This window comes from uncultured Maricaulis sp. (genome assembly GCF_963975345.1).
GTDB lineage: Bacteria > Pseudomonadota > Alphaproteobacteria > Caulobacterales > Maricaulaceae > Maricaulis.
On record NZ_CAXBGE010000006.1, the window covers coordinates 55732 to 167272 of the forward strand.

At 62.2% G+C, this 111541-nt stretch carries 115 protein-coding genes and 1 tRNA gene (1 of these 116 cut by a window edge); 71 read left to right on the top strand and 45 right to left on the bottom strand.

Going from position 1 to position 111541, the window contains the following annotated elements; translation table 11 throughout:
* The first annotated feature begins 126 nt into the window (after positions 1 to 126).
* The 9 genes from AAC029_RS07890 (at position 127) to AAC029_RS07930 (ending at position 8427) form a co-directional block, all read left to right on the top strand.
* Positions 127 to 996, top strand: coding sequence for an SDR family NAD(P)-dependent oxidoreductase (locus tag AAC029_RS07890; protein WP_339746056.1), 870 nt, complete (start codon positions 127 to 129; stop codon positions 994 to 996).
* Between the two features lie 89 nt (positions 997 to 1085).
* Positions 1086 to 2954, top strand: coding sequence for a DUF885 domain-containing protein (locus AAC029_RS07895; RefSeq protein ID WP_339746059.1), 1869 nt, complete (start codon positions 1086 to 1088; stop codon positions 2952 to 2954).
* 6 nt (positions 2955 to 2960) lie between these two features.
* Positions 2961 to 3575 carry a hypothetical protein gene (locus tag AAC029_RS07900; RefSeq protein WP_339746062.1) on the top strand — a complete coding sequence of 205 codons (615 nt, stop codon included), beginning with the start codon at positions 2961 to 2963 and terminating at the stop codon, positions 3573 to 3575.
* Between the two features lie 35 nt (positions 3576 to 3610).
* Complete coding sequence (gene mtaB / locus AAC029_RS07905; protein ID WP_339746064.1) at positions 3611 to 4945, top strand: tRNA (N(6)-L-threonylcarbamoyladenosine(37)-C(2))-methylthiotransferase MtaB; 1335 nt, start codon at positions 3611 to 3613, stop codon at positions 4943 to 4945.
* A complete protein-coding gene (gene ftsY, locus AAC029_RS07910; RefSeq protein ID WP_339746066.1) occupies positions 4942 to 5892 on the top strand; it encodes a signal recognition particle-docking protein FtsY in 951 nt (316 codons plus the stop codon). Before mtaB ends, ftsY begins: the two co-directional genes overlap by 4 nt.
* A gap of 3 nt (positions 5893 to 5895) precedes the next feature.
* Entirely contained in the window at positions 5896 to 6744 is an 849-nt protein-coding gene (locus AAC029_RS07915; protein ID WP_339746069.1) for a DMT family transporter, read from the top strand.
* An 18-nt stretch (positions 6745 to 6762) separates the two neighbouring features.
* Positions 6763 to 7425, top strand: coding sequence for a septation protein IspZ (locus tag AAC029_RS07920; RefSeq protein WP_339746071.1), 663 nt, complete (start codon positions 6763 to 6765; stop codon positions 7423 to 7425).
* Positions 7426 to 7512: 87 nt separating this feature from the next.
* A complete protein-coding gene (locus tag AAC029_RS07925) occupies positions 7513 to 8097 on the top strand; it encodes a MarR family winged helix-turn-helix transcriptional regulator (RefSeq protein ID WP_339746073.1) in 585 nt (194 codons plus the stop codon).
* Positions 8098 to 8151: 54 nt separating this feature from the next.
* Positions 8152 to 8427 (top strand): type II toxin-antitoxin system ParD family antitoxin, encoded by a 276-nt coding sequence (locus AAC029_RS07930; protein WP_339746074.1) that lies wholly within the window; start codon positions 8152 to 8154, stop codon positions 8425 to 8427.
* Positions 8428 to 8429: 2 nt separating this feature from the next.
* Here the strand turns inward: AAC029_RS07930 and AAC029_RS07935 are convergent, their stop codons facing one another.
* The 5 genes from AAC029_RS07935 to ccmA all read right to left on the bottom strand — a co-directional run bounded on the left by AAC029_RS07935 (position 8430) and on the right by ccmA (position 11208).
* The gene (locus tag AAC029_RS07935; protein ID WP_339746076.1) at positions 8430 to 8942 is read right to left on the bottom strand and encodes a redoxin family protein; all 513 of its coding nucleotides are present in this window, start codon (positions 8940 to 8942) and stop codon (positions 8430 to 8432) included.
* Complete coding sequence (ccmD, locus tag AAC029_RS07940; protein WP_339746079.1) at positions 8939 to 9094, bottom strand: heme exporter protein CcmD; 156 nt, start codon at positions 9092 to 9094, stop codon at positions 8939 to 8941. Before ccmD ends, AAC029_RS07935 begins: the two co-directional genes overlap by 4 nt.
* Complete coding sequence (locus AAC029_RS07945) at positions 9091 to 9822, bottom strand: heme ABC transporter permease (protein ID WP_339746081.1); 732 nt, start codon at positions 9820 to 9822, stop codon at positions 9091 to 9093. Before AAC029_RS07945 ends, ccmD begins: the two co-directional genes overlap by 4 nt.
* Positions 9823 to 9883: 61 nt before the next feature.
* A complete protein-coding gene (locus tag AAC029_RS07950; protein ID WP_339746083.1) occupies positions 9884 to 10552 on the bottom strand; it encodes a heme exporter protein CcmB in 669 nt (222 codons plus the stop codon).
* Complete coding sequence (gene ccmA / locus AAC029_RS07955) at positions 10552 to 11208, bottom strand: heme ABC exporter ATP-binding protein CcmA (RefSeq protein WP_339746085.1); 657 nt, start codon at positions 11206 to 11208, stop codon at positions 10552 to 10554. The genes AAC029_RS07950 and ccmA overlap by 1 nt, the downstream gene beginning before the upstream one ends.
* Positions 11209 to 11371: 163 nt before the next feature.
* On the opposite strand from ccmA, the gene acnA reads away from it, so the two are divergent.
* The 3 genes from acnA to AAC029_RS07970 all read left to right on the top strand — a co-directional run bounded on the left by acnA (position 11372) and on the right by AAC029_RS07970 (position 17098).
* Positions 11372 to 14047, top strand: a complete 2676-nt coding sequence (gene acnA, locus AAC029_RS07960; RefSeq protein WP_339746087.1) for an aconitate hydratase AcnA — start codon at positions 11372 to 11374, stop codon at positions 14045 to 14047.
* Positions 14048 to 14123: 76 nt separating this feature from the next.
* The gene (locus AAC029_RS07965) at positions 14124 to 14846 is read left to right on the top strand and encodes a DUF1223 domain-containing protein (protein ID WP_339746090.1); all 723 of its coding nucleotides are present in this window, start codon (positions 14124 to 14126) and stop codon (positions 14844 to 14846) included.
* Between the two features lie 77 nt (positions 14847 to 14923).
* The gene (locus AAC029_RS07970) at positions 14924 to 17098 is read left to right on the top strand and encodes a DUF3857 domain-containing protein (protein ID WP_339746093.1); all 2175 of its coding nucleotides are present in this window, start codon (positions 14924 to 14926) and stop codon (positions 17096 to 17098) included.
* Between the two features lie 3 nt (positions 17099 to 17101).
* Here AAC029_RS07970 and AAC029_RS07975 read toward each other — a convergent pair whose 3' ends face one another.
* Both AAC029_RS07975 and AAC029_RS07980 read right to left on the bottom strand, forming a co-directional pair.
* On the bottom strand, positions 17102 to 17677 hold the full coding sequence (locus tag AAC029_RS07975; RefSeq protein WP_339746097.1) for an ActR/PrrA/RegA family redox response regulator transcription factor: 576 nt from the start codon (positions 17675 to 17677) through the stop codon (positions 17102 to 17104).
* 17 nt (positions 17678 to 17694) lie between these two features.
* The gene (locus AAC029_RS07980; RefSeq protein ID WP_339746099.1) at positions 17695 to 19020 is read right to left on the bottom strand and encodes an ActS/PrrB/RegB family redox-sensitive histidine kinase; all 1326 of its coding nucleotides are present in this window, start codon (positions 19018 to 19020) and stop codon (positions 17695 to 17697) included.
* Positions 19021 to 19152: 132 nt separating this feature from the next.
* On the opposite strand from AAC029_RS07980, the gene AAC029_RS07985 reads away from it, so the two are divergent.
* Together AAC029_RS07985 and phaZ are read left to right on the top strand one after the other, a co-directional pair.
* Positions 19153 to 19791, top strand: a complete 639-nt coding sequence (locus AAC029_RS07985; RefSeq protein WP_339746101.1) for an SCO family protein — start codon at positions 19153 to 19155, stop codon at positions 19789 to 19791.
* Between the two features lie 39 nt (positions 19792 to 19830).
* Entirely contained in the window at positions 19831 to 21093 is a 1263-nt protein-coding gene (phaZ, locus tag AAC029_RS07990; RefSeq protein ID WP_339746103.1) for a polyhydroxyalkanoate depolymerase, read from the top strand.
* Positions 21094 to 21148: 55 nt separating this feature from the next.
* On the opposite strand, the gene AAC029_RS07995 is transcribed toward phaZ, so the two are convergent.
* Complete coding sequence (locus AAC029_RS07995) at positions 21149 to 22786, bottom strand: hypothetical protein (protein WP_339746105.1); 1638 nt, start codon at positions 22784 to 22786, stop codon at positions 21149 to 21151.
* A 102-nt stretch (positions 22787 to 22888) separates the two neighbouring features.
* Positions 22889 to 24859 carry a PBP1A family penicillin-binding protein gene (locus tag AAC029_RS08000; protein ID WP_339746107.1) on the bottom strand — a complete coding sequence of 657 codons (1971 nt, stop codon included), beginning with the start codon at positions 24857 to 24859 and terminating at the stop codon, positions 22889 to 22891.
* Positions 24860 to 24987: 128 nt separating this feature from the next.
* Between AAC029_RS08000 and AAC029_RS08005 the strand changes: the two genes are divergently transcribed.
* Positions 24988 to 25188, top strand: a complete 201-nt coding sequence (locus AAC029_RS08005) for a hypothetical protein (RefSeq protein ID WP_339746110.1) — start codon at positions 24988 to 24990, stop codon at positions 25186 to 25188.
* Here the strand turns inward: AAC029_RS08005 and AAC029_RS08010 are convergent, their stop codons facing one another.
* A complete protein-coding gene (locus AAC029_RS08010; protein ID WP_339746112.1) occupies positions 25189 to 27084 on the bottom strand; it encodes a sodium:proton antiporter in 1896 nt (631 codons plus the stop codon).
* Positions 27085 to 27153: 69 nt separating this feature from the next.
* On the opposite strand from AAC029_RS08010, the gene AAC029_RS08015 reads away from it, so the two are divergent.
* Positions 27154 to 27411: a hypothetical protein gene (locus tag AAC029_RS08015; RefSeq protein WP_339746114.1), complete on the top strand. Its 258-nt coding sequence runs from the start codon at positions 27154 to 27156 to the stop codon at positions 27409 to 27411.
* 13 nt (positions 27412 to 27424) lie between these two features.
* Here AAC029_RS08015 and AAC029_RS08020 read toward each other — a convergent pair whose 3' ends face one another.
* Positions 27425 to 27967, bottom strand: a complete 543-nt coding sequence (locus AAC029_RS08020; protein WP_339746116.1) for a hypothetical protein — start codon at positions 27965 to 27967, stop codon at positions 27425 to 27427.
* 62 nt (positions 27968 to 28029) lie between these two features.
* On the opposite strand from AAC029_RS08020, the gene AAC029_RS08025 reads away from it, so the two are divergent.
* On the top strand, positions 28030 to 29037 hold the full coding sequence (locus AAC029_RS08025; protein ID WP_339746118.1) for a glycerophosphodiester phosphodiesterase family protein: 1008 nt from the start codon (positions 28030 to 28032) through the stop codon (positions 29035 to 29037).
* 94 nt (positions 29038 to 29131) lie between these two features.
* On the opposite strand, the gene AAC029_RS08030 is transcribed toward AAC029_RS08025, so the two are convergent.
* Positions 29132 to 29344, bottom strand: a complete 213-nt coding sequence (locus AAC029_RS08030) for a cold-shock protein (RefSeq protein WP_176780173.1) — start codon at positions 29342 to 29344, stop codon at positions 29132 to 29134.
* A 276-nt stretch (positions 29345 to 29620) separates the two neighbouring features.
* Between AAC029_RS08030 and AAC029_RS08035 the strand changes: the two genes are divergently transcribed.
* The 6 genes from AAC029_RS08035 (at position 29621) to AAC029_RS08060 (ending at position 34068) form a co-directional block, all read left to right on the top strand.
* On the top strand, positions 29621 to 30196 hold the full coding sequence (locus AAC029_RS08035) for a hypothetical protein (RefSeq protein ID WP_339746120.1): 576 nt from the start codon (positions 29621 to 29623) through the stop codon (positions 30194 to 30196).
* A complete protein-coding gene (locus AAC029_RS08040; protein WP_339746123.1) occupies positions 30193 to 30489 on the top strand; it encodes a hypothetical protein in 297 nt (98 codons plus the stop codon). The genes AAC029_RS08035 and AAC029_RS08040 overlap by 4 nt, the downstream gene beginning before the upstream one ends.
* Before the next feature lie 120 nt (positions 30490 to 30609).
* A complete protein-coding gene (locus tag AAC029_RS08045; RefSeq protein ID WP_339746126.1) occupies positions 30610 to 31632 on the top strand; it encodes an aspartate-semialdehyde dehydrogenase in 1023 nt (340 codons plus the stop codon).
* A gap of 114 nt (positions 31633 to 31746) precedes the next feature.
* Positions 31747 to 32649, top strand: coding sequence for an EamA family transporter RarD (rarD, locus tag AAC029_RS08050; protein WP_339746130.1), 903 nt, complete (start codon positions 31747 to 31749; stop codon positions 32647 to 32649).
* 33 nt (positions 32650 to 32682) lie between these two features.
* On the top strand, positions 32683 to 33642 hold the full coding sequence (locus AAC029_RS08055) for an alpha/beta hydrolase (RefSeq protein WP_339746132.1): 960 nt from the start codon (positions 32683 to 32685) through the stop codon (positions 33640 to 33642).
* Positions 33643 to 33684: 42 nt separating this feature from the next.
* A complete protein-coding gene (locus tag AAC029_RS08060) occupies positions 33685 to 34068 on the top strand; it encodes a VOC family protein (protein ID WP_339746134.1) in 384 nt (127 codons plus the stop codon).
* Between the two features lie 6 nt (positions 34069 to 34074).
* Here AAC029_RS08060 and AAC029_RS08065 read toward each other — a convergent pair whose 3' ends face one another.
* Together AAC029_RS08065 and AAC029_RS08070 are read right to left on the bottom strand one after the other, a co-directional pair.
* Positions 34075 to 35238 (bottom strand): serine hydrolase domain-containing protein, encoded by a 1164-nt coding sequence (locus tag AAC029_RS08065; protein ID WP_339746136.1) that lies wholly within the window; start codon positions 35236 to 35238, stop codon positions 34075 to 34077.
* A gap of 49 nt (positions 35239 to 35287) precedes the next feature.
* Positions 35288 to 36088, bottom strand: a complete 801-nt coding sequence (locus AAC029_RS08070; protein ID WP_339746138.1) for a PfkB family carbohydrate kinase — start codon at positions 36086 to 36088, stop codon at positions 35288 to 35290.
* Positions 36089 to 36189: 101 nt separating this feature from the next.
* Here AAC029_RS08070 and AAC029_RS08075 point away from each other — a divergent pair, with 101 nt between their 5' ends.
* From AAC029_RS08075 to AAC029_RS08085, 3 genes are all read left to right on the top strand, one after another.
* Positions 36190 to 37038, top strand: coding sequence for a CoA ester lyase (locus tag AAC029_RS08075; protein WP_339746140.1), 849 nt, complete (start codon positions 36190 to 36192; stop codon positions 37036 to 37038).
* A gap of 87 nt (positions 37039 to 37125) precedes the next feature.
* Positions 37126 to 37479 carry an arsenate reductase (glutaredoxin) gene (arsC, locus tag AAC029_RS08080; protein WP_339746142.1) on the top strand — a complete coding sequence of 118 codons (354 nt, stop codon included), beginning with the start codon at positions 37126 to 37128 and terminating at the stop codon, positions 37477 to 37479.
* 95 nt (positions 37480 to 37574) lie between these two features.
* Positions 37575 to 37967, top strand: a complete 393-nt coding sequence (locus tag AAC029_RS08085) for a hypothetical protein (protein ID WP_339746145.1) — start codon at positions 37575 to 37577, stop codon at positions 37965 to 37967.
* Positions 37968 to 37982: 15 nt separating this feature from the next.
* Here the strand turns inward: AAC029_RS08085 and AAC029_RS08090 are convergent, their stop codons facing one another.
* The gene (locus AAC029_RS08090) at positions 37983 to 38885 is read right to left on the bottom strand and encodes a hydrogen peroxide-inducible genes activator (protein ID WP_339746147.1); all 903 of its coding nucleotides are present in this window, start codon (positions 38883 to 38885) and stop codon (positions 37983 to 37985) included.
* A 123-nt stretch (positions 38886 to 39008) separates the two neighbouring features.
* On the opposite strand from AAC029_RS08090, the gene AAC029_RS08095 reads away from it, so the two are divergent.
* The 15 genes from AAC029_RS08095 to rplS all read left to right on the top strand — a co-directional run bounded on the left by AAC029_RS08095 (position 39009) and on the right by rplS (position 51711).
* A complete protein-coding gene (locus AAC029_RS08095) occupies positions 39009 to 39554 on the top strand; it encodes a peroxiredoxin (protein ID WP_339746149.1) in 546 nt (181 codons plus the stop codon).
* A gap of 139 nt (positions 39555 to 39693) precedes the next feature.
* Positions 39694 to 40221 carry a carboxymuconolactone decarboxylase family protein gene (locus AAC029_RS08100; RefSeq protein ID WP_339746151.1) on the top strand — a complete coding sequence of 176 codons (528 nt, stop codon included), beginning with the start codon at positions 39694 to 39696 and terminating at the stop codon, positions 40219 to 40221.
* Between the two features lie 132 nt (positions 40222 to 40353).
* On the top strand, positions 40354 to 40650 hold the full coding sequence (locus AAC029_RS08105) for a hypothetical protein (protein ID WP_339746153.1): 297 nt from the start codon (positions 40354 to 40356) through the stop codon (positions 40648 to 40650).
* Between the two features lie 123 nt (positions 40651 to 40773).
* Positions 40774 to 42048: a dicarboxylate/amino acid:cation symporter gene (locus tag AAC029_RS08110; RefSeq protein WP_339746155.1), complete on the top strand. Its 1275-nt coding sequence runs from the start codon at positions 40774 to 40776 to the stop codon at positions 42046 to 42048.
* 201 nt (positions 42049 to 42249) lie between these two features.
* A complete protein-coding gene (locus tag AAC029_RS08115; RefSeq protein ID WP_339746157.1) occupies positions 42250 to 44394 on the top strand; it encodes a methyl-accepting chemotaxis protein in 2145 nt (714 codons plus the stop codon).
* 25 nt (positions 44395 to 44419) lie between these two features.
* On the top strand, positions 44420 to 45085 hold the full coding sequence (locus AAC029_RS08120) for a TorF family putative porin (RefSeq protein WP_339746159.1): 666 nt from the start codon (positions 44420 to 44422) through the stop codon (positions 45083 to 45085).
* A gap of 337 nt (positions 45086 to 45422) precedes the next feature.
* Positions 45423 to 45626, top strand: coding sequence for a hypothetical protein (locus tag AAC029_RS08125; protein WP_339746161.1), 204 nt, complete (start codon positions 45423 to 45425; stop codon positions 45624 to 45626).
* A 223-nt stretch (positions 45627 to 45849) separates the two neighbouring features.
* The gene (gene ffh / locus AAC029_RS08130; protein ID WP_339746163.1) at positions 45850 to 47370 is read left to right on the top strand and encodes a signal recognition particle protein; all 1521 of its coding nucleotides are present in this window, start codon (positions 45850 to 45852) and stop codon (positions 47368 to 47370) included.
* The gene (locus tag AAC029_RS08135; protein ID WP_339746166.1) at positions 47367 to 47825 is read left to right on the top strand and encodes a hypothetical protein; all 459 of its coding nucleotides are present in this window, start codon (positions 47367 to 47369) and stop codon (positions 47823 to 47825) included. The genes ffh and AAC029_RS08135 overlap by 4 nt, the downstream gene beginning before the upstream one ends.
* Positions 47822 to 48250, top strand: a complete 429-nt coding sequence (locus AAC029_RS08140; RefSeq protein ID WP_339746168.1) for a hypothetical protein — start codon at positions 47822 to 47824, stop codon at positions 48248 to 48250. The genes AAC029_RS08135 and AAC029_RS08140 overlap by 4 nt, the downstream gene beginning before the upstream one ends.
* A gap of 32 nt (positions 48251 to 48282) precedes the next feature.
* Complete coding sequence (gene rpsP / locus AAC029_RS08145; protein WP_339746170.1) at positions 48283 to 48789, top strand: 30S ribosomal protein S16; 507 nt, start codon at positions 48283 to 48285, stop codon at positions 48787 to 48789.
* Between the two features lie 91 nt (positions 48790 to 48880).
* Positions 48881 to 49429 carry a ribosome maturation factor RimM gene (rimM, locus tag AAC029_RS08150; protein WP_339746173.1) on the top strand — a complete coding sequence of 183 codons (549 nt, stop codon included), beginning with the start codon at positions 48881 to 48883 and terminating at the stop codon, positions 49427 to 49429.
* A gap of 664 nt (positions 49430 to 50093) precedes the next feature.
* A complete protein-coding gene (locus AAC029_RS08155) occupies positions 50094 to 50414 on the top strand; it encodes a hypothetical protein (RefSeq protein ID WP_339746176.1) in 321 nt (106 codons plus the stop codon).
* A 164-nt stretch (positions 50415 to 50578) separates the two neighbouring features.
* Complete coding sequence (gene trmD / locus AAC029_RS08160; protein WP_339746178.1) at positions 50579 to 51316, top strand: tRNA (guanosine(37)-N1)-methyltransferase TrmD; 738 nt, start codon at positions 50579 to 50581, stop codon at positions 51314 to 51316.
* Complete coding sequence (rplS, locus tag AAC029_RS08165) at positions 51313 to 51711, top strand: 50S ribosomal protein L19 (protein WP_339746180.1); 399 nt, start codon at positions 51313 to 51315, stop codon at positions 51709 to 51711. The genes trmD and rplS overlap by 4 nt, the downstream gene beginning before the upstream one ends.
* Before the next feature lie 165 nt (positions 51712 to 51876).
* On the opposite strand, the gene AAC029_RS08170 is transcribed toward rplS, so the two are convergent.
* A complete protein-coding gene (locus AAC029_RS08170; RefSeq protein WP_339746182.1) occupies positions 51877 to 52284 on the bottom strand; it encodes a metallopeptidase family protein in 408 nt (135 codons plus the stop codon).
* A 122-nt stretch (positions 52285 to 52406) separates the two neighbouring features.
* Here AAC029_RS08170 and AAC029_RS08175 point away from each other — a divergent pair, with 122 nt between their 5' ends.
* On the top strand, positions 52407 to 52895 hold the full coding sequence (locus AAC029_RS08175) for an MmcB family DNA repair protein (RefSeq protein WP_339746184.1): 489 nt from the start codon (positions 52407 to 52409) through the stop codon (positions 52893 to 52895).
* Positions 52896 to 52908: 13 nt separating this feature from the next.
* On the opposite strand, the gene AAC029_RS08180 is transcribed toward AAC029_RS08175, so the two are convergent.
* From AAC029_RS08180 to AAC029_RS08200, 5 genes are read right to left on the bottom strand one after another with little or no spacing between them, the layout of a single operon-like run.
* Complete coding sequence (locus tag AAC029_RS08180) at positions 52909 to 53289, bottom strand: VOC family protein (RefSeq protein WP_339746186.1); 381 nt, start codon at positions 53287 to 53289, stop codon at positions 52909 to 52911.
* On the bottom strand, positions 53255 to 54325 hold the full coding sequence (locus tag AAC029_RS08185; protein ID WP_339746188.1) for a DUF4340 domain-containing protein: 1071 nt from the start codon (positions 54323 to 54325) through the stop codon (positions 53255 to 53257). Before AAC029_RS08185 ends, AAC029_RS08180 begins: the two co-directional genes overlap by 35 nt.
* Complete coding sequence (locus AAC029_RS08190; RefSeq protein ID WP_339746190.1) at positions 54322 to 56169, bottom strand: Gldg family protein; 1848 nt, start codon at positions 56167 to 56169, stop codon at positions 54322 to 54324. The genes AAC029_RS08185 and AAC029_RS08190 overlap by 4 nt, the downstream gene beginning before the upstream one ends.
* Positions 56166 to 56909 (bottom strand): ABC transporter permease, encoded by a 744-nt coding sequence (locus tag AAC029_RS08195; RefSeq protein ID WP_339746192.1) that lies wholly within the window; start codon positions 56907 to 56909, stop codon positions 56166 to 56168. Before AAC029_RS08195 ends, AAC029_RS08190 begins: the two co-directional genes overlap by 4 nt.
* On the bottom strand, positions 56906 to 57643 hold the full coding sequence (locus AAC029_RS08200; RefSeq protein WP_339746194.1) for an ABC transporter ATP-binding protein: 738 nt from the start codon (positions 57641 to 57643) through the stop codon (positions 56906 to 56908). The genes AAC029_RS08195 and AAC029_RS08200 overlap by 4 nt, the downstream gene beginning before the upstream one ends.
* 309 nt (positions 57644 to 57952) lie before the next feature.
* On the opposite strand from AAC029_RS08200, the gene AAC029_RS08205 reads away from it, so the two are divergent.
* Positions 57953 to 58288, top strand: a complete 336-nt coding sequence (locus AAC029_RS08205) for a DUF2794 domain-containing protein (RefSeq protein WP_339746196.1) — start codon at positions 57953 to 57955, stop codon at positions 58286 to 58288.
* 97 nt (positions 58289 to 58385) lie between these two features.
* Here the strand turns inward: AAC029_RS08205 and AAC029_RS08210 are convergent, their stop codons facing one another.
* From AAC029_RS08210 to AAC029_RS08220, 3 genes are all read right to left on the bottom strand, one after another.
* Complete coding sequence (locus tag AAC029_RS08210; RefSeq protein ID WP_339746198.1) at positions 58386 to 59135, bottom strand: Bax inhibitor-1/YccA family protein; 750 nt, start codon at positions 59133 to 59135, stop codon at positions 58386 to 58388.
* A 118-nt stretch (positions 59136 to 59253) separates the two neighbouring features.
* A complete protein-coding gene (locus tag AAC029_RS08215) occupies positions 59254 to 61785 on the bottom strand; it encodes an FtsX-like permease family protein (protein ID WP_339746200.1) in 2532 nt (843 codons plus the stop codon).
* Positions 61782 to 62465: an ABC transporter ATP-binding protein gene (locus tag AAC029_RS08220; RefSeq protein ID WP_339746202.1), complete on the bottom strand. Its 684-nt coding sequence runs from the start codon at positions 62463 to 62465 to the stop codon at positions 61782 to 61784. The genes AAC029_RS08215 and AAC029_RS08220 overlap by 4 nt, the downstream gene beginning before the upstream one ends.
* 78 nt (positions 62466 to 62543) lie before the next feature.
* On the opposite strand from AAC029_RS08220, the gene AAC029_RS08225 reads away from it, so the two are divergent.
* On the top strand, positions 62544 to 63197 hold the full coding sequence (locus tag AAC029_RS08225) for an arylesterase (RefSeq protein WP_339746205.1): 654 nt from the start codon (positions 62544 to 62546) through the stop codon (positions 63195 to 63197).
* On the top strand, positions 63194 to 63733 hold the full coding sequence (thpR, locus tag AAC029_RS08230) for an RNA 2',3'-cyclic phosphodiesterase (protein WP_339746208.1): 540 nt from the start codon (positions 63194 to 63196) through the stop codon (positions 63731 to 63733). The genes AAC029_RS08225 and thpR overlap by 4 nt, the downstream gene beginning before the upstream one ends.
* Before the next feature lies 1 nt (position 63734).
* Here the strand turns inward: thpR and AAC029_RS08235 are convergent, their stop codons facing one another.
* From AAC029_RS08235 to AAC029_RS08245, 3 genes are all read right to left on the bottom strand, one after another.
* Positions 63735 to 64382 carry a histidine phosphatase family protein gene (locus AAC029_RS08235; protein ID WP_339746210.1) on the bottom strand — a complete coding sequence of 216 codons (648 nt, stop codon included), beginning with the start codon at positions 64380 to 64382 and terminating at the stop codon, positions 63735 to 63737.
* A gap of 77 nt (positions 64383 to 64459) precedes the next feature.
* Positions 64460 to 65584, bottom strand: coding sequence for a HAMP domain-containing sensor histidine kinase (locus AAC029_RS08240; protein ID WP_339746212.1), 1125 nt, complete (start codon positions 65582 to 65584; stop codon positions 64460 to 64462).
* A 186-nt stretch (positions 65585 to 65770) separates the two neighbouring features.
* Positions 65771 to 67003: an argininosuccinate synthase gene (locus AAC029_RS08245; RefSeq protein WP_339746214.1), complete on the bottom strand. Its 1233-nt coding sequence runs from the start codon at positions 67001 to 67003 to the stop codon at positions 65771 to 65773.
* 147 nt (positions 67004 to 67150) lie between these two features.
* On the opposite strand from AAC029_RS08245, the gene glsA reads away from it, so the two are divergent.
* From glsA to pyrF, 3 genes are all read left to right on the top strand, one after another.
* On the top strand, positions 67151 to 68425 hold the full coding sequence (glsA, locus tag AAC029_RS08250) for a glutaminase A (RefSeq protein ID WP_339746217.1): 1275 nt from the start codon (positions 67151 to 67153) through the stop codon (positions 68423 to 68425).
* A 66-nt stretch (positions 68426 to 68491) separates the two neighbouring features.
* A complete protein-coding gene (locus tag AAC029_RS08255) occupies positions 68492 to 69328 on the top strand; it encodes an SDR family oxidoreductase (protein WP_339746219.1) in 837 nt (278 codons plus the stop codon).
* Positions 69329 to 69412: 84 nt separating this feature from the next.
* The gene (gene pyrF / locus AAC029_RS08260; protein ID WP_339746221.1) at positions 69413 to 70126 is read left to right on the top strand and encodes an orotidine-5'-phosphate decarboxylase; all 714 of its coding nucleotides are present in this window, start codon (positions 69413 to 69415) and stop codon (positions 70124 to 70126) included.
* Positions 70127 to 70135: 9 nt separating this feature from the next.
* On the opposite strand, the gene AAC029_RS08265 is transcribed toward pyrF, so the two are convergent.
* Entirely contained in the window at positions 70136 to 70783 is a 648-nt protein-coding gene (locus AAC029_RS08265) for a hypothetical protein (protein WP_339746223.1), read from the bottom strand.
* 116 nt (positions 70784 to 70899) lie between these two features.
* Positions 70900 to 71109 (bottom strand): DUF1674 domain-containing protein, encoded by a 210-nt coding sequence (locus AAC029_RS08270; RefSeq protein ID WP_339746225.1) that lies wholly within the window; start codon positions 71107 to 71109, stop codon positions 70900 to 70902.
* 109 nt (positions 71110 to 71218) lie between these two features.
* On the opposite strand from AAC029_RS08270, the gene AAC029_RS08275 reads away from it, so the two are divergent.
* The 6 genes from AAC029_RS08275 to AAC029_RS08300 all read left to right on the top strand — a co-directional run bounded on the left by AAC029_RS08275 (position 71219) and on the right by AAC029_RS08300 (position 79548).
* Entirely contained in the window at positions 71219 to 72514 is a 1296-nt protein-coding gene (locus AAC029_RS08275) for a transcription antitermination factor NusB (RefSeq protein ID WP_339746228.1), read from the top strand.
* A 71-nt stretch (positions 72515 to 72585) separates the two neighbouring features.
* The gene (rpe, locus tag AAC029_RS08280) at positions 72586 to 73245 is read left to right on the top strand and encodes a ribulose-phosphate 3-epimerase (protein ID WP_339746231.1); all 660 of its coding nucleotides are present in this window, start codon (positions 72586 to 72588) and stop codon (positions 73243 to 73245) included.
* Between the two features lie 5 nt (positions 73246 to 73250).
* Positions 73251 to 75032 carry a heparinase II/III family protein gene (locus AAC029_RS08285; RefSeq protein ID WP_339746234.1) on the top strand — a complete coding sequence of 594 codons (1782 nt, stop codon included), beginning with the start codon at positions 73251 to 73253 and terminating at the stop codon, positions 75030 to 75032.
* Complete coding sequence (locus tag AAC029_RS08290) at positions 75029 to 76984, top strand: SDR family NAD(P)-dependent oxidoreductase (protein WP_339746238.1); 1956 nt, start codon at positions 75029 to 75031, stop codon at positions 76982 to 76984. Before AAC029_RS08285 ends, AAC029_RS08290 begins: the two co-directional genes overlap by 4 nt.
* A gap of 14 nt (positions 76985 to 76998) precedes the next feature.
* Positions 76999 to 78594, top strand: coding sequence for a bifunctional phosphoribosylaminoimidazolecarboxamide formyltransferase/IMP cyclohydrolase (gene purH, locus AAC029_RS08295; RefSeq protein ID WP_339746240.1), 1596 nt, complete (start codon positions 76999 to 77001; stop codon positions 78592 to 78594).
* Positions 78595 to 78666: 72 nt separating this feature from the next.
* On the top strand, positions 78667 to 79548 hold the full coding sequence (locus tag AAC029_RS08300) for a dienelactone hydrolase family protein (protein ID WP_339746242.1): 882 nt from the start codon (positions 78667 to 78669) through the stop codon (positions 79546 to 79548).
* On the opposite strand, the gene AAC029_RS08305 is transcribed toward AAC029_RS08300, so the two are convergent.
* From AAC029_RS08305 to AAC029_RS08325, 5 genes are all read right to left on the bottom strand, one after another.
* Complete coding sequence (locus AAC029_RS08305; protein WP_339746244.1) at positions 79539 to 84464, bottom strand: NAD-glutamate dehydrogenase; 4926 nt, start codon at positions 84462 to 84464, stop codon at positions 79539 to 79541. The genes AAC029_RS08300 and AAC029_RS08305 overlap by 10 nt on opposite strands.
* A 355-nt stretch (positions 84465 to 84819) precedes the next feature.
* A complete protein-coding gene (locus AAC029_RS08310) occupies positions 84820 to 85068 on the bottom strand; it encodes a hypothetical protein (protein ID WP_339746246.1) in 249 nt (82 codons plus the stop codon).
* Entirely contained in the window at positions 85065 to 85652 is a 588-nt protein-coding gene (locus AAC029_RS08315) for an isochorismatase family protein (RefSeq protein ID WP_339746248.1), read from the bottom strand. The genes AAC029_RS08310 and AAC029_RS08315 overlap by 4 nt, the downstream gene beginning before the upstream one ends.
* Positions 85649 to 86245 (bottom strand): GNAT family N-acetyltransferase, encoded by a 597-nt coding sequence (locus AAC029_RS08320; RefSeq protein WP_339746250.1) that lies wholly within the window; start codon positions 86243 to 86245, stop codon positions 85649 to 85651. Before AAC029_RS08320 ends, AAC029_RS08315 begins: the two co-directional genes overlap by 4 nt.
* Positions 86242 to 86880 (bottom strand): hypothetical protein, encoded by a 639-nt coding sequence (locus tag AAC029_RS08325; protein ID WP_339746252.1) that lies wholly within the window; start codon positions 86878 to 86880, stop codon positions 86242 to 86244. The genes AAC029_RS08320 and AAC029_RS08325 overlap by 4 nt, the downstream gene beginning before the upstream one ends.
* 76 nt (positions 86881 to 86956) lie before the next feature.
* Between AAC029_RS08325 and AAC029_RS08330 the strand changes: the two genes are divergently transcribed.
* On the top strand, positions 86957 to 87937 hold the full coding sequence (locus AAC029_RS08330) for a LysR family transcriptional regulator (RefSeq protein ID WP_339746255.1): 981 nt from the start codon (positions 86957 to 86959) through the stop codon (positions 87935 to 87937).
* Between the two features lie 7 nt (positions 87938 to 87944).
* Positions 87945 to 88331: a helix-turn-helix transcriptional regulator gene (locus AAC029_RS08335; RefSeq protein ID WP_339746257.1), complete on the top strand. Its 387-nt coding sequence runs from the start codon at positions 87945 to 87947 to the stop codon at positions 88329 to 88331.
* Positions 88332 to 88738: 407 nt separating this feature from the next.
* Here AAC029_RS08335 and AAC029_RS08340 read toward each other — a convergent pair.
* A tRNA-Gly gene (locus tag AAC029_RS08340) sits at positions 88739 to 88813 on the bottom strand.
* 133 nt (positions 88814 to 88946) lie between these two features.
* Between AAC029_RS08340 and AAC029_RS08345 the strand changes: the two genes are divergently transcribed.
* The 5 genes from AAC029_RS08345 to AAC029_RS08365 all read left to right on the top strand — a co-directional run bounded on the left by AAC029_RS08345 (position 88947) and on the right by AAC029_RS08365 (position 91571).
* Positions 88947 to 89468 carry a prolyl-tRNA synthetase associated domain-containing protein gene (locus tag AAC029_RS08345; protein WP_339746259.1) on the top strand — a complete coding sequence of 174 codons (522 nt, stop codon included), beginning with the start codon at positions 88947 to 88949 and terminating at the stop codon, positions 89466 to 89468.
* 63 nt (positions 89469 to 89531) lie between these two features.
* Positions 89532 to 90440 carry a thioredoxin gene (trxA, locus tag AAC029_RS08350; RefSeq protein WP_339746261.1) on the top strand — a complete coding sequence of 303 codons (909 nt, stop codon included), beginning with the start codon at positions 89532 to 89534 and terminating at the stop codon, positions 90438 to 90440.
* Between the two features lie 11 nt (positions 90441 to 90451).
* Positions 90452 to 90658, top strand: a complete 207-nt coding sequence (locus tag AAC029_RS08355) for a Trm112 family protein (protein ID WP_339746263.1) — start codon at positions 90452 to 90454, stop codon at positions 90656 to 90658.
* Entirely contained in the window at positions 90658 to 90966 is a 309-nt protein-coding gene (locus AAC029_RS08360) for a DUF971 domain-containing protein (RefSeq protein WP_339746266.1), read from the top strand. Before AAC029_RS08355 ends, AAC029_RS08360 begins: the two co-directional genes overlap by 1 nt.
* Positions 90967 to 91031: 65 nt before the next feature.
* Complete coding sequence (locus AAC029_RS08365; RefSeq protein ID WP_339746268.1) at positions 91032 to 91571, top strand: DsrE family protein; 540 nt, start codon at positions 91032 to 91034, stop codon at positions 91569 to 91571.
* A 100-nt stretch (positions 91572 to 91671) separates the two neighbouring features.
* Here AAC029_RS08365 and AAC029_RS08370 read toward each other — a convergent pair whose 3' ends face one another.
* Entirely contained in the window at positions 91672 to 92946 is a 1275-nt protein-coding gene (locus AAC029_RS08370) for a UbiH/UbiF/VisC/COQ6 family ubiquinone biosynthesis hydroxylase (protein WP_339746271.1), read from the bottom strand.
* A 106-nt stretch (positions 92947 to 93052) separates the two neighbouring features.
* On the opposite strand from AAC029_RS08370, the gene AAC029_RS08375 reads away from it, so the two are divergent.
* From AAC029_RS08375 to xth, 4 genes are all read left to right on the top strand, one after another.
* On the top strand, positions 93053 to 95470 hold the full coding sequence (locus AAC029_RS08375) for a DNA translocase FtsK 4TM domain-containing protein (protein ID WP_339746273.1): 2418 nt from the start codon (positions 93053 to 93055) through the stop codon (positions 95468 to 95470).
* An 82-nt stretch (positions 95471 to 95552) separates the two neighbouring features.
* Positions 95553 to 96212, top strand: coding sequence for an outer membrane lipoprotein carrier protein LolA (locus tag AAC029_RS08380; protein WP_339746275.1), 660 nt, complete (start codon positions 95553 to 95555; stop codon positions 96210 to 96212).
* 301 nt (positions 96213 to 96513) lie between these two features.
* A complete protein-coding gene (locus tag AAC029_RS08385) occupies positions 96514 to 97122 on the top strand; it encodes a hypothetical protein (protein ID WP_339746278.1) in 609 nt (202 codons plus the stop codon).
* 24 nt (positions 97123 to 97146) lie between these two features.
* Positions 97147 to 97959, top strand: coding sequence for an exodeoxyribonuclease III (gene xth / locus AAC029_RS08390; RefSeq protein WP_339746281.1), 813 nt, complete (start codon positions 97147 to 97149; stop codon positions 97957 to 97959).
* A 6-nt stretch (positions 97960 to 97965) separates the two neighbouring features.
* Here xth and AAC029_RS08395 read toward each other — a convergent pair whose 3' ends face one another.
* Together AAC029_RS08395 and AAC029_RS08400 are read right to left on the bottom strand one after the other, a co-directional pair.
* A complete protein-coding gene (locus tag AAC029_RS08395; RefSeq protein WP_339746283.1) occupies positions 97966 to 98592 on the bottom strand; it encodes a DUF922 domain-containing protein in 627 nt (208 codons plus the stop codon).
* A gap of 1 nt (position 98593) precedes the next feature.
* Positions 98594 to 99280, bottom strand: a complete 687-nt coding sequence (locus AAC029_RS08400; RefSeq protein ID WP_339746285.1) for a response regulator transcription factor — start codon at positions 99278 to 99280, stop codon at positions 98594 to 98596.
* A gap of 258 nt (positions 99281 to 99538) precedes the next feature.
* Here AAC029_RS08400 and AAC029_RS08405 point away from each other — a divergent pair, with 258 nt between their 5' ends.
* Positions 99539 to 100042, top strand: a complete 504-nt coding sequence (locus tag AAC029_RS08405) for a L,D-transpeptidase family protein (protein WP_339746286.1) — start codon at positions 99539 to 99541, stop codon at positions 100040 to 100042.
* Between the two features lie 115 nt (positions 100043 to 100157).
* On the opposite strand, the gene AAC029_RS08410 is transcribed toward AAC029_RS08405, so the two are convergent.
* Complete coding sequence (locus AAC029_RS08410; RefSeq protein ID WP_339746289.1) at positions 100158 to 100832, bottom strand: YggS family pyridoxal phosphate-dependent enzyme; 675 nt, start codon at positions 100830 to 100832, stop codon at positions 100158 to 100160.
* Between AAC029_RS08410 and AAC029_RS08415 the strand changes: the two genes are divergently transcribed.
* Positions 100831 to 101451 carry a thiamine phosphate synthase gene (locus AAC029_RS08415; RefSeq protein ID WP_339746291.1) on the top strand — a complete coding sequence of 207 codons (621 nt, stop codon included), beginning with the start codon at positions 100831 to 100833 and terminating at the stop codon, positions 101449 to 101451. The genes AAC029_RS08410 and AAC029_RS08415 overlap by 2 nt on opposite strands.
* On the opposite strand, the gene AAC029_RS08420 is transcribed toward AAC029_RS08415, so the two are convergent.
* The gene (locus AAC029_RS08420; RefSeq protein ID WP_339746294.1) at positions 101448 to 101951 is read right to left on the bottom strand and encodes an NtrZ family periplasmic regulatory protein; all 504 of its coding nucleotides are present in this window, start codon (positions 101949 to 101951) and stop codon (positions 101448 to 101450) included. The two genes, AAC029_RS08415 and AAC029_RS08420, sit on opposite strands and share 4 nt — an antisense overlap.
* Before the next feature lie 103 nt (positions 101952 to 102054).
* Positions 102055 to 103128 (bottom strand): hypothetical protein, encoded by a 1074-nt coding sequence (locus AAC029_RS08425; protein WP_339746297.1) that lies wholly within the window; start codon positions 103126 to 103128, stop codon positions 102055 to 102057.
* Positions 103129 to 103584: 456 nt separating this feature from the next.
* On the opposite strand from AAC029_RS08425, the gene AAC029_RS08430 reads away from it, so the two are divergent.
* The 4 genes from AAC029_RS08430 to holA are packed head-to-tail and all read left to right on the top strand — an operon-like array spanning position 103585 to position 108281.
* A complete protein-coding gene (locus tag AAC029_RS08430) occupies positions 103585 to 104091 on the top strand; it encodes a DUF3576 domain-containing protein (RefSeq protein WP_339746299.1) in 507 nt (168 codons plus the stop codon).
* A 38-nt stretch (positions 104092 to 104129) separates the two neighbouring features.
* On the top strand, positions 104130 to 106727 hold the full coding sequence (leuS, locus tag AAC029_RS08435; RefSeq protein WP_339746301.1) for a leucine--tRNA ligase: 2598 nt from the start codon (positions 104130 to 104132) through the stop codon (positions 106725 to 106727).
* Positions 106728 to 106731: 4 nt separating this feature from the next.
* Positions 106732 to 107232 (top strand): LPS assembly lipoprotein LptE, encoded by a 501-nt coding sequence (lptE, locus tag AAC029_RS08440; RefSeq protein ID WP_339746303.1) that lies wholly within the window; start codon positions 106732 to 106734, stop codon positions 107230 to 107232.
* On the top strand, positions 107226 to 108281 hold the full coding sequence (gene holA / locus AAC029_RS08445) for a DNA polymerase III subunit delta (RefSeq protein ID WP_339746305.1): 1056 nt from the start codon (positions 107226 to 107228) through the stop codon (positions 108279 to 108281). Before lptE ends, holA begins: the two co-directional genes overlap by 7 nt.
* Before the next feature lie 6 nt (positions 108282 to 108287).
* Here the strand turns inward: holA and AAC029_RS08450 are convergent, their stop codons facing one another.
* The 4 genes in view from AAC029_RS08450 to mnmG are tightly spaced (at most 4 nt apart) and all read right to left on the bottom strand, a layout consistent with a single transcriptional unit that may run on beyond the window.
* Entirely contained in the window at positions 108288 to 109205 is a 918-nt protein-coding gene (locus tag AAC029_RS08450; RefSeq protein WP_339746307.1) for a ParB/RepB/Spo0J family partition protein, read from the bottom strand.
* Entirely contained in the window at positions 109202 to 110032 is an 831-nt protein-coding gene (locus tag AAC029_RS08455; protein WP_339746475.1) for a ParA family protein, read from the bottom strand. Before AAC029_RS08455 ends, AAC029_RS08450 begins: the two co-directional genes overlap by 4 nt.
* A 4-nt stretch (positions 110033 to 110036) precedes the next feature.
* Complete coding sequence (rsmG, locus tag AAC029_RS08460; protein WP_339746311.1) at positions 110037 to 110660, bottom strand: 16S rRNA (guanine(527)-N(7))-methyltransferase RsmG; 624 nt, start codon at positions 110658 to 110660, stop codon at positions 110037 to 110039.
* On the bottom strand, positions 110661 to 111541 hold the 3' end of the coding sequence (gene mnmG / locus AAC029_RS08465) for a tRNA uridine-5-carboxymethylaminomethyl(34) synthesis enzyme MnmG (protein ID WP_339746313.1). It continues 979 nt past the right edge of the window; 881 of the gene's 1860 nt are visible here — the last part of the coding sequence; its start codon lies off the right edge, out of view — the gene reads right to left on this strand; its stop codon occupies positions 110661 to 110663.

The following is a 111541-nucleotide window of genomic DNA, read 5'->3' on the forward strand; positions in this document are numbered from 1 at the left end:
CCTGCTGCCACAGCCCATTGCCGCAGAAGATTTGGGCGCGACCGCTATCGGATTGGCCGAATGGCAAAATCCGTATGGCAATCTCCTGCAAGCAGACTAGCCTGTCGCCGACACAGGGAGCTGATCATGAACAACCCGTCCCCCACCGCCGTCGTCACTGGTGCCTCCACCGGCATCGGCCATGCCTGCACAGCCAAGCTGGTCGCCGAGGGCTGGCATGTCTTCGCTGGCGTTCGCAAACAGGCGGATGCTGACCGTCTGAAGGAAGAATTTGGTGCCACCGTCACACCGTTGACGATGGAAGTCACCGATATGGCCTCGATGCAGGGCGCCGCGGACACGGTCCGGGCGGCCCTCAAGGGCGTGAAGTTGAAAGGGCTGGTCAATAATGCCGGGATCGCGGTCGCTGGCCCGATGCTCACTTTGCCGATCGAGGAGTTCCAGCATCAGCTCGACGTCAATGTCACCGGCGTCGTCCGCGCCACCCAAGCGTTCGGACCTTTGCTTGGCGCCGATGAGAGTCTGAGCGGTGAGCCGGGCCGGATCGTGATGATGTCTTCGGTGGCCGGCGAGATGGGGGGGCCTTTTCTGGGCCCCTATTCGGCCTCAAAACACGCCGTCGAAGGCCTGTCCAAATCGCTGCGCCGTGAAATGATGTTGTTCGGGATCGAAGTGATCGTGCTCGGACCCGGCGCCGTGGCGACCCCCATCTGGTCCAAATCCGATGAAGTCGACATTACGCCCTATGAGGGCTCGGCCTATTACAAGGCCCTGACCCGGCTGCGCAATTACATGAGCAAGAGCGGCCCGGAAGGCTTCCCGCCCTCGGTGATCGCTGACCGCGCCTTTCGCGCTCTGAGCGAGGACAAGCCGCGCTTTCGCTATGCCATCGTGCCCCAGCGCTTCACCAATTGGTCGCTGCCCCGCATGCTGCCGGAACGCATGGTCAATAATATTCTCGCCAAGCGTCTCGGGCTGACGCGGCGCGAGCACTGAAGCCGCACCGCTTGCCGACAATCGCCGTGTGGTCGAGAATGATTGCACTCGAAATACGAAGGGGCGCCCGAGGCGCTTGGGGGACTGATATGAGCTACCGCACGATTTCGCACGCCTCGATCGCCGGCTTGATGGCCCTGGCATTGGCCGCTTGTGGCCAGAGCGCTGAGGTGCCCGCTAGCGAGACCGCAGCACCGGCCAGTCAGACCATTTCCGAAGTCGCCGCTCCAGCGGCACAAACTGAGCCAGCCGACGCCACAGCCACGGCGGCGTTCGCGGCGCTGGTCACAGATTTTGAGGCCTTCGAACTGGCCAATAGCCCGAGCGAGCGCGGTCGCCGCGGCGATCTGGAAGCGCTGGGGCAATGGGCCGATATCTCGCCGGAAACACTGGCGGCTCAATTTGCCGCCGAGGCCGACTTCCTTGCGCGGCTTGATGGCATCGACGCTGCCACATTGTCCCAAAGCGACCAGGTCTCGCGTGCTGTGCTCGACTATATCCTGCGGTTCCGAACCGAGCTGGCGCCCTTCGATGAGGCCCGCATCGCCTTCAATTCCGATAGCGGTTTCTTCTTCTCGCCCTCCTATGCCGCCTCATCCGCCCGGCCGCGCACGATTGCCGAAGGCGAAGCCTGGATCCGCCGCATCAATGGGATTGCCGGTTATTTCCAACAGAATATCAACTGGATGCGGCGCGGCCTCGAGGCCGGTTTTACCCAGCCACGCATCATCGCTGAATCCGCCGCCGACCAAGTCACCGGCCTGAGCGATCCGGCAACGCTGCGGGCGATCCTGATCGAGCCGATCGACGATCTGCCGACCTCATTGCCAGCCGCCGAACGCGCGCGCCTCTATGCGCAGGCCGTCGCCGCGATCGAAAGCTCCGCCCAGCCCGCCTATGTCGCCCTGGCCAGCTTTTTTCGCGATGAGTACGTGCCGCAAACCCGCACCAGTCTTGGCATTTCCGATGTGCCCGGCGGCCGTGCCTATTACCAGACACTGGTGCGCTTCCACACCACGCTCGATACCTCGCCGGAAGAGGTGCACCAGCGGGGGCTCGCCGAAGTCGCGCGGATCCGGGCTGAGATGGAAGCCGTCATCGCTGAAACCGGCTTTGAGGGTACATTCGCCGAATTCCTCAACTTCCTGCGGACCGATCCGCAATTCTACGCCTCGACGCCGGAGGAATTGCTGATGCACGCCTCTTGGATCGCCAAACGGCTCGACGATCAGATGCCGCGCTTCTTCGGCCATCTGCCGCGCCTCTCTTATGGCGTGCGACCGGTGCCGGACACAATGGCGCCGACCTATACCACCGGCCGCTATTGGCCCGGCGATATGGAGCGCGGCGTGGCTGGCGGCTATATGGTCAATACCTATAATCTGACCCAGCGCCCGCTCTACACCCTGCCGGCCCTGACCGCCCACGAGGCCGTGCCCGGTCACCACCATCAGGGCTCGATCGCGCAAGAGCTGGAAAACGTCCCGGATTTCCGCCGCGACACCTATATCACCGCCTTCGGCGAGGGTTGGGGTCTGTATTCGGAAACTCTGGGTCGCGATATGGGCATCTATACGACGCCCTATGAGGAGTTCGGCCGGCTGAGCTATGAGATGTGGCGTGCCTGCCGTCTCGTCGTCGATACCGGCATTCATTACATGGGCTGGACCCGCGACCAGGCCGAAGCCTGTTTCCTCGAAAATTCGGCCCTGGCACCGCACAATATCCGCACCGAAGTGCTGCGTTATATCTCCTGGCCCGGCCAAGCGCTGGCCTATAAGACCGGTGAATTGCTGATGCGAGACCTGCGGGCGGAAGCCGAGGAACGCCTTGGCGAAAGCTTCGACATTCGCGCCTTCCACGACGTCTTGCTGCAGGACGGCTCAATGCCGCTCTCGGCGCTCGACGCCAAGATGCACCGGTGGATGGACGAGCAAGACGCCGCAAACCAGGACTAGATCGCCATGATGTTCGCCCTCACAGATTTTCTCGTGGTCCTCGGCTGCGGCCTCGGCATCTGGCGGCTCTGGCCGCATCGCCGCAAGGGCGATGTCCGCATGGTCCGGCTTGGCTTGGCGTTCATCGGCTTGGCCGCCCTCGTTGGCGTGGTCCGCTTCGCGACAGGCCAGGTCGAGGGGCTGGCGCAATGGCATAGTCTGGCAAGCACATTCGCTGGCGCTGCCGGCATGTTGCTGATCGCGCTCGGCGTCGCTTGGGAGGCTTTTCCGATCCGGCTACCGTCGGGCGTGGGACGCTATTTGCGGATCGGAATTCCGGTTCTGATCCTCGGCATGATGGCTTGGCCGGGCAGCGCTGACCTGCTGGCTCTGCTCCCAAAACTGGCCCTGCTGCTGGGCCTCGCCGCCAGCATCGCCCTGCTCGTGCATCGCCGCTGGCAGACCGGTCTGCTCTGGCTGTTCGCCTGGCTTTTGCTCGGCTTTGCTTCGGTCGTGATCGGTGGCAGTCGCGAGGAAACCACGTTCGGCATCGCCAACTGGCACATCTACCACACGCTGCTGGCGTTCTGGACCGTTCTGGCGGGCGAGGGAATCCGGCGGGTGATTGCCAGCCGCGCTTGACCTCAAGGCTTGGCTCCACCACTTATCCACGCTTCATGAGCGCGCACACAGACAATCCCGCCGCCTCCGGTGCCGACACGCCCTCCACGCGTGAAACCATCCCGGAAAACGGCCTTGAAATCCTGACCTTCGGCTGCCGGCTGAATGCCTGGGAGAGCGAGGTCATGCGCGCCCATGCCCGCGAGGCCGGGCTGGAAAATGCTATCCTGGTCAATACCTGCGCCGTCACTTCGGAAGCCGTGCGTCAGGCGCGCCAATCGATCCGCAAGGCCCGCCGCGCCCATCCCGACGCCAAGATCATCGTCACCGGCTGCGCCGCCCAGGTCGATCCGGCGATGTTCGCCGCCATGCCCGAAGTCGACCGTGTCGTCGGCAATGCGGAAAAACTGCGCGCCGAGACTTTCAATCCCGTGACCCTGCTGGGGGGCACCGAGAAGATCCGCGTCAATGACATCATGAGCGTGCGCGAGACCGCCGGTCATCTGGTCGAGGGCATGGAGGGCCGTGCGCGTGCCTATGTCCAGGTCCAGAATGGCTGCGATCATCGCTGCACCTTCTGCATCATCCCCTATGGCCGCGGCAATTCGCGCTCGGTCCCGGCCGGCGAGATTGTCAGCCAGATCAAATCCCTGGTCGCTTCCGGCCATAGCGAGGTTGTGCTGACGGGCGTGGACCTCACCTCCTGGGGCGGTGATCTGCCCGGCACGCCGCCGCTGGGCCGTCTGGTGCAGGCGATCATGAAACAGGTGCCCGATCTGCCGCGCCTTCGCCTCTCCTCGATTGACGCGATCGAGATCGACGAAGCCCTGTTTGAAGCCGTCACCGGCGAGGCGCGCATCGCGCCCTATCTGCACCTCTCGCTGCAGGCCGGCGATAATATGATCCTCAAGCGCATGAAGCGCCGCCATTCGCGCGAAGACGCCATCGCGCTGTGCAATCGGTTGAAAGCCGCGCGGCCGGAAATCGCTTTCGGCGCTGACATCATTGCCGGTTTCCCGACCGAGACTGAGGCGATGTTCGAGAATTCGCTCAAAGTGGTCGATGAGTGCCAGCTCGCCTATCTGCACGTCTTCCCCTATTCGCCGCGCCCGGGCACACCGGCCGCGCGCATGCCACAGCTGGAGAAGGCCGAAATCAAGGCCCGCGCCGCGCGCTTGCGGGAGAAGGCGGATCAGGTGCTGGCCGCCCATCTCGACAGCATGATCGGCACCGTCACCGGCGCCCTGATGGAAAAGCCCGGCTTTGCGCGGGCGGGAAATTTCGCCGCCATCCGCCTGCCTGAAACCGAGTTCCCGCGCCCCGGTGCGTTGGTCAATATCCATGTCACGCACCATGACGGACATGAGCTGCACGGGGAGCTCACATCATGAGCGACGACAAGCCGGCCGGCGAAAAGAAGCCCGGATTTTTCTCGCGCCTGGTTTCGGGCCTGAGCAAGAGCTCGTCCAAGCTGGGCGAATCCGTCACGGCGATCTTCACCAAGCGCAAGCTGGATCGCGAAGCGCTGGACGAGCTTGAAGACCTGCTGATCGCCTCCGATCTCGGCACGGCGGCAGCCCTGCGCGTCACCGACCGTCTGGCGCGCGACCGGTTCGACAAGGAAATCACCGACGAAGAAGTCCGCGAAACCCTCGCCGAGGTGATTTCCGAGACCCTGCAGCCGCTCGAAAAGCCGCTGCAGCTGACCGGGACGGACGGCCCGCACGTGATCCTGTTCGTCGGCGTCAATGGGTCCGGCAAGACCACCACGCTCGGCAAGATCGCCGTCAAACTCAAGCGCGATGGCCGCGATCCGATCCTGGTCGCCTGTGACACTTTCCGTGCCGCGGCGATCGAACAGGTCGCGGTCTGGGGCGAACGGGCGAAATCACCGGTGATCAAGCGCGCCATCGGTGCCGATGCCGCCGGGCTCGCCTTCGACGCGCTGGAACAGGCCGAACGCGAGGGCCGCGACACGGTCTTGATCGACACTGCCGGCCGGCTGCAGAACAAGGCCGAGCTGATGGACGAGCTGCGCAAAATCGTCCGCGTCATCCGCAAGAAAAATCCCGCCGCACCGCATGAAACCGTGCTCGTGCTCGACGGTACGGTCGGCTCCAACGCCGTCTCCCAAGCCCAGGCCTTCCTCGATGCGGCCCAGATCACCGGCCTGGTGATGACCAAGCTGGACGGCACCGCCAAGGGCGGCGCTCTGGTCCAGGTGGCGGAGAAATTCCAGCTGCCGATCCACTATATCGGCATCGGCGAAGGCGAAGACGACCTGCAGCCCTTCAATGCGCGCGCATTTTCGCGGGCTTTGGCCGGCCTGGAAAACTAGGCCGTGGAGGCCAACCTGACAGCTGGCGCTCTCGCCATGCTTGGTTCGGCGCTGGCCCACTCGGTCCTGACGCTATTAACCAAGCAGGCGAAGGACCGGTTGGTGTTTCGCGCCCTGACGCAGACCTTCATCGCCCTTTTGATCCTGCCCTGGCTGGTGTTTCAACCGATCCCGAGTTGGGAGGTCTGGCGCTTTCTGCTGCTCGGCGCCGTCGCCATCTGGGCTTTCAACATGCTGCTCATCGCCGCCTTCGAGCGCGGCGACATGAATCTGGCCTATCCGGTGATGCGCGGCAGCGCACCGGCCCTGGCGACGCTCGCGGCCTATCTTTTCCTCGGCGAGGCGGTCTCGCTCTGGCAGCTGCTCGGCCTGGCGATCGCCTCGAGCGCCCTGGCCGGCTTCGCCTGGCCGGAGAAGGACGGAACGCCGAAAGCGCAGATCCTGCTTTTCGCCCTCGCCGCCGCGTGCATGACCGCAAGCTATACCGTGATCGACGCCGCTGGCGTGCGCGCCTCAGGCAATGTGATGGTGTATACGGGCTGGTTCTTTGTGCTCTCTGGCCTGACAATCGGCACGACCGCGATCATCCGGCGCAGCGGACGCCTGTGGTCCATGGTGCGCCAGGAAAGCCGGCCCGCCGCGACCTGCATGCTGTTCAATCTGGCGACCTATTGGCTGGCGCTCTACGCCTATTCGATCGCCCCGGTCGCGCCAATGGCCGCGATGCGCGAAACCGGCATCGTGTTCGGCGCACTGCTCGCAACGCTGGTCCTCAAGGAGCCTTTCGGGTTGAAGCGTATCGCGCTGGCCGTGCTATTGGTCGCCGGACTTGTTGTTATGCAGGCCCTGTAAGTCCTGAGGAGAATTCCCTTGAGCCAAGCTGAATCCACCTCCTCGCAGACGGCGCGCATGCTGGTCGATGTCGGACCGGTCGGGGTCTGGATCGTGGTCTATAATCTGGCGCGGGCCTTTGCCGGCGACCAGGCGATCTATATCGGCACCGGCGCCTATATGATCGCGGCGACCATCGCGCTGGTCTATGCCATCCGGATCGAGAAGCGTTTCCCGCCGATGCTGATCTTCACAACGGTGATCGTGCTGGGCATGGGCACAATCGGAATCCTCCTGCAGGACCCGATCTTCCTCTATCTCAAACCGACCATCATCAATCTGTTCTTTTCCTATCTCATCCTGATCAGCGTCGCGCTGGGGCAGAATGTCTGGAAAGTGTTTTTCGGCCATGTGTTCAACCTGCCCGAGGCGGCATGGACCATGATGGCGGTGCGTTGGGCGGTCTGGTTCCAGTTCCTGGCCCTGATCAATGAAGTTATGTGGCGCCATATCAATGATTCCATCGTGCCGGAATCGGCCCGTTGGTTTGCCGAATTCTCGATCAGCGAAAGCTTCTGGGCCAATGCCAAGCTTGGCGTGATGGCGCTCAGCCTCGTCTTCGCCATGCTGCAAATGCCGCTGTTGATGAAATATCAACGGGCTGAGGGCGAGGCCGATGAGGCAGCAGACAAGGCCAAATAGGCGCTGTGACAATCCGTAGCCGGACAATCGTCATTCGCCCGTCACAGAATCATTTTAGAGTGGCTTTGCCGACATCCGGAGACGCCCATGCCGAGCGACAAGCACAGCCCCAAGGCTTTTGACCTCGCGCAGTCGCCGGGGCATCTGCTGCACCGGGCACAACAATTTGCCGCCGAACGTTTCACCAAGGCGATGGCCGGCGCCAAGTTGACCCAGCGCCAGTTCGCGGTTCTCCACGCGACCGCCCAGAATGAGGGCTTGACCCAGACCGAGCTCGTCAAAACCACCGGCATCGACCGCTCGACCTTGGCCGAACTGGTCTCGCGCATGGCGCGCAATGGCCTGCTGGAGCGCGAAAAACTGGCCGATGACGCCCGCGCCAATGCAATCCATCTCAGCGCCGCCGGCCGCACCTTGCTCGAAGCCGCCACGCTCGGCGCGATGGACGCTGATCGCGCCATCATCTCGGCTTTGCCCAAGAACAAGCGCGCCAATTTCCTCGAAACCCTGCGCCGCATCGCCCTGACCCTGGAAAAGGGCGAGGAAGCCGTGATCAAGGCGAAGGTGAAGGACAAGGAAAAGAAGAAAAAGGCCAAAAAGCGCGCCAAAGACAAGGCCAAAAAAGCCGAGAAGAAAGCCCGCAAACAGGCCACCGAGGCCACAGCGGAGTAAGTCCCTGACTCTGAATCGCTTGCATGTTGCGGATCAAGTATGCGCATGAGCGCCATGGAACGCATAACCATCACTTTGACGACCGAGATTGCCGCCCTCGTGCGCGGTGCGGTCGAAACCGGCGATTACGCCTCATCCAGCGAAATTATCCGCGAGGCCTTACGCGATTGGCGACACAAACGGATCGCTGCGGAACACAATACCGCGCAGATGCGGGCTTTCATTGCAGTCGGCGTCGAAGACCGGGCTCAGGGCCGCGTCCACGAATTTGACGTCAATGACATCAAAGCACTCGGGAGAAACCGGTCATCGGGCGACGATCAGGGTTGACCCTAATCCCGCCGCGCGCCGCGCTCGAGGGCGGGATAGATCCGGCTGCGCAGGACATGGGCTGTGAGGGGGCCGGACCAGCGCGCCAGAATGCGACCGTCAACGCCGACAACCAGGGTTTCCGGCGTGCCTCCGATATCCAGCGCTTGGGCGGAGCGCCCGTCGACATCCAGCATCACGCCCACAAAAGGATCGCCCAATCTGTCGAGCGAGGCATTGGCGGCCGGCGCCGTATCGCGAAAGGCGATGCCGTAAATCGCGATGCCCTCGGCCTGTAGCGCCATCAGGGCCGGATGCTCCATCTGGCAATAGGGACACCAGGAGCCCCAGACATTTATCAGATAGGGCCCTTCAATCACGGCCGGATCAAAGCTTGGCCGGCCATCGAGAACCGCGAGCGTCAGCGCAGGCAGGGGTTCAGGCGGTGCCGGGCGATCCTGATACCAGCGCAGGCCCAAGACTGTGACCAGGGCGAGGATGCCCAATACGGCAAGAAGGCGGACAGCCTGCATCATGCCTCGTCATTCTCCAGACGCCGCAGCCGCTCAGAGGCCGCCCGGCGTTCGGCGAGCGCGAAGGCGACCAGCCCGATCAGGCCCGCCGCCGAAAGTCCCCAAGCCGACCAGACCCAGACGGCATAGCCGCCCATGGCGAAAAACTCGCTCATGTCCGGTCTCCGCGTTCTTTCTGGCGCATCAGCGCATCGGCCCGGCGGGCGATGGCGCGCGAACGCAGACGGTAAAAGACCAGCCAGCCGGCCAAAGTGGTGTAGCCCAACGCCATCAGCCCCAGCGGCCAGAGCTGGCTGGGATCGATGGTCGGTCCGTCGGCGCGGAAGACCGAGGCCGGCTGGTGCAGGCTCGACCACCATTCAACTGAGAATTTGACGATCACCAGATTGATCACCCCGGCCATCGCCAGGATGGCGCCCGCGCGCGCCGCCTGCTGGGCATCTTCGAGCGCCGAGCGCAGCGCGATATAGCCGAGATAGACCAGAAACAGCACCAGCACCGAGGTCATGCGGGCATCCCATTCCCACCAGGTGCCCCACATCGGCTTGCCCCAGATCGACCCCGTCGCCAGCGCCAGCGCCGTAAACACGGCCCCGATCGGCGCGATCACGGCCGCCGCCGCATCGGCAATCGCATGGCGCCAGACGAAATAGACAAGGCTCGCCCCGGCCAACGCCGCATACAGCGCCGAGGCCATATAGGCCGCGGGCACATGCACATACATGATCCGCACGGTATCGCCCTGCTGATAGTCCGGCGGCGAATCAAAGAAGGACATGTAGATGCCGGCGCCGAGCAGGAGCAGCGTCAGCACGCCAAACACCGGAATCGCGATGCGGGCCAGCTGGTCGAAACGTTGCGGATTGGCGAAATAGGACAGCATGGCGCTCACTTACTGCCTGGAACGGCGAGCGGCAACTGCCGCAAGGTCGCAGGCAATCCAATCATCCCAACCGCCCCCGCACCGCCGCCGCGATCCCGAACGGGGCCAGCGCCACGGTCCCGAGGCTGATCGCCAGTGTCAGCAGCAAATTGGCCACGGCGCGCTCATCGCCGGCGAAGGCGGAACGGCCCGCTCCGGCGGCGAAGATCAGGACCGGGACCATCATCGGTGTTGCGATCAGAGCGATCAGCAGGCCGCCGCGTTTGATGCCGGCGGCCAGCGCCCCGGCGAAACCGGCGATCAGGGCGAGGGCAGGAATGGCGGCGAGCAGCGCGGCGCCGAGCACCAGGGCCGAGAGTGGCGGCAGGCCATACATCAATCCACCCAGCACCCCGACCAGCGGCAAAGGCCACAGGGTGGCGCACGCTTGGCCCATCACTTTGGCGAGGCACAGGGCGGCGAGGCTGGTCGGGGTGAGCAGATAGAGGTCGAGCGTGCCGTCGGCAAAATCATCGCCGAACAGACGTTCGGCTGATTGCAGCACCGAGAGCAGGGCCGCGAAGGCGAGAATGCCGGGGCCGACGGCGGCGAGCAGGTCGGCTGACGGGCCGATGGCCAGCGGGGCGAGAGTAATCGCGGCGAGGAAGAAGGCGGCCGGTCCCGCCGCGCCGCCACCGCCGGCCCAGGCGAGACGGGCTTCGCGCGCAAAGATGGCTGTCAGCACGCCCATCAGAGCCGCCCCATATCGAGGCTGCGCGCATCGGGCCAGTCGAGCGGCTGGTGGGTCGCGGCGATGACGAGGCCGCCACGCGCGCGGTGCGTCGCGACCAGCGTTGCCAAGCAGGCACGACCCTCGCCGTCGAGCGGGCCGGCCGGTTCGTCGAGCAGCCAGAGCGGACGATTGGCCAGCACGACGCGCGCCAGGGCACAGCGTCTTTGCTGGCCGCGCGACAGGCGCGCCGCAGGACGGTCGATCAGATGGTCCATCTCCAGTGCCCGCAGGGCGGGAAGAATGGCGCTGCGCGGTACGCCATGCAGATCGGCCCAGAAGCGCAAGGCCTGGCGGATGCTCTCGCCGGGCTTCAACCCATCGGCATGACCCAGCCAGGCGATTGCGTCAGCGGCAGCGAGGGCCGGGCGCTCACCATTGATCGTGATCTCTCCGGCATCCGGCTCAAGGAAGCCGGCCAGCGCTCGCAACAGGCTGGTCTTGCCGGTGCCGTTGCGGCCGGTCAGCAGCACGGCCTCGCCCGGTCCCAGCTCAAGTGCGAGATCGTGGGCCAGCACCGTATCGCCGCGCGACAGCGCTAGCCCGCTCACGCTGAGGGCGAGCTTAGGGAAGGCCGGTGCCGGTTCTGGCGGCTGGGAAAGCGGCGCGGATGTCATGACAGCATGTCACCCAAATGCGGGGTCGAGGTCAACGTACTGCGTGTCGCATTGCAGCAAGCCGGGATGAGGGGTAAAACCCGCGCAAACATGTGGCCATGTCAATTTGGCCCACCCTCCCCACCGGGTGTTCAACACCCACCGACCCTGAGGACGATACAATATGGCTTCTCTCGACAGTTTTTCCTGCAAGCGCACGCTGAACGTGGCTGGCGAAACCTATGGCTATTACGACCTCAAGGTCGCGGAGCAGAACGGGCTGGCCGGGATTTCCCGCCTGCCGGCTTCGCTCAAGGTATTGCTGGAAAACCTGCTGCGTTTTGAAGACAACAAGACCGTCACCAAGGCCGATATCCAGGCGATGGCCGATTGGCTGACGACGCGCAAATCCACCCATGAGATCGCCTATCGTCCGGCCCGCGTCGTGATGCAGGACTTCACCGGCGTTCCCGCAGTCGTCGACCTCGCCGCGATGCGCGATGCCGCCACCAAGCTTGGCGCCGACCCGCAGCGAATCAATCCGCAAGTGCCCGTCGATCTGGTGATCGACCACTCGGTGATGGTCGATAATTTCGGCCATGCCGACAGTTTCCTGAAAAACGTCGAGCGCGAATATGAGCGCAATGGCGAACGCTATAAATTCCTCAAATGGGGTGCGTCGGCCTTCGCCAATTTCCGCGTTGTGCCGCCAGGCACCGGCATTATCCACCAGGTCAATCTGGAAAACCTGGCCCAGTGCGTCTGGACCAAGGAAGAAAATGGCGAAACCATCGCCTATCCGGACACTTGCGTCGGTACAGATAGCCACACCACGATGATCAATGGCCTCGCCGTGCTCGGCTGGGGCGTTGGCGGGATCGAAGCCGAAGCCGCCATGCTCGGCCAGCCGGTCTCGATGCTGATCCCGGAAGTGATCGGCTTTGAGCTGACCGGCAAGCTGCCGGAAGGTGCGACCGCGACCGATCTGGTGCTGATCATCGTGGAGATGCTGCGCAAGAAGGGCGTCGTCGGCAAATTCGTCGAATTCTACGGCAAGGGCCTCGACCATCTCTCACTCGAAGACGAAGCCACCATCGCCAATATGGCGCCGGAATACGGCGCCACTTGCGGCTTCTTCCCGGTCGACAACGAAACCCTGACCTACATGACCGCCACCGGCCGCGACGATAAACGCGTCGCCCTGGTTGAGGCCTATTGCAAGGCGCAAGGCCTCTATCGGCCCGATTATGAAGCCGACCCGATTTTCACCGATGCGCTGCATCTCGACATGGCCACCGTCGTCCCGGCCATCTCGGGCCCGAAACGGCCACAGGATCGCGTCATCCTGACCGAGGCCGCACCTGCCTTCACCGAAGCGATGGGCCGCGAATTCAACAAGGCCAATGAAATGGCCAAATCGGCACCGGTAGAAGGCGCGGATTACCGCATCACCAATGGCGATGTCGTGATTGCCGCCATCACCTCGTGCACCAACACCTCCAACCCGTCCGTCATGCTCGGCGCCGGCCTTCTGGCCCGCAATGCCGTCGCACGTGGCCTGACCGTCAAGCCATGGGTCAAGACCTCGCTCGCACCTGGCTCGCAAGTCGTTACCGACTACATGCTGCGCGCTGGCCTGCAGGACGATCTCGATGCGCTCGGCTTCAATCTGGTCGGCTATGGCTGCACCACCTGTATCGGTAATTCCGGTCCACTGCCGGGCCCGATCTCCAAGGCGATCAACGAGAATGATCTCGTCGCGACCTCGGTCCTGTCGGGCAATCGCAATTTTGAAGGCCGGATCAGCCCTGATGTCCGCGCCAACTATCTCGCTTCGCCGCCACTCGTCGTCGCCTATGCGATTGCCGGCTCGATGCAGATCGACATCACCAAGGACCCACTCGGCCAGGACCAAGAGGGCAAAGACGTCTTCCTGAAAGACATCTGGCCCAGCTCGGCGGAAATCGCCGAGACGGTGCGCACCTCAGTGACACCGGACATGTTCGCGACGCGCTATGAGCATGTGTTCAAGGGCGATGCGGCCTGGCGCGGCATCGCGGTTCCTGAAGGTCTCAACTATGCTTGGGATCACACCTCGACCTATGTCCAGAACCCACCCTATTTCGAAGGCATGACAATGGAGCCCGACGCACCGGGCGATGTCGTCAATGCGCGGATCATGGGCCTGTTTGGCGATAGCATCACCACCGACCACATCTCGCCAGCCGGCTCGATCAAGGCCAATAGCCCGGCCGGCCGCTATCTGCAGGAGCGTCAGGTTCCGGTGCTGGAATTCAACTCCTACGGTTCACGCCGCGGCAATCACGAAGTGATGATGCGCGGCACATTCGCCAATATCCGCATCAAGAACCAGATGCTCGATGGCGTTGAGGGCGGCTATACCAAGAAGGACGGCAAGCAGGTCGATATCTTCGACGCCTGCATGGAATTCCAGGCCGCCGGCATCCCGCTTGTCGTGTTCGGCGGCAAGGAATACGGCACCGGCTCCTCACGGGACTGGGCGGCCAAAGGCACCCGCCTGCTCGGCATCAAGGCCGTGATCGCCGAGAGCTTCGAGCGTATCCACCGCTCCAACCTGATCGGCATGGGCGTGCTGCCACTGCAGTTTGAGGACGGCGTCAGCTGGACCTCGCTCGGCATGACCGGTGATGAAAGCGTCAACATCCTCGGCGTCGCCGAAATCGAGCCCCGCGCCCTGATGACGGTGGAAATCACCTTCCCGGACGGCACGGTCAAAACCGCCTCGGTCCGCGCCCGGATCGATACCGAGAATGAGCTGGAATATTATCGCGATGGCGGCATCCTGCACTATGTGCTGCGCAATCTCGCCCGCGCGTAAAGCCAGATAATTCATCTCCGCCCGCGTCACAGCCAATTGATTGGCCGATGCGGGCGGACGTGATTATGTAGGCCGCATGCGCTTTCTTGCTTCCCTTTTTGCCGTTTGTCTGTTCGCCCAGCCTGTCTTTGCTCAGCCTGAGCCGGAGGCGGATTCCCGTCCGGTCCTGGTCGAGCTTTTCACCAGCCAGGGCTGCGGCCTGTGCCCGGAAGCCAATCGCTATCTGGGCGAGCTTGACCAGCGCGAGAATGTCTTCGTGCTCGCTTTCGGGGTGAGTTATTGGGACATGTATGGCTGGACCGACACCTATGCCCGGCCCGAATACGTCCAGCGCCAACGCACCTATTTGCCCCGCCTTGGCGTCAACCGGCTCTACACGCCGCATTTCGTGGTCGATGGCGTCACAGACGCGCCGGGCTGGGACCAGGACAAGGTGTCGGAAGCGGTCGATGCACGCCTCGCCGCCATGCCGGACAGCCCCTCGATTACACTTGAAAACGGCCCGTTCGGCTCCTTCATCGTCCGCCTCGATGGCGAGGCGCCGGAAGCCAATCTCGACGTCTGGTTGATCGCTTATGCGCCCGGCTGGGCCAGTGTTGAAATCGACGCCGGCGAGAATGAAGGCCTCGAGATGCTGCACTACAACATGGTGAAAAGTCTCACCTATCTCGGCCGCTGGTCCGGTGGGGCCGGCGAATATCGGGGCGAGGCCTATCGCCGCTATGGCACGGTCGCCATCGTCCAGGGTGCCAATGGCGGCCCGATATACGGCTATGCCCGCGCCGAACCGCAGCGCTGAGGTGGCCGCACAAGCCTAGATTTTGATTGCACTTTTATCACGCATTCGTAGGCTGCTCGAATTCGGGGGGCTCAGCAATGCGTATGATGCAATATGTTCTCGCGGCAGCAATCGCTGCGGCTGCGACTTTTGGAGTCGTCTGGTACGGCCTCAATAACCCGCTACCCGACCCAGCGGTCCAGGAAGCCACAACCCCGGAAGCCACGGCCCCACTCACGGCCCCGCCCCGTCTGGTCCGCCGGGTGGATCCCGAAATCAGCTTTGGCGCGCGGCCCGATTTCGTGGTCAGGGTCGATGTTCCGCAGGCATCCGCGGACAACGCGGAAGGGCCGATACATTTCCTGCTCGGCGAAGTTCAGAGCCGCGCCTATCCAGACCGGATAGTCCATTATCAACGCATCGTTCTTGAACCCACTACGGGCGAAGCCGCCATCGCGCTGCGCCAGTTCCAGATTCCGCTGGATCCGGCATTGAGCACAATGACAATCCACGGCCTGACGCGAACCCGTGACGGGGAAGTGACCGACCTTACCGCTGAAATTCGGCACGATGTCGTCAGCGCCGATACCGCGCAGACAGCTTCGATCCTGACAGGCGCCGTTATTATCGTTCTCCGCCTGCCGCAATCGCGCCCCGGCGATGTCCTCGATCTGGACTACACGCTGGAAGAGCGGTTTCCGGTGCCCGGCTGGCGGCCGTCCCTTCGCCTCCCGCTTGCGACTATGGCCATGTTCGATCAGATCCACCTCCGCTCGATCTGGCCCAGCTCCAGCTTGCATTACGCCCTGCTGGGCGCCGTCCCGGAAATGACTGAAACCCAGGAGCACGGTCTCACCACCCTCAGTTTTGGCCCGGCCGCGTTTCAGCCGCCCGAGCCCGAACCCTTCACGCCACCTTGGCGGAATCCGCAACCGCAACTCGTTGCCAGTGCGTTTGAGAGCTGGAATGCCGTCGCCGTCTGGGGCGCCAGCCTGTTCCAGACCATGCCAGATGCCGATATCGAACGGATCGCCGCCGAGATCCGAGAGGCTCACACGGATCACGACGAACAGATTATGGCGGCGTTGAATTATGTGCAGCGCGAGATCGACTATTTCGCCATTACCCTTGGCCAGGGTGGCTACCAGCCGCTCCTGCCATCAGAAACGCTCCGCTACTCCGAGGGCGACTGCAAGGCGAAGGCGTTGCTTTTATTGTCCATTCTTGCGGATTTGGGCATCGACTCCCGGGTAGCTCTGGTGAGCTCCCTCGAAGGCCGCTCCCTGGATGACATGCCGCCCACCCCCCAGGCATTCGATCATGCGATCGTCACGCTGACGTCCGGCAATCGCCGCTACTGGCTCGACCCGACGCGAACCGAGCAAGGTGGAGGGCTGTGGGATCTTCCCGAGGAAGAATGGGGGCATGCCCTGATCCTCGACAGCCAATCCTTCGATCTCACCGCAGTCAGCACGCGGGCGCACCGGCTCCCCTATATAGATGTCGAAGACCGCTACTCGCTCCGATCCGCCTCGCGCGGTGACAATCAGGCTATCCTGCACGTTGAATGGCGTTTTCGCGGAGCCGCCGCGGACGCGGTCCGTGCCGCCTCGGTCACCCGCGGCGAAGATTCGATTGGAAACAGCCTGGCAGAGACCTATTCGGCCAGATTTCTTCAATCCGCGCCGATTGGGGAGCCGACGATTGCAGACGAGGCCGATGACGGCGTCGTGGTCAGGTTTGTCATGACCGTTACCCTGGATGATTTCAGCGCCGCCAATGCGAGCAAACCCGCCTACCTGTTTGCCGCCAACGCCGCCAACCGCTCGATCATACCCGTTGATCTGGCCGGGCGAGTGGCCCCGCTGATGTTGCCCTATCCCTATGACGTGCGCCAACAGGTCATCGTCAACCTTCCGGACGGCGCGGAAGACTGGGCCTGGCCGCTCCTGGAGAACGGGCCGACCGATATGGAATCGGCGATGCTGGGATCCATCCTGAGCACAAGCGTTGATAATGACGCTTTTTCGATCTCGGATTCCTACACCGTGGATGGCTTGACCATCAGTCTGACATCCCGAACCCGCATTTTCACCGCCGAACTCGACCCCGCGCTATTCTTGCGCACGACGAATGATTTGATGGTCGTCGATCCGGTGGCCTATTTTCTGGTCGGCGAGCGCGCATTATTGCAACCGGATCGCGGTGCGTCCCGCCGTTTGACCTCGCCAACGACCCATCCCGATTATCGAGACCCGGCGACGCCCTACTAGCCGCTAGCGCGGTGCGCGCTTGGCCAATATCCGCTGCAGGGTGCGCCGGTGCATATTGAGGCGGCGCGCCGTTTCCGAGACATTGTGATCGCACAACTCGAACACGCGCTGGATATGTTCCCAGCGCACGCGGTCGGCCGACATCGGATTGTCCGGCGGCTCTGGTTTGTCTTCCGGATGAGCGAGCAGGGCCTTGATGACGTCGTCGGCATCGGCGGGCTTGGACAGATAGTCCACGGCGCCGGCTTTCACGGCAGCGACGGCGGTGGCGATATTGCCATAACCGGTCAGCATCACGACGCGGCAATCGGGGCGCGAGGCGTGCAGGGTCTTGACCACTTCCAGCCCGTCGCCGTCTTGCAGACGCAGATCGAGCACGGCAAAGGCCGGCGGGTTCTGGCGGGCAACTTCCGCCGCTTCATCGACCGTTCCAACGGCCGACACGACAAAACCGCGCGCGGTCATGGCGCGACCCAGACGGGTGCGGAAAGGAGCGTCGTCATCCAGGATCAGAAGGGTCCGATCCTCGGGCATTTCATATTCGACATCGTCCACGTCAGGGTCCTCGCGAGTCGCCATCTATTCTTCCAACCTTACTAGCGGAGGATCGGCGCCGCCTCCACCCGGTTGCGCGGCCAGACGATGTTTACCTGGGCGCCGCCCTGGGGTGAAACATTGTCGAACATCACCAAGCCGCCGGTTTTCTCGATCATCGTCTTGGCAATAAACACACCCAGACCCAGCCCGCCCTGGCCCGGCGTGCCTGATCGGGTCGTGACATAGGGCTCGCCGATCTTGGACAGGATGTCGAGCTTGAAGCCGGGTCCGTCATCGCTGATCGAGACGTGCAGGTTTTCGCCGTCCCAGCTTCCTTCAACCGTGACGCGGGTGGCGGCGAAATCGACAGCATTCTCGACGAAGTTGCCAATGGCATAGATCATTTCCGGCATCCGCTCCAGCATGGGTGCGTGATCCGGTGAACTGGCCTCGGAGAGCTCGACATCAAGCATCGGGCCTAGACCGCGCAGTGGCGCGCTGGCCTCCTCGAGCGCGGCGAGGAAGCCGACCCGGTCGTGGCGCTCGTCGGAGACGATCTGCTCCTGGCTGAGACGTTTGAGAATATCGCGGCAGCGGCGCGCCTGCGTCACCATCAGCTCGGCATCCTCGCGCAGCAATTGATTGTCCTGGACCTCGCGCAACATTTCCTTGGCGGTCAGCTGGATCGTCGCCAGCGGCGTGCCCAGTTCGTGCGCCGCCGCCGCCGCCAAAGCGCCGAGGGCCGACAGGCGTTGCTCGCGCGACAGCACGCTCTGGGTCGCGGCCAGCGCGGTCGCCATGCGGCGGCCCTCTTGGCTGACGCGCCAAGAATAGACGGCCGTGAAAGCAACTGCGATGAAGATCGCGCACCACAGACCCAGGACATACATGTCGGGCAGGTGGATCACCTCGCCGGCCGACCAGGGCAGTGGCAGGCTCCACAGCCACATCAGGCCGGTTCCAGCCATTGCAATCGCGGCGACGCCGAGCGCCCAGCGTTGCGGCAGGGCCGCGACCGCGATGGTCACGGGCGCTGCCAGCATCACGACGAAGGGGTTTTGCAGCCCGCCGGTCAATATTAGAAGCGCGCAGAGCTGCAGCACGTCATAGCTCAGCTGGGCGAAGGCCTCCCAATCCTTGGCGAATTGCTGCGGCGGCACAGACAGGGTCAGCCAGATATTGATCCAGGCACTGGTCATGATGACGCCGAGACAGACGCCAATCGGCAATTGAAAGCCGAGGACATAATGCACCAGCAGCACGGTCAGGGTCTGCCCCGCCACCGCCAACCAGCGCAACATCACCAGCGTGCGCAGGCGCAACCGGCCGAAGACCGGCGTCAGATGCGCGTCACTGCCATAAGGGTCCCAATCGGCGTCACTCATTGGCTGGCTCCGGTCATGCAGCGAAGGCGATGGACAGGGGGATCGAGCCGTCCTAGCTTCGCAGCTGCAGCAAATTACGTCTCTCGCGGCATAACATGCTTTGTCCGCCTTGGGATAGTTGATGGAACGCTCATGAAACGCGCCTGGATCTGGTTGTTGATTGCCCTGCCCATGGTCGTGGTGATCGGGTTTTTCACGCTGATGCTCAACGATCCGGGCCAGCGCGAGACCCGGCGTGCACCAACGCGCACCAGCGGTGAAGCCCTGATTGGCGGACCTTTCACCTTGGTCGACCAGAGCGGCCAAACGGTCACCGACGCCGATTTCCATGGCCGCGCCATGTTGATTTATTTTGGCTATACCTATTGCCCTGATGTGTGTCCGTTCTCACTTCAGATCATGGCTGCCGCGCTCGACCAACTCGACCCGGAGCTGCGCGCCCGCATCCAGCCAATCCTGATCACGATCGATCCGGAGCGCGACACCGTTGAGCAACTGGCCCAATACGTCGCATCGCCGGCCTTCCCGGACGGGTTGATCGGCTTGACCGGCACACCGGAACAGATCGCCACCGTGACCACCGCCTACCGGGTCGGCTTCCGTCGCAGCGACGGAGAGACCGCAGATGATTATACTGTGGATCATACCTCCATCATCTATCTGATGGATTCAGAAGGACGTTTCGTTGACGTCTTCGCCCATGGCGCCGATCCGCAAGCCATGGCGGACCGACTGCAAGAATTCCTTGAGGAAGAAGGTTCATCCTCATGAGCATTGCCGATTTCGGTAGTGCCGGCCCCAGGAGAACTCATGCTTTATAGTGTTTACGAGTTAAACCACCTGGCGATGACGCCATGGCGCGCCGTCGCCAATGCCACCCGCCGCATGATGCAATTGCCCGGCAATCCGATGGGCGACACTTATGCTGGCCGTTCGGTGGCCGCAGCCGCTGACCTGTTCGAGTCCATGACGCGGCGCTATGTGAAGCCGGAATGGATGCTGGAGCCGGTCGAAATCAACGGCCACAAGGTGCCCGTCACCGAAACCGTCGTCTGGAGCCAGCCTTGGTGCAATCTGCTGCACTTCGTGCGCGACCCGGAGGCTCTCAAGGCGGCTGGCGTCAAAAAGGCCCAGCCCAAAGTTCTGTTCGTCGCCCCGATGTCGGGCCATTACGCGACATTGCTGCGCGGCACGGTCGAGGCCTTCCTGCCCGACCATGAAGTCTACATCACCGATTGGACCGATGCGCGCACCGTCCCGATCACCGATGGCCGGTTCGATCTCGACGACTTCACCACCTATGTTCGCGCCATGCTGACCGAATTGGGCGGCGACACGCATGTTGTTGCCGTCTGCCAGCCTGGTCCGCCCGTGCTGGCTGCGATCGCTTTGATGGCAGAGGACAAGGATCCCGCGCGGCCACTCAGCATGACTTTCATGGGTTCACCGATCGATACCCGCCTGTCGCCGACCGTACCGAACAAGCTGGCCGAGGAAAAACCCTATGAATGGTTTGCCGACAATCTGATCCACACCGTCACCCTGCCCAATACCGGGGCGATGCGTCAGGTTTATCCGGGATTCCTGCAGCTGACGGGCTTCATCAACATGAATCTCGACCGCCATGTTGACGCCTACAAGGAATATTTCGCCAATCTCGTCAAAGGCAATGGTGACGATGCCGACCGGCATAACGCTTTTTATGACGAGTATCTGGCCGTGATGGATCTGAGCGAGGAATTCTATCTGCAAACGATTCGTGACGTGTTCCAGGAGCACAAGCTGGCGCTCGGCACGCAGGAAGTAAAAGGCCGCCTCGTCAAGCCGGCCAGCATTACCGATATCGCCCTGCTGACCATCGAAGGCGAAAATGACGATATCTCCGGCATTGGCCAGACCCAGGCCGCGCACACCCTGTGCGCCGACCTGCCTGACAGCCTGAAGGAAGACTGGGTTCAGCCCGATGTCGGCCATTACGGCGTCTTCAATGGCCGCCGCTTCCGCGAACAAATCGCGCCAATGATGAAGCGTTTCATGGTTGAAAAGGGCGATTTGGCCCGCGCCGAACGCTAGACGGATAACGGCCGGCAGATCGTGGATCTGCCGGCCGTGTCTCTTGATCCAGGCATCAATCTCCGGCGGGCGGTTCCGCCGTGATGCTCAAGCCGAGTGCCGTGAAGTCGATCTGTTCGGCCTCGGCCTGGGCCATCAAATCACCTATCGTCAGAGGTGCCGGCGGCACCATTTCGATCACCAGCGCACCACCCTGACTGACAAAGCTCGTCAGCGCAGTTGCCGCCTCGACCAATAGCGCTCGCGGCACTTCAGGCGGCGCGCCCATCATACCGGCAGCGATCATCAGACCGGATTGGGCCCGCAATTCGTCCGGCGTCAGGCCTTGGCTTGCAGCCCCGGCACTGATGGCACGGTCGAGCAGGGACAGGTCTTCGAGGCGCAAGCCGAGCCGGTTGATCGTCAGCGGCGCAATCGCCTGCATCGTAAGCTCGGTCGTCTCTTCCGGCGTTTCCGCCACCGATATCTGCTCCGACAAATTGTGCATATTGGCCAGATATTCGCGATAACCGCCGAAGTCCTGCGCGAAGTCGAGGCGCAGTCCATCATGCAGTTCGAGATAATTGTCGCCAGTCGTGTAGGCCCGTCCCGCTTGGGAATCATAGACGGTATTGGCCTCAAGGCTCAGCGCGAGATCTTCATACCCAAGCATGCCGATCGCAGCCGCGAGTTCAGCCCCTGTCGCCTGCGCCGTGTCCGGCACAAGCCGCAACGATCCCATATGCGCGTGGGTTTCAAGCCGGTCATTACGCTCATCAGTGGTCATGACAAACTCGTCGAGCGTCACGGTCATACCAGGCGCCACGACATCGAGATCGCGAATCAAAGCGCGATCAAACAGGTCCATCTGGTCCTCGGGATCGGCGGCATAATAGGCGGATGTCAGCGCGGCCTCATCGGCACCAGAGGCAAGCGCTTCCATCAGGCTTGAATAGCTTGAGGTCTTCAGCCCATCGGCCGAGACTTCGGCCAAGCCAACTGTGACAGGCCCATCCTCGGTCTCCGCCTCGACGGCGAGGCCGAGAAATTCAAACCGGTCCAGCGCGTCGGCGGTGTAATCGCGGAAGGCGAGCCGATCGAGCCGCATCGTAAATACCTCACCGGGTTCACTGCCGGTTACAGCCAGATTATTCATCGCCAGCAAGCCAAAGCGGTAGAGATCCCAGCGTGAGCCGATTGCATCGGCCTCGTCGCCGCGTAGCAGACGACCCAGATCGGCCGACATTTCAGGGTTCGGCGCCTCCAGTGTCACCTGGTCGACCGAGAAACTGCCGTCGTCATCGCTCGCCGATACGCCTTCGAGCGCAAAGCTGTGCAGGAGCAGGTTCCCATCCGCATCGAGCCGCGGCGAGTCGAAGATCATGCGCGCCGCATGAATCTCCTGCGGCGTCGGATCACTGACATCGTCGGCAGATGCCGCATCCCCGTCGGTGGCCTCATCAAGGACAAGCACATCATCCGCATCGGGCGTGTAGTGGAAGGTCACATTCGTAAAGGTATAGATGCCGGACCGGAAATCTGCCCGTTCGAAGCTGATCCGGTTCTCATCGGTGTGATCGAGCCCGATCATCGCCAAGGCCTGGTCGGCGGCGCTGCGATCAAGGCGCGACATATGCTGCGCCTGGGCGCTGCCGACCGGTGCCAGTCCGGTCAAGAGAGCGGCGACTGCCGCACCTATCAAAGCGTGTTTCATACCATCCCCTTCGCTCAATCGTGGTGTTGGAACCCTATCTAACAGCCCAATTATGGCCTGTCGCGGGCAAGACTACCGGTCAAATGGGGGATTGTGCGGGGCTCAATCCCGGCCGAGGCTGGCGAGGAAAGCGGCGATGGGGTCGTCCTGGGGTGTCGCCGTGTCGTCAGATGCCGGGTCTTCGACAGACGGTTCGGCCAGCTGGAGCGGTACGCTCGACGGTTGCGCATCCAGTCCGGTGCGCGGCGCGGCGGTCATGAAAGCGCTGAAAATCCGGGCTGGCGGACCGCCGCCCGTGGCCCGGCGCGTCTGGGAATTATCATCATTGCCGGTCCAGACAACGGCGACCAGATCACCCGCGAAACCGGCAAACCAGGCATCGCGAAAATCATTGGTGGTGCCGGTCTTGCCGCCAACGCTCAGCCCGGCAACTGCCGCGCGCCGGCCGGTGCCCGAGCTGACGACGGTGTGGAGCAGATCATTCATTTTGCCCAGCGTGTGAGCATCCATCACGACCTCGCCCGAGGCGGGCGGTGCGGCATACAAAACCTCGCCATCGCGGGTCTCAATTGAGGCGATGCCATAGGCTCGAGCGCGGTAACCGCCATTGGCGAAGGGCGTGTAGGCCGAGGCCAATTCCATCGGCGTGACTTCGTGCACGCCCAGCGCCAGCGACCGGTCAGCCCGCAACGGGCTCTCTATGCCGAAGCGCGCCGCCAGCCGGGCAACATGACCGCGTCCGGTTTCTTCCGCGATCCGCACCGCGACAGAATTGGAACTGTGGGCGAAGGCCTCGCGCAGGCTCATCGGGCCGCGATATTCGTCATTATAGTTTTGCGGTGACCAGTCGCCGAGCCGGATCGGCGCGTCTTCGCGGATATCGTCCGGGGACAGGCCGGCCTCGAAGGCCGAGGCGTAGACGAAAGCCTTGAAAGCCGAACCGGGCTGTCGCTGGGCGAGCACGGCCCGATTGAACTGGGAGGTGGCATAGCTGCGCCCGCCGACCATCGCCCGCACCGATCCGTCGTGGGCCAGCGCCACCAGCGCGGCTTCACCGGCCCCGAGTGCGAGGTCTGGATCATCCATCACAGCGGCAACGGCGCGCTCCGCCGCGCGCTGCGCATCAACATCGAGCGTGGTGCGAACGATCAGATCGCCATGATCACCGCCAACCAGCGCGCGCACATCCTGCGCGACCCAGTCGATGAAGTACTGCGCGCCCGGGCTGGACGCACCGCGCGAGACCCGGATCGGTGTTTCGGCCGCCTCGATGCGTTCCTGTTCGGTGATGCGGCCGGTCTGGGTCATCAGATCGAGCACCACGGTCGCTCGCGCCGCAGCGCGCTGGGCGTCATTGACCGGGCTATAGCGCGAGGGGGCTTTCAGGAGGCCGGCCAGAAGCGCCGCTTCGCCGAGATTGAGCTCGCTGGCCGTCTTGCCGAAATAGCGCGTCGATGCCGCCTCAATGCCCCAAGCGCCGCCGCCGAAATAGACGCGGTTGAGGTAGAGCTCGAGGATCTCGTCCTTGGTGAAGCGGCTCTCGAGCCAGAAGGCGAGCATCACTTCCTGCACCTTGCGCCGGATCGTGCGCTCGGAGGTGAGGAAGAGGTTTTTCGCCAATTGCTGGGTCAAGGTCGATCCGCCCTGCACCACATGTCCGGCGCGGATATTGGCCAGCAAGGCGCGTCCGGTGCCGATCAGGTCGATTCCGAAATGGCTGTAGAAACGGCGATCCTCGACGGCCATCACGGCGTCAGGGACATAATCGGGCAGATCCTCGATCACCGCCAGGCGGCCATGGGCTGAGCCCCGGCGCGCAATCAGCCGGCCATCATGATCGTAAAAGGCCAAGCTGGGTGCACGCTCGACTTCAATCAGGCCGGAGGTGTCGGGCAGATCGCGCGCGATGGACACCAGCCAGCCTGCCATGCCCAGTCCGACCAGCAGGACGAGGCTGACAGCCACCCGCCACAAGCCACCCCCGCCGCGCGGCGAGCGGCGTTTGGCTGGCGCGCGCGCTGCGGGCCGATTGGCCCGCGTCGCGTCAAGCGGGGTTGCAGGCCTGCGGGCCATGGCGTGTCCTTGACGAATGACGAAGCCTTCATCTGCGGGATTCGGAGTTAATTCCCGATGAAGAGCAGCGCTTGCTGACTTGCCCCGGAAGCCTTCGCGCGCCAACATGCGGGCAAAGGGGATTTGTCATGTCCATCAAGCGTTCTGTTGCACTTTTGACCCTGCTGCTCGGCTCACTCAGCCTGTCCGGCTGTATCGGCCTGTATGAGGGCGCCGACTCGGTTTGTCCGCACGGCGATCCGAATGCCGATAACTGGCCCTATTGCGGTGCGGCCCAACCGGGCGGCTCGCAGCCGCGCCACATGGTCGAACCCGATCACGGTCAGTAGTCAGGCGCTTTCGGCCGCAGCGTCGAATTCGCTCTCCGGCTCGGCCGTCGGGGTCACGGCCCCGGCCTGACGCGCAAAGCGGATCAGGACTGTGCCGGCCGCATCGGGCAATTTGGAGCTGCCACCCAGCAGGGCGACGCTGCCATTTGGCCGCCGCGCGAGGATGAAGTCGGCACCGTCGCCGGCGTCCTCAAGGCATTGCTCGAGCGAATATTCGTCGGTCAACCGGGTAGACTTGAACCGCCAGCCACCCCACCAGTCCCGCGCCAGCCCGTCATAGCCGCGGCCGCGGCGGATCAGCGTCCGGCCACGCGCGGTGAAGGCGATGGCGCGCGGATCTTCATCCAGATTCGTCGACTCAACCGCCCCGTCGAAGCCGGAGAGCTGGAACACATGGCTGCGTCCCAGTTCAGGAGCGTATTCGATACAGACCAGCGCATTATAGGCATCATTGGGCGTCACCGCGAGCAAAGCAGAGAAGCGCGAGGGTTCCAGTCGCCAGTCGGCGGTCTCTGACAGCACTTCGCCGTAATAGACATCATGTCCGGCCAGGCGTGCCGCCCGCAAACGCCGCCAGCTGGTGTCGGCGATAGTCACCGGCACGTCGGCCTTTTTCAGCGCATCGGCCAAGCCCAGGCTCCAGGGATTGGCACCGACGATCAATAGCCGGTCCGGGCCCGTTTCCGACAGGCCAAGCCAGCGGGCCAGTGGCGCGACGGCAAAGCCGCAGCCGAAAACACTGGCAAACACAGCCAGAAATACCAGGGGCGCGAGCACCGCTGCATCCTCGCGGCCGCCCTCAAGCAGGTTGACGGACAAATGCCCCGCCGTCGCAGCTGCCACGACACCGCGAGGACCGATCAGGCCGACGAACCCGACTTCGGGCAGGTTGAGGCCAGAGCCCAGCGTCGCCAGAAACACAGCGACCGGACGCACCACAAGGATGATGGCGGCAACGGCGGCGAAATGCTGCCAGCCGAGTGAGGTCAGGGCTGCCGGTGTCAGCGAGGCTGCCAGCACGACAAAAACACTGGCGACAAGGATCGAGGCGATACCCTCCTTGAAGCGGCGCATCTCCTCGATGGAGGCCAGGCGTGAATTGGCCACGACCAGCCCGAACACCGTGACGGCAACCAGGCCGGTCTCTGATGCGAGCGTGTCGGCCACGGCGTAGCAGACCAGAACCGCTGCCAGCACCAAGGGGGCTTTCATCGGTTCGGGGACCCAACCGCGCCGGAAAGCGTGCGAGAGGGCGACGCCAGAGGCGAAGCCGAGCGCGGCGCCGATGGCGATGCCGAAGGACAGCGCCAGGGCGGCCGTGCTCCAGCTATTGCCGAGTTGGGTCTGATGGATTGCTTCAAACACAAAAACGGCGGCTAGCGCCCCGATCGGATCGTTGACAATGCCTTCCCACTTCAGCACCGAAGCGATGCGCGGCGGTAATTTGGCCTGGCGCAACATGGGCAGCACCACGGTCGGCCCGGTGATGGTCAGCAGGGCGCCGATCATCGCCGACAAATCCCAAGCCAGACCGGCGATGAAGTGCAAGACCAGCGTCGCTAGCCCCCAACCGAGCGGAAAGGCGAGAATGACCATGCGGCGAACGGCAGTCGATGCATCGCGCAATTCGCGGAAATTCAGCGTGATGCCGCCCTCGAACAGGATAATCGCCACGGCCAGCGCAATCATCGGCCGCAAATAATCGCCGAAGCTCTCATCCGGCGTGAGTATGGGGTGTCCCAGTGTCACCGCTGCGATCGGGCCGAGCAGCAGCCCGGCGCCCATCATCAGCACAATCGAGGGCCAGCGCAGGCGCCAGGCCAGCCATTGGGCGGCGACACCTGAACCGGTGATGATCGCGATAGTCAGGGGAAGGTCAGAAGCAGCTTCTATCATGGGGCACCTGATAACGTGTTTCGGACCCGTCGTCGCCTGCCAGGCACGCCGAAGCACAGGGAGGCGAAAATGGAAAGTTTACCCTTCGAGGCCCAGACAGCCCTGGTCTCATTTACTGCAGCAATCCTGATTGGAGGGCCGGTTGCCCTGATCGGTGTCGACCGTGCGGTCACCGTCGCGCGGCTGGCCACCAGCTTCGCGATGAAGCGCCAACTGACCACCATGATCGGCCTTGGCCTTCTGGGTTGTCTCGGCGCAGCGGCCGGCGGTCTGATCGGCGCACCCGATGCGGCTGCGCCCGGTCTGCTCGCCAGCCTGTTCAACTAACGCTCTGATTTCGTTATCGGACGGGTCCAGCGGCATCTTCCGGCTTGTGCAGGAATTCGAATCCGATGGCGTGATCGCCATAATCTCCATTCTCGTAGAAATCGGCCTGCTGCGAGAACCAGACGGTCAAATGCTCGAACAGCGTGTCATATAATTTCACGAGCTGTTCGGCTCGAACCGGCAATTCGAGCGCAAACGTGCTGCCATTCTCGATCTCGATTTCCATCTCCGGCCCCTTCTTGGTGCAAGTCAGCACCACGCGCAGCCAGTCGCCGGTGCGTGAGACCCTGACGGCGAGACCGAAACTGATCGAATCCAGCGGCAGGAATCCCGTCCCTGACACTGAAAAGGCGCCGCTCTGATAGGCTTGCGGTGCCCATTCGCCGGTCGGCGGCACCAGATAGACGCAGACTGGCTCGCCGCCGGACAAGTAGCGGCAAAAGCCGGAAGAAACACTTTCGGCCACGTTTCTGACATGGGCATAATTGTCGAGGCTGAAGCGGCCATAGCGCTCGGCGGCGTCTGCCAGGACGTCAAAGTGGCTCGGTTCGGTCATTTCACTCTCCCGCGGATGTCACAATCAAGTTAGTGTGTTGCGATCACAAACGGGAGGGGCGAATGCGGTATTCCATCCAGGCAGCGGCGATTGGTGCAGCGATGGCTCTGACCGGGCTGACAGCCTGTGCCCCGCCAGCCGAACAGGCCCCTCATCTTTGGCAGACGCTGACCGGTGCCCCGACCCAAGTGATTGCCCATCGCGGCGCCAATGGAGAACTGCCCGAGCACACGCTCGAAGCCTACACGCTGGCGATCGAACAAGGGGCTGACATCATCGAGCCGGACCTCGTTTTGACCTCCGATGGCGTCTTCGTGGTGCGCCATGACCGTTATTTGTCAGACAGCACCGATATCGCTGACCACCCCGAATTTGCTGACCGCCGCCGCATTGTGGGCGATCGGGAAGATTGGTGGACCGATGACTTCACCCTCGCCGAAATCCGCACCTTGCGGGCGCGGCAAGTCCGCGAGGGGCGCTCGACCGAGTTTGACGGGCTCTATTTGATCCCGACTTTTGAAGAGGTGCTCGATCTGGCGGCGGCCCATGGCGTGGCGACAGAGCCAGAGGTCAAATCGCCTTCGCAACTCATCGCCGCCGGTCTCGACCCCTTGCCCGAACTGGTCCGTATTCTGCGTCAACGTGGTCTCGACACCGCCGACGCCCCGATTGCGATCCAGTGTTTCGAACCGGATTTCCTTGCGCGGCTGAATGGCGAGATCGACTCGCCGCTTTTGATGCTGGTGTTTCAGATGCAGGAACTTGAGCCGGGTCTCGACCCGCTGATCCCGACCGTGGCGCTGGAGGATATGGTCGCTTTCGCCGATGGCGTCGGGCCTTACAAGGCTCTGCTGGTCGATGAAGATGGCCAGGATACCGGCTTCATCGCCCGCGCCCATGCGCTGGGGCTGTTCGTCCACCCCTGGACTTTCCGCGATGATGATCCAGTTGGCGACGGCGCCGATATCGAGACCGAGCTGCGCCGGATCTATGATCTGGGCGCTGATGCGGTCTTCACCGATTTTCCGGCGACCGCTGTGCGGGTCCGCGATGCCATGGCTGCGGAATAGCCCGGGCTGTAACCCTCTATCAGGACATCAGACATGAAAATGGCGCGGGAGCTAGCTCCCGCGCCACAGAATCTTGCGACCCTTTTTTCAGACCTTAGTCAGCGAACTGGAGGTTCACTGCCTTAGGGCCTTTACCGCGACGATCCGGCTCGGTGTCGAAAGCGACTTTTTGACCGTCGCTCAGACCTGGCAGACCCGACGCTTGCACGGCAGAAATGTGCACGAAGACGTCATTGCCGCCTTCATCAGGAGTAATAAAACCAAAGCCTTTGCTTTGATTGAAGAATTTGACCGTACCTGTGGCCATGATGGGGGAACCTTCCCTGTATTCATGCTCCGCGTCCGGGCACAATCCATATTGTACACACCAGCGTCCCGGTGTGGGTGTTACGGACGTGAAGTCGGGGAAGGCTGAATTCGAATTGTCCGATGAACGAGGCATCGGATAGGCGATCAGTATTCCGTCCGGCCTATATGGCCGCCCGTTAGGAGGGGTTATACGCACACGTCCACGAAGAAATCAAATGAATCCGGTATGGCGCTTGGCAGCACCTGAGTCATAATCATTATCCGGAGGTGAGCGATGACCACAAATGACCGCAATCAATACCTGTTGTCCGGCGGCGCCCTGGCGATATCGGCCATCGCCATGGTTTTCAGCTTTCTGCAATTGCGGGCTGCCGACCGGGAATTGGAGGCCAATGTCTGGCCCTATGTCGATCTGTCGATCACGCTGCAGGCTGATCTGTTCGAGCTGGAATTGTCGAACAAGGGCCTCGGCCCGGCCCTGATCCACGAATTCCACATCGTCCAGGACGGGGTTGAGGTCGCTCATCCGCTCGAACTTCTGACCCTGGCCCGCTATCCCCAGTCCAACATGTCGATGACCGTCGCGACCGTGCCGGATTCCGTGCTCGCGGTTGGCGAGGAACTGACCGCCTTTCGCATCTCTGCCGAGGATCTGGGGCGCGCCTTGGGTCCGACACTCACCGGGCTCGAAATCCAGATTTGCTATTGTTCGATCAATGATGCCTGCTGGAATAATTATGCCAGCACCAGTTTTAGGGATCGTGCCGAGAGCTGCCAGACCCAGAGCATCGATCTCGACCGGGCCCTGCGGCAGTTTGATGAAGCCAGCCCTGAAACGGAGACGCCATGACCCGCCGCCGCTTCCTTGACCGCACTCACCGCAATCGCTCGCGCCGCGATCAGGCCAATCGCGGCTTCAATCCGGCCGGCATGATCCGCCTGGCAGGCTTCGGCGCAGCACTGGTCATCTTCCTCGGCGTCTATGTCGGCTTCGCCCGCCAGGGGGAAACCATCTATGACGGCCGCTGGGGCGTGCTGCAGCGGCTGATCACGCCGCTCTTCTTTGGCGTCAATGCGCTAGAGCTACTGGTTCTCCTCATCGTCGGCTTCGTCGCCTGGCGGATCTGGGCGCGGATGCGCTAGCCCACAAGGCCGCTTCTGCCTTGAAACTCCCATGATTCACCCCTAGCCACACACAGGCCCCGGGGCTATGTCCCTGCCTGATCGGCATGGATCAATTTGGGCACGGCAAAGGACGAAACCATGGGTGTACGGGTAGCGGTATTCGGTGCGACGGGCGCAGTCGGCAAAGAAATGCTCACGATTCTTGAAGAGCGGCTGTTTCCGGCCGACGCGATTCATGTCCTCGCCAGCCGCAAATCGATGGGCAAGGAAGTCTCCTATGGCGACCGCATCCTGAAATGCGTCAATGTCGACAGCTTCGATTTCTCGACCGTTGATCTGGTCCTGATGTCGGCCGGCAGCGATGCCTCACGGGAATGGACACCAAAAATCACCAAGGCCGGCGCGATTGTCGTCGACAACTCCTCCGCCTGGCGGATGGACCCCGATGTGCCGCTGGTGGTGCCGGAAGTAAATTCCGACGCGCTCGAAATGGTGACGAAGAAGCGCATCGTCGCCAATCCGAACTGTTCGACCATCCAGCTGATGGTGGCGCTGAAGCCGCTGCATGACCGTGCGACAGTTCTGCGCGTCAATTGCGCAACCTACCAATCCGTCTCCGGCGCTGGCCAGGCCGGGATGGATGAGCTGTGGACCCAGACCAAGGGCATTTTCGTCAATGATCATGCCGACCCGGTCGCCTTCACCAAACAGATCGCCTTCAATGTCATCCCGCACATCGACGAATTCATGGAGGATGGTTCCACCAAGGAAGAGTGGAAGATGATGATGGAGACCAAGAAGATCCTCGATCCCAAGATCAAGCTGTTCGCGACCTGCGCCCGCGTGCCGGTTTTCGTCGGCCATTCCATCGCCGCCCATATCGAGCTGGCAAACCCGCTCAGCGCCAAGGAAGCGCGCGCCCTGCTGCGCGAAAGCCCCGGTCTGATGGTGATCGACAAGCATGAGGACGGTGGTTACATGACGCCGGTCGAATCCGTCGGCGAATTCGCCACCTTCGTCTCCCGCATCCGCGAAGACCCGACGGTCGAAAATGGCCTCGCTCTGTGGATCGTCGCCGACAATCTGCGCAAGGGCGCTGCCCTCAACGCGGTCCAGATCGCCGAAGGCCTGAATAATCGCGGTCTGCTGAAACGGGCGTGATCGGCGGGTGCTTCGCCCGACATTTCTGCATCGCCGCCAATCGCAAGAAACGGCTCGCCATCGGGATGGTGACTGCTTAAGTGCGGGGCTTGATCGCACACGAGAGCCCGCCCGATGAGTGAAAACACGACCCCCGAAGTCCGCCGCGCTTTGTTTGCCGGCCTGGCCGGCTATCTGATCTGGGGCGTTTCGCCTCTGTATTTCCAGTTGGTCGGCTTTGCCGGGGCGCTGGAGATTGTCGCACACCGGGTGGTGTGGTCGCTGCCGATGCTGTTCGCGGCGCTGTGGTTTGCCGGCAAGCTGCGCCCGGCCTTCGATGCGCTGAAGGACAAGCGCGTCCTGCTGACGCTGGCCGCGACTTCCGTGCTGATCTCGATCAACTGGCTGCTCTTCATCTATGCCGTCATTAATGACCGCGTGCTCGAGGCCTCGCTGGGCTATTATATCAACCCGCTGATGAGCGTGGCCGTCGGCGTGGTCATTCTGCGCGAGCCGCTCGGACCGTGGCGGATTTCGGCGATCGTGCTGGCGACGCTGGGCGTGCTCAATCTGATCATCTCGGCCGGAACAGTGCCGTGGATCTCGCTGGCGCTGGCCGTCAGCTTCACCGGCTATGGCTATCTGCGCAAAACCGTCGCCGTTGATGGGCGCATCGGCCTGTTCTGGGAGACCGCCTTCCTGCTGCCGGTCGCGCTCGGCGCCGTGGTGTGGATCCAAATGTCGGGGCAGGGCCATTTCCTGCAGAGCCCGGCCCATGCGGGCCTGCTGATCCTTGCCGGCCTGATCACCATCGTGCCGCTGCTGCTTTACATTATCGGCGCGCGCGGGCTGCGGCTGTCGACCATGGGCTTGCTGCAATTCACGGCACCCAGCCTGCAATTCGCCATCGGGGTCATGAGCGGTGAAACCTTCACCTCGGCCCATCTGGTCACTTTCGTACTGATCTGGGCCGGCGTCGCGACCTTCGCCTGGAGCCAGTTGCGGCGCGAGCGGGTCGCTGTGGCGACAAATCCGTAAGGCTCGGATAGTCTGAGACTAAATGGAGACCTCATGAGCGATTTTCCCGCGCCGACCCGCATCAAGACCAATGGCATCGACCTGTCCGTGCATCTGGCCGGCCCGGAAGACGGCCAGCCTCTGCTGCTGGCGCATGGCTGGCCGGAGCTGGCTTATTCCTGGAAGAATCAGATCCCGGTGCTGGCCAAGGCCGGCTATCGGGTGATCGCACCGGATCTGCGCGGTTTTGGCGGGTCCGACTGCCCCGAAGGCGTCGAAAACTACGATGTCGACACGATGGTCGGTGATTTCACCGGCCTGCTGGATACGCTCGGGCATGAGAAGGCGGTCTTCATCGGCCATGACTGGGGCGGGATTCTGGTTTGGCACGCGGCGATGCTGGCGGCGGATCGCGTGCAAGGCGTGATCGGCGTCAACACGCCGCATCTACCGCGCGGGGCCGAGGCGCCAACGCATTATTTCCGCGAGATCGGCGGCGAAGATCACTACATCCTGCGCTTCCAGGAGCCGGGCCAGGCGGAAAGCGTATTCGAAGGCCGCGAGGATGATTTCTTCGCCTTCATCTTCGGCAAACCGCCGACGGCAGAACAATTCGAAGCGCTCTACCCGGCCATCACCCATATCCCGCGCCTGTTCGAGCAATTCAAAGGCCGCGAGGAAGACCGCATCGTGGTCGGCCCTGCGGACCGGAAAGTCTATGCCGACGCCTATCGCAAGACCGGCTTCGGTCCGGGCATGAATCTCTACCGCAATTTCGACGCCAATTGGCGCCGCATGGGCGGCGTCGATCACCGGCTGTCCATGCCGTGCAAGCTGGTCGCGGCCGAATGCGATTTCATGTTGCCGCCCAAGCTGGCGGCCTGGATGCCGGCGCTGTGCAAGGATGTCGATATCGACATTCTCGAAAATTGTGGCCACTGGACGATGTGGGAGCAGCCGGAAATGCTCAACGCCTATCTGCTGGAATGGTTGAACCGGCGCTTTCCGGCTTGAGTCCAGACCTCCAGCCCGTCCCTCAAACCCAGGGAGAAAGCCTTGAAACTCTTCCAGACCACCATCCTCGTGCGCGATTATGACGAGGCCATCGCTTGGTATCGTGACCAGATGGGTTTCGCCCTGATCGGGGATACAGCCCTCTCGCCGGACAAGCGCTGGGTGGTGATGTCGCCGGGCGAGGGCGGGGCGGAAATCCTGCTGGCGCGGGCAGCGGGCGGAGAAGAGCAAGCGGCGATCGGCAATCAGGCCGGCGGACGGGTTCTGGTCTTCCTGCAGACCGACGATTTCGAGACCGATTACACCCGCATGAAAGCCGCCGGCGTCGAATTCATCGAGGCCCCGCGCGACGAAGCCTATGGCCGGGTTGTCGTGCTGCGCGATCTCTATGGCAATCTGTGGGATCTGATCGGCGCGCCGGTCTGATCGCAATCAAAGGCAGCCGTAAAGCGCCTCGATCAAACGCAGCGGCCTTGGGTCGCCGGCGAGATGGTGTTTTTGCCGGTTCATCACATAGGCGGCGCTCAGGCCACGCACCGGATCGGCCATGGCGCAGGATCCACCCCAGCCGGAATGGCCGACCGCTGCCGGTTCCGGACCGTAAAACCCGCCATGGGTATTGCGCATCACGCCGGCTCCCCAGGACAGATCGAACGGCAAGACCTTGTCCGGTCCACAAACCCGCTCGCGCGTCAGCGCCTCCAGGGTCTCACTGGAGATGAAGCGCTTGTTTTCAAGCCTGCCACCATCGGCATAGACACTCATCAGCCGGGCCAGCGCCCGCGCCGTGGAATGCCCGTTGGCGGCGGGAAATTCATGCATGCGCCATTCGGTTGCGCCCCGGCGCCCCGGCGAGGACCAGGGCTTGAGGAAAGCCAGTTGGCGCACGGGCGTGGTCGGACCCAGATCAGGCAATTGCCGCGGCATGGCGTGTTCGGCGACGCGGCCATGCTCGCTTTCCGGCAGGCCGATGTGAAAATCAATTCCGCCGGGGCCGCAAATATCCTCACGCAGGATGGCGCCAATCGAGCGCCCATCGGTGCGGCGCGCCAAAACATCAACGATGAAGCCAAAGGTCACCGGGTGATAGCCTGAGCCGGTTCCCAGCTCCCACAGCGGCGTCTGGCGCGCGAGCTTGGCCTCGATCAGCTTGGCATTGAACCAGTCGGCGGCGTCCATTTCCTCGGACAGGCCCGAAAGACCCGCCTGATGCGACAGCGCTTGGGCAACGGTGACGGACGACTTGCCGCTGGCGGCGAATTCCGGCCAGAAATCAGCGACCGGCGCGTCGTAATCCAGCAGGCCGCGATCAACCAGGCGTGCAATCACCAGCGCCGCCACGGCCTTGCCGGTTGAGTAAACAGGCACCAGCGTATCGGCCTGCCAGAGGCGCGTCTTCTTGCGATCAGCCCAGCCTGCATGAATATCGACCACGAGCTCGCCGTCCAGCCTGACCGCGAAACCGGCACCGATCTCGTCCTGGTCAGCCCAATTGGCCAGGAAGGCTTCAGCGACCGGTTCGAAACCGGCGGCGACATGGCCTTCAAGCTCGGGCAGAGGGATGGAGATTGTATCTGTGGTCGGGTTGGAGGTCATGCGTTGGGCTATCCTGTTCGGGCGCCGGCGATCAAGCGGGCGATGGCAGCTACAGCGCTTCCGCCGCAAGGCTGATGAGCGGTTCGTGCAACAAACCGGCGTCTGCCGCCAGAGGCAATTCAGCGCACCCTCGCTCATTGGCCCGCATCACCAGGCTGACCGTCGCCGCGACCGAAGTCTCCAGCGCGGAGCGGGCATCAGCGCCGCCCAAGCGGGCCGCGACGAAGGCCGCTGTCAATACATCGCCGGTTCCTTTCGGCGATTGTTCGCAGCGCTCATGGGTGACGATCCAAGCCTCGTCGCCCTCGACATACATCACGCCGATAAGGCCATGACGCGGCAAGGAGGAGACCAGTACCGGACGTTCCAGCGCCCGGGCGGCGCGCAGCATCGAAGCGAGATCGGTCAGGGCGCGGCCGGTCAGATGGCCGAGCTCGAAAGCATTGGGCGCCACCAGATCGGCGCGCGGCAGCAAGTGGTCCCGGATTGCGTTCGCGACGTCCGGCCCGACATACAGCCCACCCGGTGCATCGCCCATCACGGGGTCGATCACGATCCAGGGACGCGGTGGGTTGGACTGCGTGGCCTCGCCGGCCGGCGCGCCTTTGCGGACACGATCAACCGCAGCAGCCGCCGCAAACACCTGAGCGGCACTTGCAAAATACCCCGTCAGCACCAGATCAGTGCGGTCGAGGGCGCCATGCGCTTCGATCCCGTCAACCATGGACTGGATGATCTCGTGCCCGACCGCAGCCCCGCCCGGATCGCCCAAGCCTGGTTGGCGGCCATACAGCACAGTGGGAACGAGCATGGTCGCAATGCCGGACGCGTTGAGCACAAGCCCGCTCACGCCCCCACCAACGGTGGACGCTGCAACATGGCTAGAAATCAACAGCGCCAATGGCATGGGAAATATGCTACATCCCTTTCCCCGTCCTTCGAAAGCCCCTCATGAAGCGCCTGATTCGTTCCGCCCTGTTTGTCCCGGCCAATAATCCGCGCGCGATCGAAAAAGCGGTCCAGCTGGGCGCCGACATGCTGGTGCTCGACCTGGAAGACGCGGTCGGGCCTGACGACAAAGAGGCCGTGCGCGCGCTGGTGCCCGAGATCCTGGAGCGCTGGAAATCCTCCGGTGCCCTGCGCGCCGTGCGGGTCAATGCAGGCGATACCGTCTGGGGTGCCGTCGATCTGCGCGCCGCGAGCCAAGCCGAAGCGGTTGTCCTGCCCAAGGTCGATCAGGTCGGTGATCTGCATGCCGCGCGCTCGATTCTAAATGCTTATGGATCATCAGTGCCACTATGGGCGATGATCGAGACGCCGCGCGGCGTGCTCAATGTCGCGGCCATCGCCGGCGCGACCGGTACAGGGCTGGGTGGTTTGATGGCCGGGGTCAATGATCTCGCCCGTTTGCTGCGCTGTGCCCCCGATCATGACCGCACCGCCATGCTGCCGCACCTGGCGCAAATTCTCTGCGCCGCCCGCGCCAATGGGCTGTATGCGCTCGACGGCGTCTATAATGCGTTTCGCAATCATGACGGTTTTCGCCGTGAGGCGCGCCAGGGCCGCACGCTCGGCTTTGACGGCAAGACGCTGATCCATCCCGATCAGGTCGAGCCGGCGCATCTTTGTTTTCAGCCCACTTCGGAGGAGCTGGAGCGCGCGGCGCAAATCGTCGCGGCCTTCACCGACCCGGCCAATGCCGCCAAGGGCGTGATCAATCTCGATGGTGATATGGTCGAGCGGCTGCATCTCGAAGCGGCGCGGGCCCTGTTGTCAGCCGGCAGCGGCAACGACCCCTGATGGCACAGGAAACGTAACCAATAACAGGTTTGGACTTTTACAAATGGGGCCGAAACGGCTTTCATTGGCGGAACTGAGGAATTCTACATGACTGATTCGACCACCATCTGGCACAATCCGCGGTGCTCAAAATCCCGCCAGACCCTGGCCTTGCTGGAAGCACGCGGCGGTGCGCTGACCATTCGCAATTACATGGAAGACAAGCCAAGCGTGGCCGAGCTGAAAGACGTGATGAAAAAACTCGGCTTCACTTCGGCGCATGAATGGCTGCGCAAGAATGAACCCGATTATCGCGAGCTCAGCCTCAAGGCTATCGAAGACGAGGCCGCGATCATCAAGGCGATGTCGACCCACCCCAAGCTGATCGAACGCCCGGTCGTGATCCACGGCAAGCGCGCCATGATCGGCCGTCCACCGGAACAGGTTCTGGAACTTTTCTAGGTGCCCGTGCGCCGGCCGGCCATGGGTCACGTCGGCGCACGCCCCGGATTCCCGATAATTTATGCGTTGCAGCCGCGAGCGACGCTGACCACTACATGCGCTCCACCGCCGCGACACGCATCGGAGCGAAAATGCGCATTGCCGTCGTCGATGATGATCCGATTGAGCTGATCTTGCTGCGCGACCTGTCTGCCGATTTCGACAGCACACTTGAGTTCGAGGGTCACACCACAGTGCGTTCATTGCTCGAATCCGGCCCGCAGCAATATGATCTGCTCTTCCTGGATCGCCGAATTCCGCCACATCGCGAATATTACGAAACTCTGCCAATGCTGGAATCGGCCGGATATGACGGCCGCGTCGTCATGATGACGGCGCATGATTCAGGCGTGGAGAATGGCGATTACCGTTTCGAGCTTGTCGGCCCGGTCAACAAAATCGACCTGCTTCAGCCCGACACTTTGAAGGCGCTCATCCACCACGCGTGAAGCCGGTCGCTGTGCCTATACAGGCATCTTCAGCAAGCTGCGGATCACGTCACCAAGCTGGCGCGCCTCGTCGGCCCGGGCCGAGCCCCGGCGCCAGGCAATCCCGATCTCGCGCCCGACTATGGGTGGATCGAACGGCCGCACCGCCAAGTCCAACTGATCCACCAGGCCAGCCTCAACCGCCATGCGGGGCAGGAGGGTTGCGCCCAAGCCGGCTTTGACCATCTGGACCAGCGTATGCAGGCTGGTGGCGGAAAAATCAGTGCGCACCCGGCCGGCGGAACAGGCCGCCAGCGCGTGATCGCGCAGGCAATGGCCGTCCTCAAGCAGCAGCAGCGGTTCGTCGATCAGGTCGGCGGATTTCAGGTTCGCGTGTTGCGCCAGCGGATGTGACGGCTCGCAGCAGAACAGGAATTCATCGGAACCCAGAACATGCGTCTCGATCATCGCGGCTTCAAATGGCAGTGCCACCAGAGCGGCGTCGAGACGGCGCTCAAGCAGGGCATCATAGAGCCGGTGCGTCAGATCCTCGCGCAGATAAAGCTCAAGCTTGGGAAATTTGCGCCGCACGGTCGGCAGGACGCGCGGCAAGAGGAAGGGCGCGATCGTCGGGATAACACCGAGCTTGAGTGGGCCACAGAGCGGCTCGCCAGCGCCTTGGGCGGCAACGACCAGATCTTCGGCCTCGGTCATCACCCGCCGGGCCCGGCTCAGCGCGGCTTCGCCCGCCGGTGTCAGCGTGGCACCGCGTGCGCCGCGCTCCACCAGGACGACGCCCAGGATCGCCTCCAGCTCCTTGATCGCCGCACTCAGCGTCGGTTGGGTGACGAAGACGGATTCGGCGGCGCGCGAGAAACTGCCATGCTCGGCGAGGGCCAGCAGGAATTGAAGTTGGCGCAAAGTCGGTAGCTGGGTCATCTATCGAAAATACCTATGGATCGGCAAAATATAATCCATTGGGTTTATTGCAGCGTCAAGGGCATAGGTGGCTGGACAAAAGGCGCCGGCGATATCGGCCGGCTCAATCAAGTGGAGAGTGACATGTTGGGTATTGGCGAAAAACTGCCGGATTTTGAGATTGTTGGCGTGAAGCCGGGTTTCAATGCGCATGAGGAAAACGGCGTATCCGCCTTCGAGAAAATTACCCAGGAGAGCTTTGCCGGCAAGTGGAAGGTTATCTTCTTCTACCCCAAGGATTTCACCTTCGTCTGCCCGACCGAGATCGCAGCCTTTGCCAAGCTCAATGGCGAATTCGAAGATCGTGACACCGTGGTGATGGGTGGCTCGTCCGATAATGAGTTCTGCAAGCTGGCCTGGCGCCGCGAGCATCCTGATCTGGACAAGCTGCCGATGTGGCAGTTCGCCGATTCGACCGGTTCCTTGATCGATTCCCTCGGCATTCGCACCGATGACGGCGTCGCTTATCGCGCCACCTTTGTGGTTGATCCCGACAATGTCATCCAGCACGTCTACGTCACCAATCTCAATGTCGGCCGCAATCCGGAAGACACGCTGCGGGTGGTTGATGCGCTGCAGACCGACGAGCTTTGCCCGTGCAACCGTCCGGTGGGCGGCGAAACCCTCTAGTCTGAAATCCGGGCAGCGCGTCCCACCCCCCGGGACGCTGCCTGCGCGACCCCGAGATCGTTCGTATCCCCCACGGCGGTCTCGGGGTTTTTTCAGACCTACACCTTGCAATTAAGACTTAATAGCATCGGAGATCGTGATGAACCTCGAAGACCTCAAGAACGCTTTGCCCGATTACGCCAAGGATTTGAAACTCAACCTCTCTTCCCTGGCGCGCGAAACCGATCTCGACGATCAGAAGAAATGGGGCGCCTTCCTCGCGACCGCCTATGCCATAGGCGAGCCGACAACCTTGCGCGCCATCCGCACCGAAGCCGAACTCAGGATGGATCCGGCGGCCCTCACCGCTGCCAAGGCTGCGGCTGCGATCATGGGAATGAATAATGTGTATTACCGCTTCGTCCACCTGTCGAAGAACAAGGAATACGGCGCCTTGCCGGCCCGTTTGCGGATGAATCTGCTCGCCAATCCCGGCGTCGAGAAGGTCGATTTCGAATTATGGTCGTTGGCGGTCTCCGCGGTGAATGGTTGCGGTCTGTGCATCGACAGCCATGAGACCGAACTGCGCCAGCACGGCCTGACCAGCGCCCAGATCCAGAGCGCTGTTCGCATCGCGGCGACGGTTAACGCGGTCGCGCATGTCCTCGCTGCGGAGAGTGTTGTTTAGGCATTTTTAAGACAATCGCCACATTTGGGCATCCCCGTGATGCTTACAAAAACGACTGGTTTCAGGCATCTTTTGTGAGTTTTCCACAGGGCTTGTAAATTACAATAAGCTCCGTATAATGAGCTTATGTCCATGATTGACCATTCTTTCGACCATCTGCCCAAGCGTACCAATGCCGAGAGCCATGCGCTCCGGGGCGGTCGGACATGGTTTTCCAACCGGACAATATCGCGTGCGCGGCATTTTGCCGACTTGCCGTGGAGCCATCTCTTGCTCCCACTGGGCATTTCGGTAGCCCTGGTGGCCAGCGGCCAATTGCTGCTGAGCGGTGATCTGGCAGGCTTGGCCAATTTGCTGGGCGGCGCCGGGTTGGTTTATTCCGTTCACCGCATCCTGTCGAAATTGACCCTCGGCTTCGAACGCGACTGATCGCCGTGCGCGCCGCCTCTGACGCTCTCCATCTCTGACAATTGACCGGCCCGCTGCAGGCATTAGTGTGTGGGCAAGGTAAATTCGATGCGGCCACCGGCCTGCGTCACGGGGGATAAATTCATGGGTTGGTGGTTCTCAATCAAACTCTGGCAGCGCGTTCTGATCGCTCTGGTCGCAGGCGTCGCCTTCGGCCTGACGACATCGCAGATCATGGGCCAGGACGCGGCGACCGCCTGGATATCCACCTGGGTATATCCCATCGGCACTGCCTTTATCAGACTGATCCAGATGCTGATCGTGCCGCTGATCTTCACCACGCTGGTTTCCGGCGTGATTGCGATGGGCAAGCCGTCCAAACTGGGCACGCTGGGCTTGAAGACGATTGCCCTCTATCTCGTCACCACCCTGTTCGCCAATATCATCGGTTTGACGTTCGGGACGATTTTCCGGCCTGGCGTCGGCGCTGATCTTGGCGATGTCGTCGCCGTGCCGGTCTCGACCGACGCGCCCTCGATCATCGATCGCCTGCTGGACGTGATCCCGACCAATCCGATCGCCGCGCTTGCGGATGGGGATGTGCTGGCGATCATCTTCTTCTCGGTCTTCGTTGGCGTCGCCATTCTGGCGACCGGCAAGGCCGGCAAGCCCGTGGGTGAGCTGTTCAATTCTGCCGCCGAAGTCGTGCTGAAGATCACCCATTATGTGATGGAAGTGGCGCCCTATGGCGTCTTCGCCCTGATCGCCTACACCTCCGCCAGCCAGGGGCTGGAATCACTGCAATCCGTGTTGATCCTGATTGTCGCCGTCTATCTCGGCCTGATCACCCACGCGCTGGTTACCTATGGTTTCCTGATCCGCGTGATCCTCAACTTGCCGCTAAACCGCTTCTTCCGCGGCTTGACCGACCCGATCGCGGTCGCCTTCTCAACCGCCTCGTCTTCGGCAACCCTACCTGTGACGATTGCCGCGGCAGAAGACAATTTGGGCATCAGGAAATCTGTCGCCGGTTCGGTGCTGCCGCTCGGTGCCACCATTAATATGGACGGCACCGCGCTCTATCTCGGCATTCTGGCGCTGTTTACCGCCCAGGCCTTTGGCTATGATCTCACCTTCATGAATTACGTGATGATCGCGGTGACCGCCGCCGTCGTCTCGATCGGTGCCGCCGGCATCCCTTCCGCCTCGCTCTTCCTGCTCGCCATCGTGCTGCAGACTTTTGACGTCTCGCCGGAGCACATCGCCATCATCGTCGGCTTCATCCTGCCGGTTGATCGCATCATGGACATGGCGCGCACGGCGGTGAACGTCACCGGCGATGCCGCCGTGGCGACGGCGGTTGCCAAATGGGAGGGCGAGCTTGACGAGGACGTCTTCCGGGCCCCCTCCAAGGTCTGATTGCGCAGCCAAGGAGCCCGTAGCCTCAACGATTGAGTATAGAAATAAATCCACCCAAAAGGTCGAGTTTTCAATTGCGTTCCGAAGAACAATATTAAAATCGACTTGCATATATTATGAACGACGGAAAATCCGAAAGCATTTGTTCAGCATTTCAGCCTTCAATCCTCCAGCAATTTAAGGGCGCTGAGGGATTAAACTATGTTTTCAAGATTAAGCATTGTGGTAAAATTCGGCCTGATCGGCCTGATCGGCTGCGCGCTACTGGGCGCGGTGCTTGGCACGACGAGCGTGCTGCGGAGTCAGACCGCCGCGCAGTTGGCGGTAGAGGACCGATTGACCACCATTGCCAATGCGCGCGCGCAGGGTTTGCAAACCTATCTTGAATCCATTGCCGGTGATCTCGACGTCATTGCCACGAACCCCAACACACTCAGTGCATTGAGGGATTTTCGCGAAGGTTGGCAGGAATTGGGACCGAATGCCGGCAATCAGCTGCGCCAAGCCTATATCGAAGACAACCCCAACCCAGCCGGTGCCAAGGAGAATCTGGATTTTGCTCCCGACGGCACCGCCTACAGCCAATCGCATGCCGCCTATCATCCCTGGTTCCGGCAATTCCTGCGCGAACGCGGCTATTACGATATCTTCCTGCTCGATGCCGACGGGAACATGGTCTATTCCGTGTTCAAGGAACTCGATTACGCCACCAACCTGACAAACGGCACCTATCGCAGCACTGACCTGGGTCGCGCTTTCCGCGATGCCTTGAGTCTCGATGCAGGCGAGTCTGCCTTTTATGATTTTGCCCCTTACGCACCCAGCCAAGACGCCCCGGCCAGCTTCCTCTCCACGCCGATCCGCAATGCAGCCGGCCGCATCGAGGGCGTGATTGTTTTCCAGATGCCGATTGATCGACTCAATTCGGTCATGGGTTCGCTCAACGGCTTGGAACAGACTGGCGAAGCCTATGCCGTCGGTGCAGACGGGCTGATGCGCACCGATGCGCGCTTCTCCACTGAATCCACCATTTTGCAAGCCCATGTCGGCGAGGATCTGGTCGAACAGGTATTCGCCAATCGGCACGGCATCACAGAAGTCGTTGACCATCGCGGCGAGGATGTCTTCGGCGCCTATAGTTTGGTCAGCTTCCACGGAACCGAATGGGGGGTCATCATCACGGAAACCCGCGATGAAGCCCTCGCAGTGGCGCGTAGCCAAGGCGTGATATTGGCGGTCATCTCTGTCTTGATGACGCTATTTGTCGGAGGTGCGGGATTCTTCGTGGCCATGCGCACATCCCAGCCAATCGGAAACATCACCAAGGCAACGCAAGCTATTGCCAATGGCGAGCTTACGCTCGTGGTGCCGCATCAGACGATGCAGGATGAAATCGGCAAGCTCGCGCGAAGCGTTGAAATTTTCCGTGAGAACGCCATCGAAAAACTCGAACTCGAGAAGCAACAGGCAGAAGCCCAAACCCGCATCGCTGAGGAAGGTCGGCAAGCGCGCCTCACGCTCGCACAGCAATTTGAAGACGCCGTTGGTTCCATCGTCACCACAGTGTCCGATACGGCGACGGAATTATCGCAGGCCGCTGAGGCCCTGTCAGCGAACTCCGAGCAAACCAACAGCCGGTCGGTTACGGTTGCAAGCGCTGCCGAACAGGCCACCGCAAGCGTTCAGACTGTCGCGACCGCCGCTGAAGAAATGTCGGCTTCGGTGAGCGAGATTGGACGCCAGGCGGCCACATCCTCGACCAAATCAATCACCGCTGAGGGTGAGGCCTCTGATACAGTTGCGAAAGTGCAGCAATTGTCTGACGCGGCCCAGCGCATTGGCGATGTGGTTACCTTGATCCAGGCCATCGCCGAGCAGACCAATCTTCTCGCGCTCAACGCCACCATCGAGGCCGCTCGGGCCGGGGAAGCCGGCAAGGGCTTCGCCATCGTCGCTCAAGAAGTCAAACAGCTCGCCTCCCAGACTGCCGGTGCGACGACTGAGATCGCCGAACAGGTGCAAGCCATCCAGGGCGCGACCAGCCTCTCCGCCGAGGCCATTACCTCGGTTGCAGCGACGATTGCCGAGCTCAGCGAAATCTCGACCTCGATTGCCAGTGCCGTCGAGGAACAGTCTGCGGCGACGCGTGAAATCGCCGTCGGTGCCCAGGAAGCCGCCAAGGGCACCCAGGAGGTCTCCGCCAATATCGGCGGCGTCAACCAGGCCGCCTCGGAATCCAGCGCCGCTTCGCAACAGGTCCTCGCCTCGGCGCGTGACCTGTCGCAGCAGGCCGAATCGCTGCGCGCGGAAGTCAACCGCTTCCTCGATGGTGTTCGCGCCGCTTAATCCCACGCGAGATCGGGAAACCAATATGTTCAAACTAAAACTCTTCGCGGCCGGCGCCCTGTGCTTGGCCGGACTTCAGACGGCTTCGGCACAGGAGGTCAGCGGCAACATCACCCTTGCCACCGACTATGTGTTCCGCGGCGTCAGCCAGACCGATCACGGTACGGCGATCCAGGGCGGCTTCGATGTGGGCTCCGACTCTGTTTATGCTGGCGCCTGGGGCACGAATGTGGATTTCGGTGACGGTACCAATACCGAGCTCGATTTCTATGCCGGCTACACACCATCGGCAGGTGGATTCGACTTCGATTTCGGCGGCATTCTCTATGCCTATCCCGGCTCGCCCGATACGGCTGGCGAGCAGGATTTCCTTGAGGCTTTCGCCGGCATCTCCCGTGGCTATGGGAGTTTCGACTGGGACGCCAAACTGTCTTGGTCGCCGGATTTCTACCTTGAATCCGGACCCGCTTGGTACGCCGAGTTTGGCGCGTCATATCAGCTCGCCGAGAATTTCGCCGTCGATGCGCATCTCGGACTGAGCCGGTTCGATGATCTGCCCGGTGACGATTATGAGGATTATCAAATCGGGGCGTCGACCACGCAGTTCGGCGTTGACTGGGATTTGCGTTGGTATGATTCCCAACTTGATGAAGGCTTTGTCCTTTCGGTCTCACAATCATTCGGCGGTTGAGCGAGGCTCAATCAATCACGTGATTCAATTGAGCGGACCCCGCCAGATGGCGGGGTCCGCTTTTTTGCGAACTGCCCTGTCGTGCCTGTTATAGGTTCGGTTTTCCCTGAAATCGACAGTCTACCCACCAAGCCGGGTTTGGGCTGTGAACGTGTCTGCGATCACGCCTCCACGACCCGGCTTGCCATATGAAACAACGCGCGAGGCGAGCTGAAATATGGCGATAGGTCCAATTTGAACCTTTATGGGGACAAGTTTTAAGCCAATTTGAGGTCAATATCATTCATTAACGGACTCAGGCTCGAATACATCGAGCAAGGCAGTCGCGGAGCGGGACATGACCAGAGCAGGACGATATAGCGGATCACTGATCAAATCGGCCATGCTGTGGCTGACGATCAGTGTCATGCTGGCGTCCGTCTATGGTGCCGTACTTGCGGTCAATCATGATCACCGTCCGCGCGTCCTGTTTGCTACGAGTGAACCGGCACCGGTCATCACCGCGAGCAATGATTTCTCCGTCGCAAACGCCGACCGCTAGAGGCCTTGGCCTGCGGTCTGCTTGACTTAGCGCCCGCCCGCGCGTAAACGCCGCCATTCATCACGCAAGCCTTACCGCTTGTCTTACCTGCACAACCGCCCCGGCTTCCGGGATACGGGGGAGGCAGGCGAGATCCCCGCCCGGCGAAGTTTTCGCTCAGCGGGGTCGCGACGCTTTGCGCTTACGGCGCGGAAATGACGGATACGGGCAGGAACAGGACTATATGTTCGACACGCTGACAGACAGGCTTGGCAGTATATTCGACACCCTCACCGGGCGCGGCGCGCTGTCGGAGAAGGATGTCGACGCGGCCCTGCGCGAAATTCGCGTTGCCCTGCTGGAAGCCGATGTCGCATTGCCGGTCGTCAAGTCCGTTATCAAGCAGATCCGCGAACGCGCCATTGGCGAGGATGTCATCCGCGCCGTCGCGCCGGGCCAGCAAGTCGTCAAGATCGTCCATGATGCACTGGTCGAGCTGCTCGGCGGTGATGGCGCCCCGGAAGGCCTCTATCTCGAGGGCGAGCCGCCGATTGCCATCCTGATGGCCGGTCTGCAGGGCTCGGGTAAAACCACCACGGCGGCCAAACTCGCCAAACGCATCACTGAACAGCACAAGAAGAAAGTCCTGCTCGCCTCGCTCGATACGCGCCGTCCGGCCGCGATGGAGCAATTGCAGCAGCTCGCGACCCAGATTGATGTCGCCTTCCTGCCGATCGTCGCGGGCCAGAAAGCCGTCGACATCGCCAAGCGCGCCATGAGCGCCGGCCGGCTGCAAGGCTTTGACGTCGTCATACTCGACACCGCCGGCCGCACCTCGATCGACGAAGAAATGATGGGCGAGGTCAAGGCGATTTCTGATATCGCCCGCCCGCACGAAACCCTGCTGGTCGCCGATGCGCTGACCGGTCAGGACGCCGTGCTCACCGCGCAGAAATTCCATGAACGCCTGCCACTGACCGGCCTGGTCCTGACCCGCATGGACGGCGACGGACGTGGCGGCGCGGCACTGTCGATGCGCCATGTCACCGGTCTGCCGATCAAATTCCTCGGCGTTTCTGAAAAGCCCGACGGGCTCGATGCCTTCGATGCCCGCCGCGTTGCCGGCCGCATTCTCGGGCGCGGCGATATCGTCTCGCTGGTCGAAAAAGCCAGCCAGGATATCGACCAGGAAAAAGCCGAGCGCATGGCCAAGAAGATGGCCAAGGGCAAGTTCGACCTTGACGATCTGCGTGAGCAATTCAGCCAGCTCAAGAAAATGGGCGGGCTCGGCTCGATCATGGGCATGCTGCCGGGCATGAACAAGGCTGCCAAGGCCCAGGCTGCGGCCTCCGGCATGGACGACAAGATGCTGACCCGTCAGGAAGCCATCATCCTGTCGATGACCAAGCAAGAGCGCGCCAAGCCGGAAATTCTCAAAGCCAGCCGCAAAAAGCGCATCGCCGCCGGTTCCGGTGTCGATGTCGCGGACGTCAACAAGCTGATCAAGATGCACCGGCAAATGGCCGACATGATGAAAAAGGCCTCCAAGGGCGGTCGCGGCGGTCTGGCCGGCATGATGGGTGGAATGGGTGGCGGCGGCATGCCACGTGGCATGGGTGCGCAGCAGCAGCCCTCGCTCGGCCAGATCCCCAAGGACTTTCCCGGCCTTGGATCGTCCAAACCTGATGCACCGTCAGGCCTGCCCGGTCTCGGTGGCGCCCCGCTCGGACCCGATGGCCTGCCCATCGGCTTCCCGAAGAAATGATCCGCACAGCGCTCATACTCGCCCTCGCCTTGGCGGGGGGTGCGTCAGCGCAGACTGACCGGGCTGACCAGACGGGCCACGCTGTTCCGCAGGTCAGTCCGGTGCCGGACTATCCATTTGTGGGCGCTCGATATGGGATGACGGCGATTTGCCGGGCGTCTCACAATGTCAGCGCCGATGGCCGAGCGGTTGATATCTGCGTTACCTGCGCGATCGGCGGCTTCTTCGAACCGCCGCGGAGCGCCGTCAGTCGCGCCACCCGGAAATTCACTGAGGCCACAGAAGAGGCCTTGGAGCAATGGCGTTACGGTGAAGAATATTGGGGTTATCGCGGCGTCCAAACCCAGTTCGAATTCGCGCTGTCAGAGGCCTCCCTTAGTCGCCTTCCCCGTGCACCGGTCATGGGCGAATGCCCGGGCTCCGATGGCGCGCCGACCGGAGCCCCGCAGGAATGATCGCGCTCGCACTCATCCTCACCTTGGCGGCGAATGTGCTGACGACAACGCAGGTCGACTCTCAGTCGTCGAACGAAGTGATCCTACGGGTCGCACCGATCTACCCGCCGCTTGCTCAGGCGCTCAGCATGAACGCGCTTTGCCTCGCCGAGTTTGAAATTGGGTCGGGCGGAGTCCCCGTTGACCTGTGCGTGCGTTGCTCGACCAGTGTCCCAGGGACGCCATCAAGCTACGCGCTCGATCTCGCCGCGCGCCAGTTCGTTCAGGCCGCCGAGGTATCGCTTATTCAATGGCGCTATCCCGAACAATATGTCGGCGTACACAAGAGTGATATCCGCCTCCAATTTCTGATGGTGGGCAATACAGACGATGACCTCCCTGACCCACCGGCCATGGGCGAATGCCTTGGCCCCCAGATTTCCTGAATCCCAAACTTTAAACCCGAAGGACCAATGTAATGTCTCTTAAAATCCGACTGACCCGTGGTGGTACCAAGAAGCGCCCTTATTACCGTATCGTCGTTGCTGACGCCCGCGCTCCGCGCGATGGCCGTTTCATCGACAAGATCGGTTCCTATAATCCAATGCTGCCGAAAGACGCCCAGCGCGTCGTGCTCGATCTGGAAAAGGCCAAGGCCTGGATCGCCAAGGGTGCCCAGCCAACCGATCGCGTTGGCCGTTTCATTCATGATGCCGATGCCAGCGCCTGGGCCTGGAAAGCCGGCTCCAACCTGAAAAAGGGTGAGCCGGGCCAGAAAGCCAAGGAACTCGCGACCGAAAAGGCCGACAAGGAAGAAGCCCGCAAGACTGCGATCGCTGAAGCCAAGGCTGCTGCCAAGGCCGCCAAGGAAGCCCCAGTCGTCGAAGAGGCTCCTGTTGAAGAAGCCCCTGCCGCTGAAGCTGAGGCTCCTGCTGCCGAGGCCGCTCCCGCCGAGGAAGCCGCTGAAGAAGCCAAATCCGAATAGGCCTCGCGCCTCTTCGCATTGCAGAACGTCCTTCAATCCCCGCCTGGCCCTGTGCCGGGCGGGGATTCGGGCGTCTTGAAAGACCGACATCATGACCACCCAACCCGCCGCCGACCTCGTCTTCGTCGCCGCCATCGCGGCGGCGCATGGCGTTCGTGGCGAGTGCAAGGTCAAGAGCTTTACCGGTGATCCGGCAGCGGCCTTCAGCTATGGCCCCTTCCTCGACGCCGCCGGCAAGGAAATCCTGCGCGCCAAGCGCTGGCGCCCGATCAAGGATGGCTGGGTCGTCGCGTTCGACCAGGAATTGAGCCGCGAAGATGCAGCGGCGCTGCGCGGCACCCAACTTTTCGTTCCACGCTCCGCCCTGCCACAGCTGGACGATGAGGAATATTACCATTCCGACCTGATCGGCCTCACCGTCCAGGGCCTCGATGGCTCACCCATGGGCAAACTCAAGGGCGTGCATGATTTCGGCTCCGGCGATCTGCTGGAAATCACCGGCACGCCCGAGCGCGGCGACTGGTTCCTCCCCTTCACCCGCGATTTCGTCCCCCACATCTCCCTGACAGACCGCTTGATCACGATTGATCCACCAGAAGACGTCGGCTCGAAGGATGAGGAAGCGGGCGGCGAGGGCTGAGGGCGGCCGCTTTTTCTCCAAGACTTACAATACACTATTCCCCCGGACCTGTTCCGGGGCCTGCCGGAGCCAGCTTGAGCCAGCACCACTACCGGGTGGCAGACCCCGGAAGTCGCTGCGCTCCTCCGGGGAAAATGGTGTGCTTGGTGTTGGGGTGGAGCGCAATCGTCGACTTATCCGCCACGTCTCACAATTTCCCCACGTCATCCTGACGCAAGTCAGGACCTCGACGTGACAAGTGCGGAGCCCGGTCTATCGAGGTCCCGACGTTCGTCGGGATGACGAAAAATGAGTGACCTTATCCCCACCCCCTCAACCTGCGCGCATAATCCACCCGTTCCGGTCGCACGGGAGGCACGAGCTCAGTCAGTCGCGGCGGTCGGGAGCGTGCAGCCTGTCCGGGCAGAGGGGTGACATCCCGAGCGCTGGCAGGGCGTCCATTAAGGTCTGACGGCACTAAACGACCGACCTGAGTACCTTTCTGGATTGGAACCGGGGTGGAGACAGCCCGAGAAAACTGCACGTGCGGGACGTCACGAATGTCACGCTACTTACATTACCGGTTACCGGCATTCGCCGGCGTCCCGCACCCTCCTATCCCTCCAGCCGGAAACGGCGTGGAGATTTTGGTGCACACCGCCGCCCCGGCAGACAGGAGGCCGAGATGAGAAAGAACCACCCCAAACAACCCACCACCCTCAAATACAATGATGACCCGCTGATGGGCGCCTACCAGGCCGCCGCCCTCGACATGTTGTTCGAGGGCATGCTCGCAGCCTCAAAGGCGAGCGAGCCGGACCGGATGATGGCCTTTGCCGACAAACTGTTGCGCCATGTGCCCGAGCGCCGGATCGGCCATGCCTGGATCGACAGCATGACCATGCTCTCCCACGACAAGCCGATCCGCTACCGCGCCATCAAGAAGCGCGTCCGCGAATTGTCCGCCTGGCACGGGTTTGTTGATGCGGAACTCGAGACGGGGTGAGCTGGTGCCGTAAAAAGGGACAGGTATGATTAACGCGCCGCCATCTAGCTTCGCCAGGAAAGCCGCCACGGCGCGTGCGCGTCAATCATACCTGTCCCTTTTTACCCCCGTCCAAGCTGACCACCCCTCCCCATGAGCCCCCATCCCTGCTACACCCCCGCGCGATGACCGAAACGACACCGCCCATTCCCTGGACCGCGACGGCCCTGACGCTCTTCCCCGAGGCCTTCCCTGGCGTGCTTGGGGTGTCGCTGATCGGGGGTGCTGCGAATCGTGGACTTTGGGCACTTGAAGCTGTGGACATCCGGGAGTTTTCCCGTCATAAGCACCGCTCCGTTGACGATACTCCGTCTGGCGGGGGTGCTGGTATGGTGCTCCGGCCTGATGTGGCGGCAGCGGCGATCGATGCGGTACAGTCTCGCTGGAGTGGCGAGAAACGGCCGTTGATCTATTTGACTCCCCGGGGACGGCCTCTTTCTCAAGCGCGAGTGAGGGAATGGGCGGCTGGTCCCGGTATTGCCGTGTTCTGCGGACGCTTCGAAGGCCTCGATCAAAGGGTCATTGAAAGCCGCGACATGGAAGAGGTCAGTGTCGGCGATGCCGTGCTGGCCGGGGGCGAAGTCGCCGCTCAGCTTCTCATTGAAGCCTGCGTGCGATTGCTACCCGGCGTGCTGGGTGACCCGGCCTCGGCCGAAGATGAGAGTTTCGAGGGCGACCTCCTTGAATATCCTCACTATACGCGACCGCGCGTTTGGGAGGACAGAGAGACACCTGAAGTGCTGCTCTCGGGGCATCATGGCCGGATCGAGGCCTGGCGCCGCGAGATGGCAGAAGAGATAACGAAGAAGCGCCGACCGGACCTTTGGTCCCGGTTCCTGGGGCGCAAGGAGAATGCGCGATGAACACGATCCAGCAGATCGAACAAGAAGAAGCGACCCGCGTCCTCGGCGACAAGGTCCTGCCTGATTTCGCCGCTGGCGATACGCTGCGCGTTTACGTGCGCATCAAGGAAGGCGAACGCGAACGCGTCCAGGCCTATGAAGGCGTCTGCATCGCGCGCAATGGCGGCGGCCTCAATGAGAGCTACACCGTCCGCAAGATCTCCTTCGGTGAAGGCGTCGAACGCGTCTTCCCAATGTATTCGCCAAACGTCGAAAAGATCGAAATTGTCCGCAAGGGCAAGGTTCGCCGCGCCAAGCTGTATTATCTGCGTGATCGTCGCGGCAAGTCGGCCCGGATCACCGAGCGCACCACCGGTCGCGGCATCGTCAAGCGCGAGCCAAAGAAGAAGGGCTAAGGCCTCTCTTCCTTACCGAATTGAAAACGCCCGCTGTTCAACCAGCGGGCGTTTTTTTACGCCTTGTTAGGGAATTTGGCCGGTTTTGCGTCCCGAGTCCGAATTTGCGGGTGTATCGACAAACGCTTGCGGCCAAGGGAGCATATCAGGACTCAAAGCGGCCGTTCAGCCGTCTGAGTCCTCAATTTTGTGCATGTCATCATCGGACAGGCCGAAATGATGCCCGATTTCATGCACCAGAACATGGCTGACCAGTTCGCCCAGCGTCACCGTCTCGCGCTCGGCCCATTCATCGAGAATCGGACGTCGGAACAGGAAGACCCGCGAGGCCTCGGGCGACGGGTCGAGACTCGATTGTTGGGTCAGATCGACGCCCATATAGAGACCGCTCAACTCGAACGGCTCCTCCAGCCCAACCGCCTCAAGCATGTCGGCATCGGCGAAATCAGCGACGAAGAGTTCGACATGACCGCACAGGACCCGATAGGCCTCGGGCAGGCCTTCCCAGGCACTGGTCGCAAGGGCTTCAAAATCCGACAGTGTCGGCGGTGTCAGATTGGCGTGAGCATTCATGGCGATATCCGGTTTTGCTAACAGGCATCTAGCCGGTCCGGGCGCAGAAGGCACGCCGCAATAGCAAGCGCCCTGCTCGCCGCCGACTTGTCACGCGAACAAAAACCGAACAAACTGCCCGCATGGACCTTTCAGACGTTGCTTCCGACCGCAATCCGCAAATCGATGATGCCCAGGCGCTGATGCGCGGTGCAGCCCGTCTGCTCTGGCAGATGGGCTATAGCGCGATCCCGGAATTCTCCCTGCCCGACGGCCGCCGCGCCGATCTCGCCGCGATTGGCCGCAAGGGCGAGATCACCATTATCGAAGTCAAATCCGGGATTGCCGATTTTCGCGCCGACCATAAATGGACCGACTACACCGGCTATTGCGAACGGATCTATTTCGCCGTCTCGCGGCGCTTCCCCCACGAGGTCATCCCCGAGCATGCCGGACTGATCGTCGCCGACGGCTTTGGCGGTGCCATTGTGCGTGAAAGCCCTCAACTCACCCTGGCACCCGCCCGGCGCAAGGCCCTGACCCTGCGCTTTGCCCGCGCCGCCGCCGACCGGTTGATGCGCGTCGGCGAAGGCGCGCAATCGCCTTATATTTCAAGTCCGGACAGTGCCTGACGCAATGCCGGCATCAAGCCTCCGGTTTGACCCGCCAGGGGGGATCGATCCGGTTGACGCCGGCATGATAGAGCTTGATCAAATGCCCGTCCGGGTCGCGCAGATTGGCCTCGCGCCACAGCCAGCCCATATCGGCCGGATCCGTCTCGAAATCGAAACCCTCGGCCTTCAACGCCGCGACCTCATCATCGAGCGCATCGCATTCCAGATAGATCACCGCGCCCGGCACGACGGGGTCAGCGGTCACATGCAGCGAGAATGTCGTATCGCCCTCGGGTGCCAAAAAGCGGGTGTAATGCGGGGAATCGACCAGAAGGCGAAAGCCGAGCCTTTGGTAGAATTCCTTCGATCGCTCGATATCACTGACCGGAATCGTCAGCTGGTTCAGACGCATCGCTCGCTCCCATATGATCCGCAATTTCATCAAGCGGCCGCAACAGACGATCAAGGCTCAGATCACTCAGCAGATAGGCCCAGCCGGCCGTACGGGCATTGATCTCGGCCGCCTTTTCAGCGCCGCCATCGGTGAGTGCCGTCGCCGTCACAGTGGTCCAGCGGGTATCGCCCAGCGCCAGAATATCCAGAGTCAGCCGCAAGCCCGAGAAAGTTTCCTCGACATGGCGCCCGGCCGGTTCGCCGTGCAGCCGGTCGGCGAGGCGGACATCGCGAAACCGGATCCGTACCAGCGCCGCCGCCGGACCATTGCCGGCCCCGGCCGTGATCGGCCGCCATCCACCCGGCTCGCGCAGCGAGAAATTGCGCGCCGTCTGACCCGGCCGCTCCAGCACATAGGCCGGACCGCGCTCCGGTGTGATCGTGGTCCGGGCGATGTCAGACGGGTCGAGCGCGATGAAATCAAGATTGAGCCAGTTATCAGCCAGCGAGATCGCCGGAATCGTCGCTGCTTCACCGGTCAACTCAGCCGCATAGGTGCGGGGACGGTCGGGGAAACGCAGATAGACCCGGTCATTGCGGGCCGCGCCGATGATGATCTCGGTCAGCACATTGCCATCGCCATCGCGCAGCGTCAGCCGCGTGCCGGCACCGGGCTGGCCGGGATCGGCCAATTCCAGGCGGGCATGCTTGGCCGGATCAGCGGTGCGGGCACCGGCATAGCTCAGCCCACCGAGAAAGGCGTCAAGCTCGGCCAAACGCTCCGGGATCACCGGATGATCGTCGCGGCTGGGCATCGTCCAGCCATTTTCGCCGCGCACCAGCGTGAAATGATCCTCGGGCCCGGCAATTTCGATCTCGCGGGCATCGGCCACAGTCTGTGTCCAGCCCGGCAGAACCGGTCCGCTGACCTCGGGCTGCCAATTGCGTTGGGCCTGCAAGACCAGCGTTGCTGCGGCACCGGCCAGCAGCGCAGCTGCGATGCCGCCAGCGATCAGCAATTGACCGAGGCGTTGGCGATCCATCGGCCGGCTCATGAGGCGCTCCTGCGGCGGCGGAACAGCGCGCCCAATATCCCGATCAGGATGACCAGGGCGGGTGGCACACCGATGGTCCAGAATTGTAGCGAGGCATTGAGGCCGTCGATATCATGACGAAATTCGCGCTCGACCTCGCGCAAATGCGCCCGGGTCGTCAGGATTTGCTGGCGCAGGGCAACCGCCTCGTCACGGCCGGCGCGGGCACCCGGATCGGCCAGGCTGGAAGCCTGCCCTGAGCCGAGCAATTGTTGCAGCCGCGTCTCGGCTTCGTCGATCTCGGCCTCGAGCCGGTCCTGAATCTCGACATAGCGTGTCTCGGCCTCGGCCCGCAGGCTATCGACCCGCGTCATCGGCCGCACTGAAGGTGAACGCGAGCGCAGCCCGATCAGGGCCGGGTCACCGGCCGCCATATCGACCAGATTCATCGCCAGCGTGAGGTTGTCGGCGACGATTGTATCACCCGCTGCCGGGTCACTACGCAGATAGAAAGTGTCATCAATCCAGTCGACATCGGCGATCACCGTCAAATCCAGCGGCGTCTCGGAACGGGTGAGATGATCGGCGGGGCTGAAGACGATATCTCCGGCGGGCGGGCCATCAGGAAAGGCCGTACCGGCCTCGCCGCGCAGCCGGGCGCCCAGCACCAGGGCGTGGTGCGCGGGCTCGTAATCGCGTAGCAAATCATCCGGGCCTGGTGCCCCGGCAGCGATATCGGCGTCGATCTCGGCCCCGTCCGGACTGGTGCTCATCAGCACCGTCACATCGAGACCGCTGTCGGGCAGGAAATCGAGCACACCGGGCGAGCCCAAATTGATATTGCGGTCCAGCGTCGCGGTCGCCAGATCATCAACATTGATCTGGGCCCGGCCGATGGAAAACCATAGCGGATAAGCGCGGCGGCGGGCGCGACCATCGGTATCCATGATCTCGACGGGCAGGCCGAGCGTGCGATCCATCGCCACGGCCTCGCTGTCCCAATCGATACCCCAATTGGCCAACAAAGGTGACAGGCCCGAGGCGCGATGGGCATCAACCGGTGGCAGGCCGTCGAGACCGGCGCGCAGCGCCATATGCGCCATCGGATCGACGAAGACGAGGACACGCCCGCGCCGCAGCGCAAACTGGTCGATCAGATAGAGCTGGCCCTCGCTGAGCCGGCCCGGATGGATAATCAACAGGGCGGCCGCATCAGGGATCGCGTCGAAATCGGAGCCGAGCCATTGCAGATCATAGGCGGCATTAAGGTCGCTGACGAAGCGGTTGGGGGGGGCACCATCGGAGGGGTCGAGCGGCAGGCCGGCCAAAACCGCCAAACGTGGGCGTTCGGGCCGGTCGACATCGGAGATCAGCCGCGTCAGGTCATATTCCAGCCGCGCCTCATCGGCCTGGTCGAACAGGTCAATCACCGCCTGGTCATCGACCGAATTGCGCGCCACCAGTCCAAAGAATATCCGCTCGCCGGTATCCGTCGGCAGTGATTGCAGACCAGCCGCCAGCGCCTCGTCCTCGGCTCGCGAGAAAGGCGCTGGATCGATCTCGACCAGTCGGATACGGCCACCGGATTGCTTCTCATAGGTCCGCAGGAGTTCACGTACCCGCGTGGCATAGCTGCGCACGGCCGGATATTGCGCCGCTTCGGCGCGCGAATGATAGAAGCGCCATTCGATTGGCTCGTTGAGACGGTCAATGACTGCCAGCGTGCCGGGCGAAAGCCGGTAGAGCCCGTTCTGGGTCAAATCAATCCGCACGCCAGCGAGAAGCTGGGTCGAGAGGAAGGTGCCGGCGAGGAAAATCAGGGCGATACTGACCAGCATCAACGGCAGATAGAGCGCTTTTTTCATCGTCCACCCCCGCGCTGTTCGGCGATCATCACACCGGCGGCGCCAAGCGCGGCGAGGATCAGACCGAGGAAGTAGACCAGATCAGCCACCGCGATCACGCCATTGCGCAAGGCGTCATAATGCTCGAGCGCGCTGAGCCCGGCGATAAATTCCGACAGGGCGGCGGGTGCATTCTCGCCCAGCACGGACAGCACCAGCGGCAGGCCGGCCATTGTCAGCAGGAAGCAGGCTCCGGCGCCGAGCACGAAAGCGACGACCTGGTTGGCCGTCGTTGCCGACAGCGCTTGGCCGATGGCGAGATAACTACCCGCCAGCAGCAGCGCGCCGACATAGGCTGTGGCGATGGCGGCATTGTCAGGCTCGCCGAGATAATTGACGGCAATCCACATCGGCATGGTCAGCACGATCGCGGCTGCGGCCACGGTCCAAGCGGCAAGGAATTTCCCGCCGGTCGAGGCCCAGAGCGGGATGGGCAGCGACATCAGAAATTCCAGCGTGCCTCGATCCTTTTCCTCGGCCCAGGCACGCATCGCCAAAGCCGGCATCAGGATCACCAGCAGCCAGGGCAGGTAATCAAACAACGGCGCCAGATCGGCCCGATTGGTGTCGAAGAAGCGGCCGATATGAAAGGCGAAGGCCGGCGCCGCGAAGGCGAAGACCGCCAGGAACACATAGGCCAACGGCGTCTGGAAATAGGCCGTCAGTTCGCGGCGATAAACGGCGACCAGAGAACCCATCATGCCGCATCCCCGACCGGACAGCCGCCGGTCGTCAACAACCGGAAGGCGGTTTCGATACTGCCGTCGGGCGTCAGCTTTTCCAGCGCGTGAGGTGAGCCGTCGAACAGCAGGCGGCCCTGCGCGATAATGATGGCGCGGCTGCACACGGCGGGGACTTCATCGAGAATGTGAGTGGAGATGATGATCGCCTTTTCCGGGGCCATTTCACGGATCAGGGCCCGAACCCCATCCTTCTGATTGGGGTCGAGCCCGTCGGTCGGTTCATCGAGAATCAGCACGGCCGGATCATGGGCAATCGCCGCTGCCAGCGCAGCGCGGCGCTTATAGCCCTTGGACAGGGTGCCGATCGGCTGTGATGCGGCGGCACCGAGCCGGGCACGTTCAAGCGCCAATTCGGTCGCCCGCTTCAGCGCATCGCCGGAAAAGCCGCGAACCTGCAGACCGAAGGCAACAAAGGCGCGCGGTGTCATCGCCGGATAGGCCGGCGCACCCTCGGGCAGATAGCCCAAGCGCGACTGGGCTTCGATCCGGTCCTGGACGCAATCATGACCCGCAATTCGGGCAGAACCGGAATCGGGTTCGAGGCAGCCGGCCAGCATGCGCATGGTGGTGGACTTGCCAGCCCCGTTGGGCCCGAGAAAGCCGAGCACCTCGCCGCGCTCAAGGCGGAAACTGACATCCTCGACGGCCCGCAGACCTCCGAATTCCTTCACCAAATGGTCGGCAACCAGCATGGGTAGCGCTCACGAATTGCAGGCCCTAGCGTTAGCGCGGTGCAGCGCACTTGGCCAGCGCGAAGACTGAACGCAAAATTGCAAAATGTAGGAAAAGTGTCGACCGGCGCGCGGCTCGTGATCCGGGGGGCTGGGGGGGCTGTTTAAAACCAAGACCCTGAGCTTTAATGCGGCCGATCGACAGCCAGAGCGTGGCTGGGCCATGAGGCGCGATCAGGTCGAAAATGTGGCGACTTTGCGGCGTAGCGTGAAATGTTTGTAAGCTGTTGCCGGCGACTCAAATGGGATTCAACCGGGAGGAGAAATTCAGTGGCAACAGGGCTCCAAACCAGCCGGCGCGCACCTGCCTTCATCATGTGGGACCGGCGCGAACTGGCAGAAATTCTCAATGTCTATGGCCGGTTCGTCGCGATGGGCGAATGGAAGGACTATGCCATTGACGGGCTGTCAGACCAGGCAGTGTTCTCAATCTTCCGGCGCGCCAGCGAAGTGCCGATGTTCGCGATCATCAAAACCCCAGCCGATGCCCAGCGCCAGGGTTCGTACAAGGTCGTGGCCGTTGATGGCCATGTGCTCAAGCGCGGCCATGAATTGGCGCAGGTGCTGCGCGTATTCGACAAGAAACGCTTTTCGGTCGTGTCCTGAGCCCCCAAACCCCGACCTTCGGGCCAAGAAAAACCCCCGAAGCCAGGCTCCGGGGGTTGGTATTCAAAGCGGGTTCTTCCCGATCAATTGCGCCAAATCAGTTGCGATTGCCCATGAAGCGCAACATGAAGAGGAACATGTTGATGAAGTTGAGGTAGAGCGAAAGCGCTCCGTGAACCTTCATCTTCGATGCCAGCTCTGGTGAGCCGCCATATTCGTAATAGCTGATTTTCAGACGCTGGGTGTCGTAGGCTGTCAGGCCGGCAAAGATCAGCACGCCAACCGCCGAGATCACGAATTCCATCGCGCTCGAAGCCAGGAAAATATTGACGACCGATGCCAGGATCAGACCAAACAGGCCCATGATCAGGAAGGAGCCCATCCCGGTCAGATTGCGCTTGGTCGTGTAGCCATAGAGGCTGAGCGCGCCGAATGCCGCCGCCGTCACGAAGAAGGTATTGGCAATCGAGCCGGCCGTGTAAACGGCGATAATCGATGACAGCGAAATGCCCATCACTCCGGCGAAAATGTAGAACAGCGTCCGGGCCATGCCGGAGCTGAGCTTGTTGAGCCGGAAGGAGATCCACATCACCAAGCCGAGCGGGGCGAGCATGACGACCCATTTCAGCGGTGTGTTGAAAACGGTGGCACCAAGCTCTGTCACGCCGAAGCTTTCCGTGCCAATTCCGACAAAGAAGAGTTGCGCCGACAGGATGGCTGCGCCTGCTGTCACCAACAGGCCGATCACCATCAGATTATAGATGCCGAGCATATAGCTGCGCAGGCCAGCATCGACGGACATGTCCATCGATGGGGCGCCGACATGGGTGCGTGAAAAATCGTTCATGGTTCCAGTCTCTCATTCTTCGATCCGCCCGGTCAGGCGGTTTGTACCCAATATTGGCTTACCGTGCGGCGATTGCAAGACGGGACGGGAGGGCTTCGCGTCCCCCCTCATAACAATTTCAGCTCTGGGCAGCGTTCAGCGCCCGTGCCGCGGGAACTGAAAGCGCCGCCCGGGCCACCAGAGCACCACCGGCGGCGGCCGATAGAATGGCCACCGCGCTCACGGCCCCGACCGCGATCCAGTCTGGCGCCCACACCGCCTCAACCAATTGCGTCATCACATACCAGGCCGGCGGGATCGCCAATATCAAAGCGAGGATGGTCGCCATCACCCCGACAAGGCCGAATTCGAGCGCGAAGATCACCAACACGCCGGCCGGCGTCACCCCGAAAGTCTTCAGCAGAGCCGCATCGGTGACCCGCCGCCTGGCAGCTGCGGCGAAGGCGCCCAGCATCACCAGCGCACCGGCAAGAGCGACGACGCCGGCGACGGCATTGATCGCCACCGTTGTCTGCGCAAACACTTCGGCCGCAGCCTGCAGCCGTTCGCGAACGCGATAGATCACCGCCTCCGGGAAAGCGGCCCCGATTGCCGTAGCGATACCGTCCTCGAATTCCGGCTGGGCCCGCAACAGCGCCGTCTGGCTCGAATTGGCCGCTTCCAGCGTGCCCGGCGCAAAGACAATGGCGACGTTGACGCCGAAACCACCCCAATCAATCGTGCGCAGGCTGGCGATTTGCGCCGTGATCTCCCTGCCGAGAATCCGAAAGGTCAGTGTGTCACCGACCCCGACGCCCAGCCCGCGCGCCGCATCACCTTCAATTGAGATCAACGGCGGTCCGGCATAATCGTCCGGCCACCATTCACCGGCTTCGAGCACCGATTCCGGTGGCTGCTGCGCCAGATAGGTCAGCCGCGTCTCGCCATCGACCAGCCAGCGCTCCGATGGCGCGACAGCCTCCAGATCGAGTGGCTCGCCCTTGATGCCGGTGATCCGTCCCAGCAGGGCCGGCGCGCGGCGATAGCGTTCAGGGTCGGCAATCTGCGCGCCAGCCTCAGCCGCGATGCGATCAAACTCCTCGCCGCGATCGGACGGGATTTGGGCGATGGCGAGACTGGGCAGATTGGCTGGCGCGGTATCGCGGATCTGGGTCACCAAATTGTGCTGCACCAGGGTCACGACGGCGAGCAGGGCCAAGCCGAGCCCCAGCGCGGGTGCCGCAACCGGGGCGACCGATCCCGGTCCGCCCAGCTGGGTCAGGGCCAGACGCCAGGCACCACGGGCGCCATGGGCCAGCCAACGTGCCAGACGGCGCAAACCAAAGGCCGCACCCCACAACAGCGCAAATACCAGCACGGCAAACCCCAGCATGACGCCCGCCACCATGGGAGAGGGACTGAACAGGATCGCCAACGCAACAAACACCAGACCGGTCAGCAGGGCCGCGATCCGCTCGCTCCATGGCGTCGAATTTTGACCTCTCACCTCACCACCCAACAGGGCCGAGGGGGGCGTCGCCCGGGCGCGACCGATGGCCGGCAGAGCGAAGGCCAGCGCCGAGAGCATGCCAAACAACACCGCCAGCCCGAGCGGTTCGGGGTAGAGACCGGCTTGGACCGGGATTGGCAGCGCCTCGCCAAATCCTGCGACCAGCGCAGTTGGCGCCAGTGCCCCCAGCGCGGCCCCAAGCAATGAACCGACCAGTGCCAGCACCAGTATCTGCAGCAGATAAGCCAGCCGGATCGTCGCCCCGTCAGCGCCGAGCGCCTTGAGGGCGGCTATCGAGCCGGTGCGCGTCGACAGGAAGGTCGAGACCGCCTGCGCCACGCCGAGCCCACCGGCGAGCAGGGCCGCAAGCCCGGCGACGGCGAGGAAGACGCTGAGATTGTCGAGCAAATCATCGAACTGATCGCCCAACTCATCGCGGGTCGTGACATTGATACCCTGCTCGCGAAGCGGAGCCTCAAGCTCGGTATCCAGTGCCGCCAGATCAACCGCATCATCGTCGAGCACAACACGCAGCCCCGAACGATAGATCGAACCCTCGGCCATCAGGCCGGCACCCTCGACGCCATCGAGGGCGACCAGAAGGCGCGGCGCGAAATCAAAGCCAAGGTCAAGCCGGTCCGGTTCACTGACGAGTTCGGCCCGCAGCTCAAACACCTGCCCCGCCAGCTCGATCCGGTCGCCGATCCGAGCATTGAAAACGCGAAAAATGTCCGGATCTGCCGCCGCACCGGCGACACCATCGCGGACCGCCAGCAGCTGCGATAACGGCAGGTCGGGCTCGGTTACCACCGTCCCGAGTAGCGGATAGGCCGCATCGACACCGCGCAACCGGATCAGGCGGCGGACATCATTCAGGCTCGCCATGACATTAATATCGGCGATCTTCGACACTTGGCCTTGTGCGGCCATCTCGGCGGTCAGATCGTCGGGGATCGGCGCCCGTTGCACGGAGAACGACAGATCTCCGCCAAGAATGCGGCTGAGCTCGCCCGCCACGCCGTCGCGAAACATCGCACTCGCTGATCCGGCGGCGGCAATCGCGGCGACGCCGAGCGTCAGGCAGGCGAGAAAAACCATGAAGCCGCGCAGCCCGGCGCGTAATTCCCGCCCGGCGATGCGAACCGCGAGCCCGGCATTCATGACAGGATCGCCCCGTCGCGCATTTCGACGATGCGGTCGGCCCGGCTGGCGAGCTCGCGATCATGGGTCACCAGCACCAGCGCCGCGCCATGCTGGCGCGAGGCCTCGAACAGAAAGTCGGCGATCATGCTTCCCGCTGCGGTGTCGAGATTGCCGGTCGGTTCATCGGCAAAAATAATGTCGGGCCCGACCGCCAGCGCCCGCGCCACAGCAACGCGCTGCTTCTCGCCGCCGGACAGCTGCCCGGGATAATGCGTCAGCCGATGCTGCAGCCCGACCAGACCAAGCGCCTCGGTGGCCCGTTCGCGGACCTTGTCCTGACGCGCGATCTCCAGCGGCGCCATGACATTTTCCAGTGCCGTCATGGTCGGCATCAAATGGAAGGACTGGAACACGAAACCAACCCGGCCACGCCGCAGGCGGGCCAATTCCCCCTCACTGCGACCGGTCACCGGATCGCCAAGCAGGATGATCTCACCGGAGCTCGCGCGCTCAAGCCCGGCTGAAACCGCCATCAGGGAGGATTTACCCGATCCCGACGGGCCAACAATGGCGACGCTCTCGCCAGGCCTGACTTCAAGGCTGACATGATCAAGAATATGCACGGGCCCGGACGCAGCCATTAGCGTCAGTTCAACATCGCGCAGCGACAGGACGTGGGGCAAGCTGGTATCTGTCATTACGGATCCGGAATTTGCGTTGATATCGAATTTCGATATATGTCATAGGACAGCGGATCGGCAAAGGCCTAGTTCAACATGCGTCACATGCTTCACCTTGTCGTGATCGGCCTGCTGGTCCTGACGTCGCCTGCCATTGCTGCCGGGGACCCGCCCGCCTATCGGCTCGTCGTGCTCGGCGACAGCCTCAGCGCCGGCTTCGGCCTCAGCGATGACGAGGCGCTGCCGGCGGCGCTCGGCCGCGCCCTCGCGGCGCGCGGGCTGGGGCAGGTTGTCGTGATCAATGCCGGTGTGTCCGGCGACACGACGGCGGGCGGCCTGGCCCGGTTTGATTTTTCGGTCGGTCCTGATGCCGACGGCGTCGTCATCGCGCTCGGCGCCAATGACGCGCTACAGGGACAACCCCCAGCGCAGACCCAAGCCAATCTGACAGCGATGATTGAGCGGGCACAGGCGCGCGGCCTCGATATCGTGCTGGCCGGGATGCTGGCACCGGTCAATATGGGTGCGGAATACCGCCAGGAGTTTGACGCGATCTACCCGCAATTGGCGCAGGAAGAACATGTCGCGCTCTACCCTTTCCTGCTTGCCCCGGTCGCCTTGCATCCCGAATTCCTGCAACGCGACGGCCTGCATCCGACATCGCGCGGGGTTGAATTGATGGCCGCACCACTAGCCGATTTCATCGCCGCGACCCTGTTTCACACGCCGGCACAGGAGCTTGCGCCGTGAGCCAACGCCTGTTTACCGCCATCGGCCTGCCCGACAGCGTGCGCGAACCTTTGCTGGCCCTGCAATCGGGTCTGCCCGGAGCCAGCTGGCGGCCACGTGAAAACCTGCACCTGACCTTGCGCTTCTTCGGCGAGGTCGATGAGCGCAAGGCCGAGGATCTCGATTTCGAGCTGGCGAAAATCACCGCATCCGGCTTCGATCTGACGCTAAAGGGAGCTGGCTGGTTTGGCCGGCTGGAGCCACACGCGCTCTGGATTGGCGTCGAAGCCGCCGCGGAACTGCTGGCGCTTCAGACCAAGTGTGAGCGCGCGGCCCAGCGGGCCGGGCTGGCTGCGGAGCCACGCAAATTCCTGCCGCACGTCACTCTGGCCTATCTCCAGAACACTCCCGTGGAGAAGCTCGCTGCCTTTACCCAAGCGTTGGGCACGTTCCGCTGCGAGCCGGCCCGCATCACCGGTTTCAGCCTCTACGCCAGCTGGCTCACCCGCGGCGAGGCCAATATCTATGAACCCGTCACCCGCTATTGGCTGAGCTGAACTAGCCCTCTCCCTCGACTTCAAACGCGGCCGGCAACACGGTCACCTGCCAGACACCATCGGTGCGATAGAGCCAGAAGATATCGCCATAGGCCGTGTCGGCGAGGCGCCCATCGCTGCAACCGACCGTCTGCGAGGCTGCCAGGCCGACAAATCGCTCCAGCCACAGGCAGCTGGTGTTGGAATGTTCGGCAACCAGTGTCCAACGCGCGTCAGACGCTTCGGCCTCGGCAAACGCGTCGGCACGGCTGCGGGTGACAAGGTCATTCGCCGCACAACCCGCCTCAAGCCCGTTTGCTGCTTGGTGGACGGTGACGGCACGGCCACCGGCCTCGGCGGTACGCAGGGTCCTGCAGGCGGCACTGGAATAGGCTTGGTCAACCTCGGGCGAGCCGATCACATCCGCCAGTCGCGCGACCATCGCGCCGCCCAAAGGGCTGAGCGGGCAGTCCAGCGCATTGCAGTCCGGCGCGATCTTGCGCGCATGCCGAACGACCAGGATATTCCGGTCGGCGCGGCGCAGGTCGGCGGCAATGCCCGCCGGAGCCAGCTCCAGCAAAGCCGGTCGATCAAAGTCCGATGCGGCTTCAGGACCGGCGCAAGCGGCCAGCAGCGAAAGCAATGCGAGGGTTGGGAAAATCAGTCTCATGCGGGGCCTCGTTTCCGATTTGGCCGCAGCATAGAGTGCCGTTCGCAGCGCATCCACCCGAAATGGCCAATCAAACGCTAGAGCGCGCGTCGCATCGGCAGCTGCACCCTGACCACAGTGCCGGTACCGGCATTGCTCTCAATCTCGAGCCCGCCCTCCATCAGGGTGGCAAGACGCCAGCAAATCGCCAGACCGATGCCGCCATCGCCGCGCATGCTGCCACGCTCGGCACGGACACGCTCGATCACCTCCGGCCGGAACTCGAGACCGGTCGCGATTGCGGTGAATTGGACCCGGGCAATGTCCTCGCCCGCCGATTCACTATCGACCAGAATGCGGACGGTGCCGGCTGAGCTATATTTGATCGCCAGCGAAGCCAGCGTTGAGAGAAGCTGTTTCGTCAGCCGGCTGTCACCAATCAGCATGGCATCGGCCGCCTCGGCGATCTCGCTCGCAAAGACCAGCCCTTTCTCGGTTGCGGACGGTGCATGCAAGGCTTCGACTGACCGCACCAGTTCGGCCGGTGAAAACTCTTGGGTGCGGACCTCGACCTGCCTCGAGCGCAGCCGCGACAGATCGATCACCGCGCTGACACGGGCCAGCATCGCCTGGGCCGATTGCTCAAGCGTGCCGAGCAGTTTGCGTTGATCGGAATCCAGCGTCGTATTCCCGAGCAGATTGCCCAGCCCGATAATGCCGTTCAACGGCGTGCGCAATTCATGGCTCAACCCGAGCAGAAATTCGGATTCCTGCTGACTGGAAGATTTCTGGGTCGCGGTTGCAGCCTTGAGCTTGCCTTCGAGCGTGGTGCGCGCCTGGTGTTCATGCTCAAGCGCTGATTCCGATTGTTCGAGGTTCTGCATCAAGCGGCCAAACCGCCACGTAAGCTGAACAATTCCGGCGAGAAACAGGATTGTCGCGACCGTCTCAATCAACCAGCGGACCCAGGTCTGCAGTCCAGTGCCGAGGCGAAGCATTCCTGCCTCGCTGATCCAGATCGGACCGACAGCCAAAAAGACGAGATGGACGAGGTGGTATCCGCCCCAGATCGCCATGCCTATTGCGATCAAACCCAGTTCGCGCGAGATACCGGCAAAGCTGATTGCCCGCAGATTCCGCGCCATCACGTACAGGGTGAAGGCAAGCACGAGTATAACGAAAATGTCCTGGACAGCCGTCGACAGCATGAAGTTCTCGCTCATGCGCGACCCACCAAGAGAGCCACGAAGCAGTCAATCACCCGTCCGGTGGGCATCAAATGATGACGTCCCGGTCAAACCGGCGGCGCAAACTCACCCGTATCGTTCTGTGTGTAAAGCACAAAACGACCCGATGAATTAAACATTCAGGCGCTTGACTCGACCACGACGTAACCGCGTCAGCCTGCCTCAGTCATTGCGGCCAAGCCGGCGCTTGCGCCGTGCGAGCAATTGGAGTCGCAGCGCGTTCAAGCGAATAAAGCCTGCGGCATCCTTCTGATCATAGACATCGTCTTCCTCAAAGGTGACGTGCGCTTGCGAGTAGAGCGAGTGATCGGAACTGCGCCCGACAACACTTACCGAGCCCTTGTACAGCTTGAGACGGACATCGCCGGTGACGTATTCTTGGCTGGTATCGATCGCCGCCTGCAGCATTTCGCGCTCGGGTGAGAACCAGAAGCCTTCATACAGCAGCTTGGCATAGCGTGGCATCAACTCGTCCTTGAGGTGAGCCGCACCGCGATCGAGCGTGATCTGTTCAATGCCGCGATGCGCCGCCATCAATATGGTGCCGCCAGGCGTTTCGTAGATGCCGCGCGACTTCATGCCGACAAAGCGGTTCTCGACCAGATCGAGCCGGCCGATGCCATTGCGGGCCCCCAGCGTATTGAGCCGGGTCAGCAGCGTTGCCGGGCTCATCGCCTCGCCATCAATGGCGCAGGCATCACCGCGCTTGAAAGTGACCGTGACATATTCCGCCACGTCAGGCGCATCTTCCGGCCGGACCGTGCGCTGATAGACCAGTTCGGATGCTTCCTCGGCCGGGTCTTCGAGCAATTTGCCCTCCGAGGAGGTGTGCCAGAGATTGGCGTCGACCGAGAAGGGCGCCTCGCCGCGCTTGTCCTTGGCGACTTCGATCCCATGCTCTTCGGCATAGGCGATCAGCTTGGTGCGCGAATTGAGGTCCCATTCGCGCCAGGGCGCGATCACGCGCAGATCCGGGTCGAGCGCATAGACGCCGAGCTCGAAGCGGACCTGGTCATTGCCCTTGCCGGTAGCACCATGAGCGACGGCATCGGCGCCGGTCTCATGGGCGATTTCGACCAGACGTTTGGAAATCAGTGGCCGGGCGATCGAGGTGCCAAGCAGATACAGGCCCTCATAGACCGCATTGGCGCGCACCATCGGGAAGACGAAATCTCGGACGAATTCCTCGCGCAAATCGTCGATAAAAATCTCGGAGACGCCGGCGGCCTTGGCCTTGCGCCGCGCCGGTTCCAGCTCCTCACCCTGACCGAGATCGGCCGTGAAGGTGACCACTTCGGCATCATACTGATCCTGGAGCCATTTCAGGATCACCGACGTGTCGAGCCCGCCAGAATAGGCGAGGACGATCTTCTTCACTTTGGCTGGAGTTTTCATGGCCGGGTTTCCCTTCACATTGTGTGCTGCCCGCGTAGCGCCCCCGCCCTTTGTACGCAAGTGCCCCGGCCCGGATTTTCGCCACAGGCCGGCAGATTGCCCGCATTCGCCACTGGACAGGCGCCGGTCCGACCCCATTCTAGCGCCATGGTCACACGTCCGATTTCAGACTTTTCCGGATTTTCCGGCCGGCGCGCCCGCTTCGAGCATGATCGCCCGGATGCCGAGACGGCCCGGGAACTGCTTGAGCGCCTGTTGCAGCGCACGCAGCAGGAGAAACTCGTCAGCACGACAGACCTGCGGCAACGCCTGCTACAGGCGGGGATCGATCTCGACATGCCGCGCTTGGCCGATGCACGCGGTTTTCTCGCGAGCGACGTGACGCTGGACACGGCCGCACTTGAAACCGCCCCGACCCCGGACATCAGCCGCTTCCTGCTGCAAATCATGGATGGCGATCTCGCGATTCAAAATTTTCCGATATTCGAAAACCGGATCGCCAATATCTATGCCTACGCCCAGGCGATTCCGGGTGGAGCGGTCGCCAACTATATTCCCGAACTGGCGAAGCAGGACCCGAACGCCTTCGGCCTCGCCGTCTGCAGTATTGACGGCCAACGCATGGCGCTGGGTGAGGCCGACACGCCCTTCTGTCTGCAATCCGTGGTCAAACCGCTCAATTACGCGCTGGCGCTGGGCCTGAATGGCGAGCGCTATGTGCATCACCATGTTGGCCGCGAACCCTCCGGGCTGGGCTTCAACGAGTTGACGCTCAATCGCGATAACCGCCCTCACAACCCGATGATCAATTCCGGCGCCATCATGTGCAGCGCCATGATCCGCCCGGGACGTCCTGTTGACGAACGATTCGACATGCTGATGCGGTTCTGGGATTCGGCCATTGGCAGCCAAGCCTGCAGCTTTGACGCGGCGGTCTACGCCTCGGAACAGGCGACAGCGGAGCGCAATTACGCACTGGCGCGGTTGATGCAGAGCCATGGTGTCTTCCCTGAGGGCAGTATCGTCGAGCGGGCGCTCGATCTCTATTTCCGCAGCTGTGCCATCTCGCTCGATTGCCGCGCGCTATCGGTCGCCGCCGCGACTTTGGCGAATGGCGGCGTCTGCCCGCTGACCGGACACCGGATCGCCGAGCCGGCAATCATCCGCAATACGCTCTCATTAATGCTCACTTGCGGCATGTATGATTTTTCGGGAGAATTCGCCTTCGTTGTCGGTCTGCCGGCGAAGTCCGGCGTCTCGGGTGGATTGATGCTGGTCGTCCCCGGTGTCTGCGGCATCGGCCTGTGGAGCCCGCCGCTGGACCGGCTCGGCAATACGGTGCGCGGTCTCGAATTCTCGCGCCGCTTGGTCGAAGCCTTCCCGTTTCACATTTTTGCCGGAACGACGGGCGAATTGAGATAATCGGCTGGACTTTCGGGCCGCTTCTTCCCACCTAACCAAACATCATCCGCCTTCGGGAGCTCCGCCATGCGACGTCATCTTGTTCTGATCACCGGGGCCTCCTCGGGCATTGGTGCGGCGCTGGCGCGCGAATTTGCCGCCAATGGCTGGGACCTCGCCCTGACGGCACGGCGCCAGGATCGGCTCGAAGCCCTCGCCGAAGAAATCAAGGCGCGCTACGGCGTCGACAGCCTCGTCATCCCGGCTGACCTGTCCAAAGCCTCAGCGCCGAAGAAAATCATCGAGGCCGTCGAAGCGGCCGGGCGCGAGATTGACGGACTGGTCAATAATGCCGGCTTCGGACTGTCTGGCACCTATACCCAGACCAGCTGGAAGCAGCAGGCCGATTTCCTGCAGCTGATGCTGGGCAGCTATGCCGAGCTGGTGCACCGGGTGATGCCCGGCATGCAGGCGCGCGGCCATGGCCGGATTCTCAATGTCGCCTCGGTCGCCGGCCTGATGCCAGGGTCGAAAGGCCATACCCTCTACGCCGCCGTGAAATCGGCGCTGATCAAGTTCAGCCAATCGCTCCACTTCGAAGGCAAGGCCTACGGCATTCATGCCACGGCCCTGTGCCCGGGCTTCACCTATTCCGAATTCCATGACGTCAACGAAACCCGCGATCTGGTGTCGAAAATGCCGAGTTATTGGTGGCTGACAGCCGAGCAGGTGGCCGAGGCCGGATTCAATGCCGTCCAGCGCAATCAACCGATTTGCGTGCCGGGCCTCTGGTATAAATTCCTCACCGGCCTCAACCAGATCCTGCCGACACCGGCCTCGATGTGGTTGATGGAGCGAAACAGCGGCAGCGTCCGGCGCGGCGAAGAAGCGCCCGATGGGGCCAAAGGCGACAGCGCAGCCTGATCCGGGTCAGCTCAGACTCCCAGTGCCAGAATTTCCGGACCGGGGCTTGCCTTGAACGGGCAATCGCGGATACAGCTGCGGCTTATGTTACAAGCTGATCCCCGCCTGATCGTCGCGCTCGACAAGCCGACTGTCTCCGACGCGTGGGCGCTCATCGAAGCGCTCGGCGATACCGTCAATTTCTACAAGATCGGGCTGCAACTCATCCCGATTGGCGGCATGGAGCTGAGCACTCGCCTGAAGCAGGCCGGCAAGCAGGTCTTTCTCGATTACAAGCTGCACGACATCCCGGCGACCGTCGAAAAAGCCACCCGCAGCCTGGCCGACACCGGCGCTGACCTGCTGACCGTCCATGCCGAGCCTGCGGTAATGCGCGCCGCCGTCGCCGGTCGCGGGAAGAGCGGATTGAAGATCCTCGGCGTCACCGTGATGACTTGTTATGACGACGCGATGCTGACCGAGATGGGTTATGCCTATGGCGCCCGCGATCTGGTCCTGCGCCGGGTCGAGCAGAGCCTGGAGGCCGGCGTCGATGGTGTCGTCGCCAGCGCCCATGAGGCACGCGAGATCCGGCAGCGCTTTGGCGGCGACTTCCTGATTGTGACACCGGGCATCCGCCCGGCCGGCTCGTCCGCTGATGATCAGAAGCGTGTCGCCACACCGGGGTCCGCCCTGAGCGATGGTTCAACCCACCTCGTTATCGGTCGCCCGATCAACGCCGCCGCTGACCCCGCTGCCGCCGCACGCGCCATCATCGCAGAAATGGCCACAGCATCGCCGCAACCTGTTTCAGCCTAGCGATCCGCTTCAACGATAGGGATAAGCCCGTCGTGGCATGGGTTGCTGAACCGGTGCCGTGCGATGATCGAGCGCCCGCACCTGCAGGACACGGTGATCGAGCCCGGCATGGCCTGTGCGGACCTGGCCGTCAGCCGAGATCAGGATCAAGCCGCGATAGCTGTAGAGCGGCGTGAAAGGTCGCTCGACCCCGCCGACCAAGCCACCACTGAAGAATTCATCGCTCAGCCTGATCGGCTCCCCGGCGCTCTGTTCCGGACCGCGCGAGTGGGCCTGATGGACCGGTGTGGCAGCCAACGGCGCGGCGGGCTGTGGCGGCCATTGCCGGCCTGCCGATTGCGTCCGAAAGCTCGAGGATTGCTGCGACGCGGTGAATGTATTGCCTTCATGGCGTGCGGAGGCAGCAACAGGCTGAATCTGTGGCCGGGTGGCGGTCTGCTGCGGCAGCGGCCGTTGCGGCGCCGCATCGAGGCCGGTTGGCATTTCCGTAAAACGGCAGGGTGGACCCGCATAGCTCCCGGCCAGCGCCTGGCGGATTGCGGCGTCGCTACAGATCTGCTGCGCCCCCCCGGCCAAGCGAGGTTCCGTCTGTGACTGGGCGAGGGCGACCGGTGTGGTCACTGCGACGGCCAGCATCAAGGCGAGCAAATGTTTCATTCCGGCACATTAACCCGGACCTGGCCGCATCGATAGCGAACGCACCCGGCACGCGAACTTTCCGGTGCGATGCGGCTGTCAGGGGTGGTCTGGGGGTTACGGCAGGCCGGCCCGTCTCAGAAATCGCTGGTCCGGCCCTTGGATTCCCAATCGCCAAACCGGGTCGGCTCCAGACCTTTCGGTCCACCGGTTTCGGTTGGCAGGTCGGCCTTCGCATCGATGGCGGCCCGGCGCGTCTCGGCCTCCGCAAGGGCACGCTTTGCCTCAGGTGTCAGCAGTTTGTCAGGGCGGGGTGCGGCGACAGGCTTTTCCGGAGCGTTTTCCATTTCTCTGCGATACAGGTCTGAGGCGGCCGGGCCAAGCATTCAACTGCAAGTGAGGCCCTTGCGGCCCGGACAAATAGACGCAGCGCGGCCACCGTGCTAGCTGGCGCGCATGAGTGATGGACTAGATCCCCGCCGGGTGGCTGCCCGGGCCTATTCGCTTGTGCTCAAACAGCACAAAACGATTGAATCTGCCCTGGATCGCGATCCTGGCTTTGCCGCCATGAGCGATCGCGACCGTGGCTTTGCCCGCGCGATCGTCTCGACGACGTTTCGCCGCCTCGGACAGACCAGACTGGTGCTGAACAAGTTTCTCGCCAAGCCGATTGAAGAAAATGCCGCCCCGATCCAGGCCATCCTGCTCACCGGCGCCGCGCAATTGCTGTGGATGGGTGTGCCACCCCATGCCGCCGTCTCCTCGGCGGTGTCCCTAGCCGATGAAGATGATAAATCGCGCCGCCTCAAGGGTCTGGTCAATGCCGTCCTGCGCAAGGTCGACCGCGAGGGCGCTGCCATTGCTGGCGCGACCGCACCGCAGGAAAACCTGCCCGAATGGCTCACGCAAAGCTGGCGCACCGCCTACGGGCCGGGCCAGCTCAGCAAGATCGCCAACGCCCTGCTGGAAACCCCGCCGCTCGACCTGACGGTCAAGAACCCGGCAGAGCGCGAACACTGGGCCAGTGAGCTGGGCGCGACCATCCTGCCCAATGGCACTTTGCGCCGCGCCAGCATCACCGATCTGACCACACTGCCCGGCTTTGCCGAAGGCGCTTGGTGGGCCCAGGATGCGGCCGCTTCCCTGCCGGCCCAATTGCTGCGGGTCAAACCGGGCGAGACGATTGTTGATCTTTGTGCCGCGCCAGGCGGTAAAACGATGCAGCTGGCCGCCATGGGCGCCAAGGTCATCGCCGTCGACGTCTCCGAACAGCGCATGAAGCGGGTCACCGAAAACCTGCAGCGCACCGGGCTCGAGGCCGAACTCGTCATCGATGACGGCCGCACCTGGCGCCCCGACAACCGCGTCGACGCAGTCCTGCTCGACGCGCCCTGCACCGCCACCGGCACGCTACGCCGTCACCCGGAAGGCGCCTGGATCAAGCGCCCAGAAGACGTCGCCAAGCTGCAGTCCTTGCAATTCGAGTTGATCAAATCAGCGATCCGGATGATCAAGCCGGGCGGACGCCTGATCGTGTGCACCTGTTCGCTCCAGCCCCAGGAAGGCGAGGCGCTGGCCAATACGATCTCGAATTATGAAAGCCTGGCGCCCTTCGCCATCACCCGCAACGAACTGACCGACTTGGCTGAATCCGTCACCAAGGGCGGATTCATGCGGGTCACGCCGGCCGTCTGGCGCAGCCATGGTGGCATGGACGGTTTCTTCATCGCCCGCTTCTCCAAGCGCGCCTGATTCAGCACTGTTTCAGCTGGATCGGCGGGCGTGTCTTGCAGTCCTGCTACAGCACTGTTATCCGATTTGTCATGGGCGCTCCGGTTTACATTTCTCCATCCATCCTGTCGGCGGACTTCGCCCGGCTGGGCGAAGAAGTTCGCGCCATCGACGTGGCCGGCGCCGACTGGATCCATATCGATGTCATGGACGGGCATTTCGTGCCCAATCTGACGATCGGCCCGGCCGTCATCAAAGCGCTACGGCCCCATAGCGACAAACCGTTCGACGTCCATCTGATGATCACGCCGGTCGATCCTTATATCGACGCCTTCATCGAAGCCGGTGCCAATATCATTACCGCGCACCCCGAGGCCGGGCCGCACTTCCACCGCACGGTGCAGGCGATCAAGGCGCGCGGCGCCAAGGCTGGCGCAGCGCTCAACCCGTCCTCCTCGCCCGACATGATTGATTACGTGCTCGAGGAGCTCGACCTCGTTTTGGTGATGAGCGTCAATCCGGGCTTTGGCGGCCAGAGCTTCATCAATGATCAATTGCGCAAAATCGAAGCCCTGCGCGAGCTCATCGAACGCCGTGGCCTGTCGACGATGATCGAGGTTGATGGCGGCGTTACGCCATCCAATGCCAGCGCCTGCATCAATGCCGGCGCCAGCGCACTGGTCGCCGGATCGGCCGTGTTCAAGGGCGGCCCCGAGCATTACCGGGACAATATCAGCGCGTTGCGCGGGTAGAGGTCATGGCTCGCGCGGTCCGTTTGTCCGACTATGCCATTGCTGCCATGCAGGCGCTGCGACGCGAAGCGTCCTCGACGGTCAACGCCATCGGTCTGTTGCGCTCAATGCGCGCGCTCGGCCCGGTTCCCGATGGGTTGAGCGCTTTTCCAACCGATATCCATGCCGGCAATCCCGAGCGCGGTGCCGCCATTCTCGACGGCCGCTTCCAGCTGGCCGGCGACCAGCTCGATGTCCCGCCCGGCGAAGCGGGCGTTTGGACGCGCTCGACGCCGTCGCGCGCCTTTGCCCGCCGTCTGCATGGTTTCAGCTGGTTGCGCGATTGCGCCGCCGTGCCGGGCGAGGCTGCCGTGACAGAGGCGCGCCGGCTGACCGATGCCTGGGTGCGCACATTTGGTCGCTGGAACAGTTTTTCCTGGTCGCAGGACGTGTTGTCAGCGCGACTGCTGACCTGGTTGCGTCATGGCGAGCTATTATTCGCGCCGCCGGATGCGCAGGACAGCGAAGCGACCAAGCGTCACGCGGCCCGCTTGCGCTGCCTGGTGCGACAGGCGCGCTATCTGCAACGCGCCCTGCCACTGGCACCCGATGGGGCGATCCGCTTGCGCTGCGCCGCTGTGCTGACGCTGTGCGGTCTGTGCCTGCCCGGGCAGGCCGGTATGCTGAAAGCGGCGATCTCGGCCTATAGCCACGAAATCGAACGGCAAATTCTTCCCGATGGTGGTCATGTCTCGCGCGCGCCGCGTGCCGCTTTGGAAGCCTTGGTCGACCTGGTCACGGTGCGCGATGTCGCTGCCAGTGTCGGCTGTGAATTGCCGCCACCCCTGACCCGGGCGATCGACCGTCTGGCCGCCATGGCGCGCTTCTTCCAGATGGTTGATGGCGGGCTGGCCAATTTTCACGGCGGCGGCGAGGGAGACCGCGCAGCGCTGGCTGCCATTCTCGAACGCGACGACATCAAATCGCGCAGCTTCGGTTTCGCACCCCATTCCGGCTATCAGCGCGCCGAAGCCGGCGGTGCGACCATCGTGCTCGATGTCGGCGAGCCACCACGAGGCGCCTTGAGTGTCGAAGCTCATGCCAGCACACTGGCGTTTGAACTCTGTACCGCCAATGGCCGCCTGGTGGTCAATTGCGGCTGGAATGACGACCAGCCCGCCAATTGGCGCGAGGCTGTCCGGGCCACAGCGGCGCACTCGACGCTGACGCTTGAAGAGACGTCCTCGGCACGCCTTCTGACACCGGGCTGGCGCCGCGATCTGCTTGGCTCCCGGCTGGCCAGCTCTCCGGGACCGGTCATGGCCCGCCGCAATGAAGAGGAAATGGGAGTCTGGCTCGAAGGCGGGCATGAAGGCTATCGCGAGCAATACGGCTTGTCGCACCGACGCCGGGTTTTCCTGGCCGCCGATGGCGGCGATCTGCGCGGTGAAGATGCCTTGTCCCGCCCGATCGAGGACGGCGCGCCCGACGATGTCGATGCGCGCTGGCGCTTTGCTATCCGCTTTCACCTTCACCCCAGCGTGCGCGCTTCACTGGCCCGCGACTCGATGAGCGTCCTCTTGGTGCAGGAAAGCGGTGCCGGCTGGCGCTTCCGCAGTGATGGTGGACCGATCCGGCTGGAACGCTCCGTCTATCTCGCTGCCGGCGCCCCGCCCCAGCGCGCCACCCAGATTGTCGTCCAAGGTGAGGCCGAACCGTTCGGCGCAGGCGACCGGCCGCCAAATCGTGTACGATGGGCGTTTCAGCGCCTAGGCCGCATTGGCGGCGCTGCGGGGGACACAGCATGAGCACACCGCGGCCACAGGCACCGGTCAGCGTATCGGCCAACAGCAAGCTGACCATGATCTGGGTGGCCCTGTTCGATCTGGCCGCCGGCGCCGCCTCGATGTGGGCGGCGATTCATTTGCGCTATATGATCGAACGGACACCGCCGCCTGACGCGATTATGCTGCAATCTGTGACCGTGTTTGCGCTGGCTTGCGCCCTTGTTTTCCCGCTCTACGGCCTGCATCGCGGATTGTGGCGCTATACCGCGCTCAATGATGCCACACGGGTCCTGATGGCGATCATCATCGCCAATCTGGTTTTCCTGCCGGTACTGTTCCTGATCAACCGGCTGGATGGCCTGCCGCGGACCAGTCAGTTGATCGAAATCCCAATTCTGATTGCTCTGATGCTTGGCTCACGGCTGATCGTTGCGTCCTGGCGCACCCGCGGCCTGCAATCAGCGCTTCAATTTGAGGATCGCAGCAAGCCAGCAGCGATCTTGGTGGGCACCGATGAGGATCTCGACACCGCCCTGCGCGATCTGGCCCGCCGCAATGGCTCGGCACCGTTTCGCGCCAAGGGTCTGATAGAACCAAATCTTGCCCTCGCGGGCCGCGCGATACACGGCGTGCCCGTACTCGGCGGGCTTGAGGCCTTGCCCGCAGCACTGAAACGCCTGTCAGAGACGGAGAAACTACCACCGCGCCTGGTGTTGGCCGGCACGCGCACCGATGCCGAACTGGTCAATGCCCTGGTCCGGATCGCGGCCAAATCCGGCGCGAAACTGTCGCGCGCTCGGCCTTCAGAAGGTCCCGGCGCCTTCTCGCCCGTCGAGGCTGCCGATCTGCTCAACCGGCCGCCGCGCGCGCCGGATCTCGAACCGGCGCGACCGTTGATCGAGGGCAAGCGCGTCCTAGTGACGGGTGCTGGCGGCACGATCGGCTCGGAATTGGCGCGTCTCGCGGCCACGCTGGGGCCGGAAAAATTGATCCTGTTCGATGCTTCGGAAGCCAATCTCTACGAAATCGACCTCGAATTCGCCGCCCGCAGGCCCGCCGTGGCCTGGCGCGCCGTCCTCGGTGATGTGCGCGACCAGGCCCGGCTGGAACAGGTCTTCAAGGAAGAAAAACCTGACGTGGTGTTGCACGCCGCCGCGCTGAAACATGTGCCGATGAGCGAGCGCAACCCCAGCGAAGCAGTGCGCACCAATGTGCTCGGCACGATCCAGACGATCGAAACCGCGATGCGGCACGGCACCAAGGTCGTCGCCCTGATCTCCACCGACAAGGCCGTCGAGCCGAGCAATGTGATGGGCGCCACCAAGCGCGCCGCCGAACTCTACGCCCAGTCCGCCGCCACGGCCGACGGCGCGACCCGTGTCTGCGTCGTCCGCTTCGGCAATGTTCTCGGTTCGACGGGATCGGTCGTGCCCTTGTTTGAACGCCAGATCGCGGCAGGTCAGCCGGTGACGGTGACCGATCCCGAGGCGACGCGCTATTTCATGACCGTCGCTGAAGCCTCCGGCCTGGTCCTCTCCGCTGCCGCGCAAACAGCCGCCGATCCGGCGCTCAATGGCGCGCTTTACGTGTTCGATATGGGCAAGCCCGTTTCGATCCTGCGACTGGCGCGGCAATTATTGCGGCTGCGCGGCCGCGACCCCGATGCCCCTGGCGTGCTTTCGGTGGTTGGGCTGCGCCCCGGCGAAAAGCGCCACGAGGATCTCGTCTATGCCTTCGAGCGCACCGAAAACACCTCAATTCCCGGCGTCTGGCTGGTCAGTGGTCCGGAAACCGACCTGACACAGGTCAAGACACGGCTCGCGGCGCTGCTCTCGGCGGCCACGGATGCGGATCCCAAAGCCGTGGTCGAGGCGCTCAAGCACGTGTGCGGTATCGGCCCGGCAGGCGCTGAGCCAATTGACATGCCCGGTCGTCATGCTACCCCGGCATCCGACCCGGTCGAACCCGAATGAATGGAGCCCCGCCCATGCCCGATCTGGACCATGTTCCGCTTCGACGCGCTCTGATATCTGTCTCTGACAAGACGGGCCTGATCGAACGGGCGCAACGACTGGCCGATGCCGGAGTCGAAATCCTGTCGACCGGTGGCACACTGCGCGCCCTGCAAGAGGCCGGCATTGCGGCGCTCGACGTCGCAGCGGTAACCGATTTCCCCGAAATGATGGATGGCCGCCTCAAGACGCTGCATCCGCGCGTGCATGGTGGCCTGCTGGGCCGGCGCGACATCGCGCAGGATGCCGACGACATGGCGGCGCACGGTATTCCGGCCATCGACCTGCTTTATGTCAATCTCTACCCGTTTGAGGAAACCGTCGCGAAGGGCGCCGAATACGCGTCTTGCGTCGAGAATATCGATATTGGCGGCCCGGCGATGATCCGTGCAGCGGCGAAGAATCATGCCTGGGTTGCCGTCTGCGTCGATGACGCCGATCTCGACGCGGTTCTACAAGCGATGGACGACCGTGCCGGGGCCACCCCCTTGGCCCTGCGCAAGCAGCTCGCCGCGAAATCCTATGCCCGCACCGCCGCTTATGATGCGGCGATATCAAACTGGTTCTCCGACACGCTCGAGATCGAAACACCGGCCTATCGCGCCTTTGGCGGTAATCTCCTCCAGGCCCTGCGTTACGGCGAGAACCCGCACCAGGCCGCGGCACTCTACCGCACGTCGGAGAACCGGCCCGGCATCGCCACCGCCCGGCAGGTACAGGGCAAGGCGCTGAGCTTCAACAACTTGGCCGACGCCGATGCGGCCTTCGAACTGGCGGCGGAATTCGACCCAGAAACCTCGGCCGCCGTCGTGATCGTCAAACACGCCAATCCCTGCGGTGTCGCGCTGCACGACGAGCTGGCAACCGCCTATGAAAACGCGCTCGCCGCCGACCCGGTCTCGGCCTTCGGCGGTATTGTCGCGATGAACCGGCGGCTCGATGCGGTCACGGCCAATGAGCTGGTCCGCATCTTCACCGAAGTCGTCATCGCACCCGACGCCGATGAGGACGCGCTCGCCGTCCTCTCGGCGAAAGCGAATTTGCGGGTCTTGCTGACCGGCGCACTGCCCGATCCCGATCAAAAGGGTTGGCTGACGAAAACCGTTGCTGGCGGGCTTCTGGTGCAAGAGCGCGATACCGGCCGCATTCTCCCCGCGCAGTTGAAGACGGTCACCAAACGCGAGCCGACCGAACAGGAACTCGCCGACCTGCTATTTGCCTGGAAAGTCGTCAAACACGTCAAGTCGAACGCGATTGTCTATGTTCGCGACGGCGCCACTGCCGGTGTCGGCATGGGTCAGACCAGCCGCCTCGAAGCCGCCCGCCTGGCACTGCGCAAGGCCGAGGCGACCGCCGAAGAGAATAAATGGGACACGCCCCACACCCAGGGCTCGGTCTGTGCGTCCGACGCTTTCTTCCCCTTCGCTGACGGGCTCAATGCCGCGATCGAGGCGGGCGCAACGGCGATCATCCAACCGGGCGGGTCAATCCGCGATGATGAAGTGATTGCCGCCGCCGACGAGGCCGGTCTGGCGATGGTGTTCACGGGGATGCGTCACTTCCGGCACTAGGCCGGGCCCGTCGCGCGCCATGTGAATCAACTAAACATTGACGCGGCCGGTAGCAAAGCCACACATGGCCCCATGTTGTTCAAATTTCTGATCCCGGCCGGACTAGCGGCCATTGCGGTTGCGGCGTCCGGTCTGGGCGCCTCTGCCAGCTCCAATGCGATCGGCTTCGGCGTGCCGCATCGCACACTCGTTGAGCAGGTCGAATTGATCCGGCCCTTCACCGATGTCCGTATCCCGGACAATGCCAGCGGGCCTGTGCCGGCGGTTTTGATGTTTCATGGCTGTGGCGGATTGCGCCAGGTGCAGGAAGACTATGCCCGCGCGGCCCTCGATGCCGGCTATGGCGTGGTGATCATCGGATCCAATGCGGCGCGCGGCATCGACCGCTTCGCAGCCATGAGCCAGGTGTGCACGGGCTTGCGCCTCTGGGGCCGTGAACGGGCGGCGGACGTATTCGCCGGGCTGGTTCTGACCCGTGAGGACAGCCGAATTGACGCCACTCGCCTCGGACTGATCGGTTGGAGCCATGGCGGCTGGACCGTGTTGGAAGCGCTCGACGATGCAGGCCGCGACGTCGCCCCGGAATCGCTTGATATCGGCACCGGCGAAGCACCGGATCTGGCCGGTGTGCGCACCGCGATGACGCTTTACCCGTATTGCGGTTTTCCGATGCAGAGTGACGGCCGCGATTATGCCCGCGATATTCCGCTGCACGCCATCCTCGCGGCTGATGACATGATCGCACCGCCCGGCGACTGCGAACGCCTGTTCGAGCGCTCCCAAGCGACCGGTCATGCGGTGGATTTCCAAGTCTGGCCTGGGCAAACACATGCCTTTGATGAGCCGAACCCGCCAGCCGATCCGCGCATTCACTACGACGCGGACGCGGCCGCGCAGGCGCGCAGCCGCTGGATGGAGATACTCAACCGCGAACTCGCGCCTGCTCAGGGCTGAGCGACTGACGCCATTTCGCCGAGCTGGGTGGATGCGATCGACAGCTTGGACAGTGTCCAGGCTCCCGATTCATCCAATTGTCGCTGAACCAGATCGACCCGATCCGCCTCGTCGCTATTGACGGTATTCCAAGCCTCCACCAGCGAGTCCGCCCAATCCCTGGACGGCGCCTCGACACCGCCCGCCAACGCACCGCCGGCTTGAGCCGCGAAACGCATCGCCGAGGCCGCCAGCGCCTGCTGGCTGGCATAGAGATCTTCCATGAGGCGACGCACGGCGAGCCGGTCCCAGTGCAGTTCAGACGACACTTCGCCGCCAAGCCCACGCAAGCGGTCGAAGCGGAAACGGGCCCCGATCGCGTGGTAGATATAGGCGGTCGAAGCCAGCGGCCAGGCACTCTCAACCGACATATCGATCAGATCGGTCGATGAGGTCAGCGGCCGCAATTCGGCAACGGCTTGCGCCAGTGCGGCAGGTGCCCCGGCGGCGACAAATTTCTGCTTGCGGGACCGCACACCCTTGCGCTCGTGATCGGAAATGATCTCGTGCGCCATCGCGCGCAATTCCTGGACGCCAGACTGGTAGCTCGCGATTACCGCGCCGATCGGCTCCATGTTGGACGGGGCATGGCCGCGGCTACGCCGGACCAGCCAATAGGTCTGGCGCCGCAACAGGCGAATGATTTCCTCGTGGAGTTCAATCTGCACCGCTGCCGGTGCCTGATTGTCGAGCTGGTTGATCTCATGCGTCAGTTCGGAGTAGCCGAAGATCTTCCGCCCGGCTTCAAAGGAATGGGCGATAGCCGGCACAGCGGCCGCCGTTGAATCGATCGCGCGGTGGATGAAGGTCGGCCCACCCAGATTGATCATTTCATTGGCCAGAACCGTCGCGATAATTTCGCGTTTCAGCCGATGTCCGTCCATCGCCTCGGTATAGCTATGCAATCCGGTCGGGAAATAATTGACCAGCATGTCGTGAAAATGCGGATCATCAGGAACATCCGACGCGACCAGCTGGTCGAACAGGGTGATCTTGGCGTAGGAAATCAACACGGCCAGTTCGGGACGGGTCAGACCGAGGCCACGTTCCTTCAGGCTGCGCATCGCCTCGAGATTCGGCAGACCTTCGACCGCCCGGTTGAGCTGTCCGGCGCTTTCGAGTCGGGCCATGAAACGCTCATGGGCGTCCAGATCGGCGACGCTGGAATGCTCGGCCAGGGACAGAGCGAGGGTCTGATCGTAATTATGTTGCAGTACGTGTTTGGCGACATCGTCGGTCATCGATTCAAGTAACACGTCACGGTCCGCAAGGCTCATCGCCCCGCTACGCACCATCGGCCGCACCAGGATCTTGATATTGACCTCATGGTCGGAACTATCGACGCCGGCCGAGTTATCGACGAAATCGGCATTGGCCCGGCCGCCGAGGCGGCTGTATTCGATCCGGGCAGCCTGCGTGATGCCCAGATTGGCCCCCTCGCCGATGACTTTTGCACGGATCTCCGTGGCATTGATGCGCAAACCGTCATTGGTCTTGTCGCCGACATCACCATGCTGTTGGTGGCTGGCTTTGACATAGGTTCCAATTCCGCCAAACCACAATAATTCAGCATCAGCCTTGAGCAAGGCATTCATCAATTCGACAGGGCTGGCGCTCGGTGTTTTCAGCCCGGTCAGCGCGCGGATTTCATCGGACAGGGGCAGGGATTTTTCTGTGCGCGAGAAAATGCCGCCACCAGAAGAGATCAATGATTGATCATAGTCCTGCCATGAGCTGCGCGGCAGTTCGAACAGCCGTTTGCGCTCATTCCACATCTGGTCGCAATCGCCCGGATTGGGGTCGATGAAGATATCGCGGTGATCGAAGGCCGCAATCAGGCGGATCTTCTTCGACAACAGCATGCCATTGCCGAACACATCGCCCGACATGTCACCCACACCGATCACGGTGAAGGGCTCGTTCTGGATATCCTTGTTCAGCTCGCGGAAATGACGTTTGACCGATTCCCAGCCACCGCGCGCGGTGATGCCCATTTTCTTGTGGTCATAGCCGGCCGAGCCGCCGGAAGCGAAGGCATCGCCGAGCCAGAAATCGAACTCGTCCGTCGCCAGACCATTGGCAGTGTCCGAGAAGGTCGCTGTGCCCTTGTCGGCCGCGACAACGAGATAGGGGTCATCATTATCCCAGCACACCGTTGTTGCCGGATGGACCACGACATCATCGACAATATTGTCCGTGATATCGAGCAGGCCACGAATGAAGGTCTTGTAAGCCTCGCGGCCGGCTTCGAAAATCTCGTCACGCGAACCGCCGCGCGGCAAGGTCTTCGGATAGAAGCCGCCTTTCGAACCAACTGGCACGATCACGGCATTCTTGACCTGCTGTGCCTTGACCAGGCCGAGCACTTCGGTGCGGAAATCATCGCGCCGGTCCGACCAGCGCAGGCCGCCGCGCGCGACAGGTCCAAAGCGCAGGTGCACACCTTCGACATCGGGGGACCAAACGAAGATCTCGCGATAGGGCTTGGGCAGAGGCAGGTCGGCCAGCGAGGCGCTGTCGATCTTGATCGCGATCCTCGGCTTGATTTCGCCCGCCGCGTCGCGCTGATAGAAATTGGTTCTCAGCGTCGCTTGAATGAGCGCAAACATGCGGCGCAGGGCCCGGTCATGATCCAGGCTGCGGACAGCGTCGAGCTGGGCCAGAATTTGCTGGCCGATCACATTGGCGGCTTCAATGCGCGCCTTGTGTTCACCGTCGAAGCCGGGGTCAAACTTGACCCGGGCCAGTTCGAGCATACCGCGCGCAATATCCGGATAGGCGGCGAGCGCCTCCTCCTGGATCGCCTGCGACGGGTCGAGCCCTGTTTGCTGGCGATAGCGGGCACAAGTTCGCAGAAAGGCAGCTTCGCGCCAGGTGACGCCGATTTCGACGATCAGACGGTTGAAACCATCATCCTCGGCGCGACCGTCGGCCATTGCCAACAGGGCGTCCTCAAGCTTCGGACCCAGCTCTTCGAGCGATTGATGCTTGAGCGCATCGGAACGGATTTCGAAATCATGGACATAGGCCCGGTCGACCAGCTCGCCATTGCGGCCACGACGATCAACCGGAAATCCGGTTTCCTGCACGACATAAACGCCGAGATTTTCCAGCACGGGCATCACCCGTGACAGCGATACCGGCTTTCCAACCCGATAGATTTTGAGGCGCAATTCCGTCTGTTGGTCGTCGGCTTCGCGATAGGCGCGCACCGCGACCTTGTCGCTGGAGGTGAGCGTTTCAAGTTTCAGGACATCGGCCAAGGCTTCGCGGGAATCATATAATTCGCGGTAGCCAGCCTTGAAGGCCCCCTGATAGGCCGGCATGCGCAGACGGATCGCCTCGGAGGCGGTGCGCCGGACATGGGATTCCAGATCATCCTGCCAGGTTCGCGACAGCCGCGTGACGCGGCGTTCAAGCTCGGCGATATCGGGCTCGGGATGGTCAAAGGGGTTGAGGCCAATGATGAAGTGGACCCGCGCCAGCGAACTGTCGCCGAATTGCGGGTAATAGGCTGACAATCGGCCGCCAAACGCTTCGCGGATCAACTCACCGGCCTGCTCGCGGACTTCCGAGTTATAGCGGTCGCGCGGCATAAAGAGCAGGGCCGATACGAAGCGGTCGAACTGGTCACGGCGAATGAAGAGCTTGGTGCGTGGCCGGTCGTGCAGGTGCAATATGCCGAGGCAGATTTCCAGCAGATCGTTTTCGTCGGTCTGGAATAACTCGTCGCGCGGGAAATTCTCGACCGTATTGCGCAATTTCTTCGCGTTATGGGTGCCCGGTGCCTTGCCGGCCCGCTCCAGCACGCGGCGAACCTTGCGCCGGATCAGCGGCACCAGTGAGGCGCTCTGGTCGTAGGCTTCAGCGGTGAACAGGCCAACGAAGCGCGATTCACCGATCACGGCACCATCGTCACGATACCGTTTGACGCCGATATAATCCATGTAGACGCGGCGATGGACGCGCGATTTCATATTGCCCTTGGCAACAATGATCGGCGTGGGTTCGCGCAGGAAGGTCTCGATCGCGGGCGTCAGGACGGCCGGCTCCGAGCCCTTGCGCAAGACATGGCGCTCCGGGTCACGCAACACGCCGCGGCCAGAATCCAGCCGGACGCGAGGATGGCGATCCGCCATTGAGCCGTCTTCGCTAACGTCGAAATCATAGATGCGGCAGCCGAGGAAGGCGAAATGGTCGTCGCGCAGCCAACGCAGGAATTCCAGCGATTCGGCAATTTCTTCGGGTGATGCCAGGGTCTTGGCCTGCTCGAGATGGGCGATGGAATCATCCATCTCGGCGCGCATGTCGGACCAGTCTTCGACCGCAACGCGCACATCGTCGAGCGTCGCGGTGACGCCCTCGATCAGGGTGCGGCGGGAGAGCTCGTCAAGCTCGGGCAGATGGACCTGGATCATCGATTCGGCGAGACAACGGCCACCTTCAGCGACGCGGTCGCCCTCGGCATTGCGTCTGACCTGGACGATCGGGTGGAACATGGCGACCACGTCATGGCCCTGGGCGCCGATCTCGCCCATCACAGAATCAACAATGAAGGGTCGGTCATTGCCGACGATTTCCAGCACGTCGCGCGACAGTTCGACACCATCGGCCCGCTGAGCCGTGCGCATCCGCACCAGGATGTCATCACTGGCGCGGCGGTCGCCAAACGCCCAGAACTCGATGCTCAGCGCCGCCAGATCATCGGCCGAGACGCGCTCGAGATCCTCAGCGAGCGCATCGTCATAGATTTGGGAAAGGAAGGAGTTGCCGGTCTCGCCGCACTCCCCTCCAGAATGATCCTGCCAGCGGCGTCGGGCCGCTTCCATGAATTCCGCACGCGTATAGGCATGCGCGATTCCGACGACCGCCCCCATGATATGGCGCTCCTCAGCTCAGATTGATCCAAACCTGAACCTAGACCTGTTTGCCACAGGCGCAACCCGACTATGCCGTTGAAAACGCAATCGCGCTATTCCGATTAGGATGGGTAAGAAAATGTGGCACCGCCGGGAAGGGACAGGGGACCCGGCGGTGCCTGACAGACCTCATTCGGCAGGCTGGGGGGACGCACGATATGAGGCCTGCTCGGCCGCTGGATTCGTCCGGGGGAGACGTTTCCAGGGCATTTAACGGCGCGAATGTCGTATTCCGTCGCCACAGCTCATATGGGGAGCTTGACCGAACATTCCAACCCTACGACTTCACAGCTTCGTGAATGCGTCAGTCGGACTAGTGGGTCTTGCCGTGGAGGTCCGCCGCGCTCAGCCGGTCAGGCAATTCCCCAGATTCAAACAGGGCGCGCTGAACGCCAAAACGCAGGACTTCAATCAAATAGGTCAGATCGTCATCATTGGTCTCGAGCGCTTTCAACTCGTCCTCGACCAGCGCCAATACCAGATCCGCGACCTGCAGACGGTCCCGATCATTGTCGGCACGCTGGATATCCGGGAAATATTGCGACAGGCATCTCTGTGTCATCGGCCCATTCCAATCGTTTTCAGGGTTGAAGGCTGCGGTGCCCGAAGCCAGCTCCCGACGACTTCGTCGAGGGGCATTGTGCTGGTCAGGCGGTCGATCAGATCGAAGGATATGTCGCGCACACTCGACGCCGAGCGCGGGCCAACGGCACGGCCACCGACCGCCTCCGGGATCACGGTCAGGGTTTGGCTGCGGGCCACGGCGTCGAACATCGTCGCCATCAGCGAAAACGGCGCAGAGAACCCGACCAGAAAGCAGGGTGGACCCGCATAATGCTTGACCATGCGGCCGAAATCCGGATCCGAATAGGCCGACAGGCCCTTGCGGATAAAGACCGGCTCGCGGGCTCGCGGCCGCAACCCGTCAATCGGTGCGCCCGGCACGGTCAGACCACAATTGATCGCCGGACGATTGCTTTGATACTGGCAGTGAAGGATCGGCCATCCAGACAGGCGGGCTGAGCTCAGCAAACGCCGAATGCGGTCAACGACAAGGTTATTGCTGCCGTCATCGTTCGCCTCGCCCGGATCAAGCGATTCGCGCTGGCAATCGAGCAGAACGAGTGTCGGCAGGAAGGGCGTCATACCAGCTCCTCCGGACGGCGCTGCTTGCGCGATGCGCGTCGCAGGGAGCGGTCGAACGGCCCGGGCCGGTCCCAGTCGCCATCCGGACGGATGATCGCCATCGGATCAGAATCGATCGTGATCGCATTCGCCGGCAGCTCAAGCGGGTGTTCGATCTCGACATATTCATAGTCGGAGAACATGAAACTCGGGCGGCCTGGACGAACCCGAAAACCGTGGGACCGCCAATAAGCAACCCGGTTAAGTTGGGCATGACCAAGCACGCGGCGGTAGCCGCGGCGGGCACAATAGCTCAGCGCTTCCTGCATCAGCGCTCGCATCACGCCATGCCGGCGAAAAGTCGGCAGCACCGCCGCTCGCTCGACCTTGGCGAAATCGGCAAACCAGCGCAGCCGCAAAACACCGACCGGCTCACTGCCGCGCCAGGCAATCAGGTGCGAGGCGGCGACCAGGTCATTGCCGTCATATTCTTCATTATAGGGCGCGCGTTGCTCGCCGAGATAGGTGACGCCGCGCAGGGTCATCGCCATCACGACATGGTCAAAGCTGCGCGCGACAGTGACGCGCATCCGGTCTCGGCTCTCGGCATTCATGCGTAACTCTCCTCTGCAGGCATGCCGCTGCGGACCGCCAGCATTTTTGCAATTCGATGTGGAAATCCGGTGCTTCCAAACAGCAGGGTCGCTCCGTCGGGCCGGCCCAGCGGGACAAAGCCGAGCCGGGACATCAATTTCTGGCCCTGGGTCGAACGCGCACGGGCATAGACCCGAATATCGCCGTAAACCGCGTACCAAACCGCCAGCAGGCCACGCAATGAGGCCGCCTGGTCCATCGGAGACCGTCCGGCCATGCCCCAGGATAACAGCGCATGCGCCTGTTCGGTGGGGCTACAAACCCAGTCACGCTGCGCGTTGGCAAAGCCGAATTGACCCGCAAGCAAAGCATCGACGCCAGCCGATGTCAGCGGGATCGAGGCCAGCAGAGCATTGGCCTTGCCGTCCCTGCGCCGCAGCTGCAGGGCGCGACCAGTCCAGGACTGGACACGCCACAGCGCGTCCGGCCCGGCGATCTCACCCTCGATCAACTCATCGGCAAGCTGGTGAAACTCGTCGATTTGGTGTTCGTAGACCTGTGAGAAACCATGTGGCGCGACAGCTGCATGGAGTTGGTCGTCTTGAAATTGAACGCCAGCCCGGGATCGGCTAGACTCATCGATTGAACTACGCATCGGGCTTCCCAATTGAGGAGTGACCCAATTGGCTTAACACCGCCGCCGGCAACGCGGCTTCTTCGAAGTTGGAATAGTGGATAGTCAGGAAACAGCCATCAGCCTGCGGCGCAATGTGTTCGACTGGGACGATCTACAGATCTTCCATGCCGTTGCGACGACCGGCTCAATGAGCAGCGCCGCTGCCGCATTGGGTTGTCAGCAACCCACTGTCAGCAAACGCATGCGCCAGCTTGAGAGCCGCCTCGGTGCCCAGTTGATTGATCGACGCGCCGATGGCGTCGTGCTGACCCAGGCCGGGGAAGCTGCGCTCGACTATGTTCGCACCATGCAGCGCTCGGCCCAGCAACTGGAATCGCGCATTTCCGGCTCTGATACCTCGAACACCGGCGATGTCACGGTGCACGCGTCCGATGGCCTTTCGACCTATTGGCTGGCGCGTCACCTGCCGCGCTTCATGCGGGTTAATCCCGGCATCAATATGCACGTGTTGCGGGCCGATGCCGGTGTTGGGCCAGGACCGGACGTATCGATCACCTTTGTTCCAGACAAGGACATGGATTCACACACCGAGCCGCTGGGCACCATGCACTACATGCCGTTCGCATCGCGGGAATTCATCAATACCTATGGCGTGCCGAAATCGACCCATGACGTGCTCAATCTGCGCTTTCTCAAGCTGGAGCAGTATGATCGCGGCCTCGCTCTATGGGAGAACCGGGTTGAGGTCGTCGATGCCTACATAAATTATGCATTCCGAACCGATGTAAGCTCCGTCCTGCTCGAGACACTTCGCCATGGCGGTGGAATCGCTATGGCGCCGACCTATCTGGCTGCGCTATATCCGGACGAATTGGTCGTACTCGACTATGATATAAGACAAGACGTACGATTTTGGCTAAAATACATGCCGGGAAGCCAACGTGTAGGGCGCACAAAATGTGTTGGCGACTGGATTACCGAGATATTTGACCCTACAAATAACCCCTGGTTTCGTGAGGAATTTTGCCATCCCGGTGAATTCTGCGATATCGAAGTAATAAAACCACAGACATGAGGTTCCCATGAGTGCTAGAGGCCCAACGAGTATTGACCAGCACGTCGGTGCTCGGCTCCGCCTGCGGCGCAGCCTGCTGGAAATGAGTCAATCAGAGCTTGGCGAAAAGCTTGGCGTGACCTTCCAACAGGTCCAGAAATACGAACGCGGCACAAATCGCATCGGCGCGAGCCGGCTATTCCACGTCGCGCGTGTCATGGAAGTTCCCGTCTCTTACTTCTTCGAGGGCCTTGATGGCGCCGGAGACTCGGAGCTCAAGGGTCCCGATTCCGAAACACTGTATGATTTCATCGCCAGCCCTGATGGCTTGGCCTTGGCATCAGCGTTTTCGGGCATTCGCGACCAGACCGTACGCCGGCGCGTCATCGACCTGCTGCGCTCGCTTTCAGTCTGACATCGAGCGAAGACTTGTCGGGCAGATGAACGAAAACGTCACGGTTTTGCCTGTGTCGCGCCCAGCCTACGCCATATGACCCCCTCAGCTTGAGACCCTCAAAGCTGAGGGGGCATATCATGCGTTCGAAACAACCAGAAACCACACCATTCCGAAACAGGGATGCGAGCGAGCGCGATACACGCGCCATGGCCCATCCCTGGTTTCATCTCAACCTGTCACGCAGCCGACCCGGCTCGTCGCTCGATATGAGCGCAGTGGCCAGGCCGTCCGCAAAGTCCTGAACTTTTCTCGCCAAATTATTCCTCCAGTGTCCTGAACTCGGGCGCAGGGCAAAGGCATGCCGTCGGCTCCGCCATGGGCGGCACCGGTTGGCAAACCATACTCAGCTCACATCTGGAGGAGAATGGAGCGGGCGATGAGATTCGAACTCACGACATTCACCTTGGCAAGGTGACGCTCTACCCCTGAGCTACGCCCGCTCATGTCTATGCGGGGTCTAGCCCCGCCAGGGAGCGGGGTATATCGCGCAAACACCGACGGATTGCAAGGGGGAGATTCCGTCGCGGTGCACAAGGACTTGATCCGGCTCGCCAGTCGGGCTTCAACACATGGATGAGCGCTTCACGCCTTGAATTGTTTGCCCTCCTCGACCGGCTCGGGATCGGGCACGAAACCGTCAACCATCGCCCGATATTCACGGTCGATGAGGGCCGCGACATCAAGGCCACCATGCCGGGCGGACACACGAAAAACCTCTTTCTCAAAGACCGCAAGGGCCAAGCCTTTCTCATCACCGCGCTGGATGAAACCGAAATCCAGCTTAATCGGCTGCACCGGCATCTGGGCAGCGCCCGCCTTTCTTTCGGTCCCGAAGCGTTGCTGCTGGAAACACTCGGTGTCAGGCCCGGCTCAGTGACGGCGCTGGCACTGCTGAATGATACGGCGGGACGGGTGCGCTTTATCCTCGATGCGGCACTGATGGATTGGCCGCTCGTCTACTCCCACCCACTTCTGAACGACGCCACGACCGGGCTCGCACCGGCTGACCTGGTCCGCTTCGCTGAATCGACAGGCCATACACCGCACTTGATTGACTTCACCACCCTGGTTGATGATGAAGACGCCACAATGTAACGCCTTGCACCGGCGGCCCGTGAGGGCCACTTACTCGGCAAGACGCAGCAAGAAAGCCACATCATGACCCTGTTCAATACCGGAGCCCCCGACACCGACGATCTGGTCAAGGACTCCTCCGACAGCAATTTCGTCGCCGATGTCGTCGAGCCGTCAAAAACGGTTCCGGTTCTGGTCGATTTCTGGGCGCCTTGGTGCGGCCCCTGCCGCCAGCTTGGCCCGATGATCGAACATGTCGTGCGCCAGGCCGAAGGCGCCGTGCGTCTCGTCAAGATCAATATCGACGAGAACCCGGGCATCGCCCAGCAATTGCGGGTCCAGTCGATCCCGGCCGTATTTGCTTTCAAGGACGGGCAGCCCGTTGATGGTTTCATGGGCGCCCTGCCGGAGAGCCAGATCAAAGACTTCATCGCGCGCATTTCGGGCAAGGGGCCAAGCGAGGCTGAATTGAAGGCCATCGTCGAGCGCGGCATGACCGGCTTGGAATCCGACGATCTGGGCGGCGCCGCCCAGGATTTCGCCTCCGTGCTTCAAATCGACCCCGGCCATCCCTCGGCGCTGGCCGGTCTGGCCCGTGTCTGGATCAAATCGGGTGATCACGAGAAGGCCGCGCAGATTCTGCAACAGGTTCCTGATGATCGGGCCAATGACCCGGCGGTGGAAGCTGCACGCACCGCGCTGGAACTGGCGGCGGCCACGCCCACCGATGACGGCGTGACGGCGGCGCTGCGCCAAGCTGTCGAGGCCACACCTTCCGATTTGCAGGCTCGCTTCGATCTCGCCGAAGCCCTTCTGGCCAGCGGTGACCATGCCGGCGCCGCCGATCAATTGCTGGCCATTACCGCGCTGGATCGCGAATGGCAGGAGCAGGCCGCACGCACACTGCTGTTGAAGATATTTGAAGCGGCCGGACCGATGAGCGAAGTCGCTCGCGATGGTCGCCGGCGCCTGTCCTCGATCCTGTTTGCCTGAAGGAGACCATGATGAGTGATCCGTCCACCGGATCGGCCAACAGAGTCGTCGATCCGAAACTGCTCGAAATTCTCGTTTGCCCCGTCACCCGCGGCCCGCTGGTCTATGATCGCGAGGCCCAGGAGCTGATATCCGAAAGCGCCGGCCTGGCCTATCCGATCCGTGATGGCATTCCGATCATGCTACCCGAAGAAGCCCGTCAGCTGGAGCAGGCGTGATGGCACGCCCTTGGCCGGAAGAACTGCGCTTCTCCAAAGCCGACAAGGCGCTGCACGTTCGATTCGATGATGGCGTGGCGTTTGCGATTCCCTTCCAAACCCTGCGGGTCGAGAGCCCCAGCGCTGAAGTTCAGGGCCATGGCCGGGATCAGAAAATCATCGTGACCGGCAAGGAGAATGTTCAAATTTCCGCGGCCGAGCCTGTCGGGCGCTACGCCGTTCGGCTGGTGTTCGATGATGGTCATGATAGCGGCCTGTTCACCTGGGACTATCTCTACGCGCTGGGGCAAGCCGAACAGTCGGCGTGAATGGAGCTGGCGTCGCACGGACGCACCGACTAGGCTCGGCAATCAAGCTGCCAATCGGGTGATTCATGCGAATATTTACGGCCTTTGCCGCACTCCTCACCGGTGCCCTGTGCGCCACGTCCGCCCTGGCGGCGCCAGAAGACTTTGTCACCGGGCCCCTGATCGAGGCATATGGCGCCGTCGCTCCTGTCGATAACCAGATGCCGATACCTGAGGGCACCGTGTTCCGGGTTGTCTTCGATGTCTCGACCCCGGCTGATGTTGGCACCCTCAACCGCAACCTGGTCAGCGCAGCGCGTTTCCTCAATATGAATGTGGCCGCCGGCGTCCCTGCCGAAGATATCCATCTCGCCATCGTGGTGCATGGCGGCGCCGTCGAGGACGTCTCGACCGGCAGCCACTACACGCCTGGCGTCGAGCCCGCCAATGCTGACCTTGTCGCCACCCTGCTCGCCCACGACGTCAAGATCTATGTCTGCGGCCAGAGCGCCGCCTATCATGATGTCGGGGTTGAAGATTTGCTGCCCGGCGTCACCATGGCGCTTTCGGCAATGACGGCCCACGCCCTGCTGCAACAGGACGGCTATACGCTGAACCCGTTCTAGAGCATTTTCAGCAAAAGTGGGGACCGGTTTTGCGATTCGAAAATGCGGTAAACCAAAGAACTGGAACATTTTCATTGACCCTGGGGCCGATGAAAACACTCTAGGCCGCGTCCAGCCGTTCACCACGCAGAAGCTTCGGCACATCACCGGTCTCGCCGCCAGCTTGGCGCATGAAAAAGCGCCGGGCCGGCGCGATACTGTTCACGATCGACAGGCCGAGCCCGCGTAATTGCCGCAAAGGCTCGATATCATTGGAAAACAGCCGATTGAAAATATCGGTGCCGGCGGCGAGCGACGCGCTGTCGAATTTGCGCCACGCCTCATAGCGTCGCAGCGTCGTCAGGGCGCCGATATCAAGCCCGACCCGCTTGGCCTCACCACAGATCTCGGCCAGCGCCGCTGCATCGCGAATACCCAGATTGAAACCTTGGCCCGCCAGCGGGTGAATGCCGCGCGCGGCATCGCCGACGAAGGCAATCCGCTCGGCACAGAAGCTCTCGGAAAACCGCAATCCCAGCGGATAGGCCCAACGCGGCCCGACAGGGTGCACCTCTCCGAGGAAGTCCCCGAAGCGTTGCTCGAGTTCGCATTGGAAAGTGTCAGCATCTGCCGCGATCAAAGAGTCCGCCACAGCAGTGGGTTCGGTCCAGACCAGTGAAGCGCGATTGTCAGGAAGTGGCAAAATCGCAAATGGGCCCGAGGGCAGGAAATACTCATAGGCCACGCCGTTATGCGGTTGCGCGTGTTGCACGGTAGCGACCACGCCCTTTTGGCCATAATTCCAACCGACACTGCGAATTCCGGCCTGCTGGCGGGTGCGTGAGAACTTGCCGTCACAGGCCATCAACACTTTGCCCGACAATCGTCGGCCATCGGCCAGAACGACATCGATGCCATCGGGACGGGTCTCATAGCGCTGCGCGGTCGCCGGCGCGATGGAGACAATATTCGGGCGCTGCAGCACCGCATCGGCCAGCACTGCACGCGTATGCCGGTTCTCGGCCATCCAGCCGAGGGGTTCGCCATCGGGGCCTTCGCTGATTTCGCGGCGGTCAAAATGCAGGCTGTGCGGCCCGGGCCCGCCGGGCTTAATACCACCATAGGGGCGGCCATCGCAGACCAGGATGTGTTCGATCCGCGTCGTGTGGGGCCGCAAGGCATCAGCAATCCCCAGCGCTTCAAACAGGCGCCATGAGGTATAGGCGAGCGCTGAAGCCCGGCCGTCGAATTCTGGCGCCAGAGTGGCATCGATCGGCAGGCTGTCGATCACAGCCACGCTCAGACCCGCCTGGTCCATCGCCAGGGCAAGGGTCAACCCGGCCAGTCCACCACCGACAATGATGGCGTCGCCGCTAAAGAATTCCTGTTCGCTCATGCAGCGGAGAATAGGGGATTTTGCGGTCCGGGAAAGCGGGCATCGCGCCGCAGCCGCATTAACCTCTGTTTACCACCCGGATACCCTTGTCGGGCTAAACCGGGGTATGACCAAACGCACGGCAGCCCAAACCGAGACTGAAGCGCCGCAGCCGGGCCGACTCTGGCTCGCCCGGACGACTGACGTCCTGCTGGGAACAGTGATGCTGGTAACGGGCGGTTTTCTGCTCGCCGCCTTGCTGAGCCATAATGCGCTCGACCCCAGCTGGAACGTCTCGGCGCAGGGCGAAGTGCGCAATCTGATGGGCATGCCAGGGGCGAGCGCCAGCGATGTCCTGCTCCAGTCCTTCGGCTGGGCCGCCGCCGGACCGGCGATTGCCCTGATCGTCTGGGGCGGCGCGTTGCTGCTGCGTCACCCGCTGCACCGTCCGGCCTCTATCGCCGCCTGGCGCTGGCTCGCCGCTGCGATTGGAACGACCGGTTTTGCTGCTGCGGCCAGTGCGCTACCTCTGCCCAATGCCTGGCCCTTCGCCAGCGGACTGGGCGGCGCACTGGGCGATATGGCCCTGACCGGACTGGCCAGCCTGCCCGCCTCACTCGATCTGCCTGCGGCGACGGGCATCGCGGCAGCCTTCGGCCTCATCTTCGCCGTCGCCGGGATATTCTTCACCTTCGGGCTGCGCTCACGCGATTTGTCGGCCGCCTATGACGCAGCCGGCCTCGGCTGGGCGACGCTGCGGGTCTGGTTCGACGCCCTGCGTGGCCATGGGATGACGCTGGGGCGGTTATTCGCCGGTGGCGGCGAACGAGCGGACAGCCGCGAGTCGCCGACGCGCGAAGAGCCCGTTCTGCGCCGCGCCATGCGCGCGGCCGATGGCGATGCCAGCGATGAGGACGAGGACGATTACGCGCCGCAACCGGCCTTCAATTCCAGCGTCAAAGTCGCTCCGACACGTCGCTCTGCGGCTTCGGAGCGTGATCATCGTGAGGCCCAGGGCTCGCTGGCTTTCGCCAGGTCCAAGGGTTTCAAACTGCCGCGCCTCGACCTGCTGTCGAAACCACAACAGCGCAATGGCGCAATCGACGAGCTCGCTCTGCGCCAGAATGCCGTGCTGTTGCAGGGCGTACTGACCGATTTCGGGGTCAAGGGCGAGATTGTCCAGGTGCGCCCGGGCCCGGTCGTAACCTTGTATGAGTTCGAGCCGGCCCCGGGGGTGAAGTCATCGCGGGTGATCAATCTGGCCGATGATATCGCACGCTCGATGAGCACCACCGCGGCCCGCGTCGCCGTGGTGCCCGGGCGCAATGCGATCGGCATCGAACTGCCCAATCCCAAGCGCGAAACCGTCTTCCTGCGCGCTCTGCTGAATTCCAAAGTCTTCGAAGAGAGCAAGGCCGAGCTGCCGATGGCGCTGGGTGAGACGATTGGCGGCGACCCGTTTGTCGCTGATCTGGCACGGATGCCACACTTACTGATCGCCGGCACCACCGGCTCGGGCAAATCGGTCGGGATCAATGCGATGATCCTGTCCCTGCTCTACCGGTTGCCGCCGGAAGACTGCCGCATGATCATGATCGACCCGAAAATGCTCGAATTGTCCGTTTATGACGGTATCCCGCATTTGCTGACTCCCGTCGTCACCGACCCGAAAAAGGCGATTGTGGCGCTCAAATGGGCCGTCCGGGAGATGGAAAGCCGCTATCTGCGCATGTCGAAGATCGGCGTGCGCAACCTCGCGGGCTTCAATGAGCGTGTGGCTGTGGCCGAAGCGGCCGGCGAGCCCCTCTCGCGCACAGTCCAGACCGGTTATGACCGCGAAAGCGGCGAACCAATCTTCGAGACCGAGATCATCCAAGCCGAGAAGATGCCGTACATCGTCGTCGTGATCGACGAGATGGCGGATCTGATGATGGTCGCCGGCAAGGAGATCGAGGCGGCGGTCCAGCGCCTGGCGCAAATGGCACGGGCGGCGGGCATCCACGTCGTGATGGCGACCCAGCGCCCCTCCGTCGATGTCATCACCGGCACGATCAAGGCCAATTTCCCGACCCGGGTTTCCTATTCCGTGACCTCGAAGATCGACAGCCGCACAATTCTCGGTGAGCAGGGCGCCGAACAGCTGCTTGGGATGGGCGATCTGCTCTACATGGCCGGTGGCGGACGTCTGCGGCGCCTGCACGGCCCCTTCGTCTCCGACACCGAAGTCGAGGACGTCGCGGCCTATCTCAAAAAGCAGGGCGCGCCGGAATATCTCGATGCGGTCACCGCCGATAGCGATGACGGCGAGAGCGGTGCGCTCGGACTGGACGGCGAAGCCAGCAGCGGCGATGCGCTGTTTGATCAGGCCATCGCCCTGGTCGCACGCGACCGCAAATGCTCCACCAGCTATATCCAGCGCCGGCTGCAGATCGGCTATAACCGCGCCGCGACCTTGGTCGAGCGTATGGAAGAAGAGGGCATGATTGGCCCGTCCGACCATGCCGGCCGCCGCGAAATCTACCTGCCGGAACACAATGTGGCGTAGAGGGTTGCGTGACGGGTTTGGGTGACGGGCATATGAACATTGAGGCCTTGCTCAGGCCGCAATCACACGGCAGCTTGGCATCATGATTACTCTGCTGATTTCCGCCCTGATGCTCCAGGCTTCGGCCAACCCGCCCGACGCCTTGCCCGCACCTGAAACCGTGCAGACCGAGCCCGCACCGGCGACGCTCGACAGGGCAGCGGCGATTGCTGGCGTCAATGCCTATCTCAATTCGATCACAACCTTGCGCGCCCATTTTCTCCAGATCGCGCCGGATGGCAGCCCCTCGCGCGGCGTATTGTCGATGTCGCGACCTGGCCGGCTCTTGTTCGAGTATGACGATCCCTCGCCAATCCGGGTGATTGCCGATGGCACGACTGTCGCGCTGGAAGACCGGGACCTGGAGACCGTTGATCGGGCACCGCTGCGCTCGACACCGCTCTGGTGGCTGTTGAAATCCGATATCGACATCGCCACCGATGCCGAAATTGTCGATATCACGAGCGAACATGGCTTTCTTTCCGTTATGGTGCGCGATCCCGACGGCCAGATGGAAGGCAATATTGAATTTGTCTTCGACGAAGCGAACTATGAGCTGCGCGAGTGGTTCGTCACCGATGCGCTGGGCGAGGTCACCCGCGTGAGCCTTGTTGAGACAGAGGCGGACGTCGCATTGAACCCACGCCTGTTTGTGATTCCGGACCCCAATGAAGGTCGCGATTCGCGGCGTGGGCGCCGCTGACAGCTGCGACATTTTGACCACACGCAATACCTGTCCAATAATTTATTTGCATTATTTTCCAGGCTGTGGCGCTATTACGTCGCTGACTGAGGAAACAAGGGATCGGCTTCGTCCCCCCGCTTGCGGATCCTGAACCCAGTCGCGCCGGCTTAATCCCCTCCCGGCGCTGCGACGAAGCGAATTCGCGCAAAGCTTGGCGCCCGGTCTCCTTCCCCTTGAGACCGGGCGTCTTTCGTTTCAGCTCAGCCTCACACACGCATTTATCCTGTGCAGCCGCGCCGATGGGGGCTAAACAGATTTCATGCAATTTCACGACAATTCCGACGACGTGGATTTCACACGTCTGCTCGAGGAAATCCCTCTGCTCTACAAGGCGCGCGCCTTTGCCGAGAGCCTCAACGCCAATACCTGGTTCTCCAGGCTTGGCGAGCCGCTAGACCCGCGCGATCGCACGCTGGCCCGCGCCTATCTCGACGGCCTCGGCTTCCCGGAGGCCGAGCCGGCCCTGCTTTCCGACTGGAGCGAAGCCGCAACGGCTGCCGAAAGCCTCGATCGCGATCCGATTGGCTGGGAGGCGGAGGAGATGCTGCGCGCTGGCCTGATCACCCGTGTGCTTGAGCGGCTCGATGAGGAAGCGGTCAATGTGGCCCTGTCCCAGGTCGGCAGCAAAACCCATGATTCCTCGCGCGATGCCGTCGAGGAAGCTGCGGCCATCGATGATATCGAGGATATGGAACTCGTGCATGCCGCCGCCGGCGCCCTGGCACAAGCCGCCAATGGCGCGGCGCTGGTGATCATGGCCGAGGCGGAAGACGATGACCCGCCACACCCTTTCCTCGCTCGCTGGCGTCTGTTCGCACGTGGCCGCTGGCCGGTCGGCCTTGCCGGTGCCAGCTATAATATTCTCTGAGATTTACGACGAAAGAACACAGCCATGAGCGGTATTTCGATAGCGAGCTGGAACATCAATTCTGTGCGTCTGCGCGCACCGAGCGTGGCCGCGTGGGTCGCCGAAGCCGATCCGGACGTGCTGTGCCTGCAGGAGATCAAATGCCTGAGCGAACAATTTCCTGAAGAGGCCTTTCGGGAAATGGGTTTTCGGCATTTCCACATTCGCGGCCAGAAAGGCATGCACGGCGTTGCCATCGCATCCAAGCTGCCGCTCGAAGACCTGTCAGACGAGGATTTATGCCCGCGCGCCGAAGCCCGGCATCAACGCGTCGGCGTCGCGGGTATTGAATTGCACAATTTCTACATCCCGGCCGGTGGCGATGAGCCAGACCCGGCGATCAATCCCCGCTTCGCCCACAAGATGGAGTTCCTCGCCAAGCTGGAGCGCTATTTTGGCGCGCGCGCCGCTGAGAAAACACCGCTGATGCTGGTCGGCGATTTCAACATCGCCCCCTATGAGCATGATGTCTGGTCACACAAGCAATTGCTCAAAGTCGTCAGCCACACGCCGGGCGAAGTCGAGGCCCTGGAGCGCATTCGTCTCGCGGGCCAGTTCAGCGATGTCGCGCGCGAGCTGATCCCGATGGACGAGAAAATCTACACCTGGTGGAGCTATCGCGCCAAGGATTGGAAGGCCGCCAATCGCGGCCGCCGTCTCGACCATATCTGGGTCTCGCCGGAACTGCGCGACCAGGCCGTTTCCGGTGGCCGCGACGCCCTCAAGATCTGGGATGATGTCCGCAGCTGGGAAAAGCCGTCAGATCACGCGCCGGTCGTGCTCAAGCTGAACCTCTAGGCCCTATCAGTCAGGCTGCGGTCCGAGTATCGGCGTCCAGTCATAATCGTCCTGACGCAAGCCATGCCGGGTGATCCGGTCATATTCGCGTTGCCGCCGCTGCAGCTCGGACATGGCCGTATCGCCAATCGCCTGCATCTCATCATTGAATGTGGTGCAATCGGCGTCCCGTCCAAACGCCAGCAATGCATTGTAGAGATCGAGTGCGGCAGCATAGGCCAGGGTCGCGTGCCCGTTCTCATGCGCCTCGAGCACGGCCAGGCGGCGGTCCCAATTGGCGCGCCGTGAGCGACTGGCACGCTCATAGCCGACCCAATGCGGGTAGCGGATGGTGATGTCGAGCGGGATATCGATGACGGTAGCGCTGCAGCGTCCGTCCAAATTCTGATATTGCCAGAAGCTCGACATATAGGTCTGCGTGTCGGCGTCGACACCCAGGGGCCCGCTAAACTGGACGCTCTCATTCAAGAGCCGGTCATTGCGGCCCTCGACATCGTAAAATTGAAGATCGACCCGGACCGGAATCTGTTCGACATGCGGAAATTCGGGCGGTGCCTGGCGCGCCGAGGCGGGGCTGCAAAAGCCTATTGTGAACAAGGCGATCGCAAGGCCGAAAACGACCCGCGCGCCCATTTCAGTGCACCAGCCTGTATCCGCCGCTCTCGGTGACGAGCAGGCGCGCATGCGATGGGTCCGCTTCGATCTTCTGGCGCAGACGATAGATATGGGTTTCCAGCGTGTGGGTAGTGACCGCCGGATTATAGCCCCACACCTCGTGCAACAGCTCTTCGCGCGGCACGGCCTTGCTGCCGGCGCGGTAGAGATATTTGAGGATGTTGGTTTCTTTCTCGGTCAGACGGACCTTTTTCTGGTCAGCGGTGAGCAAGAGCTTCATCGATGGCCGGAATTCATAGGGGCCAACCTGGAACACAGCGTCCTCGCTCTGCTCATGACTGCGCAAATGCGCCCGCACCCGGGCCAGCAGGACCGAGAATTTGAACGGCTTGGTGACATAATCATTGGCGCCGGATTCGAGGCCGAGGATCTGATCGGAATCCGTGTTCTGGCCGGTCAGCATCACGATCGGCGCCGTGACGCCATTCTTGCGCATCAGGCGGCAGGCATCGCGGCCGTCCATGTCGGGCAGATCGACATCGAGCAGAATCAGATCGGCCCGCTGGTCGCGCGCCGCCGTCATCCCTTCGCCCGCATTACGCGCCGAGAGTGTTTGAAATTCTTCATGCAAATCGAACTGCTCGACCAGGGCGTCGCGCAGATCGTCATCATCATCGACGATCAGGATGGTTTTTTGTGTGCTCATGACGCCAATCATGCCGATTTCCCACAACAAGGCAAATACTACCGAGTGGTAGGATATACCCGGCAATATTTGCCGGGTTGAGATGGGGGGCCTTATTCCAAGCGCTTGATTTCTGGCCTGAATATTGCTTGTTAACCGTGGAGTCCGGGCTCCGGACACCCTGCCGTGGTGGGGAAGGCGACGGGGACGCCGGACATGGCCTTTGGTCGTGACGAAGGCGTCCCTCGCCGACCACCCTGACCTTGCCGGAACCCTGCCATGGACTGGATTGCCTCTGCATCAGGCTGGATGGATCTGGCGGGCAAACGCGTCCGGATCGCGCTGGGCCGCAGTGGCATTTGCCCCGAAAACCTCAAGCAGGAAGGCGATGGCGCCACACCAACCGGTCGCTATCAACTGCGCCGGGTGCTCTACCGCGCCGACCGGATCAAGGCGCCACAGACCGCGCTGCCCGTTCGCGCCATCGCTCCGGATGACGGCTGGTGCGACGATCCCGGCGACCCCGCCTATAACCGCCCGGTACGACTGCCTTATTCCGCTCCGCATGAAACACTTTCACGTGAGGACGGGCTTTACGACATCATCCTGGTGGTCGGGCATAATGATGACCCGCCCAAACCCGGCGCCGGCTCGGCGATCTTTCTCCATTGCAAGCGTGGTGATTACGAACCGACAGAAGGCTGTATCGCGCTCGACCCCGCCGATGTCAGGCTCCTGCTGTCACAGGCCAAGCCTGGCGACTGGCTGGTGATTGAAGCCTGAGAGCATTTTCAGCAAAAGTTGAAACCGGTTTTGCGGTTCGAAAATGCGACCCCTAAAGACCCGGCATTTGTCGCAAAAGTGGAAGCCGGTTTTGCGGTTCGAAAATGCGTAAATGTTAGTCACGCTCGCCAAAGAAGGCCGTGCCGATGCGCACCGATGTCGCGCCAAGCGCCACCGCGGTCTCGAAGTCAGCACTCATCCCCATCGAAAGCTCGGTCAGGCCATTTTGCCTTGCCAATTTCGCCAAAAGGGCAAAATGCAGGCCTGCCGGCTCAACCGCCGGCGGAATACACATCAATCCCTCAACCCGCAGACCATGGTCCTGGGTCATGCGTGCAAGAAAGGCGGGCAGTTCAGCCGGGGCGATCCCGGCCTTCTGCGGCTCTTCGCCGGTATTGACCTGGACCAGAATGCGCGGTGAGCGCCCCGTCGCTGTCATCGCCTTCGCCAGCGCTGCGGCCAGCCGGTCGCGGTCGAGGGTTTCGATGACATCAAACAATTCCACCGCTTCAAGCGCCTTATTGCTCTGCAGCGGCCCGATCAGGCGTAATTCGAGATCTGGATGCTGCGCGCGCCGCGCGGACCAGTGCTCCATCGCCTCTTGGACACGGTTTTCGCCGAATACGCGCTGACCGGCCGCAAGCGCTGCGTCGAGCAGGGCATCAGGCTGGCGCTTTGACACGGCGACCAGAGTGATATCAGAAGGGGCGCGCTTGGCCTGTTGTGCTGCGGCGCCGAGCTGGGCGAGCAGATGAGTGCGACGGGCAGCGAGATCGGGAGAAGTGTCCATGACGCGGCCATATGATGCACAGCTCGCCTTGGCAAGACTGGCCCTGCGGGTGCGCGGCCCGATGGCGCTGGACCTGCCGGCGCTTTTTGCGCTCACCGATCCCGACAGGACCCATGACCCGCTTCGCCTCGCCGAAACGCTGGCGCCGGGAACGGGCCTCGTCTTTCGCCATTTTGGCGCCGCCGACCGGGTCGAGACGGGTTTGAAACTGGCTGAACTGGCCCGTGAAGGCGGTCTGTGCCTGCTGGTCTCCGCCGATCCGGAACTGGCGGACCAGATCGGCGCTGACGGAATTCACTGGCCCGAGCGTCTGCTCAGTCAGGCCGGCTCGCGCCGGGTGCGCGGTGACCGGCGGATATTCACCGCATCGGCGCATTCACCCGCCGCGATTTTTCGCGCCCGCCGCGCCGGTATTGATGCGGTGTTCCACTCAACGACATTTGCCAGTCAAAGCATCAGCGCGACGCGGCCGCATGGGCCATTCGCCGCCGCAGCAGCGGTTCAGGCGACGGGCATGCCCGTCTATCCCCTCGGCGGCGTCAACGCGCGCACGGGAAAGCGTTTGGTCGGATTGGGTTTTGCGGGGATTTGCTGCGTCGGCGCCGTGGCGCAGAGCTAGAAGCGCAGGGCGGATTCAAACTTGATTTCGGGCTGACGCACGACGTTGTCGGTCAGCCGGAAGGTCAGATCATCTGGCGAAACCAGCCGCACCTGACCACCCAGGCGAATACGATCACCCAGATTGATGAAGGCGCCGGCGCTGAGATCGCTATTATCGCTGCGAAGATCCGGACCATCCTGAATGCCGACCCGAACACCCCAACGGCCACCGGGGGATTCCCAGTCAACCGTCGATTCCAGATCGAAACCCGGACGCGTATTCTCATTCATCGACAGCGTGAAAGCTTCATACCAAGGTGTTTCGACGCCGAGCTCAGTGGTCGGTCGGACGTCAGCCCGGACATCAGACTCGCTGGTCGCAACCGGCTGCGTCTGAGGGGCAAGAGCGGCATCTTCCTGCGCAAAAGCTGCTGGCGCAGCACAGAGCATTGCCGTCGCGATCGAGCCTGCGATCACGCTTTTGGCCAAAAAGGCCCGGCAAAATCCCCACTTGGACATGGAACTAAACTCCCTTGAGCCATCAACCTAGCTACTTGAAACCGACTCCCCAAGCGGATTCTGCCTTCATGGTTGCAGAATCCATTCAGCTGTGGCGGATTTGTCAAAATTGCCAACCCAATTCGAGGAAGATCGCCGAACCGTTCAGCCGGGTTTCGGACCGCCCCAGCGGCCCGGTCACCGGGTCGTCACGGCTGGCCGCCTGGATGCCGCCGCCAACCACCCAATGCTCGCCCACCAGGCGCGAAGCGCTCAACTGCACCGTCTGACCATCGACATGGACCAGATCATCACTGAACCGGGCCAGCTCCAGCGCCGTCAGCCACGGACCCTGTTCGAGGGCCGCCGAGACCGACCAAGCTTCATAGGCACCGTCAGACGCGACGCCATTATTCGACCGCAACCAGCGCGCACCGGCGCTGAGCCCGCCATGCGTCCAGCGCAATCCGACATCGCGGGTGCTGATTCCGGCAAAACCGGCCAAGCCGGTCGCCTCGGCGCCCTCGCTCAATCCCAGACTGGCGGCAAACTCGTGCTCGCCGCGACGGATCTCATAACGGCCGCCAAATTCCCAGACATCGTCGGATACCGGGCTCAGCAATCCGGCCGGTCCGGCTCGCCAGGCGCAGGCATCAACGCCGCAATCGCGAACCCGGGGTGTGAACGATAGGGCAATGCGTAGCGAACCGATGCTGGACGATTGTCCAACAGCAATCGAACGGTAGACTAACTTGGGTGAAACGCCCGAGGTGAGATTGCGCGTCCGGGCACCGCTCAATCCGGTCAAATCGACCCGGCCGCCATCGGCCCGGCTGAGCCGGAAAGCCGTTGGTCCACTGGCCGGGTCCAGATCGGCCGCGCCTGCGCCATAACCCATCCGCAGCTCACCCCAGCCGATATCGAGATAGCCGTAACCTGACTGCAGCGCGATCCGGGTGCCCTCGTCGGCCTCCGTCACCGCAGACTGAAATCCGGAGCTCGCCGCACGCACGCCACGTGGGGTTCCGTCGACCAGTATGGTCGCACAATCACCTGACCCCGCAGGGCAATTTCCAACTCGACCACCCCAGGCCCGGCGTCCGGAATCGCGTTCCAACCGGCCACCGAGGACAAAACCCCAGCGTTGGCCGGATGCCGTAAACGTCTCAAGTTTGAGTTCAGCATCGACGTCGAACAACAGGTCCGCGCCCGATTGAGTACCATCGCCAACAAGCCATACGCTGCCGAAATCAAGCCGGAATTCCGGTTCAAATCCGTCTGATATATCAGATGTTGTTGGAGAAAATGTAGTCTGAGACAAAGCCGGCGGGCCCGCGAGTATCCCGAACAAAGCCGCGACAAGGATCGCGCTGGATGTCCGTTTCATACCTCGCGGCCCCGCCGATCGGCCCCGTCCCCCCGGACGTCGCGCCGTTAATGGATGCGAGAGACAGGCTGTGGTCAAGCGCCACCACCCCTTAATCAGAGCTATCCTTGCGACATGTTGCAGACATGCCACGCTCACATGGGTGCCTTTCGGCGCTGGCGTGACGAAGATCGCGTGTTATACACACCTTCCCGGGATGCCAAAGATCGCAAGAAACAGGCATACGGGAAGTGTTTTCGCCGTCTTGCATCGAAGGAGTAACGGCACATGTCCGACCGTCGGATTCTTGGCGCAGTCTTGTTCTCCGCCATCCTGTTCCTCCCAGCCTGCGCCTCACGGGGCAACGACGCTGCTTCCAATAGCGGCGCATCGTCAGAGCAACGCTCCGGTTTTCATTTACCGAGCCTGCCCAACCCGTTACGCAGCAACAGCCCGGTCGTGCCGGAAGGCATTGGCGTTAATGGCTATCTCTGGCGCGCCAGCCTCGACACGATCAGCTTCATGCCATTGTCGGAAGTCGACCCATTCGGCGGCGTCATCATCACGGACTGGTACGCCAATCCACAGATGACGAGCGAACGGTTCAAGCTTACCGTCTATATCCTCGACACGCGTCTGCGGGCCGATGCGCTCGCCGTCAACGTGTTCCGCCAGGTACGCGAAGAGGGCGGCGGCTGGATTGATGCCGAGACCAACCCGCAAACCTCCTATGAAATTGAAAACGCTATCCTGACCCGAGCTCGTCAGCTCCGCATTGCGCGGCTGGAAGATTAGGGCACCGGGTACGCGGTTGAATGCTGCGAGCCAAGGACATGAGCCGATACAATCCACGTGAAGCCGAGCCAAAGTGGCAGGCGGCTTGGGCGGAGCGTGATTCGTTCCGGGCCGGTGGGCCGAAGGCTCAAAACGGCAAGCCTAAATACTATGTGCTTGAGATGTTTCCCTATCCGTCGGGTCGCATCCATGTCGGGCATTCGCGGAACTACACGATGGGCGATGTCATCGCCCGTTATAAACGCGCGCGCGGCTTTGATGTTCTCCACCCGATGGGCTGGGATGCCTTCGGCCTGCCGGCCGAAAACGCGGCCCGCGACCGCGGCGTCCATCCAGGCAAATGGACCCATGCCAATATCGACGTGATGCGGGGCCAGCTCAAACGGCTCGGCCTGGCACTTGATTGGAGCCGGGAGTTTGCGACGTGCGATCCGTCCTATTACCGGCACCAGCAAGCGATTTTTCTGAAATTCTTCGAGAAAGGCCTGGTTTACCGCAAGACCGCCAAGGTCAATTGGGATCCGGTCGATCAAACCGTGCTGGCCAATGAGCAGGTGATTGACGGCCGTGGCTGGCGTTCCGGCGCACTGGTGATCCAGCGCGAGCTTGATCAATGGTTCTTCAAGATCACCGAGTACGCCGATGAGCTCACTGACGCGCTCGCAACCCTGGACCGCTGGCCGGAAAAGGTTCGCGTCATGCAGGCCAATTGGATTGGCCGCTCGCGCGGTGCGAATGTCTCCTTCCCCTTGAACGAGGACGCGCTCGCATCCGAGTTTGGTCCGACCATTGACGTCTTCACGACCCGGCCGGACACTCTGTTCGGAGCCAGCTTTTTGGCCTTGGCACCCGACCACCCGATCGTCCGCAAAATCGCGGAAGAGAATCCCGAAGTCGATCTCTTCATGCGGGAATGCTCGCGTATGGGGACGACCGCCGAGGACATCGAGAAGGCCCCCAAGCGTGGGGTCGATCTCGGCATCACAGTCCAACATCCGTTTGACAAAACTTGGGAATTGCCGGTTTGGGCCGCCAATTTCGTGCTCTCATCCTATGGTACAGGAGCAATTTTCGGCTCACCCGCCGGTGATCAACGTGATCTGGACTTTGCCCGAAAATATGACCTCGCCGTCAACCCGGTTGTCCTTCCGCCCGAGGAAGATGCGGATAGCTACAAGGTTAAATCTGAGGCCTATACCGGCCCCGGCACCATCATCAATTCGCACTTCCTGGACGGATTGAGCACCGAAACCGCGCTTGAGCGGGCCATCGCCGAGCTTGAAACGCTCAAGCTGGGCATGGGGGCAACCAGTTACCGCCTGCGCGACTGGCTGGTTTCGCGGCAACGATATTGGGGCTGCCCAATCCCGATCATTCACTGCGATGATTGCGGCGCGGTCCCAGTGCCTGCGGACCAACTGCCGGTCGAACTTCCCGAAGACGTTACGTTTGACCATCCCAGCAATCCGCTCGAGCGCCATCCGACCTGGAAGCATACCGAGTGTCCCGCTTGCGGCAAGCCGGCGCTGCGCGAGACCGATACGCTCGACACCTTTGTCTGCTCGTCTTGGTATTTCCTGCGCTTTACCTCGCCCTGGGCCGACGACCTTCCGTTTGACGCCGCAGAAGCCAAGCACTGGATGCCCGTCGACCAATATGTCGGCGGCATCGAACACGCCATCTTGCATCTCTTGTATGCGCGATTCTTCACGCGGGCCCTGAACGATACTGACCTGTTGAACATGGAAAGCGGCGAACCGTTTGCCGGACTGTTTACGCAAGGCATGGTGACGCACGAGACTTTCAAAGCGGGTGATGGCCGCTGGCTGTCGCCTGAAGAAGTCGAGCGCAAGCACGATAGTGCGACCGAAATCGCGACCGGAAAGCCTGTCACAATCGGTGGCATCGAGAAAATGTCGAAATCGAAAAAGAATGTCGTCGATCTCGACGCCTTCGTTGAGGATTTTGGCGCCGATGCGGCGCGCTGGTTCGTGTTGTCAGATTCGCCACCCGAACGCGATGTCGAATACACCGATAGCGGCGTCGAAGGCGTGTGGCGCTTCATCCAGCGTCTCTGGACTGTGACCATTTCACTGCCCGAAGGCGCGCCCGGTCCGCTCAATGTCGCGTCTGGTGCCGAGGGCAACGCCCTGCAGCTGCGAAAGGCCGCTCACAGGACGCTCAAAGGTGTCACCGAGGCCATTGAAGGCTTTCGCTTCAACTCGGCCGTTGCCCAGGTCCACGATCTCGTCAACGCCCTGCGCAAGGCTGAGGGTGAAGGCGACGCCATGATCGGGGCGCGAGCTGAGAGCCTTGGCATATTGGCTCGCCTGATCTCACCCTTCATTCCACATTTGGCTGAGGAATGCTGGGAGCGGCTCGGCGGTGAAGGCCTTGTCATTAATGCGCCATGGCCGGCAGTCGACGCAGCTCTCCTGGTTGAATCTGAGCTGGTGCTTCCGGTTCAGGTGAATGGGAAGCGTCGAGGCGAGATCTCCGTGGCCAAGGGAATGGACCAGGAATCGGTCAAACAAGTCGCGCTTGCCGAAGAAGGAGTAGCGCGTTCGCTGGAAGGGCTTACGATACGCAAAGTGATCGTGGTACCAGATCGCATCGTGAATATCGTCGCGGGATAAAATAATGCGCTCTTTTCGTTTTTCAGTGGCCGCCTTGGTCATCCTCTCCTTCAGCGCCCTTTCGGCCTGTGGCTTCACACCCCTTTACGGCGCAAACGCCGTCACCAGCGGCCTATCGGATATCAGGGTTGAAACGGGCCAGGAACGGATTGATTTCCGGCTTCAGGAGGCTCTGTTGGACGGTATGAGTGCCCGGCATGCCGCCGGGCCCTACACCCTTCACGCAACCACAACCGTCCTTTCACAACCTTTCGGGGTTGGGGTCGACGCTATCGCGAGCCGGTTCGCCGTACAGGTCAGTGTGCAATGGCAGCTGGTGCGGGAAGGAAGTTTGGAACCCATCCTGACGGGAATTGCCAACAGCGACGCATCCTACGATGTCCCCGCCGGGGTTTATGGTGGACTTGCTGCCGAGTCTGACGCCGAAAATCGCGCGATCGGCGTCGCGGCAGATCGGATTATAACCCAACTTGCGCGGTCCATACGGGATGAGGACGCGTGGTAAAGCCATCGCCACGCGATGCAGATGCCCGAATTGCCCGACCAGATCCCGCTTTCAAGGCTTATCTGATATTCGGCCCCGACCGAGGGTTAGTGCATGAACGCGCGATCACCTTGGCCCGGGCGCTGGTCCCGGATCCGAACGATCCGTTCGCTGTCACCCAACTCACTGAAGAAGATATGAAATCCGACCCGGCAGCACTCGCTGACGCGATGGCGGCAATGTCGCTTACAGGCAGCGCGCGCCTGGTCCGCGTCCGGCTGTCGGGCGAGACTGGGAGCGGACCGGTTCTGGAGCTCGTGACGGCGCTGGAAAAAGGCCTCGCGCAGGTGGAAGCCTGCCTGATCGTCGAGTCAGGCGATCTGACTCCTCGCGGCAAATTGCGGAAAATATTCGAACCGGCGAAGGCCGCAATGGCGATCGCCTGTTATCCGGATTCAGCGCAGTCGCTTGGTGACATTGCAACCAAAATGCTTGCGGAGGAAGGGCTTACGCTGACCGCGGCCGCGCGATCTGCGTGGCTGCCCAGGTTGGAAGGGGATCGCGCCTTTGCTCGCGGCGAAATAGAAAAATTACTGTTGTTCAAAGGGTTACAATCACAGCGCTCTGATGATGATACTCTCGTTGAGCTATCTGATATCGAGATGATCGCAGCGGATCAGGGTGATGCGGAACTGGATGCGATCATTGGGCCAGTGCTCGACGGCGAGCTGACGACCGCTGACAGCGCCTATGTCCGGGCGCTGGGCGGTGGTGCAAGTGCGGTTGGTGTCTTGCGTGCGCTGCAACGGCGTCTCGACCAAATCGGATCCGTCCACGCTGCCGGCGGAGACGAAAACGCTATGCTGCGCAGCGGAGCGCCGCGTTATGGCCCGCAAGCGGCGCAATTCAAGCGTCAATTGGGGCTGTGGCGCGGTCGACGGCTCGATGCGGCGCGGCAATTGGCCTTCGATGCCGAGCGCGCCGTCAAACGTTCGGCCAGTCCAGCGGATACGCTGGTTGGCGAGCTCCTGCTTCGGCTGGCGCGCGGCGCAGCTAGAATGCGCGCCTGACAGGCCTCAGCGCTCAACAGATCCCAAGCGGCGGCAAACATCGTCGAGCTGCTCAAGGGTCGTGTAACGCACACGCACTTCGCCGCCTTCAGCACCATGCCGAATATCCACATCAAGACCGAGTCGAGCCGAAATATCCGCCTCAAGCGAGCGTGTGTCAGCATCCTTGTCAGGGGCGTCCGCAGAGGGCCGGACTTTCGGCCCTGGCACCGGTCGATCAGCTGCGTTGCGCGCCATACGTTCGGCATCACGAACTGTTAGGCCCTTATCTACAATTAGTTGTGCGAGTTCCGCCGAATTTGGTGCGGAAGCGATTGCACGGGCATGCCCGGCGGAAATCTGACCTTCGGCTAAGTATGTCAGGACACTGGCAGGAAGCGAAAGCAACCGGACCATATTGGCAACATGGCTACGGCTCTTTGAAACAGCCCGCGCGACGTCTTCTTGAGTGTGTCCGTAGCGATCGATCAATTGCCGATAGGCCTGCGCTTCTTCGACCGGGTTGAGATCGGCGCGCTGCACATTCTCGACAATGCCGATCTCAAGCGTTTCCTGATCGGACAGCTCGCGCACGAGCGCCGGCACTTCGTGCAAGCGCGCCCGTTGTGCCGCGCGCCAACGACGCTCGCCAGCAACGATTTCATAGCCTTCCTCAGGCCCTTTGGCTGGCCGGACCAGGATAGGCTGAACAATCCCCTTCTCGGCAACCGAAGCCGCCAATGCTTCCAGCTCGCTCTCTACCATTGCTTTGCGCGGTTGGTCAGGATTTGGGCGGATCAATTCGATCGGCAGCATGCGAACACCATCACGTGTTGCCGGCGCGTCTGCAGCTGCCGGCAGGGTGTCGAAATTCTCGCCCTCTGACTCGCCCAGCAAGGCAGAAAGGCCCCGGCCGAGACGGCGATTCTTGTCCGATGCACTCATGCCAGTTCATCCTGTTTCAACTGATTGCGGCTGCGTTCCTGGCGGACGATTTCCCGAGCCAGGCCGAGATAAGCCTGCGAACCGCTGCAGGCGAGATCATAGAGCAGGACCGGCTTGCCAACCGACGGCGCCTCGGAGACGCGCACATTGCGTGGAATGACGGTCTTGTAGACCGTGTCGCCGAAATGACCGCGCACATCGGCGGCGACTTCGGCCGAGAGATTATTGCGGGAATCATACATGGTCAGGACGATGCCCTGGATCTCCAACTTCGCATTCAGATGTCCGCGGACCCGCTCAACGGTGCGGATTAGTTGGGTCAAGCCCTCGAGCGCAAAGAATTCGCACTGTAGCGGCACCAGAATGGAGTCAGCCGCCGTCATGGCATTGACTGTCAGGACGTTAAGCGAAGGCGGGCAATCGATCAGGATATAATCAAAGCCATCCGAACGACGTGCAAGAGATTGAAAATACTGATCTACGGCCCGTTTCAGACGATACGAACGCCCTTGATCTGTGGCCAGCTCCAGCTCAGCTCCTGACAGGAGGACATCGGAGGGTAAGATCGACAGGCCGGGCACCAAGGTCGGCACAAGCGCCTGCTGCAGCGGCACGCCACCAACCAAAACGTCGAAAGATGTCGTCGTCCGCCGCGCGGGCGGCACACCAAGCCCAGTTGAGGCATTCCCCTGGGGGTCGAGGTCCATGATCAGGACCTTCTGCTTTACTGCGGCCAGTGCGGTACCAAGATTGATGGCGGTCGTTGTCTTTCCGACCCCGCCTTTCTGATTGGCAATGGCGATCACTCGGGGCGCTCGGTGGCGCATTACATCATCGGACACGCTGTACCTCACTGATGCGCAAGATCACACCATCGCCGGTCTGACTGGGTATGACTTCGCAGTCGAATGTCCAGTGTTTGCGGGCCTCGGTCAATTCATCACGGTAGTGCCGACCCTTGAAAAACAGACCGACAACCCCGGTTTTCAACAGCGGGGCAGCGAATCCCAATAATTTATTCAAGGGTGCAAAAGCCCGTGCTGTCACCAGTTGGAAGCTTTCTGACGGGTCCATATCCTCGACCCGAATCGTTCTGGCCTCTGCTGCCAGGTCGAGTTCGTCGATCACGCGGTTGAGAAATGCAGTTTTCTTGGTCACGGAGTCGATCAGTACCACCCGGGCGTCAATCGCACGATCCCGGAAGGCCAAAGCGAGCGCCAAGCCCGGAAAGCCGGCGCCCGCCCCGAGGTCAGCAACGGAGCGAGTGTCGGGTGGCAATAATTCCATCAGCTGCAGGCTATCGAGGGCGTGTCGCTCCCAAAAGTCATCCAGCGTCGAGCGTCCGACCAGATTGGTGTGGGCATTGACCTCGACGAGAAGCTCCCGCCAGCGATCAAAACCGAGCGCTGTTTCACGTGAAACACCGGTGGCCGTCTGAAATTCATCACGCGTCACTCAGCTCGCCTTTTTCTTCTGTCGCTTGACATAGGCCAGAACGGCCGTGAGCGCCCCCGGCGTTACACCCTCGATGCGCGACGCCTGGCCAAGAGTGTCAGGACGAGCGGCCATAAGCTTCTCACGCGCCTCATTGGAAAGCCCGCCGACGGACGTGTAGTCGAGATCTGCGGGGATCCGCACGGCCTCGTCCCGCCTGAATGCCAAGATGTCGGCCTGCTGGCGGTCGAGGTAGCCCGCATAAACGGCATCGATTTCCATCTGCTCCGCGACCGGGCCGTCAAAAACGGATAACTCCGGCCAGATGCGCGTCACGTCGCCCCAATTGATTTCTGGATAGGCTAGCAGATCAGCCACAGTACGCCGGCGACCATCCGCGTTGACCGACAATCCGTGGCGTTGAGCCTCGGGTGGTGTGATGTCCAGCGTCGCGATGCGCTCTCTCGCGCGCTCGAGTTGACCTAGTTTCACGTGAAACATATCTCGGCGCCCGGAAGCGACAGCGCCCAGCTCAATTGCCTTTGGCGTCAGTCGTTGGTCCGCATTATCAGCACGCAGCAGCAAACGATATTCAGCCCGTGACGTGAACATGCGATAGGGTTCGCTGACCCCACGTGTGATCAAATCGTCGATCATCACGCCGATATAGGCCTCTGACCGGCTCAAAATTAAGGGTTCACTCCCGCCTGCGGCCAGTGCGGCATTAAACCCGGCCACCAGGCCTTGAGCGGCGGCCTCTTCATAGCCTGTCGTGCCGTTGATCTGGCCAGCCAGCCACAGGCCGGGCACAGCCCGGACCTGTAGGGTTGCGTCGAGTTCGCGCGGGTCAACATAGTCATATTCGATCGCGTAACCGTACCGCTTGACCTCAACCTGTTCCA

Coding starts and splice junctions, on each gene's coding strand:
- rplS (WP_339746180.1), top strand. CDS start 51,313: ATGAACACGATCCAGCAGATCGAACAAGAAGAAGCGACCCGCGTCCTC.
- AAC029_RS08175 (WP_339746184.1), top strand. CDS start 52,407: ATGGACCTTTCAGACGTTGCTTCCGACCGCAATCCGCAAATCGATGAT.
- AAC029_RS07975 (WP_339746097.1), bottom strand. CDS start 17,677: ATGGCGACTCGCGAGGACCCTGACGTGGACGATGTCGAATATGAAATG.
- leuS (WP_339746301.1), top strand. CDS start 104,130: ATGAGCCGATACAATCCACGTGAAGCCGAGCCAAAGTGGCAGGCGGCT.
- AAC029_RS08185 (WP_339746188.1), bottom strand. CDS start 54,325: ATGAGCCGGCCGATGGATCGCCAACGCCTCGGTCAATTGCTGATCGCT.
- AAC029_RS08365 (WP_339746268.1), top strand. CDS start 91,032: ATGCGAATATTTACGGCCTTTGCCGCACTCCTCACCGGTGCCCTGTGC.
- AAC029_RS08235 (WP_339746210.1), bottom strand. CDS start 64,382: ATGAGACTGATTTTCCCAACCCTCGCATTGCTTTCGCTGCTGGCCGCT.
- AAC029_RS08380 (WP_339746275.1), top strand. CDS start 95,553: ATGATTACTCTGCTGATTTCCGCCCTGATGCTCCAGGCTTCGGCCAAC.
- AAC029_RS08170 (WP_339746182.1), bottom strand. CDS start 52,284: ATGAATGCTCACGCCAATCTGACACCGCCGACACTGTCGGATTTTGAA.
- AAC029_RS08155 (WP_339746176.1), top strand. CDS start 50,094: ATGAGAAAGAACCACCCCAAACAACCCACCACCCTCAAATACAATGAT.
- AAC029_RS08055 (WP_339746132.1), top strand. CDS start 32,683: ATGAGCGATTTTCCCGCGCCGACCCGCATCAAGACCAATGGCATCGAC.
- AAC029_RS08320 (WP_339746250.1), bottom strand. CDS start 86,245: ATGAATGCCGAGAGCCGAGACCGGATGCGCGTCACTGTCGCGCGCAGC.
- AAC029_RS08100 (WP_339746151.1), top strand. CDS start 39,694: ATGAACCTCGAAGACCTCAAGAACGCTTTGCCCGATTACGCCAAGGAT.
- AAC029_RS08270 (WP_339746225.1), bottom strand. CDS start 71,109: ATGGAAAACGCTCCGGAAAAGCCTGTCGCCGCACCCCGCCCTGACAAA.
- AAC029_RS08455 (WP_339746475.1), bottom strand. CDS start 110,032: ATGCGCCACCGAGCGCCCCGAGTGATCGCCATTGCCAATCAGAAAGGC.
- AAC029_RS07890 (WP_339746056.1), top strand. CDS start 127: ATGAACAACCCGTCCCCCACCGCCGTCGTCACTGGTGCCTCCACCGGC.
- AAC029_RS08065 (WP_339746136.1), bottom strand. CDS start 35,238: ATGACCTCCAACCCGACCACAGATACAATCTCCATCCCTCTGCCCGAG.
- AAC029_RS08395 (WP_339746283.1), bottom strand. CDS start 98,592: ATGGGCGCGCGGGTCGTTTTCGGCCTTGCGATCGCCTTGTTCACAATA.
- AAC029_RS07945 (WP_339746081.1), bottom strand. CDS start 9,822: ATGCTGTCCTATTTCGCCAATCCGCAACGTTTCGACCAGCTGGCCCGC.
- AAC029_RS08110 (WP_339746155.1), top strand. CDS start 40,774: ATGGGTTGGTGGTTCTCAATCAAACTCTGGCAGCGCGTTCTGATCGCT.
- AAC029_RS08015 (WP_339746114.1), top strand. CDS start 27,154: ATGGAAAGTTTACCCTTCGAGGCCCAGACAGCCCTGGTCTCATTTACT.
- AAC029_RS08115 (WP_339746157.1), top strand. CDS start 42,250: ATGTTTTCAAGATTAAGCATTGTGGTAAAATTCGGCCTGATCGGCCTG.
- AAC029_RS08315 (WP_339746248.1), bottom strand. CDS start 85,652: ATGACGCCCTTCCTGCCGACACTCGTTCTGCTCGATTGCCAGCGCGAA.
- AAC029_RS08220 (WP_339746202.1), bottom strand. CDS start 62,465: ATGACAGATACCAGCTTGCCCCACGTCCTGTCGCTGCGCGATGTTGAA.
- AAC029_RS08305 (WP_339746244.1), bottom strand. CDS start 84,464: ATGGGGGCGGTCGTCGGAATCGCGCATGCCTATACGCGTGCGGAATTC.
- AAC029_RS08215 (WP_339746200.1), bottom strand. CDS start 61,785: ATGAATGCCGGGCTCGCGGTTCGCATCGCCGGGCGGGAATTACGCGCC.
- AAC029_RS08200 (WP_339746194.1), bottom strand. CDS start 57,643: ATGCTGGTTGCCGACCATTTGGTGAAGGAATTCGGAGGTCTGCGGGCC.
- AAC029_RS07925 (WP_339746073.1), top strand. CDS start 7,513: ATGCCGAGCGACAAGCACAGCCCCAAGGCTTTTGACCTCGCGCAGTCG.
- purH (WP_339746240.1), top strand. CDS start 76,999: ATGCCCGATCTGGACCATGTTCCGCTTCGACGCGCTCTGATATCTGTC.
- AAC029_RS08360 (WP_339746266.1), top strand. CDS start 90,658: ATGGCACGCCCTTGGCCGGAAGAACTGCGCTTCTCCAAAGCCGACAAG.
- xth (WP_339746281.1), top strand. CDS start 97,147: ATGAGCGGTATTTCGATAGCGAGCTGGAACATCAATTCTGTGCGTCTG.
- AAC029_RS07950 (WP_339746083.1), bottom strand. CDS start 10,552: ATGGGCGTGCTGACAGCCATCTTTGCGCGCGAAGCCCGTCTCGCCTGG.
- AAC029_RS08025 (WP_339746118.1), top strand. CDS start 28,030: ATGCGGTATTCCATCCAGGCAGCGGCGATTGGTGCAGCGATGGCTCTG.
- AAC029_RS08010 (WP_339746112.1), bottom strand. CDS start 27,084: ATGATAGAAGCTGCTTCTGACCTTCCCCTGACTATCGCGATCATCACC.
- rarD (WP_339746130.1), top strand. CDS start 31,747: ATGAGTGAAAACACGACCCCCGAAGTCCGCCGCGCTTTGTTTGCCGGC.
- AAC029_RS08190 (WP_339746190.1), bottom strand. CDS start 56,169: ATGAAAAAAGCGCTCTATCTGCCGTTGATGCTGGTCAGTATCGCCCTG.
- ffh (WP_339746163.1), top strand. CDS start 45,850: ATGTTCGACACGCTGACAGACAGGCTTGGCAGTATATTCGACACCCTC.
- AAC029_RS08290 (WP_339746238.1), top strand. CDS start 75,029: ATGAGCACACCGCGGCCACAGGCACCGGTCAGCGTATCGGCCAACAGC.
- AAC029_RS08030 (WP_176780173.1), bottom strand. CDS start 29,344: ATGGCCACAGGTACGGTCAAATTCTTCAATCAAAGCAAAGGCTTTGGT.
- AAC029_RS08450 (WP_339746307.1), bottom strand. CDS start 109,205: ATGAGTGCATCGGACAAGAATCGCCGTCTCGGCCGGGGCCTTTCTGCC.
- AAC029_RS08105 (WP_339746153.1), top strand. CDS start 40,354: ATGATTGACCATTCTTTCGACCATCTGCCCAAGCGTACCAATGCCGAG.
- AAC029_RS08040 (WP_339746123.1), top strand. CDS start 30,193: ATGACCCGCCGCCGCTTCCTTGACCGCACTCACCGCAATCGCTCGCGC.
- AAC029_RS08275 (WP_339746228.1), top strand. CDS start 71,219: ATGAGTGATGGACTAGATCCCCGCCGGGTGGCTGCCCGGGCCTATTCG.
- AAC029_RS08180 (WP_339746186.1), bottom strand. CDS start 53,289: ATGCGTCTGAACCAGCTGACGATTCCGGTCAGTGATATCGAGCGATCG.
- AAC029_RS08120 (WP_339746159.1), top strand. CDS start 44,420: ATGTTCAAACTAAAACTCTTCGCGGCCGGCGCCCTGTGCTTGGCCGGA.
- AAC029_RS08125 (WP_339746161.1), top strand. CDS start 45,423: ATGACCAGAGCAGGACGATATAGCGGATCACTGATCAAATCGGCCATG.
- AAC029_RS08140 (WP_339746168.1), top strand. CDS start 47,822: ATGATCGCGCTCGCACTCATCCTCACCTTGGCGGCGAATGTGCTGACG.
- pyrF (WP_339746221.1), top strand. CDS start 69,413: ATGTTACAAGCTGATCCCCGCCTGATCGTCGCGCTCGACAAGCCGACT.
- AAC029_RS08265 (WP_339746223.1), bottom strand. CDS start 70,783: ATGAAACATTTGCTCGCCTTGATGCTGGCCGTCGCAGTGACCACACCG.
- AAC029_RS08370 (WP_339746271.1), bottom strand. CDS start 92,946: ATGAGCGAACAGGAATTCTTTAGCGGCGACGCCATCATTGTCGGTGGT.
- AAC029_RS08325 (WP_339746252.1), bottom strand. CDS start 86,880: ATGCGTAGTTCAATCGATGAGTCTAGCCGATCCCGGGCTGGCGTTCAA.
- AAC029_RS07995 (WP_339746105.1), bottom strand. CDS start 22,786: ATGAAACACGCTTTGATAGGTGCGGCAGTCGCCGCTCTCTTGACCGGA.
- AAC029_RS08005 (WP_339746110.1), top strand. CDS start 24,988: ATGTCCATCAAGCGTTCTGTTGCACTTTTGACCCTGCTGCTCGGCTCA.
- AAC029_RS08095 (WP_339746149.1), top strand. CDS start 39,009: ATGTTGGGTATTGGCGAAAAACTGCCGGATTTTGAGATTGTTGGCGTG.
- AAC029_RS08300 (WP_339746242.1), top strand. CDS start 78,667: ATGTTGTTCAAATTTCTGATCCCGGCCGGACTAGCGGCCATTGCGGTT.
- AAC029_RS07985 (WP_339746101.1), top strand. CDS start 19,153: ATGAAACGCGCCTGGATCTGGTTGTTGATTGCCCTGCCCATGGTCGTG.
- arsC (WP_339746142.1), top strand. CDS start 37,126: ATGACTGATTCGACCACCATCTGGCACAATCCGCGGTGCTCAAAATCC.
- AAC029_RS08020 (WP_339746116.1), bottom strand. CDS start 27,967: ATGACCGAACCGAGCCACTTTGACGTCCTGGCAGACGCCGCCGAGCGC.
- acnA (WP_339746087.1), top strand. CDS start 11,372: ATGGCTTCTCTCGACAGTTTTTCCTGCAAGCGCACGCTGAACGTGGCT.
- AAC029_RS08430 (WP_339746299.1), top strand. CDS start 103,585: ATGTCCGACCGTCGGATTCTTGGCGCAGTCTTGTTCTCCGCCATCCTG.
- rpsP (WP_339746170.1), top strand. CDS start 48,283: ATGTCTCTTAAAATCCGACTGACCCGTGGTGGTACCAAGAAGCGCCCT.
- AAC029_RS07965 (WP_339746090.1), top strand. CDS start 14,124: ATGCGCTTTCTTGCTTCCCTTTTTGCCGTTTGTCTGTTCGCCCAGCCT.
- trmD (WP_339746178.1), top strand. CDS start 50,579: ATGACCGAAACGACACCGCCCATTCCCTGGACCGCGACGGCCCTGACG.
- AAC029_RS08400 (WP_339746285.1), bottom strand. CDS start 99,280: ATGAGCACACAAAAAACCATCCTGATCGTCGATGATGATGACGATCTG.
- AAC029_RS08355 (WP_339746263.1), top strand. CDS start 90,452: ATGAGTGATCCGTCCACCGGATCGGCCAACAGAGTCGTCGATCCGAAA.
- AAC029_RS07970 (WP_339746093.1), top strand. CDS start 14,924: ATGCGTATGATGCAATATGTTCTCGCGGCAGCAATCGCTGCGGCTGCG.
- AAC029_RS08085 (WP_339746145.1), top strand. CDS start 37,575: ATGCGCTCCACCGCCGCGACACGCATCGGAGCGAAAATGCGCATTGCC.
- AAC029_RS07935 (WP_339746076.1), bottom strand. CDS start 8,942: ATGATGCAGGCTGTCCGCCTTCTTGCCGTATTGGGCATCCTCGCCCTG.
- phaZ (WP_339746103.1), top strand. CDS start 19,831: ATGCTTTATAGTGTTTACGAGTTAAACCACCTGGCGATGACGCCATGG.
- AAC029_RS08000 (WP_339746107.1), bottom strand. CDS start 24,859: ATGGCCCGCAGGCCTGCAACCCCGCTTGACGCGACGCGGGCCAATCGG.
- AAC029_RS08255 (WP_339746219.1), top strand. CDS start 68,492: ATGCGACGTCATCTTGTTCTGATCACCGGGGCCTCCTCGGGCATTGGT.
- glsA (WP_339746217.1), top strand. CDS start 67,151: ATGGTCACACGTCCGATTTCAGACTTTTCCGGATTTTCCGGCCGGCGC.
- trxA (WP_339746261.1), top strand. CDS start 89,532: ATGACCCTGTTCAATACCGGAGCCCCCGACACCGACGATCTGGTCAAG.
- AAC029_RS08285 (WP_339746234.1), top strand. CDS start 73,251: ATGGCTCGCGCGGTCCGTTTGTCCGACTATGCCATTGCTGCCATGCAG.
- AAC029_RS08310 (WP_339746246.1), bottom strand. CDS start 85,068: ATGACACAGAGATGCCTGTCGCAATATTTCCCGGATATCCAGCGTGCC.
- ccmA (WP_339746085.1), bottom strand. CDS start 11,208: ATGACATCCGCGCCGCTTTCCCAGCCGCCAGAACCGGCACCGGCCTTC.
- AAC029_RS08375 (WP_339746273.1), top strand. CDS start 93,053: ATGACCAAACGCACGGCAGCCCAAACCGAGACTGAAGCGCCGCAGCCG.
- AAC029_RS07930 (WP_339746074.1), top strand. CDS start 8,152: ATGGAACGCATAACCATCACTTTGACGACCGAGATTGCCGCCCTCGTG.
- AAC029_RS08035 (WP_339746120.1), top strand. CDS start 29,621: ATGACCACAAATGACCGCAATCAATACCTGTTGTCCGGCGGCGCCCTG.
- AAC029_RS08420 (WP_339746294.1), bottom strand. CDS start 101,951: ATGTCCAAGTGGGGATTTTGCCGGGCCTTTTTGGCCAAAAGCGTGATC.
- AAC029_RS08210 (WP_339746198.1), bottom strand. CDS start 59,135: ATGAACGATTTTTCACGCACCCATGTCGGCGCCCCATCGATGGACATG.
- AAC029_RS07900 (WP_339746062.1), top strand. CDS start 2,961: ATGATGTTCGCCCTCACAGATTTTCTCGTGGTCCTCGGCTGCGGCCTC.
- AAC029_RS08415 (WP_339746291.1), top strand. CDS start 100,831: ATGACGCGGCCATATGATGCACAGCTCGCCTTGGCAAGACTGGCCCTG.
- AAC029_RS08410 (WP_339746289.1), bottom strand. CDS start 100,832: ATGGACACTTCTCCCGATCTCGCTGCCCGTCGCACTCATCTGCTCGCC.
- AAC029_RS08045 (WP_339746126.1), top strand. CDS start 30,610: ATGGGTGTACGGGTAGCGGTATTCGGTGCGACGGGCGCAGTCGGCAAA.
- AAC029_RS08245 (WP_339746214.1), bottom strand. CDS start 67,003: ATGAAAACTCCAGCCAAAGTGAAGAAGATCGTCCTCGCCTATTCTGGC.
- AAC029_RS08090 (WP_339746147.1), bottom strand. CDS start 38,885: ATGACCCAGCTACCGACTTTGCGCCAACTTCAATTCCTGCTGGCCCTC.
- lptE (WP_339746303.1), top strand. CDS start 106,732: ATGCGCTCTTTTCGTTTTTCAGTGGCCGCCTTGGTCATCCTCTCCTTC.
- ftsY (WP_339746066.1), top strand. CDS start 4,942: ATGAGCGACGACAAGCCGGCCGGCGAAAAGAAGCCCGGATTTTTCTCG.
- mtaB (WP_339746064.1), top strand. CDS start 3,611: ATGAGCGCGCACACAGACAATCCCGCCGCCTCCGGTGCCGACACGCCC.
- AAC029_RS08240 (WP_339746212.1), bottom strand. CDS start 65,584: ATGAGCGAGAACTTCATGCTGTCGACGGCTGTCCAGGACATTTTCGTT.
- AAC029_RS08135 (WP_339746166.1), top strand. CDS start 47,367: ATGATCCGCACAGCGCTCATACTCGCCCTCGCCTTGGCGGGGGGTGCG.
- rimM (WP_339746173.1), top strand. CDS start 48,881: ATGACCACCCAACCCGCCGCCGACCTCGTCTTCGTCGCCGCCATCGCG.
- AAC029_RS08345 (WP_339746259.1), top strand. CDS start 88,947: ATGAGCGCTTCACGCCTTGAATTGTTTGCCCTCCTCGACCGGCTCGGG.
- rpe (WP_339746231.1), top strand. CDS start 72,586: ATGGGCGCTCCGGTTTACATTTCTCCATCCATCCTGTCGGCGGACTTC.
- AAC029_RS08405 (WP_339746286.1), top strand. CDS start 99,539: ATGGACTGGATTGCCTCTGCATCAGGCTGGATGGATCTGGCGGGCAAA.
- AAC029_RS07980 (WP_339746099.1), bottom strand. CDS start 19,020: ATGAGTGACGCCGATTGGGACCCTTATGGCAGTGACGCGCATCTGACG.
- AAC029_RS08195 (WP_339746192.1), bottom strand. CDS start 56,909: ATGATGGGTTCTCTGGTCGCCGTTTATCGCCGCGAACTGACGGCCTAT.
- AAC029_RS08385 (WP_339746278.1), top strand. CDS start 96,514: ATGCAATTTCACGACAATTCCGACGACGTGGATTTCACACGTCTGCTC.
- AAC029_RS08225 (WP_339746205.1), top strand. CDS start 62,544: ATGCGTCACATGCTTCACCTTGTCGTGATCGGCCTGCTGGTCCTGACG.
- AAC029_RS08075 (WP_339746140.1), top strand. CDS start 36,190: ATGAAGCGCCTGATTCGTTCCGCCCTGTTTGTCCCGGCCAATAATCCG.
- ccmD (WP_339746079.1), bottom strand. CDS start 9,094: ATGAGCGAGTTTTTCGCCATGGGCGGCTATGCCGTCTGGGTCTGGTCG.
- AAC029_RS07895 (WP_339746059.1), top strand. CDS start 1,086: ATGAGCTACCGCACGATTTCGCACGCCTCGATCGCCGGCTTGATGGCC.
- AAC029_RS08335 (WP_339746257.1), top strand. CDS start 87,945: ATGAGTGCTAGAGGCCCAACGAGTATTGACCAGCACGTCGGTGCTCGG.